The following is an 86,588-nucleotide window of genomic DNA, read 5'->3' as shown; positions in this document are numbered from 1 at the left end:
TACGAGGGAACCCCTCCGCCTTGCGACTGCACGCACCGGACGCCGCGGGCCCCGCCCTTCGGGCGGACGGCGCCATTTTGAAGACACGGCCTAGCCGGGACGGGCGGGCCGGACAGTAATACTGGTGTGCGCCTACGAGTGGCGCCTGGTGCCGGGGTCGCTCCGGTCGCGCTCGTACGCGGAGACGGTCTCGGGTCCGCCGCGCCCGGCCGACCCGTACGACGGGACCATCGGGCGCGCCCGGAGCCGTACGCGTCACGCTCCGGCGGCGTTCGGGATCGTGAAGGCGACGCCGGTCAGGCGTTCGGACAGCTCCCAGAGGCGGCGGCCGTTCTCGGGGTCGGTCACGGCCTTGGCGGGGCGGGCCCGGCGGACGCCCGCGCCCCGGATCTCGAACGGGCCGTCCGGGCCGAGGTAGTCACCGCCGCGTACGTCGGGCCCGGTGGCGGCACACAGTTGGGGCAGGACGCCCCGGGCGACGGGCTGACCGAGCCGGGCGAGGTCGCCGAGGCGGCCGATGACCTTCATCGGGCCGGTCTGATCGGCCTGGAAGAGGGCCGTCGCGGCGTAGCCGGGGTGGGCGAGCACGCTGGTGACCGGGCTCGCGGCGGCGGTGGCCCGGCGGTGCAGCTCCGTACCGAAGATCGCGTTGGCTAGTTTGGACTGATAGTAGTACCGGGTCGGGGAGTACGAGCGGGCGCCGTCGAGGTCGTCCCAGTGGATCCGGCCCAGGTGGTGGGTGACGGAGGTGATGGTCACCACGCGGGGATCGTCGCCGGTCAGCAGGTCGAACAGCAGGCCGGTCAGGGCGAAGTGGCCCAGGTGGTTGGTGGCGAACTGGATCTCGTGACCCTGGGGGCTCAGGGTCCGGGGCGGGGCCATCAGACCCGCGTTGTTGACCAGGAGGTCGAGCTGTCGGCACTCGGCGCGGAGCGTATCGGCGAAGGCGCGTACGGAGTCGAGATCGGCCAGGTCGACCAGGCGTACCCGCAGTCGGCCCGCCGGGTCCCCGGCCGGCAGTCCGGCGGCTATCTCGGCTCGGGCGCGCTCGCCGCGCTCCTTGTTGCGTAGCGCGAGAACGACATTCGCGCCATTCTTCGCGAGGGCATTCGCCGTCGCGAGCCCGAGACCGCTGCTGGCGCCGGTGACGACGGCGACGCGCCCGGTCTGATCGGGTATCGGTTCCGCCGTCCACACCTTCTTCGACATGGTGTCAAAAGTGCCCGACGCACGCCCGGCGCACAACGGCCCGCACCCGGCGGATTCCGTGAACGCGCCGCGCGGGCGCCGGTCGCCTCACCACCGGCCGGGGTCGGCGGGAGGCCGGGCCGGAGGGGCGGGCGGTGGCGGCGGGTAGTGCGCGGGGAGCCCCTGATGGGCGCCGTATGCCTCGATGAATCCCTGGATCGCCCGGAGATCACCCGCGAAGGACATCGAACGCCATTTCTCCTTCCGCCCGTCGCGGTGGACGAGGTCCAGCCACACATCGAGGCTCGCCATCATGCTGTCGGACGAGGTACTCGCCGCCGCCTTCAGGGTCACGCCGGTCAGATCGTCGAAGTCGACGACCACCGGCGGCTTTCGGTCGTCCTTGTACTCGACGGCCTCGTCGGGCGTGATGACCAGCAGCGGATCCGGGTCGTCCGACGTTCCGCGCAGAAAGCCGGAGATCTTCCCCCGCTTCTTGGTGAAGACCCGCCAGCTCTCGGGTACGGGCCCCTGGCTCGCCCGAGCCAGTACTTCCCGGGGATTCGTCACGGCGGCACCTCCCGCTCGTACGGCAGCGCCTCGCGAGTATCGCGCCGGGTCCGAACGGGGCCGAGAAGACGGGGCGGCCGAGGTCTACTCGCCGACATACGAGGCGGACCGAATCGTTCGGTCGTTCGGCACCCACTTGAATTCTCCTTTTCCCGGCCGGGGTGTGCCACTCGGACGCCCGGCGCCGACACCCGCGAGGCCGCTGGTACATTGATCGAGCACTAGAACAACGTTCCAGTGTCCGATCAATGTACGCATCCGTAGGAGGAGCGCGTGAAACTGATCATCTTCGGCGCCAACGGGCCCACCGGCCGGCTGACGACCCGGCAGGCGCTGGCGGAGGGGCACACGGTCACGGCCGTCACCCGCCGCCCGGACGACTTCCCGATATCGGAACCGGACCGGCTGCGGGTGGTGCGGGCGGACATCGAGGACGCGGCGGCGGTGTGCGAGGTGGTGACCGGGCACGACGCGGTGATCTCGACCGTGGGGGTCTCGTACACGAAGGAACCGGTGACGGTCTACTCGCGGGGCACGGCGCATGTGATGGCGGCGATGGAGAAGCACGGCATCCGGCGGCTGGTCTGCGTCAGTTCGATCGGCGCGAACTATGTGGAGGCGCCGGGCGAATCCCTGGTCTTCCGCAAGGTGATCGTGCCGACGCTGCTGCGGATGGGGCGGACGCTCTACGACGACACCAGCCGGATGGAGGACCTGGTGGGGGCCAGTGACCTGGACTGGACGGTGGTCCGCCCGGCGGGGCTCTTCGACGCGACGACGGCGACGAAGTACTCCGTACACACCGGGCGTCGGCCGGGGTGGTTCACCTCGCGGGCGGACCTGGCGGACGTCCTCGTACGGGAGGCCGTAAAGGACCGGCACGTCCGGGCGCGGATCGAGGTACTCACCACGGAGGGCGCGCCGCGCTATTACAAGGTGTTCCTGAAGGAGGCGCTGGGCATCGGGAACGGGCGGTAAGCGGGGCGGATCGCGCGGGCCGCCCGGACCGCACGGACCGCACGGGACGGAAAACACGCGGCCCGGCGGGTCAGGAGGCGTCGGCGGCGAGCCGGGCCTCCAGGCCGTCGAGGACGTAGCGGAGCCCGAGCCGGAAGTTCTCCTCCCAGCCGTCGTCCAGGACGTAGTCACCGGCGACGAGGGTGGGGTAGCGGTCGGCCTCGGCGCGCAGCCGCTCGCGGGCGGCCAGCCGATCCTCCTCCGGCCAGTGCAGGCTCGACTGGCTCGCGGTGGAGCACTGGACATGGTTGTACAGCACCCAGCAGGCGGCCTGTACGGACTGCCCCCGGAACCCGGCCCTGACCAGCGTCGACTGAAGGCACTCCAGCCAGCCGAGGAAGTTCGGGCCCATCGAGGGGCGGCGGCGCAGCGGCAGGGCGCCGGACCAGGGATGATTCAGCAGCATCGTCCGGCAGCCGGTGAGCAGGGCGACCACATCGTCCCGCCAGCCCTGGTCCGTGGCGCCCTCGCGGGGGCTTCCGGTCAGCGGGGCCTCGCCGAAGATGGCGTCGAAGGCGAGGTCGACCACGTCGTCCTTGGTCTCGACGTGCCAGTAGAGGGTGGTCGCCCCGGCGCCCAGGCGCTCCGCGAGGCGTCGCATGGTCAGCCGGTCCATGCCCTCGTCGTCCAGGAGGGCGACGGCCGCCGTGACGATCCGGTCCCGGCTCAGCGGTGGCTCCGCCCGGGCCTGGCGCGGGGGGCGCAGCCAGACACTGCCGGACGCGGCGCCGCCGCCCTTGGCCGTACCGCCGCCGCTTGCCGCCGTAGCCACGATGACCGGCCACCCCTCTCGCTCCGTTTCGGCGCCATGCTAGTGGCGCCCGGGTCCCCATGGGGCACCCGGGGGACGTTTCCGCAGATCAGTCGGATTGTCAGTGGCCGCGGGTACGGTTTTTCCAGTGGCCGGGAACCGGGCCGTGGGTCCTGATCGCCGAAGATTCCGAAGGGGAGTTCTGTCATGGGCAAGGGCAGCAGTGGTGACGAGGTCGGGCTCTCCGCCGATGAGCGGGCGGCGCTGAAGGAGCACCTTCAGGAGAAGAAGAAGGCCGCGCGCCGGATGTCGCGGGCGGAGAAGGAGGCGGAGGCGGCGCGGGACGTGGTCGCGAAGATCGCCGAGATGCCCGACGAGGACCGGGTGATCGCCGAGCGGATCCACGCGGTGGTGACGGCATCAGCGCCGTCCCTGGCCCCCAAGCTCTGGTACGGGATGCCGGCGTACGCGCTGGACGGCAAGATCGTCTGTTTCTTCCAGGCGGCGTCCAAGTTCTCCGCGCGCTACGCCACGCTCGGTTTCAACGACCCGGCAAAGCTGGACGACGGCTCGATGTGGGCGACGTCGTTCGCGATCACCGAGATCACCCCGGAGATCGAGTCCAGAATCGCGGCCCTGGTGAAGACGGCGGTGGGCTGACCGGCACGCCCTCGGGGCGGCACGGGCCGGGCCGGGAGCACCCGGGCGGGACCCTGTCTTCGACGGCCCGCCCGCTGCCGCGGTGGTGGCGGCCCCCGGCGCGCTGCCGGCCGGGCCGGACAGCGCGCCGGGAGAGCCCGGCGCCGGGCTTTCCTCAGTGGCCGGTGATGGTTCCGGAGAGTTCGTTGGTGCTCTTCGGCAGGGTCACCGAGGCCGACTTCCGGCCGGATTCCAGGTCGATGGAGTGCAGTTGGCGCTTGCCCGGCTCGGAGACGTACGCGGTGTGGTCGCGGACGAAGAGGGTGGGCCTGGCCTGCTGCCAGTCCAGCGGCTCCTGCCACTCGCCGACGGCCTCGATCCTCTTCGTCACCTTGCCGGTCTCCGGGTCGATCACATGGAGGACGCCGTTGGTGCCGAGTACGAGCGCCTCACCGTGGGGGCCGCGGGCGAGGGAGCGGAAGGAGTAGCTGGTGCCGAGGTCGACCACCTTCATCTTCGCGGTCCGGGTGTCGATGAGCGATATCCGGGTCGGTCGTTCGAGTTCCGCGTCGGGGTCGGTCTTGTAGTCGCCCAGGAGGATCGGGGAGGCGTCGCTGCCCGCCTGGTTCCCGATCCGGGCATACGTTCCGGGGGCGTCGACCTTGGTGAACTCGCCGTTCTTGTAGAGCAGAACACCGTCCTCACAGCCGAAGCCGACGGCCTCCCCCTGGGCGGCGGCCTCGCCGTGCACGCCCGGGCAGTTCTCGGCCCGCTCGACCTCCTTGCCGTTCTTGTCGACGACCAGGACGCCGGTGCGCTTCTCCTCGGTGCCGAGGGTGGTCACCAATGCGCCGTCGGCCATTTCGATGGCGACACCGTGGTGGGGTGCGGCGGAGGTGTAGCTGCGGCCCTCGGGCTTCTTTCCGCCCGCGAGTCCGGCGGGGTCGAAGACGTCCACCCGGCCCGTTCCGTCGGTGAACAGGACCGTCTTGCCTCCGTGCCGTACGACATGACCCGGCTTGGCCCCTCGGTACTCGGCGCCGGTGAAGGTGCCACGGGTGGCGTCGAAGACCCGGAACCCCGTGTCGGCCGACACCATGACATGCGTCTTGTCTCCGGCCGCGTTGACCCGGTTGAAGCCGGGCAGTTCGACCGTCCTGGCGAGTTCGAGGCTCTTTCCCTCAAGGACGTAGAGTCCGCCTTCGAAGGTGGCGACCAGCGGATCGGCGACCGCGGCCGTCTCACCGTTCTTCGTCTGTGCGGGCTTGCCGCCGGAGGACGACGGTTTGTCCTCGCCGCAGCCCGTCAGGGTCAGGGCCGCCGCCAGGGCGAGGGCGGTACCGGTGAGCGTTCTGGCGTGTGTCGATCGGTTCATGGTGTGTTTCCTCTCCGGCCCGGGTGGGGCGGGTTCAGGTGAGCGGTCGGCGTGGAACGGCCTGCCGCGGGGAAGTCGGCCGGGTTCAGCGGCCGGTGAGGCCCTCGGTCATGGCCGAGGTATTGGCGCGCATCATCTCCAGGTAAGTACCGGCGCCCTTGCCCTTCTCGGTGAGCGACTCGGAGTACAGGGGGACGACGGCCACATCGCCGCCCATCTCCTCGCGGAGCACCTCGGTGAGCCGGGTGGGTTGTGAGGAGTCGACGAAGACGGTGCGCACACCGGCCCGGTCCATGGCCCGGGTGAGGGACTTCAGGTCGGAGGAGCTGGGAGAGGCGAGGGTCGTACCGCTGGGGACGACCGCGCCGATCACCCGGAATCCGAAGCGGTCGGCCAGGTAGCCGAAGACGTGATGGTTGGTCACCAGGGCGCGGCGGTCCTCGGGGACGGCCGCGAAGGACTTTTCCATCCAGGCGGTGAGTTCGGCGAGCCGGGTGTCGTAGCGCCGGGCGTTCTCCCGGACGGTCTTCTCGTCCACGCCCCCGACGTGCTCCACGACCCGGTCGGCGATCAGTCCGGCGGCCTTGCGTACCCGGTCGGGGTCGGTCCAGAAGTGGGGGTCGGGCTCGCCGGATTCCCCGGCGGGGCCGCCTTCGTCCCCGGTCCGGAATGTGAGCGGATCGGCGGCCGGTCCGGCGGCGAAGGCCGCGACACCGGACTCCTCGGCGGCCTTCACATGCCGCAGTACGTTCTCCTCCAGGCCCAGCCCGTTGTAGACGATCAGGTCGGCGTTCTCCAGTTCGGCCGCCTGTACGGCCGACAGACCGAAGGAGTGGGGGTCCGCGTCGGGCTTCATCAGCACGGTGACGTCGACCTCGTCGCCGACGATCTCGCGGGTGATGTCGCCGAGGATGTTGGTGGTCACGACGATCCGGGGGCGGTCGTCGCCGCTCGTACAGCCGGTCGCCGTTCCGGCGACGACGAAGCAGCTGATCAGGGTCAGCAGCAGGGCACGCACTCGTGCCGTCCGCGCGCGTAGGTTCATCGTCCTGTCTCCGCCATCAGGACCGGCCGGATGCCCGGGTCGAAGGTGCGGGCGATCCGGAGGCCGTCGTTGTAGTCGATCTCGTACACCCGCCTGCCTTCGGGGTCGTTGAGGTAGGCCCGGCTCCGGTCCACCTCGATGACCGGTGCCGGTCCCTTTCCGGCCCCGGCGGCGGAGGGGTTCCTCAGCAGCGGGCGGGTGGCCGAGAGCTGTCTGCCGGTGGTGATGTCGTAGCCGTACAGGGCGCCGTCGGTCCGCAGGACGAGCAGCGGCGAGCCCGCTCCGGCGGTGTTGGCGGCGACGACGGGGCCGGTCTCCACCCGGGTCCAGGTCCGTTTGTCGACGTCCAGGACCAGGATGGCGTTCTTCCCGGCGAGCGCGGTGAGCGTCGCGCTGCCCGGGCGGTACCGGAACGCCCCGGCCCGCTCCCGCTCCGGGGTCTTCGCGCCGTACGGGATCCGCACTGCGGTGTACCCGCCGTCGGTCCCGGTCCCGGTCCCGGTCCCGGCCACGAGCACGGCGCCGTCGGCGCAGCCGAAGACGACCCCGCGCCGGGTGACCGCGTCACCCCGCGGGTCCTCGCAGCCGGTGCCCGGCGAGGCGATCAGCCGCCCACGGCGGTCGAGTACGACGGTCCTCGGGGTACCGCCGCCGTCGGCCCGCCGCAGAGCGATGAGATGCTCCCCGGCCGGCACCACGGGTCCCGCGAAGACCCCGGGTAGTTCGACGGCCGCGCCCGTCGTCCCCCGCTCCAGGTCCGCGCGCCGGTAGACCTTCGCCCGCCCCGCGGAGTCCGTCACCACGGTCGCGCCGGAGTCACCCCGGATCCCGGCACCGGCACCGGCCGGGAATCGGCCGACGTGCCGGATCTTCGCCCGGTAGTAGTGCACATGGTCTCCGTGGTCGACCATCCACGCACCGCTGTCCAGGACTTCGGTGCCGTCGGCTCCGGAGAAGTAGCCGAAGCGGCCGTCCGTGGTGAGACCGGTGACACCGGCCCGGCGTCCGGTGTCGTGGACCTCGCCGCTGATCAGGTCGAGTACACGGGTGGCCCCGGTAGCGGGGTCGCCGAGGACGAGCCGGGACTGCTGTTCGGCCGACTCGGTGGCTCCCTCGACATACCCGTGCGGGGCGGTCGTGGGCGGTGACCCGGCACGGGGTTCCCCGTCGCCGGAGCCGGTACAGCCGGCGTTCAGCAGGGCCGCCGCCAGCAGTGCCGATGTCATGGCGATGGTCTTCTTGCGCGCGTACAACGGAGTTCGCCTCAGGCTTCGTTCGGTCGGGCCGCGCTGCCACCCAGGGCGGGCTCGGCAGGGCGGGCGGAGTTGTCGGCGGAGTGGGTGCGGCGCCGGTGGCGGAGTCCGGACGCCAGATGGGACAGGAAGAACAGGCCGACCGCGAGGGCCGAGACGGTCGCCCCGGCCGCCGTACGCAGATGCCAGGAGAGCAGCAGTCCGCCGAAGGTGGCGACCGTGCCGACGGCGGCCGAGAGGACCATGACGCCGCGTACGCCGCGCGCCCAGGGCAGGGCCGCCGCCGGTGGGGCGATCAACAGCCCGAGGACCAGCAGGGTTCCCACGATGTGGAAGGAGGCGACGATGGCCAGGGCCAGCAGCCCGAGGAGCGCGGCGTGCGCGATCCGGGGCCGCAGTCCGAGCGTCCGGGCCTTGCGTTCGTCGAACGCCAGGGCCAGGAAGGCCCGGTGCCCGAGGACCGCGACGCCCAGGGCGAGCAGGAGAGCCGCGCCCAGGAGTACGAGATCGCTCTCGCGCACCGCGAGGACGTCACCGAAGAGGAACCCGGTCAGGTCGACCGCGAACGACTGGGACCGCGACACGATGATGACGCCCAGGGAGAGCATGCCGACGAAGAGCAGTCCTATCCCGGTGTCCTGGGACAGCCTCGGCGCGCGGCCGAGGGCGGTGACACCCGCCGTCATGACGGCCGCGCTCACCAGCGCCCCCACCAGCGGATTGCCCCCGAGCAGCGCGGCGACCGCGACGCCCGGCAGCAACCCGTGCGACATGGCGTCCCCGAGGAACGCCATCCCCCGGAGCACCACCCACGTCCCCGCGAGCGCGCAGATCGCCGACACCAGGATCCCGGCCCACAGGGCCCGCTGCACAAAGGTCACCTCGAACGGTGCCGTCAACCACTCCATACGCTGACACTACAATGACAATCATGTTCAATAACACCCCTCATGGGCCCTCCGGCGAGGAACGGCGCAGCCCTCGCATCCGGCTCGCCGACGTGACCGCCGGATATCCCGGCAGGCCCGTACTCCGCCAACTCGATCTGGAAATAGCCCCCTTGGCGATGACCGCCCTGGTCGGGCCGAACGGCAGCGGGAAGTCCACCCTGCTCGGCGTGCTGGCCGGCGTGATCCCCGCCACGTCGGGACGGATACGGCACTCCACCCGGTCCCGACCCGCGTTCGTCCCGCAGCGCGCCGCCGTCGGGGACGCCCTGCCGCTCACCGTGCGCCGGACGGTGGAGATGGGCCGCTGGGGCGAGCTCGGACTCTGGCGCAGGGCGACGCGCCACGACCGGGCGGCGGTCGACTCCGCCATGGAACGCCTGTCGATCGCCGATCTCGCCGCCCGGCAACTCGGAGAACTGTCCGGCGGCCAGCGGCAGCGAGCCCTGATCGCCCAGGGCCTCGCCCAGGAGTCCGACCTCCTGCTTCTGGACGAACCGACCACCGGGCTCGACCCCGAGGCCCGCGAAGGCATCGCGACCCTGCTGGCGGAACTGGTCGCCGACGGCACCACGGTCGTCCAGGCCACCCACGACCTCGACGCCGCCCGCTCGGCCGATGTCTGCCTGCTCCTCGGCGACGGACGGCTGATCGGGCAGGGCGCGCCCGCCGCCGTACTCACCGCCGCCTCGCTCGCCCGGACGTGGCGGCCCACCCGGGACGGCTGACCCGCCCCGCGCGGCAAGGGGTTCCGTGACCACGAGCTTCACGCAGATCACTACTTAGGCTAGCCTCACTCAAAGCAGACAGCCTGTCTGAAACAAGGAGGCGGTATGGCCACGACCGAAACGACGGCCCCCGGCCGGGAGAGCGGGGCGCCGCCCCCGGACGCGGTGCCACCACCCGGGGGCGGCGGGGAGCCTGACCGCGCGGCCGCGGTTCTGAAGGACCTGCTCGCGCCGGTTCGCGTACCGATCCTGATCGGGTCGGGGCTCCAGGTGATCGGGTCGGCGGCCGCGGTCGTCCCCTTCGTCGCCGTCGCGGAGCTGGCCAGGACCCTGCTCGCCGCCGGGCCGACCGACGAGAACGCGGTACGCCACGCTGTACTGATCGCCCTGCTCGGACTGACCGTCCGCGGAGTCTTCGGCATCGCGGCTCTCGGCGTGACCCACTTCGCCGACGTCCGGCTCCAGGCATCACTGCGGCGCCGGATCGTGGACCGCCTGGGGCGGGTCCCGCTGGGCTGGTTCGACGCCCACTCCTCGGCCGCGGTCCGCAAGGCGGCCCAGAACGATGTGCACGACCTGCACCATCTCGTCGCCCACAGCGCGATCGAGTCCGTGGGCGCGATCACCGTTCCCGTCGCCGGGTTCGGCTATCTCCTCTGGCTGGACTGGCGGCTCGCCCTGCTGGCGGTGGCCACCCTGCCGGTGTACCTCGGCGCGTACGCCTACATGATGCGGGACTTCGCCCCGCAGATGGCCGCGATGGACGCGGGAGTGGCCGCGGTCAACCGCAGCATCGTCGAGTTCGTCCGGGGCATCGCCGTGGTCAAGACCTTCGGCCGTACCGGCCGGGCCCACGCCGGATACCGCGAGGCGGCCACCCGGTTCGGCCGGAACTACAGCGAGTGGGTCCGTCCGATGCTCAAGCTGGAGGCGGCGGCCTCGATGGCGATCTCGCCGCCGGTCGTCCTGCTGGTCACCCTCGGCGGCGGCGTCTGGTTCGTCTCCCGGGGCTGGGTGACCCCCGTCGACGCGCTCACCGCCTCTCTGGTCGCCATGATCCTCCCCAGCGCGCTGCTCACCCTCGGCTTCGGCGCGCAGGCCAGGCGTGAGGCGACCGCCGCCGCGCTGCGGATCGACGCCGTCCTCACCGTCCCCGTCCTGCCCGAGCCCGAGACCCCTCGGCTCCCCCGGGGCCATGAGGTCGCCCTGGAGACCGTGTCGTTCAGCTACGACGGCACCCGGCAGGTCCTGGACGGGGTGAGCCTGCGGCTGGCCCCCGGCACCCTGACCGCGCTCGTCGGCCCGTCCGGCGCCGGGAAGTCCACCCTCGCGGCCCTGGTCACCCGCTTCCACGACGTCACCGGCGGCCGGGTGACCGTGGGCGGGGTCGATGTCCGCGAGCTGAGCACCGCCCAGCTCTACCGCACCATCGGCTTCGTCCTCCAGGACGTCCGGCTGGTACGCGGCACGATCCGCGACAACATCCGGCTCGGCAAGCCCGCCGCCGCCGACGAGGAGGTACGGGCCGCGGCGGTGGCGGCCCGGGTCCACGAGCGGATCCTGGCCCTCCCGGACGGCTACGACACGGTCGTCGGCGAGGGGCTGGCCCTCTCCGGCGGCGAGGCGCAGCGCGTCTCCATCGCCCGCGCGCTCCTCGCCGACACCCCCGTCCTCGTTCTCGACGAGGCCACCGCCTTCGCCGACCCCTCGTCGGAGGCCGAGATCCAGGACGCCATCGCCCCGCTGATCGCCGGCCGGACCGTCCTGGTGATCGCGCACCGGCTCTCCACCGTCACCACCGCCGACACCATCGCGGTACTGGACGGCGGGCGGCTGGTGGAACGCGGCACCCACACCGAACTGCTGGCCGCCGACGGCCGTTACGCCCGGCTGTGGGCGACCCATGAAGGGACCGGTTCATGATCCGCGACCTGGCCGCCGTACTCGGCCCGGACCACCGCCCCACCCTCGTCCGCTATCTGGCGGCCCTCACCGTCAACGGTGTGTCGCAGGGTGCCGCGGTCGCCTTCCTCGTCCCGGTGCTGGGGCGGCTGCTGGCCGGGGACACCGACGGCGCCGCGGCGTGGTTCCCCTGGATGGGGGCGGCCGTCGTGCTCTTCCTCGTCACCCACTACACCCAGGCCATGCTGGGCTTCCGGCTCGCCCTCGTCGTCCTGACCACCCTCCACCACCGGCTGGGCGACCACGCGGTGACCCTGCCACTCGGCTGGTTCGACGGCACCGCAGTCGGACGGCTCAGCCGGATCGGCACGAAGTCCGTCCTGTCCATCGCGGGCAGCTGCGCCCATCTGCTCCAGCCCCTGGTCACCGGAGTGCTCGCCCCGGCGACCGTGGTCGTGGTGATGTTCTGGCACGACTGGCGGCTCGGCCTCGCCGTGCTCGTCTGTTCGCCGTTGATCCTGCTGGCCGCCCGGTTCTCCGTACGTCTGATGTCACGGTCGGACGAGGAGAACGACCGGGCCGGGGTGGAGGCCGCCAACCGGGTACTGGAGTTCGCCCGGGACCAGACCGTCCTGCGGGCCTTCGGACGCACCACCGAGGGCTACCGCCCGCTGGAGGAGGCGCTGGAGGAACAGCGGCTCGCCGCCCGGCGACAGGTCATGCTCTCCATACCCGGCATGCTGCTCAGCGGATTCGCCGTCCAGCTCTGCTTCTCCGCCCTGATCGGCGTGGGCGCCCTGCTGGCGCTCGGGGACCGCGTCGACCCGGTCGAACTCGTCGCCCTGCTCGCCCTCGTGGCCCGGTTCACCGGACCGCTCACGGAGGTGGGCGAGTTCGCCGGGGTGCTCCGGATGGCGGGGAACGATCTGCGCCGGGTGCGTGAGGTCCTCGACGAACCGCCGCTGCCCACCCCCGAGCGCTCCGCCCCGACCCCCGCACCGGGCGAGATCGAGCTGGTCGGGGTGCGTTTCGGCTACGGGGACGGCCCCGACGTCCTGAACGGTGTCGACTTCACCGTCCCGCCCCGCACCATGACCGCCCTGGTCGGCGCCTCCGGATCGGGCAAGACCACCGTGACCCGGCTGATCGCCCGGTTCTCCGACGTTCGCGGCGGCACCGTCCGGGTCGGCGGGGCCGATGTCCGGGACCAGCGGACCGAGGATCTGATGGCCCGGCTCGCCCTCGTCTTCCAGGACGTCCACCTCTTCGACGACACCCTGATCGACAACATCCGGGTGGGCCGCCCGGACGCGACCGACGAGGAGGTACGGCACGCGGCGCGCCTGGCCGGGGTCGACACGATCGTCGAACGGCTCCCGGACGGCTGGTCGGCCCGGGTCGGCGAGGGCGGCCGGGCGCTGTCGGGCGGTGAGCGCCAGCGGGTCTCGGTGGCCCGCGCGCTGCTGAAGCGGGCACCTGTGGTGCTGCTCGACGAGGCCACGGCCGCGCTCGACCCGGAGAACGAGGCGGTGGTGCAGCGCGCCCTGGGGGAATTGCGGGCGAAGAGCACACTGCTGGTCGTGGCCCATAGGCTGAGCACCGTGATGACAGCGGACCAGATCGTGGTGCTCCACGAAGGACGGGTTGCCGAGCACGGAACCCATACGGATCTCCTCGCCCTCGACGGGCACTACGCCCGGTTCTGGCACGAGCGCAGCCGGGCGGCCGGATGGCGGATCGGCTCAGCCCTCTCATGACGGACGGCACGGCGGGAACGGGAGCGTCCGGGCCCGACGCGGCCGGTAGCCGCCGGCCGGGAAAGAGCCGGGCGGGCGGCCGGGCGGGTTCGCCCGGCGGGGCGCCCGGCCGCCCGCGATCGCTCACCGCCAGGGCCGTCGCCGAGGCCGCGCTCGCCGAGGGGCTGGCGGACTTCAGCATGCCCGGCGTGGCGGCCCGGCTGGGGGTGAGTCACTCCACCCTCTACCGCTATGTGCAGGACCGCGACGACCTGGTCCGTACCGCGATCGGGCTGGCCGTGGAGGGTACCCACTGGCCGGAGGCCGGACTGCCCTGGCGCGACCTGCTGGTGGAGCTGGCCGACCGGATCTGGGAACTGTGCGACGCCCACCCGGGTTTCGCCCAGGCCGTGCTGACCACACCGGGCACTCCCCCGGCCATCGTCGAGCGGCTGATCCGCTACGCCCGTTCCCTGGTCGCGGCCGGTCTGACCGACCGCGAGGCCGTCGTCTCGGTGGACTTCGTCGCGGAACTCGTCCTCAGCACCTGGATCGCGATGCGCCATCTCGACCGGGAGACGACTGCGGGGAGCGGCCGGACCGTACGGGAGGAGTACCGCGACACCTGGTCGGCCCCCACACCGTTCAGCGCCGAGTTCACCGCCGAGGCGACCTGGCACGGGCGCGGCTGGTTCGCCGACAAGCTCGACATCTATCTGGACGGCCTCGCCCTCCGCATCGGCACACGCTCCGCCGCCGCGGACGGCCGGGACGCCGGGAGCGGCTGACCCGGCCGACGATCTTCTACGGATCGTCGCACTCGCCCCCTCGACGGCCCGGCACGCTCTCAGGCGGGGACGGGCCTCTGGTCGCTGCCGTCGAGCGGCGGATAGTCGACGTCCCCCATGCGCTCGGCCGCCGCGATGTAGTCGGTGAGGGCGGCCCGGGACCGGGCGATCCGGGCCATCTCGTCCTCCAGCCGCCGCAGCCGGGACCGCATCGCGGCCAGGAAGTCCGGACAGCCCGGCAGCTCCGGGGCCTCGCCCTCGGCACAGGGCAGCAGAAAGGCGATGTCGTCCGACGACAGCCCGGCGTCGAGCAGGTGCCGGATCTGCCGCACCTTCAGTATGGCTCCCTCGTCGTACTCGCGGTAGCCGTTGGCGCCGCGCTCCGGCTCCAGCAGGCCCTGGGCTTCGTAGTAGCGCAGTTGGTGGGCGTTGACGCCCGTCCGCCGGCTCAGTTCCCCGATCAGCACGCGACCCCCGATTTGACCTTCATACCGGTATGAACGTCGACGATGCTGCCATGAACGAGCACACCGAAGCACCTGTCACCGCCCCCGCCCCTCCGGCCGGGCCGACCGCCCCGGCCGCCTCCGGCGCCCCCGTCACGGTCCTCGGACTGGGCCTGATGGGGCAGGCCCTGGCCCGTGCCTTCCTTGCGGCCGGACACCCCACCACGGTCTGGAACCGTACGCCCGCCAAGGCCGAAGCACTGGCCGCCGAGGGCGCCCACCGGGCGGCCACCGTCACCGAAGCACTCGGGGCGAGCCCCCTGACCGTGGTCTGTCTCACCGACTACCCCGCCGTCCACGACCTGCTCGGCCCGGCCGGGGCCTCCCTCGGCGGTACGACACTGGTCAATCTCACCTCGGGCAGCTCCGAGCAGGCCAGGGAGGCCGCCCGCAGGTTCGGCGAGCACGGCGCGCGCTATCTGGACGGCGCGATCATGGCGGTCCCGCCGGTGATCGGCACCGCCGAGGCGGTCATCCTGCTCAGCGGCCCGCAGCCGGACTTCACCACGCACGAACCGGCGCTCGCCGCCCTCGGCACCCTCGCCCACCTCGGTACGGACCCCGGTCTGGCGTCCCTGTACGACGCGGCGGGCCTGACCATGATGTGGGCCGTGCTCAACGCCTGGCTCCAGGGCACCGCCCTGCTCGAAACGGCGGGCGTCGACGCCACCGTCTACGCGCCCTTCGCCCAGCAGATGGCCGCCGGGGTGGCGGGCTGGCTCCCCGGCTACGCCGACCAGATAGCCCGGGGCTCCTTCCCCGCCGAGGTCGCTGCCCTGGAGACCGACGCCCGGTCGATGGACCATCTGATCGAGGAGGCCGAATCGGCGGGCGTCAACGCGGAGCTGCCGAGACTCTTCAAGACCATGGCGAACCGGGCGATCGCCCGGGGGCGCGGCGGCGAACAGTACCCCGTCCTGATCGAGGAGTTCCGCAAGCCCTGACCCCGACGCGGGCCGCTCGCCAGACCTTCATCACCGCATAAGGGACGAAGGCCACCGTCCCGGCGGCGGCGACGATCCACGCCCGGCGCCGGAACGCGCGGTGGCCTCCGGGGACGATCCGCCGCCCATGGCGTCACGAACCGTCCCCGGAGGCCGTATCCCCCCTTCCCTCTTCCCCCCACTTTCCCCCGTTGTTCCCCCCGTTCCCCCGTCCCCCGTGCCCCCGTTGGCCGGTGGGCCGGGCTCAGGGCGCCGCGTGACGCGCCGCCCCGGCCCGGTGACGGATCACCAGGCGGGCTTGCCGCACTTACCGGGGCCGCCCTGCAGGCAGGCGCGGAAGTTCAGACTGTTGAGCTTGCTGTAGTCGCCTTTGAACTTCTCGCCGTTCGCGGCGCTGCGGATCGTCGCCCATCCCCCGCCCCGCCACTTCGCCTGGAGCAGTACGTACTTCTTGTCGGCCTTGTGATCGTGGAAGGTCCCCCGGAAGCTGCCGTAGTACGTCTTGCCGTCGGCGCTGCGGTGCCAGGTCCAGGTGATCTTGACGGAGCCGGCCCCGTCGCTGGTGCGGAGCACCCCATCGGCCTTGCCCGACGCGACGGCCCGGAGTCCGGCGCCGTCGCCCCGTACCCGGGCCGGGGGCTCGGCGGATTCGGATGCGGGAGCGGCGGTGGCGGCGGGTGCCACGAAGACGACGGCCGCGCCCAGCACGACGGTCGAGACGATGGCGGTGGTCCGCTTGCGGATGTTCATGATGGCGATTCCTCCGTTGATGCGGACGGCCGGGACCGCTGCGCTGCCGGCCGTACCGGTGGTGCGGGATCACTCCGAGTCTTCGGGGGCCGGGAATTGGTGCGCAGGAGTGTCGGGAGCGCGTATCAATGCACGTCGTACGGGGGGGCGCCACGGCATGACGGTCTTGGCCGGATTTGACCGCTTGCCGGACTTCCGGTCGCTCAGTACGTTCGCCGGTGACGCGGAGCCCGTGCTCCCGCGACGGCAGGCGTGGAAGAGGGACCCGTGGCCGGACGTCCTGAGAAGCCGCTGGATCCCGGGGCGGGCCCCGTACAGCGGTTCGCGTACGAGCTGCGGAAGCTGCGCGCCGACGCGGGCGGCCCGACCTATCGCGAGATGGCCCGCCGCGCCCCTTACTCGGGCAGCGTGCTCTCCCGCGCGGCGGACGGGAAGCGGCTTCCGTCGAAGGAGGTGGCCCTCGCCTACGCGACCGTGTGCGGCGCGGACCCCGGCGAATGGGAACGGCGCTGGCACCGGGCGGCGGACGAGGCGCTGTCCCCGGCCGACGACGGCACGGCCTCGCCCTATCCGGGGCTGACCCGGTTCGAACCGGAGGACCGGGAAAGGTTCTTCGGCCGGGACCGGCTGGTCGACGACATCATGCGCCTGGTCGGCACCCACCGTCTGGCCGCGCTCGTCGGCGCGTCCGGCAGCGGTAAGTCGTCACTGCTGCGCGCGGGGCTGATCCCCCGCCTGCGGGAGCCGGACGACGGCCGGGCCGACGGGACCGTCCGGCGGGCCGGGCGCACCGGGGCCGTACGTCCCGGAGCCGTACACCCCGCCGGGCGGGCCCGGACTTCGGGACGGCCCCCGCCCCCACCGCGGCCCGCGCCGCCCCCGGCGCCCGTACGGGCCGGGGCCCCGTACCCGCGTATCGCCCGGGTCCTGGCCGATACGCCGGGCCCGCGCCCCACGCACATCCTCGACAGGCTGCGCCGGCTACCGGAAGACGGTCACGGGGAGCGGGGCGATGTCGTCGTCCTCGTGGACCAGTTCGAGGAGATCTTCACGCTCTGCCAGGACCCGGCCGAGCGCACCGGGTTCCTGGACGGTCTGCTGGACGCGGTACGGCGGCCCGGCAGCCGGATCCGGGTCGTCATCGCGGTCCGCGCCGACTTCTACGCCCGCTGCGCCGAACACGGCCCGCTCGCCGACGCGCTGCGGGAGACGACCCTGCTGCTCGGCCCGATGACCCGGGCCGAACTGCGCCGGGCCGTCGTCGGCCCGGCCCGGGCCAACGGGCTCTTCGTCGAACGGGCACTGACCGACCGGCTGGTGGAGGAGGTCGCGGAGCGGCCCGGCGGGCTGCCGCTGCTCTCGCACGTCCTGCTGGAGACCTGGCGAAGACGGCGGGGCCGCACCCTCACCATGGAGGCGTACGAGGCCGCGGGCGGAGTCGACGGCGCGATCGCCGCGACGGCGGAGGAGGTGTGCGCCCCGCTCTCGCCGGAGCAGCTACGGCTGGTGCGACGGGTACTGCTCCGGCTGATCACCCCGGGCGAGGGAGCCCAGGACACCAGGCGCCCGGCGCCCCGCGCGGAATTCGACGCCGCCGGCGACGGCGGCCGGGGCCCGGAGGCGTCACGGCGGGCGGCGGATGTCGCCCTGGTCCTCGAACGCCTGGCCCGCGCCCGGCTGATCACCCTGGACGACAACGGGGTCGACCTCGCCCACGAGGCGCTGATCACCGGCTGGCCCCGGCTCCGGGCCTGGATCGAGGAGGACCGCGAGGGCATCCTCACCCACCGGCGGCTCACGGAGGCGGCCGGGATCTGGGCCGACCTCGACCGGGACCCGGGCTCCCTCTACCGGGGCACCCGGCTGGCCGTCAGCCGGGAGTGGGCGGGCCGGAACGGCCACCGGGAGGAACTGACCGTACCGGAGCGGGAATTCCTCGACGCGAGCGCCGCCGAGGAGGACCGGGAACGGGACGCGACCGCCCGCGGCGCCCGCCGGCTGCGCGGACTGGTGCTGGGGCTCGTCCTGGCACTGGTCGTGACGGCGGTGTTCGGCGTGGTGGCGTACGTCCAGAGGGGCGGCGCCCGGGCCGCGGAGAAGGAGGCCCTGGGGGCCCAGGGCACGGCGTTGTCCCGGCAGCTCGCGGCCCAGGCACTGAATCTGGTGGACTCCCGGCCGGGTACGGCGATGCTGCTGGGCGTGGAGGCGTACCGGACCTCGGACACGCCGGAGGCGCGCGGCGCCCTGCAGTCGGTCTCGGCCCGCCGGTTCTTCCAGACCGAGTTGAGCGGTCACACCGACGCCGTGTCCCACGTCGCGTACAGCACGCGCGGAACGCTCGCCAGCGCCGGGCGGGACGGCAGGATCGTCCTGTGGGACACCTGGCGGCGGATCAGGACGGCGACGCTGTCCCAGCACTCCACGTGGCTTCGGACGGTGGCGTTCAGCCCGGACGGGCGGCGGCTGGCCAGCGGCGGGGACGACGGCGATGTGGTGCTCTGGGACGTTCTGGGGCTGAAGCCGACGGCGACCCTGTCGGGGCACCGGGGGTCGGTGAAGAGCGTGGCGTTCAGCCCCGACGGACGAGGTCTCGCCACCGCCGGTGACGACGGCACCGTCGTGCTCTGGGACTCCGCGAACCGGCGCCGGCTGACCCTGACCGGACACACCGGCCGGGTGTGGTCCGTGGAGTACGACAACTCCGGGCGCACCGTCGCCACGGCGGGCGCCGACCGTACGGTACGGCTGTGGCGCGCGGCGGACGGCAAGCCGCTCGCCCGGCTCACCGGACACACCGCGTCCGTGGACTCCGTGGACTTCAGCCTCGACGGAAAACTCCTCGCCACCGGCGGCCAGGACCATACGGTGCGGCTCTGGGACGTCGCCCGGGGCAGCCGGGTCGCCGTCCTGTCCGGCCACGGGGCGGAGGTCAGATCGGTCGCGTTCAGCTCCGACGGCCGGACCCTGGCCAGCGGCGGCCAGGACCATACGGTCGTCCTGTGGGACATCCGGCGGCGTGCCCCGAGGGCCACCCTCGCGGGCCACGGCGCCAATATCTCCGGGCTCGCCTTCAATCCGCCGGGCCGACAGCTCGCCGTGGCGGGCGAAAGCGGGACGATCACCCTCTGGGACGCCACCCAGGGCCCGCTCAACGGGCACCGGGGCCGGGTCCACGACATCGCCTTCAGCCCCGACGACCGGACCATCGCCACGGTCGGCCAGGACGGGGCGACCATGCTGTGGGACCCGGAACGCCGTACCCGCCCCCGGGTCCTGGCCGAGGAACCGGGCCAGGTCAGGGCCGTAGCGTTCAGTCCCGACGGCCGGACCCTGGCCACGGCTTCGGGCGTCTCCGCCGACAGTGCGGGCGGCCCGGCCCGGCCGCCGGACCCCGGGAACCAGGCGCTCACCCTCCACGACCTCACCGGGCGCGCCCCACCGGTCCGGCTCACCGGCCACTCCGAACGGCTGACGGATGTGGCGTTCAGCCCGGACGGCGGTCTGGTCGTCACCGCGAGCGCCGACCGGACGGTCGTCGTCCGGGACGCCCGGCGGCATACGGTCACGGCCCGGCTGACCCACGGCACCGGCACGGCGGGCGGCGGGGTCAACGCGGTGGCGTTCAGCCCCGACGGCCGTACTCTCGCCACCGCCGACTACGACGGCCGGATCATCCTGTGGGACACGGCCCGATGGTCCCGTACGGTCGTACTCGCGGGCCACACCCGCCAGGTGCGCGCGGTCGCGTTCAGCCCGGACGGCCGTACTCTCGCCTCCGCGAGCATCGACCGGACGGTGATCCTCTGGGACACCGACCGCCGCACCCGCCGCTCCACCCTCGTCAGCAGCGCCGGAGCCGCGCACTCCGTCGCCTTCAGCCCCGACGGCCGCACCCTGGCCACCGCCAACGCGGAGACCTCCGTCATGCTCTGGGACCTCACCGACCGCACACTCCTCGCGACCCTCACGGGCCACACCGCCCAGATCCGCGCGGCCACCTTCAGCCACGACGGCGAAACCCTCGCCACCACGGGCGACGACCGGACGGCCCGCCTCTGGGACACGGACCCCGACCACACGGCGGCCGGACTGTGCGCGACGCTCGCCCGCGATCTGACACCCCAGGAGTGGCGGCAGTTCATCCCGGACCGGCCGTACCGCGGCACCTGCGGCGCGAGCTGACGGTCGCCGCTCGCCCGGCCGCCCGACTCCTCGTGCGGGGCCGGGACCCCCGCCGCGCCCCGGACCGGGCGGGACCGGGGTTCCGGAAGTCGGGCGTCAGGCGCCGGGGTTCAGCATCTCGGCGGCGGCCGTCAGATCGGCCTCGGCGCCGGTGGTCAGCGCGTACAGGGCGTATCCGATCGGCGAGGCGTCCCACAGCCGCGCCGCCTGGACCGCCAGACCGGGATACGCGTACCCGCCCGCCCGCTCGTACGCGTCGATCGCGGCCGCCAGCATCTCCTCACCGGCGGCGCCGTACTGGGCGGACAGATCACGGGCCGGGTCGTCCACCCGGGCGGTGGTCCAGTCCAGGACCCCGGTGATCGCGCCCTCCCCGTCGAACAGCACATGCGCCGGGTAGATCTCGCCGTGGGTCATCACGGTCCGCCCGGGCCAGCAGGAGTCGTCGTCCAGCCAGGCCCGCCAGCCCTCGGCGAGGGCGGCGGAGACGGTGAACGCCTCGGCCACCCGGGCGATGTCGTCCCGCCACGCCTGCCGCACCCGCTCCGGGCTCCGCACCTCGACGCCCGCGGCCCCGGCCCGCTCCGGGCCGACGGAGTGCAGCCGGGCCAGCAGCCGCCCCAGCCGCCCGGCGTACTCCGGACTGGCGGGATCCATATGCCATACGGGTTCCCCCGCGTCGGTCAGCGTCAGCCCGGGAGCCCCGGGCAGGGCCGGGTAGGCGATCAGTTCGGGCGAACGGATCCGCCAGTCGGGCACCGCGACGCCGTCCTCGGCAAGTACGGGCCGGACGAGATCGAGGATGCGCGTCTCGGCGGCCATCCCCTCGGAGACATCGGCCCGCCTCGGCACCCGCAGCACCCATCTCCGGCCGGTCGCGTCGGGGGCCATGACGACCCGGTAGTCGAGCCCGGCCTCATTGATGGTGGCGTCCCGCGCGGACAGTCGCTGCCCATGGGCGGCGGCCAGGGCGATGGCGTCGTCGATCGTGCTCATCCGCCCACGCTCTCACCGGGGCCCGTACCGCTTCCAGATCTTTTCCCGGCCCCGGCCGTACCGCCCGGGGCCCCGCCGCCCGGTCCCCGGCTATCGCAGAACGCGCCCGAGGAAGCCCCGCAGATAGCCCGCGACGACGTCCAGGTGACTCTCCAGCAGGAAGTGTCCGCCGTTGATCAGATGCACTTCCGCGTCCTTCGCGTCCCGGGCGAAGGCCCGCGCGCCCTCCGGGGTGAAGATCTCGTCGTTACGGCCCCAGACGGCGAGCACCGGGACATCCCTGGTGCGCAGGAACTCGTGCAGCAGCGGGTAGAGCGGGCGGTTGTTCCGGTAGTCACGGAAGAGCGCGAGCTGGATCTCGTCATTGCCCTCGCGGGAGACGAGGGCGATGTCGTGCTCCCAGGTGTCGGGGCTGACCAGGCTGGGGTCGGGCACACCGTGCAGATACTGCCAGCGGATGGCTTCTGGACTCAGCGCCGAGCGGACGGCGGGTTCGGTGTCGGGGCCGGGGTTCGCCCCGTAGGCCCACAGTCCGGCCCAGAAGGAGTCGACGAAGCCGTCCTCGTAGCCGTTGCCGTTCTGGGTGACGACGGCGGATATCCGCTCGGGGTGCTTGAGCGCGAGGCGCCAGCCGACGGGGGCGCCGTAGTCCTGGACGTAGAGGGCGTAGCGGTCCGGGCCCAGCTGGTCGAGGAGGCCCGAGGTGAGTTCCGCGAGGGCGTCGAAGGTGTAGTCGAACTCCGATACGGGCGGGGCGTCGGAGTGGCCGAAGCCGAGGTAGTCGGGGGCGATGACGCGGTAGTCACCGGCGAGCAGCGGGATGAGTTCACGGAACATGAACGAACTGGTCGGGTAGCCGTGCAGCAGGACGATCGCGGGGGCGTCGGCGGGGCCGGCCTCGCGGTAGAAGATCCGGTGGCCGTCGACCGTGGCGGTCCGGTGGTGCACCGAGCTCATTTCTAACCCCTTCAGGCATGCAATCCGGTTAGGTCTCCGTTATGCAAGCACGGGTGAGTTAACCTGTCAAACGACTGGATCCGGTTAGAAAGAGGGAAGCGGCCGATGGACACGCTGCTGGACCTGCTGAACAGCAGGTCACTGGTCGACGGCGAGGTGCGGGACGCGCTCGACGACCCGGCCGACGGCAGCCGCTGGGCCCGTGAGCACGGCGGCGACGGCACCCCGGAGGAGCTGGCGCTACTGCGCCGAGCCCGGGACACCCTGCGGGACGTCGTCCGGGGAGAGAGCCCGCCGACCGCACTGCGCCCCCTGCTCGAAGGGGTCCGCCGCGTCCCGGAAATCACCCCGGACGGCCTCCGGTGGACGACCGAGACCCCTCCGCACGCCCGGACGGCCGTCGAGGCGGTACTCGCCTGGGCCGCCACCGAGGAGAACCTGCCCGGCCGACTGCGCCCCTGCGCCAACGACGCGTGCTGCCTCTTCCTGCTCGACCGCAGCCGCGCCAACCGGGCCCGCTGGTGCTCGATGGCCGTCTGCGGCAACCGCGCGAAGGCCCGCCGCCACTACGAACGCAACCGCTGACGCCGCCTCACTCGCCGGGGACGTCCGGCGGGCCGGGCTCGGAGGCCGCGGCGGCGGCGTAGCAACGGGCAAGTGCGGCGCAGGCTTCACGGAGGGCCGGAGGGCCGATGACGCGCAGGCTCGCGTCGAAACGGCCGAGGCCGGCGGCGAGGGCGGTCCAGGACCAGGATCCCGTGATGACACGGCACCGTGCGGGCCCGAGCGGCTCCACGATGCCGTCGGCGGTGTGGGGCGCGACTTCCGAGGCGGGCAGATCCAGGACGACCTCGCCCTGGCAGGGCCAGGCGGCTTCGGTTCCGTCGGAGCCCCGGAACCGGCTGATGACGAAGGCGGCGGCGTCCCCACCGGGCAGCCGACGCGGGGTGAAACGCGGACCGGTCGGTGTACGCGGGGTGATGCGGTCGGTGCGAAAGGTACGCCAGTCGTCGCGGTCGAGGTCCCAGGCGAGCAGATACCAGTGGGTACGCCAGGCCACGAGGTGATGGGGTTCCACCCGGCGTGGCCGCGGTTCTGCCTCCTGGTGCGAGGTGTGGTCCAGGCGCAGTACTTCGCGGCGCTGGATCGCGGTACTCACGGTGGTGAGCAGATCCAGGGCCCGGGCCGGTGGGGCACCGGGACCGGGCCGGCGTACACCGGTGATACGCAGCGCGTCGACGCGCTGCCGCAGGCGCGGCGGGAGGACGTTCCGGATCGTCGCCAGCGCCCGGTCGGCGTCCTCCGCGATCGCGGGGTGGGCGGCGCTCTGCAGCGCGACGGCCAGCGCGACGACCTGCTCGTCGTCGAAGAGCAGCGGCGGCAGCTGCGATCCGGGACGTAGCCGGTATCCGCCGCCCGGGCCCTTGTCCGTGGCGACCCGGTAGCCCAGCGCGCGAAGGCGGTCGATGTCACGGCGCACGGTGCGCACGGTGACGTCCAGCCGCTCGGCCAGGTCGTCTCCGCTCCACTCCGGTCGCACCTGGAGCAGGGAGAGCAGGGTCAGGAGCCGCGAGGACGTCTTCTGCATGCCTCCATCATGCCGCCAGTACAGGACACATCCTGTCCTGTACTGGTGCCATGCTCCCGCACAGATCCCACGGAGGGGCCTCCCGCCCGTCCATCGCATGTGCCTCATCCGGCGCATTTTCAAGCTTGGAGCAGACCATGTCCGTCACCACCACCACGCATCTGAACTTCCGCGGCTCGGCCCGCGAGGCGCTGGACTTCTACCAGTCCGTCTTCGGCGGCCACACCGTCGCGGTGACCTACAAGGACGCGGGCAACGTTCAGAACGAGAACGAGGCGGACTGGGTGATGTTCGGCCAGGTCGTCGCCGACAACGGCTTCCGTGTCATGGCCTACGACGTGCCTTCGGCGATGCCGCACGAGCAGGGCACCGACCCGTTCTTCGTCTCCGTACGCGGCGAGGACACCGACGAGATCAGCGCCCTCTGGCACCGCCTGGCCGCCGGCTCGAACGTAGTGCGCCCCCTGGAGCCCGCGGCATGGGCCCCGCTGTACGGCATGCTGACCGACCACTTCGGCGTGACCTGGGTCCTGGACGTCGCGGCCCCCTACAACGGCTGACCCACCCCCGGGCGGGCCCCGCGACGGGCGCCCGCCCGAGCCGAGGTTCCGGACAAACGAAGAACTTCCAGCCCGGACACATCCGTACCGGGAGTTCTGTCAAGCAGCTCCGGGTCGCACGAAATACCGCTGGTGCCCGAGGGGGACTCGAACTCTCCACTCGGGCACCAGTTCCTTCACAGCGGGGCCCCAGGCTGGCTGAGAACCGCTCTGCATCGACCGTCCGGACGCTCGCCGACCTTGACGCTGCCTCACACTCACGACGAAGCTCGTGCAAGCTGACGTAAGCCACTCGACACCGGAGGCAGTCATGGCACTGCGGTTCATCGGGATTGATCCGGACACTGGGCAGCAGGGATCCCCCACCGTATGGGTGGACGAAGAAGAGAGGGAGCTGGTGCTTCAGGGCCTGAAGCCGGATGAGAAGCTGGAGGCCGAGTGCGCGGTGTTCGAGGCTCCCGGACATGCCCCGGGCATCCCTCCGAACGAAGCCGTAATTCGGATCCCGGCCCGCATGGTGCCGATGCTCAGGGAGGCGTGTGATGTCGCAGAACGAGCCGGGCTTTAACGAACTCCTGGCGGCATCCAAGCACTCGGCCGTGCACCTGGAGATGCGCGACTCGTACGGCGTCGGCGACGAAGCGGAGGACTATGAGTACTGGAAGCGCACGAGCCGGCGCGACGTAGACCCGGCGTCTGCCTACTGGGCACCGTGGGTTGATTTGATTCGCGGCACTGTGGCCCGAGGCGTAGTGGTTCGCCGCGCTCGGGTTGTCTCGGAACCGGTCACGGATTACATCCGGTACGAGCACGTCGGCACTGTGGTCAACCTCCACGCCGGGGAACTGGTCCGCTGGCTGCCCAGACGCCAGGCGTCGGACATCGCGCTTCCTGGAAACGACTGCTGGGTGTTCGACGGAGAAATCACGCTCTTCAACCACTTCTCCGGAGACGGAAACTGGTCCGAGCCGGGCTGGGAGGTTCGCTCCGAGCCGGCCGTGGCCCACATGGCGGCGGCCGCGTTCGAAGCGGTCTGGGAGCGCGGCATCCCGCACGAGAAGTACTCGGTCTAACCCCACGAAGCCAGAAGAGCCAATTCATGTCCGCATCCCCCTCATCCAGCGCCCAGGCCGCCCGCGAAGCCCTCGCCGCCCGCCTTGGGGCTCTCCGTCGAGATGCAGAGTTGACCGGACACGAGTTGGCTCTTCGGTGTAACTGGAGTCCAGCCAAGTCTTCACGCATAGAACGGGCCAAGACTCCCGCGTCCGACGCCGACATCCGCGCTTGGTGCACGGCCTGTGGAGCGGAGGATCAGACCGCCGACCTGATCTCGGCGAATCGGCAAGCCGATCAGATGTACGTGCACTGGCAGAAGCTCCACCGCCACGGGATGCGCAGAGCGCAAGAGGAAGTCGTTCCCCTGTACGAGGGAACCCGTCATTTCCGCGTGTACTGCTCGAACGTAGTCCCGGGGATGCTCCAGACGGAGACATACGCGGCGGCCCTGCTGTCCACGATCGCCGCGTTTCAGGGAACCCCGGATGACTCCGAATCGGCAGCGGCCTCCCGAATCGAGCGCTCACGCGTTCTTCATGAAGGCGACCACCGGTTCGCCTTGCTCGTGGAAGAAACGGTGCTCCGATACCGCATCGGCGACGCTGCCACCATGGCCGGTCAACTCGGCTACCTGCTGGCGGTCATGGCCCTGCCGCACGTGAGTCTCGGGGTGATCCCCTTCACGGCTCAACGGCGTGTCTGGCCCTTGGAGGCCTTCTATTTGTTCGACAACCGACAAGCGAGCGTCGAACTGCTGACGGCAGCCGTGAACGTCACGGCGCCGAGCGAGATTGCCGCCTACTCGAAGGCCTTCTCCGAGCTGTCCAAGATCGCCGTGCACGGTGCGCCTGCTCGGGCTCTGATCTCGGAAGCGATCACCGCTCTCGGATAGTTCGCGTGCAAGTCTGTGCAAGAACATGGCTGCCTGGATACCCCGGTTCCTAGGGTCGTCTCGACCTCAGAAGCAATCGGGAAGGGCGCGACATGGCAAGGGCGAAGACGGCAGAGGCCCCGGAGCTCGACGGCGATGGGTGGGAGTGCCTGACCCATCAGCCCGGACAGCTCCGCCCGCCACCGGCCCATCCGGTACCCGGAGCCCGCCCACCGGGGAACGGCCGACCGCACGTCGGGACAACCATGTTGGAGTCCCCCCTCGCCTTACGGCACGGACGGGACCTCGTCAGTCCCGAGCTGTTTGAGAAGGTGTCCGAGTTCTGCGCGGAGGAGTACGGGCACGAGCCGTCCACCGCCCGCAGGATCGTCGACCAGGCCCTTGCCTTCCTCAAGGTCATGGGCGACACCCGCGCGTTCGACATGACTCCGTCGACGACCGTCGATCCCGGATGGCACTCGTTCGCCTTGCACACGCAGGACTACGCGACCTGGTGCCAGGGGCAGTTCGGCTTCTTCCTGCACCACCAGCCCAAGGCAAGCGTCCGTACCCGTCCGCCGATCGGTTCCGTGGCGGACCGCGTCAAGGCGGCCGGCTTCTACGTCGATGACCGCCTGTGGGGGGCGGCGAAGGATTGCAACCCGCCCGCGTGCTGCGGTGACGGCGACGGCTGCTGATCCACTCCCGCCGAACGGAAGCGGTCCGGGCGTAGCCGAGGCGCCCGGATCGCCACAGCCAAGGGTTGCCACAATGAGCAGCAATGACGAGGGCCTCACCGGAACCAGTCGGGTCACAGTGTTCGCCATGTTCGGTGCGGTTTTCGGCTACACAACCCACCACCTCGCCCACCGGCGGATCGGAGAGGTGGCTGTCATCGGCCCCCTGAGCCCCGGCGTCGAATGGCCCTGGCTCTGGCAGATGGCCCGCACCTGCGGCAGGCCCGCCGCCAAGGACACCGAACTTGCCCAGTGGATCCTGATCCAGGCAACCCGCTCGTTCGTCTGCGGCAGCGACCGCATCGCCCACTTCCATGACCAGGGCTGGAAACTGGAGCCCGGCGGGAAGCGAGTCAGCTTCGAATCCACCTACGCCCACCGTGACCACCTGTGGACCGGCAACCTGACCGTGGACGGACTTCCCCCCGACCAGGTGTCCGAGCACCCTTCGATCTACCGGGCACAGCTCGGCCGCCTTGGCATCCTGCTCCCCGAACGCATCCAGTCCGACCACGAGGCCGGGAAAGATCGTGGCACGCTCGGACATGAAGCTGGGTGACTGGCCGGACGAGTGGCTCCGCTTCCTGGACTCAGTGCGGGACCCCACGGGAATCGGGCGTGTGACGGAGGCCTGACTCACCGCTGCCTTCGGGATGCCCCGCTGTGGACCGCCTGTACCGCCACCAGCGTCCGACGCAGTGAGCCCTGGGCAGTTGATCACGTGGTTGGTCACGCCACAGCCCAGAAGAGCAAAAAACCCTAGCTCAGCTGGGGTCTTAGCCGGTGGGTCGTTCACGAGATCCTTTGACCAGCCGCAACAGGGCTGATTGATGTTGAGGTTCCCGCGAGTCGCAAGATCATCCCCCGAGAATATGCGCACGCAACTGTTTTGATGAGGTGCGTTTGTGCCCCTGAGGTGGCTCGTCCGCGCAGCTCCCATGCGGGCACTCTGATGTGCTCGATAGCCTGCTGGCGCTTGTAGTCGGCATGCGCGCTGACGCCCACCGCTACGGCCATGAGCACGAGCGGCGCGGCCACGGTGAGCGCCGCGCTGCCGACGGCCGCGACGCCGGCTGTCGCACCGGCTCCGCCGACCGCCCCTGCTGCCGCCGCTTTACCGACTGGGACGAACGTCGCATTAGCAGCGATGCCCGTCGAGTTCACAAGTGCGCTGTGGATGCCACCGGCCGCCGCCTTCGACGCCATCGGGCGAACGACACCCTGACCGAACTGGGCCGCGACCTTCGCCGGAACCACCATGCGATACAGGTTTTCGCCAGCAGCGGTCGCCCTGGCCGCCGTAAGGGAACTTCGCGTCGATTGCGTGATGAACTGCGACAGGTGCTGCGCCAGGGGACTCGCGGCATCGAGTGGGATACCTCGGCTGCGGTCGAGCTTGTCGGGCAGCGGATGCACCTCGAGTGTGGCGATCGGCGCGTCGGCCAGGGCGGCCAGCACGCCGCGCAGTTCAGCCAGGCGCTCAGCCGTCATCAGCCCGTCTCCGACCACAGCCGGCACCCGGACGTCATCGGTTGCCAGCGTCCACACCGGAACCGCTGCCTTGCGATGGTCAGTCATCGTCTCCCCCTTGTTTTCCAGCAACAGCGTACGGCTGACGTCCGACAAGAGCGGCATGAACGTCGTGTATGCAGCTGCGGGCTCTGTCTGCCGGTGAATTGACGATCTCACCACGGAGGCACGGCGCCCACCTGCAATGATCTGGCCGGGACCGGCGGCTCGTGGTGCGGGCCGACGAGAGACCCATTGAGCACGCGGGAATCGCACGCTGCGAAAGATCGCGGACCGCCGACGGCCCGCTTAGCAGCCTCAGAGTCGCCCTGACCACAGCGCTCCCAAACGATCGCTTGCGTTAGCATCGAACTCAACTCGGGCGTTACAAATACCCAATTCGTAAACTCTGTTGGCCTCTCGCCCGAAGTCAGCATCTACCCTGAGGCAGAGTCAGTACCTCCTGCCGATGCAGCGCTCCGGCAGCCGACAAGGGGTGGCAAGTGACAGCGGATGTGCGTGGGCCGGCATGGGCACTCGCAGGATTGGGCGTGCGGTCCGGGCGGTATCCCCTGGCGGTGGAGGGCCCGGTGATGCGAGCCGTGGACCGGTTGGTTCCCGGAGTGTCCACCGTGACCCGCTACATCCGTTACCACTCGCTGTATGCGGCGATCGCGGCGCAGGCGGAACGGAACGCGTGGGACATCACCGCGTGCCGCCGGGCTGTCCGCCGCAGCGAGGTCCTGCTGGCCGCGCTCCAGCACCACACGGAGACGGATCCAGCGTTGCTTGCCCACGGGGTCGATCGAGTGCGGCGTTTCTGCACTGAGGAACTGGAACTCGCGCGAGCCGCCGACGAGGAGCATCTGAGCCAGTCGTACTCACCCCGCCGCTGGGGCTTTTGGGATCAGTATGGCGGGCCCGCCACGGTGCTCGGTACCGTGGATGTCCGAGACGGAGTGCTCAGACCCGGCAGGCACCCGTGCCCTCCCGCGGTCAAGGAGCTCTTCGCCCCTCTGCTGTCTCTCGCAGCGAGGGACGTCGTGTCCTTCGCCGACCTGGAGACGGCGGGGCAGGCGGCTCTCGGTGTCCCGTGTGCGGCCGAGCAGGAATGGCTGACGGACGTGCTGACCGCAACTCGCGGTGGAGGAACCCACGCGCAGGGAGACTGGGAGGCGTCCGACCGCACTCGGCGTGCGACCCTCCGTATCCTCGGCCGGGCGATCGATCTTCACGGTCATGAGGGCCACGGGTATCAGGAGACGCTGCGCTCCGCGGTCGCCTTCGGCGGCGAGGCGACAACGGATCCCGTTCTGGCGGTGATTCCCGAGACGGCCGGCTGGCGCGGGGTGCTGCTGCGTCACTACTCCGTCGGTGCCTGGCGTCGGCTTTGGGCGGCGCTGGTGGCCGATGTCGGCTCCAAGGACGGCGAGGCCGACCGGTCGGCCGAGGAACTACGCGACTGGCTGGCGCAACAGGCCCCGAATGCGAATGTACGGGGGGTCTTGGACGACCTTCCTCCGCTGAAGAACGCGGCAGGCCAGTTGTTGCCTGTCGAACGGCAACTCCTGACGGAGGGTGCCGATGCCCCGATGAGCAATGTGCTGCTCCTGATGGTGGGTGCGCTGCGCTCCCGAGAGGAGCATCTGCCCGGCGACGTACGAGCCGTCTTCCTGGGCCGTCAGCGGCGCTGGGCCGAGTTCCTCGACCCGACATGGGTCGACGGCCTCATCGTCGACTACGCCGACCGGCCGGTCCGCGACCTGGCCGCCCGGCTGGTGGACGACATGCTCGCCCAGTCCCGCAGAGTCGCCCTCGCGAAGCTGCGCACCGACCCCGCGACCGGCGGGCTGAAGATCTTCTCCCGTCTGCACCTTCGCAACGAGCGCTACTTCAAGACCGGTGACGAAGGAGACTCCGACATCGGCACCCGCATCCCCCAACTGGGTTTCCTGGCAGCACAGCTGGGGCTTTTCGCCGTCCGCAACGAATGCCACACCGTCACCACGGAGGGACGGCGAATCCTGGAGACGAACCCATGAGCGCGGCACAGCACACCCGGTTCGCATCCCCCGTCACGCTGCTGAGGGAGTGGAGCGAACGCAGCGATCAGCAGGCGCTGCACGAAGCGCTCTTCCTGGGTTTCACAGTTGATCTTCCCTTCCTAGAGAAGGTCGCCATACCCGTCGCCCGTGCTCTGGGTGCCCGCACGGCGGTGATCGGTGACGCGACCCAAGGGCTGTACGACCCGGTCGATGTGCGCATGGCTGGCCGCAGTTATCTGCACGGCCTGGCCTCCTGCCAGCGTGCGTTCCACCCCAAGGTCGTCCTTCTGATCGGGGAACACGCCTGTCGACTCGCAGTGGGGTCGGGGAACCCGACGCTGTCCGGCTGGGGTGCCAACGACGAGCTGTGGACGGTGTTGGAGACCGAGGACGACGACTCCCATCCCCTCCTGGACGACCTCGCCGACTGGTTGGACGCACTGCCCTCCGCCGTGGAACTGGCCCCTTGGTCGGCGAGTCACCTGATGGAACTGGCTGCCCTTCTGACCGAACGGCATGTCAACGCCCCGGCCGGACCGGAATCAGGTGCCCGGCTTCTGCACAATCTTCAGGAGAGTCTGCTGGACCAACTGCCGCGCGGTCCTGTCGACGAACTGCATGCATACGCCCCGTTCGTCGACGAGGCCGGTCATGCCCTCAGCGGGCTGGTCAGCCGTCTGACACCCCGCCGCACCATCATCGGGCTCCAGCCTCGCTGGTCCAGCTACGACGCCGGAGCGATCAAGAGGGCACTTGGAGGCTTCGACGCGCAGATCCGCTTTTTCTCGAGGAGACTCGGATGCGGCACGGCAAGTTCGTCGAATGGCAGGCCGACGGCCGCCGTTACGCTCTCACCGGGAGCCCGAACCTCACCCGTGCCGCGCTGTGCACTACCACCCGGGACGGCGGCAACTGCGAGCTCGCCGTACTCGCCGCCGACACCGCGCCGCTGCTTCCCGATCAGGGGCGCATCACCTCACTCGCGAGCCTGACGGGCCGCACCATTCGACCCTTCGAGTCCACCGGTCACACGCTCGTCCTGCTGGGCGCGAAGACGGACAGCGAAGGCCTGCACGTCTCTCTGGCACGCCCCCAGCCCCTGCCCGTAGTGATCAGCACGTCTCCGGACGGTTCACCGGGTTCCTGGACGCGGACCGGAACCATTCCGGCGGGGGCGTCGGCCTGTTTCTTCCCGCTGCCGGAGGTTCCTGGTGCGGCGGTTCGCGCCACGTGCACGCGTCCTGACGGCACAACCGCCGAATCCGCCGTCGTCTTCGTCTACAGCCCCGTGCACTGCGCACGAGGCCACAGTGCCGACAGCGGTCCCCGGCTGAGATACGACTACACAGCGCAGGCCCTGTTCGCCGACGAGCGTGCCGCACGCCGTTTCGAAACCGACCTGCTGCGCCTGCGCGAGCTCACCGCCGCAGCGTCCGCTCCTCGGGTGAGCCCGGCGGGAGACGCGGCAGCGGGCTCGGTGACTTCGAGCGGCGCCGACCGCTGGGACACCTACCTTGCCGACTGCCGCCGGATGATCGGAGCACCGTTGACGGATCTGGCGTTCGGCACCTCGCAGCTCGACCTGCCGCAGGCACCCTCGTCGCGGTGGATCGTGTCGGCGGTCACCGTTGGCGTGCGGGAGGAGGACGATGAAGAACACGAGGATGAGACGGAGGAGGCGGACCTACCCACCACGAGCGAGCCGCTCACCCTCTACGTCGCGCCAGGGCAGCGTGCCCGTTGTCGCGCCTGGGCCCAGCGCTGGGTCGGGGCGCTCACGGGCCCTGACGGTTCAGCCGCGGCACCGGTTCCAGTGTGGTTGCTCGTGGCCAACCTGTACGTCCAGCTCCTGGCCGCCGGAGTCTGGGACGAGCAGGACCAGAGCTGGCGCGACGGACTCAGCCGCCTCCTCGAAGCACTCGGTTCCGAAGACATGCGGGGCGAGGCGGACCATGACGCTCCGCCGGAGACCCGGCCACGACTGGACGCGGTGGCGGCCGTGGTGATGACACTGCTTGCTCAGGACGCCACTATCACCGGCGGCGGCGAGCACGACGTACTGGCCGCCCGCGCCTGGCACACCAGCAAGGCGTTGATCGCGCGTGCCGAGCCCGCCGAGGCGGAGGACCTGATGATCCCGCCGGACCAGGCGCTCGCCCGCGTCGCCCCCTGGAGCGAAGTGGACAGACTCATCACCCTGGCACAGGAGGACGACCCCTACGCGGAGGTGGTCGAGGGGCTCACCGCGGTCGGCTGGTCGGTCACGTGCGAGGACGGCATCTGGGAGATCACGGGCTCCTTCGGCAATCCGCTTCCGGTCGTGGCCAAGGCCGCCGAACGACTTGGACGGCACCACACCGACGGCGTGCTCGTACGAGCCCGCAGCAAGAACCGCTGGGCCTTCATGGCGTGGGCGGATCCCTACCTGGTCCTGCTGAATCCCCCGGCACGTGTCTGGCGCACCTACCAGGTACGACTCCCTGCCACACCGGAATCACGGTTCAGCGGCGGCGACCTTTCCGCGGCACCCGGCCGCGTGGGTTCTCCGACCCCGCTGCAGAAGGGCCCGCCGGAAGCTCTCAGGAAGATGCTCGCCGAAGCAGGTCTCCCCTATCCGGAGTTGGTCGGTCGCCTGTTCACACTCGACACGTGACGGGGAAAAGAAGACGATCTGCGCCGTGACGCCGCCGGCGACGGTCCGTCGAGCAGCTGAGTTGCCTCGGTTCACCTCGCTCCACGGTCCCGCCGCTGCTCAGGGCGGGCAGGCACGGTGATGGTGGGCGCCTGTCCCCGGGGCAGTGAGCTGTCCGCTCCGAGTACTTGGCAGCGCGCCAGTCCGTGCCGGGACCACAGTGCGGCCGTCCACGCACAGAGCAGCGCGTCGATGAGGTCCTCCCGATGCTTGTAGTCGGCCGCCTTCTGGGGTGTGGGCTCGGAGCGCAGTTGACGGGAGACCGGGTGGGAGGAGAGCAGGAGGGGCGGATCAGCGGTGGCCAGGCCCGCCATGTACCCGATCAGCCTGTCGCACTCCGCCGCCCGTACCGCCCACCACTGTGCCGTCGGAACTCGTGCCGGTCGACGCTTGTACGTGGGGCGCTCCTGGTCGTAGCCCAGCTCGGCGGCTCCGACCAGGGTCGTGTACGGGGTAGCACTCGGAGAAGACCCGACCGCCGGTCGGCGGCCCGCCCCTGCCGTCGTCGTAGGTCCAGCCCGACTCCTGCAGCCTCCTGCAGCAGCGCTCCGGCCTGTCGGGGAGAGCTCTGGTTGGTGCTTCGCGCTCAACTTCCGACGGCCGTACCGCTGGCCGACCTGCCTTTCGCACGGCCGCTGGCCAGCCGGGTTGTCGACGACCAGCCGTGCATCGACGAACCCCAGGGTCGATCCGTCGACGGCTGTCCTGGTCAGCCATGACATCGTCTCGTCGAGGCCACGGGTCCAGCCGCAAATGCGATCACGACGCCGTGCCCATTGATGACGTCCACGCCTGTTTCACTCGGCTTGGAGCGTGCTCCGCTCTGTGCCAAGGCGAGGTCGATGCCGATGGACCGTTCGATGCCCATGCAGCCGTGGTGCCAGAGCACCGGCCACTGATGTGAATAGGGCCTCCTCCCTGCCGACCAGCCGGGCTGCGGCGGCCGAGGTGTTCATCTCTTGTAGCGCGCACCGTTGTTGATCGGTGGAATCCGTGAGCTGAAGACCCAGACCCCTTGGGAGAGCGTCGCGCCGAGCATGCGCCCGGAGGTTCGCAGCCAGGGGTTGGAGGCTTGGAGCGGAGCGAAGTTGTCATTCGAGACGATAACCCCGTCCACGGCATTGGCGATGTCGATGACGAGTGCGTCTCCGCGCCCTTCCGTACCGGCCGGGGGCTGTACCACCTGGCGTGCGTCGATCGCCGCCTGCACGACCGCTCGCTCCTCCTCGGCCACGTCGTGGCGCAGCGTCGCGTCAACGACTACGTGAATGTCCCGGTCGGGATAGCGGCGCTGCAGGGCGGCGACGCCCTGTTCCAGGATGGCGAAACGCGGTCGGCCACCGGCGGGCCGGCTGGCGCTGGAGATCCAGGCGAGGTTCGAGCCGTCGACCACCAGTGGACGGTTGTCAGCCGTGGCAGCGAGACGCGCCAGGGCCTCGGGGGACGCCTTGCCACGCTTCGGACCTGCCTGCGCCGAGGGGACGTCGGGCTTGGTCCGGTGAGGATGGGTGGGCAACGGGGCGCTGCGATGGGGTGCCACGCGCAGGGACATCAGGTGAGCCAGTTCCTTCTCGACCTCGGGCGATGCCCCGGTGGTGCCGAAGCTCGACACCGGTTCGTTGAGAACGACCTCGCCTGTTTTGGCGAGCGTCGCCTTGACTTCGAGCAGCCCTTCCTTGGTGTAGGTGTAGTCGAGTTCGAACGTTCCGTCCTGCGCTGAGCATCGCCTCTTGTACTCGAGGGTGAGCACAGTGAGCCGGACATTGTCCGGGTGGTCGACCGGCTTGTCCGGGTCGCCCTCCCACACCTCGACCTGGAGAGACGCCAGGTTGTCCTTCGTCGGTGTGTACGACTTCTTGCGGATCTGCGGAAGCGGCTGGTTCCGCGGGATGATGGTGCTGAAACTGCGCCGACCACCGCGCTCGGTCGTCACCGTGCCCAGGGCATGGGCGTTGACAACCTGGACGATGCTGTCGAGTTCGCCGTTCAGGGAAGCGGCCGCGATCGCGGCGCCCTCGGCCACGGCCGTCATCGGGTTGCACAGGTCCGCGCCGACCGGCACGCATCCGAGGGCCTCGGTGACCGCAGCTCGTACGGCCGGGATCTGGCTGCTCCCCCCGATCATCAGGACGGCGGTGAGCTCACCCGGTTCCATGCGGAGGTCTTCCAAGCAGGCCTCGACGGGGTTCAGGGCCCGGGAGATGAGGTCCTGGATCTCCTCGGAGAACTCGTCCTGGGTGATCTCCACGCCGTTGCCGTCGGGGGTGATGACGTGGACGCTGCTCTGCTGCGACAGGAGGATCTTCGATCGCTCGATGTCGAGCCCGAACTGGCGTTGTTCGGACGGAGTCCACTGACGGCGTCGCGGTGCCCGTTCGAGAATCAGACGTTTGAGACGTTCGTCAATTTCGATCCCACCGAGGCGGTTGACTCCGCGGGACGCCTTCTCGTCGAAGAACCCGTCCTCGTGGAGCAGGATGGTGGAGTCCATGGTGCCGCCGCCCCAGTCGAAGACCAGGAACTCCCCGCTTTCCTCAAGGGCGTGGGCGTACGCGATGGCTGCTGCCGTCGGCTCGTTGAGCAGGGCCTGTACGGCGACGCCCGCGACCTTGGCCGCCTCGCGTGTCCGGTAGCGCGCTGCGCCCGTCGCGTTAGCCGGGACGGTGACAACGGCCGGTGTGATATCGGTGGCCGCCTCCTCCTCCGCCACCCTGGCCATGGTGCGGAACACTCCTGCGGCAGCCGTGGTCGCCGCGAAGCGCCGGTTGCCGATCGTGAGCAGTTGTTCGTCACGGAGCATGCGCTTGCACGCTTCCACGGCGCTCTCTGAACGGAGCTTGGCCTCCCAGCCGAACAGCGTTCCGGGACGCAGCGAGCTGGTGCCCACCACGGAGGGGAAGAGACACTCGAAGCCGGGCCTTCGCCAGTCGGCGTCGAGTCCGTAGCCGCCGAGTTCCATGACCTCCACGTATGCGCCGTTCCACTGAGCGGCCACCGAGTTGGTCGTTCCAAAGTCGATGCCCGTCGCGGTCATCGGCCCCCCTCCGTGCCGTTCGTTCCGTCGCCGGTGATCTCCACGCGACGCAGCTGGCCGGCGAGGGCGAGTTTGCCGGTGGCCTCGTCCATGTAGGCGGGTCGCAGGACCTCGAAGTGCTCGCCCTGTCCCTCGGTCACCACGAACAGTTCCGGTGAATCGGTGTCCGTGACCCGACGCAGCTGAAGCTGGCCGAGGTGCTCGGTCATGGCATCCGCCACGGCTCGGGAAGCGCCCTGCGCGTGGAGGAGCGCGTCGATCTCGCACAGCCTGCCGACAAACTGGGCGCGGGTGCGGAACTCTGCGATGACTGCGGTCCGGACGGCCTGGGGCAGCGCGCTGTTCATTCCTCCTGCGAGGTGCTCCTCGCCGAGTTCTGCCAGTGCCGCCGGTATGGCAGCCACGATGCCCTTGATCACCTGAGTGGCGTCGAGTGGTTCGGAGGCCGACCATGCCGTCCGCTGCGACTGTCCGGCCTTCTTCACCCGGCGTATCGCCGTCGCGGTGGGTTTCGGACGTTTCTGCGTGGCCTCGGGGCGGATCTGCCCGCAGTGCGGACACACCTTGTGCGACCTGAGACGCTTCTCGGCCTTGTTGGGGCGCTTCTTGATCTTGGTACGTCGGTGCGTGTGCGGCATCGCTGAGTGGCCTGACTTCTCTTGGCGAAGGGTGTTCTCGGACGGCGTGTGCGACCACTACCTGGATCGGTGGCGGTCAAGACGTGGTGGCGTGGTACGGAAGTCCTGGAGGAGCTCGACGGCGGCCCGCGCACGCACGGCCTCCATGTCCGCCCCGCTGGTGGCGGGTGTGCGCCGCGGCAAGGGCTCCAACGGCGGGACCATGGACCGCGGCACGTCGTCGGGTGCCTCGTAGACCGAGTGGGTCAAGGGCAACCTGAAGAAGACCGCATCTCCGGCTTCGTTCCGGCGCGCCTGGTCGAGACGACCGCGGATCATGTTGAGCCGCGCGTACTTCGCCGTGTCGAAGCGTGACTCGCGGACGAGCTCGCGGTATCGGGTCTCCCAGTCGGCGGAGCCGTGCGGCAGGCCGAGATCCAGGTACGGATTGGTGAGGGGATCACGGCTGTTCTTGGGCGTCGAGCACCATACGCGTATGAGCCGAAGGTTGCCCGTCGCTTCGTCGGTCAGCGCCACCGCGCGTTCCGTCAACGCCTCGGCGTCCGGCAGATCCTCACGTGCGAGAGCGGCGTAGGCAGCGATGTTGAGGGCTTCGGGCAGAATGCCCCGCATACTCGGCGGAGGTTTCCTGCCAGGCTTCGACGGGCGGTCGAATGCCGCGGACTGCCGTCCGGCCTCCTCCACGCGGCCTTCGATCACAAGGTCGTACGCTCTGCGAATGGCCGTCCAGGCATGGAAGTCGCTGAGCCGCGGATCGACGGTGGACTGGGGGTCCCACAGCGTGGACATCAGCGCCCACAGGCCGCGGTCGGCAAGGAAGTTCCGGGGCCAGTTCCCCTCGTGGGATCCGGCCTTGAGATTGCGCAGCTGGATGCGCTGTTCCTGGGGAAGCGCGGCATCCAGCTCCTGAAGGCGCGTGGTGTCTCCCACGGATACCTCGACCAGCAGGTCCCAGACGTCCGGCCGGCCGTCGGCAGCGGACCCGTCGGTGTCCGGTTCCTCGCCGGACACGAATTCCTCGCGACGCAGGAACCACGTCCAGTCCAGGGCACGGGCCTCGTCCCGCGTCACCTGCCCCGGCACCAGTCGGGCACGCAGGTAGAGTGCCTCGTCGTCGCCCCGGTACGCCCACGGGTCGTCCTCCGGCAGGATCCCGCCGTGCTCGATAAGGTCGTCGACGACGGGCAGCGGAGCCCAACGGAGCACCTCGGGAAGCAGTGTCCTGGGCACGGGCACGGCTCCGCCCATGGCGACCGAGGTGAACAGCGAGTAAGCGGGCCCACCGGTCAGGCTTCGGGACGAGCGGGCCAGCAACAGACTGGGGGCGGTGGAGCAGATAACCGCCAGGCGGTCCGTCCCCTCAGGTGTGAGCCACTCCACTCCTGCGGCGTGCAGAGTCCGAAGGTGCCTCAGGACGTCCGTGGGCGTGCACTGCCTCAGCAGTGCTCCGACTGCGGGCAGCAAAGTGTCCGCCGCGGGAGAACCCTCGACCGCCTTGCGCAGCTCCTTCTTGTGATGACCGCCGCCGTCCGCACCTTCACCGCCGTTCGCCTGCTGCAGTTCCTCCAGCACTTCCTGCACGGCGCTCACGGCTTCGGCGCCGTTCACGCCGAGCCACCGCCACTTACGAACGACGAATCCACTGGTGCCGTGCGAGGGGGTAGCCTCACGTCGCTGCCTCTGCTCGGCCAGCCGACGTCTCTCAGCCGCGATGGCGGCTTGCCGGGCCGCCACGGGGTCGGTCATCTCATACACCCCCGCAGATTATCCGGCACCACTGACATACGTCTCCAACTGCAACTACTCCCGGAGCAGTCAGCACTTGGCCGCGCCGGCCCGCAGCCTCGCGGTGAACTTCGGCACGTGCGAGACCCCCGCCCCGGTCTCGCACGGCAACCCCGGATTCCTCGACGCCTCCGCCCTTGCGGTGCCGATCGGGTCGCACGGAACACCCGGTTCGGGAAGGCTCACCGATGCCGCCCTCAGGGACTGAGCGGGCGCACCGAGGGAAGCGCCTCGTCTTCCAGCCGCAGGTCGCGTCTCGCGGCCCTGAGCGCGAGTTCCAACTGCCGCACATGCCGACCACCCTCGTTCGCCGCGCCTCCACGATCGTTCGCCGCAGCGGCCAGCCACAACTCGGCGCCGTTGATGGCCCGGGTGACCTGCTTCCCGGCTGCCTCTCCCAGAGCGCCTTCGAGCGGGCGAAGCTGACTGATCAGGTCCCTGGCCCGCTTGCTGTTCCCAGGCCGGTGATTCGCCCCGCCCGAAGGCCCATCGTCGTCAGCCGCGGTCCCGGCCGTGGACGTGGACCTCGAAGCGTCGGCGGAACTCTCCGCGAGTGCGCCGGCCTGGCCTGGCCCACCCACAGGAGACCGTTCGCATGCAACGGCCGGGACAGAGGGAGGTGACCACAGCCCGGTGCGTTGTGCCTGGTCGGCGTTCAGGCGGATGAAGCGCTCAGCGGCCACGATCCAACCCGTTCCGCCGTCCGCCACAAGAACACGCGCTCCGTCAGGCACGCGGTAAACCTGCCCCGCGAGCGGGATTTCAGTGTCCGCGGGAACGGAGAGAAAGGCCCGGGTGACCGCGCCGCCGTCAGGCTTGACGTAAGCGGCAAGCAGACGCCGATCCCCGCCGACCACAACGGGCCCGCTATCCATGGCCTCGCCGCCCGGTACGGGAGCGAAGACCAGAGCACCCTGGACGGGGAAGCCTGCGGGTTCGGGACGGAGCCGGGACGGGCGCACGCTCTCCAAGTGTGGGGTGAGCAGGCCCGTCGGCGACAGCGTGCACTCCTCCAACGGCGCCCAGTGCAGCGAATGTCCGTGTGTCTGCAGTCCGATGTGGACGCGACGCTCTCCGCCGTGGGTGACGAGGCGGACCCGGAGCAGGAAGCCCTGACGGTCCAGCAGCTCCCGGGTGACCGGACCGTCCTGCGCGAAGATCCAGTCCACGCCGACGGCGTCCTCGTCGAACTTGTCGGCAGCGTGACGCCAGGCCGGAAAGTCGAGAGCACCGAGCTGGAACCTCACTCGGAGTCGTATGCCCGGAGCGAGCAGATCCACGGCACCGCCCGGGCCGGCGCCGAGATCCCGGATGCTGACCTTGCCCGGCACACCCTGCCGTTCGAGCAGTCGCTCCACACCGCGCTTGATGAAGAGGTGATCGGCGCTGGACTCACCGTTGGCGGTGCGATGGCACACGGCATTGGGGTGGTGGGCGAAGTGGCACACCTTGCCGGTGTAGCGCCGGTCACTCAACTCACCGCCGCAGCCGCCCAGCTGGATCCCGCACCAGTAGGTGTAGTCGGGGTGCAGCTTGCGCCAGTGGTCCAGTTCGTGATGATCCATGGGCAGGATCACAGGGTAGCCGGAGTACCTGTCTCCGATGACCGCGGTCTGGACCCTTCGGTGGTCCAGTGGGACGAACCTCATCAGCGGCGCCCCGGGCCTCCGACGCTCTGACGCCCGATCACCGGCGTATGCCCGGGCCAAGTCCCGAAACCGGTCATGTCGCCCCCTCTTGTCTCAGCCGCCGAATCGGCCGAGACACACTCGACTGAAGCTCAGGATGGGCCTCGGCGACATTGTTTGCAATGCGTCGCGGCACCGAGTCCGGTATGCCCCCACGTCACCCTTCCGCATTGCGGGGGCAAGTTCGGCCCGCACCGACTTGTCCGGTGGACCGAGTCGCGGGCCGATACCCCAGCGGGTGGCCTACCCGGTGGCGCAGCAGGCCCCCGCCCGCTGCGCCACCGGGCAGCTCCTGCGGGGACGACGGAGGATGACCGCTTTCCCGGGCTATGGCGATGGCGACCTCGCCGGCGCCTACCCCGCGGTCCGCCTCGGCATGATCCTTCGCACCCCGGGTACCGAACCCGGTCCGGCCGCCCTGCGCGCCATCCGGCCGGCCTTCGAACGAGGCCTGGTCAAAGAACTGTTCTGCGCCGACCGGGGCATCACCCAGGCCAAGCCTCACAACCTGCATCTGCAACTGCTCAAACTCGGCCTCAACGCGGTGAAGCACTACAACGACGACAGGGTCGACCGGCAGGGAGAGTTCCGTGGCATGCAGCTGGTCGGCGGCGAGTTCTACTGCCCGCTGATGCCCGCCCCGCTCATCACTGCGGGCGCCATATACATCGACAGCCGCACGGACGAGGACCGCGCCCACGCACTCAACCTGATCCAGTCCCGGAAGAATTACCAGACCAAGATCAAGGAGTACGGGCCCGCAGGGGACCAGCGCAGACAGTGCCCCGCCCTCGGGCCGCACGCCACGGTCACCTGCTACCGCCGGCCCCAGCTACGCCCGTCCACCGTCGTCGACCTCGACGCCCCCACTGTCCGTACCCCCGCAGCCCTGCCCACCATCCCCAGGCCCAAGCGGGACACCCCCGTCTACCCCGACATCTGCAGAGGGAAGAGCATCACCGTCCCGGGCACCGTGTTGGCCAAGTGGCGACAGAAATACCCCCTGTTCACCCCTCTGTGGCAGGAAGCCTGGTCAGGACTGCGCAGTCAGAACGAGGGCGGCAACGGCAACCTCAAGAAGTCCGCCCTCGACAGCATCGACAATCCCCAGCTCCGCCTGCCGCACGGACGCGTCGCGCAGACCCTGCTCAATGCCGTCATCATCTTCGTGGCGAACCTCAGAGCCATCCGACGGTTCCTCCGCGACCAGGGCATCCAGCCCCGCAAAGCCGGCACACAGAGCGCCGCAACCCAACCCGGTGAGCCCTCCGCCCCGCCCCTGGCACGACCGCTTCCGAACGAGCAGGTCGAGCCTCCGCCACGCGAGTGACACACCTCCGTCGCGCTCCGCCCCCTGAAAACTCCACATGCCTGCGCCACGGCTACCAGCCGTCGCGCAGGCATGTCTTGTTTCCGCAGGTGAGAGGCGCAGTACCTGGACCGCCACCGCCTCACCCCCTCATCGAGCCGATCACGAGGCTCAAGGCCCCAGAAACGACGAAATACCGGCGAGTCACATGACTCGACCGGTAATTCGTGAACGCTTCGGGACGATCTCGTGAACGTCCATGCTGGTGTCCGAGGGGGGACTTGAACCCCCACGCCCGATAAAGGGCACTAGCACCTCAAGCTAGCGCGTCTGCCATTCCGCCACCCGGACTCAGGTGAGCGCCTCGGGGGTGTTCCCCTTGGCGACATGGACAACAATACCAGGGGATGGGAGCGCTCATCGACCACGTTTTCCATGGTCAGTGGGGTGAGCGGGGGTTTCCGGAGATCGCCGGGCGGGCGGCGGGCCGAGGTGTCACGAGGCATTACGGTGCGTGACCTTCCGAGGGCTCCCCGGGATGGTGGCGGGGAGCCCGGTCGGGGGCGTGGCCCGGGTTGGTCAGTCGGCGACGCGGCCGTTGCTGGGGGCCTTGAAGCGGAGGAAGTAGTGCGTGTTGTCGGGTACGCCGGAGGCGATCACGGTCCAGCTGTTCGCGGGGGCCCAGGTCCAGCCGTTGCAGGTGCCGGTCGCGATCAAGCAGACCCTGACCTCGACTCCCTGGGTGGGGCGGATATTGATGTCCGCGCAGTTGGGGCCGGTCGTGGCCTCGTTGGCCGGCCACTCCTGGAAGCCGGAGTCCGGGCTGTGGGCAGAGGTGTAGGGGACGGAGCCGCCGTAACAGGTCTGGGCGGGTCCGGCGGATGCCGGGGCGGTGGTGCCGGCGGTCAGGGCGCCGGTCGCGAGGATCACGGGCAGGAGTGACCGGATCGTCACCGAGAGCGCACGCATGTGTTTCCCCCGTCTCGGAGAGGTGTGGGTTTCCCTGGAACGTAGTGACGGGCACGACGGGAGGACAGACGCGATCCGGCCGGTCGTGGGTGGCCTCCCGGTGGGGTGGAGGGGGTACGGGAGGCCACCCGGGGTCGGCGGGGTGTAACGCGGGGGGCATCAGTGGCGGCGGAGGGTCGCGAGGTTGCGGTAGCCGGTGCGGGCGTGCTCCAGGGACTGGCCGGGAACCGAGCCGTTCGGGGCGTTGTCCTGTTCGACCATCGGGTTGTGGAAGTTCCGCTGCCCCACGCGGGAGAAGAAGCGGCGGTAGTCGATGTCGCCGGTGCCGAAGGGGACCATGTCGTACCCCATGCCGCTCGCCGGGTTCACCACGCCGTCCTTGGCGTGGAAGAGGGGGTAGCGCTTGTTCTGGCGGGCGACGAGGGCGGCCGGGTCGAAGATCCGGCGGACGCGGGTGCCGTCGTGGGCGGTGAAGGTGTGGAACTTGTACCGGGCGACGTGGGCCCAGAAGACGTCCATTTCCAGATAGACGTTCCTCGGGTCTGTGTGGCGGAGGAAGTACTCCAGTTTGCGGATGCCGGAGCTGCGGGTGGGGCGGCCCTGGGTGTCGAGGGGGCCGCCGTCGAGGAGGAAGTCGTAGGCCGTGTCGTGGTTGTGGGTGTAGAGCTTGATGCCCGCGCGGCGGGCGATCGCGCCCAGCGTGTTCCACTTGTCGGCGGCCTCGTCCCATTCGGCCTTGGTGGAGCCCCAGGTGGGGTCGCCGCCGGTGCCCATATGGCCCGTGCCGAGGATATTGGCGATCTCCAGCGCCTGCTTGAAGCGGTCGAGGTCGGGGGTGGTGAGCGGCCAGGAGCCGGGGATGAAGCCGTGGTTGCCGCGGGCCCGGAGGCCGTAGTCGTCCAGCCAGGAGCGGAGGAGGCGGGCTCCGGCGACGGAGTCCAGGTTCGCGCCGCCGGGGGCGTTGGCGTGCTGGCCGTAGCCCGCGAACTCGATCTGGCGGTAGCCGTAGCGGGACAGCTCGCGGAAGACCTCGCGGAAGCCGGACGGCAGCTCGGTGGTGCCGGGGTCGCGGCCGATGGCGTCGCGGACCGTGTAGAGGATCAGGCCCCGCTTGTCGGCGGGGACGAGCGCCTTCCGGTCATGGCCGTGGTCGTGATCGTCGTCGTCCCGGCCGCGGCCGTGGGCCAGGGCGGGCGAGGCGCCGAAGACGGGGGCGGCGACGGCCGCCGCGCCCACCGCCGTACATGTGGTGAGGAAGCGGCGGCGGTGGACTCCCAGCGCCCGGCGCAGCGATTCCTCAGAGGAAGAAGGAGAGGAGGAGGCAGGGGAGGAAGATCTGGGGAAGGGCACGGTTACTCGCTTTCTTCGGGTGCTTCCGGGTGCGCGGTGCCGAGGCCGGCGAGCCGCAGCAGCAGGGACTTCACATCGGTGGCCGCCACTCGGCCCTCGACGGCGCGGGGGGTGGAGCACAGCAGGAGCGGACCTTCGTCGTCGCTCGCGGGGAGGCGGCCGTGGCTGCCGCGGATCGGGGCCGGGTCGAGGGGGACGACCGCGAGCCGGTAGCGCATCCCGAGTTTCTTCCGGGCGATCGCCCCCGCCGCCCTGAGGCGGACATAGGGGTCGTCCGGGTCCATGAAGAGTTCGGCGGGGTCGTAGCCGGGTTTGCGGTGGATTTCCACGAGCCGGGCGAAGTCGGGCGCCCGGGCGTCGTCCAGCCAGTAGTAGTACGTGAACCAGGCGTCGGGCTCGGCGACGGCGACCAGTTCACCGGAGCGGGGGTGGTCGAGTCCGTACGCCTTCTTGCCCTCGTCGTCCAGGATCTCCTCGACTCCTCGCAGCCCCTCCAGGACCTCCCGTACCGCCGGAAGGTCTTCGGGCCTTTTGACGTAGACATGGGCGGTCTGGTGGTCGGCGACGGCGAAGGCGCGGGACGCCATCGCGTCGAGGTACTCCATTCCGTCCTGGGTGTGGACCTCCAGGAACCCGGCGCGGCGCAGGGCGCGGTTGATGTCGACGGGGCGGGAGACCCGGGTGATGCCGTATTCGGAGAGGACGACGACGGTCCGGCCCTCGCGCCGGGCGTCCGCGAGCAGGGGGGCGATCACGGTGTCGAGTTCGGCGGCGGCCCGGTGTGAGCGGGGGTCCTCGGGGCCGTACCGCTGGAGGTCGTAGTCCAGGTGCGGCAGATAGCAGAGGGCGAGGTCGGGGCGGCGGGTGTCGAGGATGTGACGGGTGGCGTCCACGATCCACCGGCTGGAGACCAGGTCGGCGCCGGGGCCCCAGAAGTGGAAGAGGGGGAAGGTGCCGAGCCGGGACGTCAGTTCGTCGTGGAGGGCGGGGGGCCTGGTGTAGCAGTCGGGTTCCTTGCGGCCGTCGGCGTAGTAGACGGGACGGGGGGTGACCGTGATGTCGGTGTCGGCGCCCATCGCGTACCACCAGCAGATGTTGGCGACGGTGTAGCCGGGGTGGACGCGGCGGGCGGCGTCCCAGAGTTTGTCGCCGGAGACGAGTCCGTTGTGCTGGCGCCAGAGCAGGATGTCGCCGAGTTCGCGGAAGTACCAGCCGTTGCCGACGATGCCGTGTTCGGCGGGGAGGGTTCCGGTGAGGAAGGTGGACTGGGCGGCGCAGGTCACGGCGGGCAGTACGGTCGACAGCGGGGCCCGGGAGCCTTCGTCGCCGAGCCTGCGCAGCGTCGGCATGTGGTCGAGGAGGGCGGGGGTGAGTCCGACGACGTCCACGACCAGGAGGGGTGTGGGCCGGTCCGGGGCGTCGGCGGGCGGCTCCGGCGGCTTGGGCGGGACGGCTGTCACGGGAGTTCCTTCAGGCCGAGGTCGGTGAGGAGGTCGCGGGCGAGGGCGAGTTCGGCGGCGATGCCGTCGGCCAGTTGGGCTCGGGTCCTGGGCCGCTGTCCGGCGGGGAGCGCCTGCCAGGTGTAGGTCTCGACCTCCAGGTGGTGGGTGAGCGGGGAGGGGCCGACGAGCCGGGTGAGGGCGTCGCGCAGGACCGGCAGGGTGGAGGTGAGCGGGGGCGCGGGCGGGGCGTGCAGGGGTACGTGGAAGTGGGAGCGCCAGGGCCGGTCGTCGGGCAGGGGCCCGTCGGGGCGGACGGCTTCGGTGAGGTCGTCGGTGCCGAGGAGGCCGCCGCCGGGGGCGCGGGTCCGGGTCTGGTGGAGGAAGCGGGGTTCGGCGAAGGCGGCGAGGGCGTCCCGTACGGCGGGGAGGTGGGGTTCCTCGGCGTGGAGGGCGGCGGAGAGCTGGGCTTTGGGGATGGTGATTCCGGCGGCGGTGAGGGCGTCGACGGCGGTGGCCGGGTCTTCGAAGGAGGTGGCGAGATGGCAGGTGTCGAGGCAGAGGCCGATTCTCGGTGAGCCGATCGCGGTGAGCGGGGCGATGGCGTCGGCGGTGGTCTCGACGACGCAGCCGGGTTCGGGTTCGAGGGCGGCCCGGATCGATTTGCCGGTGAGTTCGGCGAGGGCGTCGAGTCGTTCGCCGAGGGTGGTCAGGGCGCGGCGGGCGGCCGACGCGGGATCGGTGGCGGCGGGGTCGTCGGCGCCGGGGTGGAAGCGGGTGCGCCAGCCGAGGGGCAGGGTGGAGATGGTGCCGTCGGTGGTGTCGTCGGGGAGGAGGGCGGCGAGGACCCGGGCGAGGTCGGTGGTGTGGGCGAGGCGTTCGGGTTCGGTCCAGTCGGGCCGGTAGACCCGGTATTTGACCTCGCCGGTGCCGAAGCCGTCGTAGGGGAAGCCGTTGAGGGTGACGACTTCCAGGCCCCGGCGGTCGAGTTCGGCGCGGAGGGCTCGGAGCGCGGCGGGGTCGGTGACCAGGGCGCGGGCGGCGCCCCTGGCGAGCCAGAGCCCGATCCCGAGGCGGTCGCGGCCGAGGCGGCGCCGGACGGGTTCACAGTCGTCGCGGAGTTGGGCGACGACGCCTTCGAGGGTTTCGGCGGGGTGGACGTTGGTGCAGTAGGAGAGGTGGACGGTGGAGCCGTCGGGGTGGCGGAAGCGCATCGTCGTCGGCCTCCCCGGCTCATTCCCCGCCGCGCAGGACGGAGTTCCCCTCGTGGAGGGCGCCCGCGGCCGTCCCGGCGGTGGGGAGGTCGAGCCGGAGCCTGCCGCTGAGTCCGTAGAAGTCGACGGGGTTGTGCCAGAGCACACGGTCGACGTCGGCGGCGGAGAATCCGGCGGCGAGCATGGCGTCGCCGACGCGGCGGGTCTTCAGGGGGTCGCTCTTTCCCCAGTCGGCGGCGGAGTTCACCAGGACGCGTTCGGTGCCGTAGGTGGTGAGGAGGGCGACCATCCGGTCCTCGTCCATCTTGGTTTCGGGGTAGACGGAGAAGCCGAGCCAGCAGCCGCTGTCGAGGGCGAACTCGACGGTGGTCTCGTTGAGGTGGTCGAGGAGGACCCGGTCGGCGGGCAGCCCGGACTCCCGGACGACGTCGACGGTCCGCCGCAGGCCGGTGAGCTTGTCGCGGTGGGGGGTGTGGACGAGGGCGGGCAGGCCGTGTTCGGCGGCGAGCTGGAGCTGGGCGGCGAGTGCTTCGTCCTCGGCGGGGGTCATCGCGTCGTAGCCGATCTCGCCGACGGCGACGACGCCGTCCTTGACGAGGTAGCGGGGCAGTTCGTCGAGTACGGGGCGGCAGCGGGGGTCGTTGGCCTCCTTGGGGTTGAGGGCGATGGCGCAGTGGTGGGCGATGCCGTACTGGGCGGCGCGGTACGGCTCCCAGCCGAGCAGGGCGTCGAAGTAGTCGTAGAAGGTGCCGGGTGAGGTGCGGGGCTGGCCGAGCCAGAACGCGGGCTCGACCAGGGCGCGGACCCCGGCGTCGGACATCGCCCGGTAGTCGTCGGTGGTGCGGGAGGTCATATGGATATGGGGGTCGAAGATGCGCATGGGGTCAGACCTCCTGGTGCGGCGCGCCGGTGAGGGTGAGGGCGGCCGTCAGATCGGGGGGTACGGGGCGGGCGGCGGCGGTGCGCTCGGCGGCGTAGTCGGTGAGCATCCGGGCGAGTTCGGTATCGCCCCGGGCGCGCCGGGCGAGCCCGTCGACGGCGGTCAGCGGGACGCCGGTGAAGAGGCATTTGAGTACGGCGTGCCGCCAGGTGTGGGGGTCGAGATGGGCGGCGGCGTACGGGCCGACGGCGGCGGCCACCAGCCGGTTGTCGTTGGTCCGCAGGGCGTCCTCGACGAGGTCGACGGCGGCGCCGGGGCGGTCGGCGAGCCCGCGGAGGTGGGGCAGGGCGAGGAGTACGGCCCGTCGTTCGGCGGCGGTGCCCCGGTGGTAGAGCCGGGCGAGGGTATCGGGGCCTGCGTCGGCCTCGGTGAGGAGGTGGACGCGTCCGGCGTCGGTGTGCGGGGCGCCGAGGTGCCGTCCGGCGGCGGCGAAGGCGGACTCCCAGGGGGCGGTGGTGCGAGCAGGGGCCTCCCGGGCCGTACGCGCCTCGGCGAGTGCCGTGGTGAACCAGTCGCGGGCCGTCGGGTCGAGGGCGGCCGTCAGCTCGCGGCGGGGCGTCAGCACGCGACCGCCCCCTTCGTCGCCGCCCGGCGGAGGAAGTCGATCGAGGCGGCGGCCTGTTCGGGGCCCGCGTGGGAGTGCCGGGGCAGTTCGACCACGGTCAGCCCGGTGTAGCCGGTGCCGGTGAGGGCTTCGAGTACCGGCGGGAAGTCGATCTCGCCGTCGCCGAACGGCAGATGTTCGTGGACGCCCCGGCGCATGTCCTCGATCTGTACGTGGCGGAGCCAGGGCGCGGCCGACCGGACGCAGTCGGCCGGGCTCTCCTCCTCCAGGCACCGGCAGTGCCCGATGTCGAGGGTCAGCCCCAGCGGCTCCGGGTCGCCGAGGAGTTCCCGGAGCCGGTGGAAGTCGGCCAGCCGGGCGAGCAGATGGCCGGGCTCGGGCTCCACGGCGAGGGGGATCCCGGCGGTCCCGGCGGCGTCGATCACGGGCGCCAGGGCGTCGGCGAACCGGCGCCAGGAGGTTTCGGGGTCCGTATCGGGTGGGGCGATGCCGCTGAAGCAGTGCACGGCCGTGGCGCCGAGTCCGGCGGCGACCCGGACAGCGGTGACGAGGAGGGCGGTCCGGGCGGCCCGGCCCCCGGGGTCGGGGTCGACCAGGGACGGGCCGTGTTTGCGGCGCGGGTCGAGGACGTAGCGCGCCCCGGTCTCGACGGCGACGGCGAGTCCGTACCGGTCGAGCAGGGCGGCGGTCTCCCCCGTACGCCGGGCGAGGCCGGGCGCGAGGGGGTCGAGATGCATATGGTCGAGCGTCAGTCCGACGCCGTCGTAGCCGAGGTCGGCGAGGAGCGCGAGGGCGTCGGGGAGCCGGAGGTCGGTCAGTCCGTTGGTGCCGTATCCGAGGTTCGGCCCGTTCATCGCGGCTCTCCTTCCGTGTGCGTGCGCGGCGGTACGCGGTCGCTTCCGGCCGGGGTGCGGCGCCCGCCGGAGGCGGACGTCATGTCGGGCTCACCCGGCGGGCCAGGGCACGGGCGGCCGGTGGCAGGGTCATCAGGGCGAGGGCGGTCACCGTGCCGGACGGCTGTCCCGTACGGGCCGCGAGCAGGGCCTGGAGGGGGATCACGGCCCGGATGCCGCCGCCGACGGCCCGTTCGGTCAGCGGGGGCGACGGGTTGAGGGCGGCGTGCGCGTACGGCACGGCGGCGGTACGGGCGTACGCGGCGGCGAGCGCCGCCGGAACGGCCCGGCCCTCCCGGGCGGCGGCCCCCGCGATCCCGGCCACCAGGGCGAGCGCGCCGAGCGGCGCCCGTACCGAACCGCCGGACACCTCGTGCCGTGAGACGGCGGTGACGGCGTAGGTGTGCGCGCCGAGCACGGCGGCGGCCCGCAGGACGGCCGGGAGTTGTCCGGAGGGCCGGGGCGGGCGGGCGGCGGTCGTACCCGGCCGGGCGGGCCCGGGTCCCGGGCGCGCCGACGGGGGTGCGGTGGCCGGGCCTTCGGCGCCGGGACGGGACGGGGGAGGTACGGCTCCGGAACCGGCGCGGGCGCCGGGTACCGGCCACCGGGACACGGCCGGGGGGTTTCCGGCGGCGGGACGCGACGAGGATGGTACGGCCCCGGGGCCGGGCGCGCGGTGCTCCCGGGCGCCGCCCGTCGCCGTCGCTCCCAGCAGGAGATCGAGCGCCCGGGCGCCGGCCATGGCCGCCGGGCCGAACCGGGTGTGCTTCCAATGGAGGTCGTACGACCAGACCGTGGCCGCGAGCGCCGTGGCGACAGCGGCGGCCGGGCGGCCCGCGCGGGCGGCCAGGGCCAGGCCCGTCGCCGTGAGGGCCGTGGCGGCGGCGAGGGCGGCGGCGGGGGCGATCCGGCCGGAGGGCACGGGCCGGTGGGGGCGTTCGGCGGCGTCCTCGGCCCGGTCGGCCCAGTCGTTGAGCGCCATGCCCGCCTCGTAGAGGCAGACCGAGGCGCCCACCGCGAGCAGGGTGCCGCGATCGGGCCGAAGACCACGGGCGGCCGCGCCCGCGAGGGCGTCGCCCGGGACGGAGAGGACGGCGGAGACCCGGAACAACTCGGCCCAGGCACGGGCCCGGTCGCCGATGGCGGGCCGGACGTCCCGGGAGTGCGCCGACCGCACCCCCGGGACGGAGCCACCCGCCGCGCGGCCGGGTTCGTGGCACCGCCGACGGTGGGCGGGAGCATAGAGCCCCCGGGGCCCGTGGTCGACGGCGTCGACGTCTCCGGCGGACGGGGATGGCCGATTGAGGGACGTCTCCCCGGCAAGCGGAACCGCCCCGGGGATCCGCCCGTCCCGGGTGGAGGACCGGCCGTCGCCGGAGCCGGTCGCACCGTCCGCCCTCCGGCGGCCGGGGCCGTCGATCGGTCCGGTGTCCCGGCGGGCCGCCGCACGGGGCCCGCCCCGGCCGCTGTCGGCCGCTTCCCCGGTGGTAGCTCCGGGGGCGGGCGGTACGGCGCCGGAGGCGGAGTCATCGGCCGACAGGGCCACCCGCCGGGCCGGTGGTCCGAGGCCGTCGGCGGGCGCGGACGGCCCGTCGGCAGGGCGCCGGTGCGTGGCGCGGCGCGGGCCGGGGACCACCGGGATCGTCCCGTCCGCTCGCCCGGGGCCGGACGGGCCCCGGCGGTCCGACCGCCGCCCCGCGTCCTCCGCCCCCGCGTTCGGGGCCGGTCCCGCCGCGCGGGGCGGGTGCGAGGAGCAGGTGGCGGCCCGGTGGCCGGTCCGCGCGGGTGCCGGAGGGGCGAGGGGCCGGGCGAGCCCGCGTACGAACGCGGGCACCGCGGTGGACGCGGACCGCTCCCGGCGGCCCGGGACGGCCAGCGCCGCGAGCAGCCGGGCGATTCCGGCGGCCGGGGCGCGCCCGGCGGCGGGGGCCGCGATCCGGCCGAACAGCGTCGCCGGGCTCATCGCGGGTCCCGCAGCCGGTCCGCGAAGCCGAGGAGCGCCGTGAACTGGTCGGAGAGCGACGAGGAGCCGCCGTCCGGGTCCTTGAAGTAGAAGCCGAGTTCGGGCAGCGGGCCCGTGATGCCCCGTTCATGGGCGCGGGCCACGAGCCGGACCAGGTCGAGGACGAGGGGCGCGGCGAGCGCCGAGTCGCAGCCCTGCCAGATGGTCTGGAGGATCATCCGGGAGCCGAGGAAGCCCTCGAAGGCGATGTGGTCCCAGGCGGTCTTCCAGTCGCCGAGCGCCGGGACGTCGTCGATGTGCACCGTGCCTTCGGGGGCGGTGCCGAGGACGTCGGCGAGTACGCGTTCCTTGCCCGCGTTCTTCGCCGCCGCGGCGGCCGGGTCGGCGAGGGCCGCCCCGTCCCCGCCGCCCAGGAGGTTCGTACCGGACCAGGCCCGGACGGTGAGGGCGCGCTGGACGAACATCGGCGCGAGGACGGAGCGGAGCAGGGTCTGGCCGGTTTTGCCGTCGCGGCCCGCGTGGGGAAGACCGCGGGCCGCGACGGCGGCCAGGAGGGCGGGGGTCCGGAGCCCGGTGGAAGGGGTGAAGTTCACCAAGGGGCAGCCGGCCCGGATCGCGGCGGCGGCGTACAGCGACGAGGGCGCGAGACGGGTCGCGCCCGGTTCGGGTACGGGCTCGGTGCTGGAGACGTCGACCACGACCACCCGGGCGAGCCGGTGCCGGTCCCGGAAGGCGGTGAGGTCGGCGGTGAAGGCGGTGATCAGCTCTTCGTCGGTACGGGGGTCACCGGGCTGGGGGCCGCCGGGCCTGATCCCGGCGTCCGCGGCGGCCAGGTCGGCGTGGACCGCGCGGACCAGTCCGGGCGGCAGGACGCCCGCGTCGGTGAGTTCCTCGGCGCGTTTGGACAGCGGGACACAGACGGTGTCGTGGCCGCCGAAGACGAGGGAGCGGAGGGCGGGCAGTCCGGCTTCGGCGAACGGCGGGGTCTCGGTGACCATGCCGGTCGGCGGGCGGAGTCCGGCGGTGAGCGCGGCGCAGCCCGCGACGGCGGTCGTCGCGACGGAGCCGCGCGCTCCGATCAGCCAGACACCGGTCCGTGCCTCGTGGTCCGGGGTCGCGTCCGGGGTGGCTGCGCGCATCGGGTCGGGTTCGCCGGGGGCGGATTCCTGCGGCACGGCTCTCTCCTCGCGTCGTTCCTGTTTCCGGGGCGGGGATCCCGGCCCCGCCGACGGGCGGAGCGGGGCGGGGCGGGGACCGGGGACGGTCGGGGTGGGCGGGGTCCGTGAACCGGGTGGGCCGGTGGGGGACGGCGGGCGGGGGGTACGGCGCCTCCCCGCCCGCCGCCGTTCTCGGCGGCGCCGCCCCGGCCGGGCCGGGTGGATCGCGCCGGACTCACGGGACCCCGCGGCCTCGTTCGTCCGGCCGATCCGTATGGCTCCGGCTCCGGCTCCGGCTAGGAGGGCAGCTCCTTCAGGGTGATGTTCCGGAAGGACACCTGGTCGGCGGCCCCGTGGTTCTGGAGCCCGATATGACCGTCCTTCAGGCTGCGGTTCGGGTCCGTGTTGGTGAAGTCGTTGATCTTCGCGCCGTTGAGGAAGAGCTGGAGCCGATCCCCTTGCACCTTGATCTCGTACGAGTTCCACTGGCCCGGCGGCCGGAGCACCCGGTCACGGGCCTTGAGGTCGGCCGACTTGAAGCCGTAGACGGAGCCCGTGGTCCGGGCCGGGACGTCGGTGGCGTCGATCTGGATCTCGTAGCCCTTGTTCACGGCCGACCAGGGGTCGTCGGAGGCGGGGAAGCCCACGAAGATCCCGGAGTTGTCGTCGCCCGCGAGCTTCCAGTCCAGCTTCAGGCTGTACGCCTTCAGCTCCCGGGCCTGGTACCAGAGCAGCCCCATGCCGCCCTCGGACCGCAGTTCGCCGTCGGCGACGGTGAACTTCCCGGGCCCGGCCTGCTTCCAGCCGTCGAGGGTCTTGCCGTTGAAGACGGCCCGCTCGCCCTTGGCGGGCTTGCAGTCGGCCTTGATCTGGCCGGACGTGGTACGCAGCCCGCCGAGCAGATGCTGCCGGAAGGCGGGCTCGGCGTACGACTCCTTGGTGTGGCCGCCGCCGGTGTAGAAGGACCGGCCGCCCTCGTAGGTCTGGCACCAGGCGATCGGGTGGTCGCCCTTCATGGTGCCGCCCTGATAGGTCGTCTCGTCGAGGGTGGCGAGGACGCGCACCTGGTCGCGCGGGTTGGTGCGATAGTCGTACCACTCGTCGGTACGGGTCCACTCGGCGTCCAGGTGCTTGGTCGCGGGGTGGCCCCGGTCCTCGACCCGGACGGTCGCGGACTGGATCTGCGGATGGCTGCTGAAGTGGGCGCCGACCAGACCGCCGTAGAACTTCCAGTCGTACTCGGTGTCGGCCGCGGCATGGACGCCCATATAGCCGCCGCCGGTGCGGATGTAGTTCTCGAACGCCTTCTGCTGCTCCGCGTCGAGCACGTCTCCGGTGGTGGAGAGGAAGACGACGGAGTCGTAGCGGGCCAGGTTGGCGGTGGTGAACTGGGCCGCGGACTCGGTGGCGTCGACGGTGATGTTGCTGCCCTTGCCGAGTTCCTTCAGGGCCGCGACCCCGGCGGGGATGGCGTCGTGCCGGAATCCCGCCGTCCTGGAGAAGACCAGTACGCGCTTGGCGGTCCGGTCCGGCGGGCTGTTGGAGAAGGTGAAGTCGTCGAGGTCGTAGAGGGCTCCGGCGCCGCCCTTGAAGACCAGGAAGAGTTCGGTGGACTTCTTCGGGACGCCCCGCAGGGGGATGTCCACGTCCTGGAAGACCTCCCAGCCGCCGGTCACCGGGATCGGCCCGGAGCCGAGGATCTTCCCGGTCGGGGAGCCGGTGCGGACTTCGAGGAAGCCACCGGCGCCGCCGGAGGAGATCCGGGCGGTGAGCTTGGTGGCTCCGGCCAGGTTGTAGGGCTTGAAGGAGATCCAGTCGTCGTTGTCGATATCGCCGACGGTCCGGCCGCCGTTGGCGGTGGGCTTGTCGTACGTACGGATCCCGGACTGGGCGCCGAAGTGCTCGGCCTGCCGGTGGCGGGGCTGGAGCTGGAGTTCGTCCTTGGCGGTCAGCGCCTCCTGGCCGCCCCCGGCCCGGTCGGTGTACTCGGCGACGAGGACTCCGTAGATATTGGCGTTCGGGTCGTGGCCGCCGTCACCGGGGGTCTTGATGGTGCCGGAGCAGCCGTTGGCGCTGGTCAGCTTGTGGGCATGGCTGTCGTGGCCGAGGAAGTAGCTGACGGTGACCTTCGAGCAGTCCACTCCCCCGGACGCCTGGTCCTCGGGGTCGGTGACCTTCACCTTGAACGGGACCTCGTCGCCGAAGGAGAACAGGGCTCCGTCGGCGGGCGCCTCCAGGACGACCGTGGGCGCGGTGTTGCCGACCACGACCCGGACGCTCGCGCCACCGATCCGGCCGGTGGGGTCCTTGACCGTGAGGGTCGCGGTATAGGTGCCGTTCTTGCGGTAGGTGTGGGTGGGGTTCGGGGCGGTCGAGGTGGCGCCGTCGCCGAAGTCCCAGGCGTAGGTCAGGGCGTCGCCGTCCGGGTCGGTGGTCCCGGCGGAGGAGAACGCGACCCGCAGGGGCGCCTTGCCGGAGGTCCGGTTGGCCTCGGCCTCCGCCGACGGCGAGCGGCCCCCGGTGGCGTTCTCGATCCGGTAGAGGGCGGAGTGCTCGTTGCCGCCGAACCAGGCGGTGCCGTAGTCGAGGACGTACAGCGCGCCGTCCGGACCGAACTGCATGTCCATGACCTGGGTACCGGTCCACGGGAACGGATTGATCTTGGCGACGGAGCCGTCGCCGGTCTGCTCGATCCGCTTGATCCACCGGCGGCCGAACTCCCCGGCGAAGTAGTCGCCGTCGTACGCCTCGGGGAACTTCACCGGCGACGGGTTGTCCGGGTCGTAGCGGTAGACGGGACCCCCCATCGGGGACTCGCCGCCGGTGCCGAACTCGGGGACGGAGCCGCCGTCGTACGGGATCCACGCCTTCTGCGCGGGCGGCAGGTCGACCAGGCCCGTGTTGTGCGGGGATTCGTTCCTGGGCGCCTTGCAGTCGAAGGTCGCCCCGGGCTGCTTGGTGGCGAAGTCCCAGTCGGTGTAGGGCTGGTTGAAGGTGTTGCAGAAGGGCCAGCCGAAGTTGCCGGGCTTGTCGACCTTGACGAAGCCGACGGCTCCGGCCGGGCCCCGCCGGGGGTCGGCGTTGGCGGCGTCGGGGCCGTAGTCGCCCACGTACGCGGTACCGGTCTTCGGGTCGACGCTGAACCGGAACGGGTTGCGGAAGCCCATCGCGTAGATCTCGGGCCGTGTCCCGGGTGTCCCGGGTGCGAAGAGGTTCCCCTCGGGCACGGAGTACGACCCGTCGTCGTTCACCTTGATCCGCAGCAGTTTGCCGCGCAGATCATTGGTGTTGCCCGAGGTGCGGCGGGCGTCGTAGGCGGGGTTGCGGCCCGGCCGGTCGTCGACGGGGGTGTAGCCGTCGGAGGCGAAGGGGTTGGAGTCGTCGCCGGTGGAGAGCCAGAGATTGCCCTGGGCGTCGAAGTCGATATCGCCGCCGACATGGCAGCAGATGCCCCGGGTGGCGGGGACGTCGAGGATCTTCTTCTCGCTGGCGCCGTCGAGGGTGCCGTCCGCTTTGAGGACGAAGCGGGAGAGCCGGTTGACCCCCTCCCACTCGGCGAACTGCTCCGCCGTGCCCTCATTGGGGGCGTCACCGGCGGGGGTGTTCATCGGAGGTGCGTAATAGAGATAGACGAAACGATTCTGCGCGAACTTGGGATCGAGACCGATCCCCTGGAGCCCCTCCTCGTCGTGCGAGTAGACCGGGATCTTCCCGACGATCCGGGTCGCGCCCGTGAAATCGGTCATCCGCAGCTCGCCGTTGCGGGAGGTGTGCAGCACACTCCGGTCCGGCAGTACGGCCATGGACATCGGTTCGCCGGTCTCCGCCGCCCCCTTCGCGAGGGTGACCTGCTGGAAGGAGTCGGCGGCCGGCTCGGCGGCGGACGCGGGGGCGGCGGTCGCGGTCTGCGGCGCGGTGACGGTGAACGAGCCCGCGGCGAGCAGGGCTCCGGTCAGGAGCGCCAGGGCTCTGCGCGGTCGTGTTCTGCTTCGTTTCGGGTGCACGAATCTCCTCCGGTAGGGACCGGTCGAACGGGCGGGAAACGTGGAACCGGAGTGCGCCGTCACACCGGGAACCAGCTAGGGACTGAACACATCAGGGACGGTAGACCGGTTCGTCCCGGACGGAAAGCCCTTGCGCGGCGGGGAACTTCGACTTTTCCCCACCACAGGACAAAGAGGGGTGCGGGCAGCCCGGACCGGCCCGGCGGCGGAAGCGGCCACCGGACCGAAGAACCGGTACTGACCTGCTGGGTTATCGGGTCACGGGCTCAGTCCGAGCTACTGAAGGCGGCGTCGAAGGACGCGGCCGGCGGCTCGAAGTCAAAGCGTTTCAGGGCGGAAAGCGCTTGTGGCGCTCCGGTCAGCCGGTCCATCCCGGCGTCCTCCCACTCCACCGAGACCGGCCCGTCGTAGCCGATCGACCGGAGCATCCGGAAGACGTCCTCCCAGGGCACGTCGCCACGGCCGGCGGAGACGAAGTCCCAGCCGCGCCGGGGGTCTCCCCACGGCAGATGCGAGCCGAGCCGCCCGTTGCGGCCGTCCAGCCGCTTCCGGGCCTCCTTGCAGTCGACGTGGTAGATCCGGTCCCGGAAGTCGTAGAGGAAGCCGACCGGGTCGATGTCCTGCCAGACGAAGTGGCTGGGGTCGAAGTTGAGCCCGAAGGCGGGCCGGTGATCCACCGCCGCCAGGGCCCGTTGCGTGGTCCAGTAGTCGTAGGCGATCTCACTCGGATGGACCTCGTGGGCGAACCGCACCCCCTCGGCGTCGAAGACGTCGAGGATCGGGTTCCAGCGCTCCGCGAAGTCCTCGTACCCCCGGTCGATCATCGACTCCGGGACCGGCGGGAACATCGCCACCAGATACCAGATCGAGGATCCCGTGAAGCCGACGACGGTATCGACGCCGAGGGCGGCGGCGGCCCGCGCGGTGTCCTTCAGCTCGGCCGCCGCCCGCCTGCGGACGCCCTCCGGATCGCCGTCGCCCCAGATCCTGGCGGGCACGATGTCGCGGTGCCGCTCGTCGATGGGGTGGTCGCAGACCGCCTGGCCGACCAGATGGTTGGAGATCGCCCAGCAGCGCAGCCCGTACCGGTCGAGCAGGGCACGGCGGCCCTCGATGTAGCCGGGGTCGGCCAGCGCCTTGTCGACCTCGAAGTGATCTCCCCAGCAGGCGAGTTCCAGACCGTCGTAGCCGAAGTCGCGGGCGAGTCTGCACACCTCCTCCAGGGGCAGATCGGCCCACTGGCCGGTGAAGAGCGTGAACGGACGTGGCATGGGTTCCCTCCTGGCCTTCCTGTTCCTCGGGGCGACCGGCGGAGCCGCCGGGGGCGGGCGCCGGTCGCCGTGGTGCCGCGGCGGTCATCCGGGGGTTACGGGGATCACCGGAGCCGCGGGCGCTACGGGCATCACCGGGTTTACAGGGGTGTAGACCGCGTCGTTCTCCGCGCTCCGGGCGACGGCCGCGAGCACCCGCTGCACCTGGAGGCCCTCCGCGAACGACGGCGACGGTACGGCTCCGCTCGCCAGCGCCTCCACCAGATCGCGAGCCTGGTGGGTGAATGTGTGCTCGTAGCCGAGTCCGTGCCCCGGAGGCCACCACGCCGACAGATAGGGATGGTCGGCCTCGGTGACCAGGATCCGTTTGAATCCGGCGGAGACGGCGGCCTCGGTGTGGTCGTGGAAGGAGAGTTCGTTGAGCCGTTCGAGATCGAAGCAGAGGGAGCCCAGCTCCCCGTTGATCTCGAACCGCAGGGCGTTCTTGCGGCCCGCGGCCATCCGGGTGGCCTCGAAGGACGCCAGCGCCCCGGACGCCAGCCGCCCGTTGAAGAGGGCCGCGTCGTCCACGGTGACCTCGCCGAAGCCGGGGCCGGGGCCCGGCGCGCCGCCGGGCCCGCCGCCCGGGAGCCCGGTGGACACCCCCGCGGGCAGCGGGCGTTCCCGTACGAAGGTCTCCGAGAGCGCCGACACCCCGACCAGCCGCTCCCCCGCCAGATGCTGGGCGAGATCGACGATATGGGCGCCGAGGTCGCCGAGCGCGCCCGAGCCGGCCTGCTCCTTCCGCAGCCGCCAGGTCAGCGGGGCCAGCGGGTCGACCAGCCAGTCCTGGAGATAGCTGAACCGCAGATGGCGCAGGGCGCCGAGGCGGCCGGTGGCGATCAGCCGGCGGGCGTACGCGACGGCCGGGACCCGCCGGTAGTTGAAGCCGACCATGGCGAGCTGGCCCCGGGCGGCGGCGGCCTCGGCCGCCGCCGCCATGGCCTCCGCCTCGGCCACCGAGTTGGCGAGCGGCTTCTCGCACAGCACGTGCTTGCCCGCCTCCAGGGCGGCGATCGCGATCTCCGCATGGGAGTCGCCCGGGGTGCAGACGTCCACCAGCTGGACGTCGTCACGGGCGACGAGGTCGCGCCAGTCGGTCTCGGCAGCCGCCCAGCCGTGCCGTGCGGCGGCGGCCCGGACGGCGGACCGGTCACGGCCCGCGATCGCCGCGAGCACCGGGCGGACCGGCAGGTCGAAGACCCGGCTCACATTGCGCCAGCCCTGGGAATGGGCGGCGCCCATGAACGCGTATCCGACCATGCCGACGCCGAGCGTCGGCGGCGCGGCCCCGGGGTCCTGGGCGGCCTGCTCTTCCATACGGATGTCCTCCTCGTCGCGGTACGGCTGGCTCGGTCGGCCACGGGCCCTGCGCCGGTCCCGGGCCGCTGGCGGGCCGGTCAGATGAAGCCGGTGGGCAGGTACTGGTCGACGTTGTCCTTGGTGACGACGGCCGAGTAGAGGGTGATCGAGGCCGGGATCTCCATCTCGGCCATCCCACCGACGCCCTTGCCCTGGGCCACGGCGCGGGCGATGTCGACGGCGGACGCGGACATCGTCGGCGGGTAGAGAACGGTCGCCTTGAGCACGCTGTCGTCGGCCTTGATCGCGTCCATGGCGGACTTGGCCCCGGCGCCGCCGACCATCAGGAAGTCCTTCCGCCCGGCCTGGGCGATGGCCCGCAGGGCGCCCACGCCCTGGTCGTCGTCGTGGTTCCAGAGGGCGTCGAAGTCGGACTGGGCCTGGAGCAGTTGCGCCATCTTGGCCTGGCCCGACTCGACGGTGAAGTCGGCGGCCTGGCGGGCGACCTTGCGGATGTTGGGGTAGTTCCTGAGGGCGTCGTCGAAGCCCTGGGTGCGCTGTTTGGTGAGTTCGAGGTTGTCCACCCCGGCGAGTTCGACGACCTTGGCGTCCGGCTTGCCCTTGAGCCGTTCGCCGATGTAGTTCCCGGCGTTGAGGCCCATGCCGTAGTTGTCGCCGCCGATCCAGCAGCGGTACGCCTGCGGGGAGGCGAAGATCCGGTCCAGGTTGATCACGGGGATGCCCGCCTTCATGGCCTCCAGGCCGATCCGGGTCAGGGCCTTGCCGTCGGCGGGGAGGATGACGAGGACGTCGACCTTCTTGTTGATCAGGGTCTGGACCTGGCCGATCTGGGCGGCGGTGTCGTTGGAGCCCTCGGTGATCTCCAGGGTGACGTCGGAGTACTTCTTCGCCCGCTGCCTGGCGTTGTCGTTGATGGCGTTGAGCCAGCCGTGGTCGGCCTGGGGGCCCGCGAAGCCGATGGTGACGGGCTTGCCCGGCTTGTCGTCGGAGACCGGGGCTTCGGCCGGGGCCGGATTGCTCTCCTTCTTGGACGGCTCGTTGCTGGTACAGCCGGTGAGCAGGGCTCCGGCCGAGACGGCGGCCGTTCCGAACAGAAGTCCTCTGCGGGACGGTACGGAGATTTCGGGCATGGCGGATCAGACCCTTCGGCTGGGCGGGTGGTGAGGGTGATGGAGCCGGGGCGGGGGGCGGGGTGGGAGACGGCCGGTCAGGTCTCGCCGCGGCGGCGCAGGGTGTGGTGCTGCACCAGGACGGCGACGACGATGATCGCGCCCTTGGCGATCTGCTGGACGGCGGTCTCCAGATTGTTGAGGGCGAAGATATTGGTGATCGTGGTGAAGATCAGGACGCCCAGTACGGAGCCGACGACGGTGCCCCGGCCGCCGCTGAGCAGGGTGCCGCCGATGATGGCCGCGGCGATGGCGTCCAGCTCGTACAGATTGCCGTTGGTGTTCTGGCCGGAGCCGGAGAGGACGACCAGCATGAAGGCGGCGATGCCGCAGCAGAGTCCGGAGAGCAGATAGAGATAGAGCCGCTGGCGCCGGACGTCGATCCCGGCGAGCCGGGCGGCTTCGGGGTTGCCTCCGACGGCGAAGGTCCGGCGGCCGAAGGTGGTCCGGTTCAGGACGAACCAGCCGACCGCCACCACGGCGGCGAAGATCAGTACCAGCGGGGGGATCCCGAGGACGTAGGCGTCCTTGACGCCCAGGTCCAGGACGGAGTCGACGGTGACGAGCTGGGTCTTGCCGTCGGTGATCTCCAGGGCGAGGCCGCGGGCGGAGGCCAGCATCGCGATGGTGGCGATGAAGGGGACGAGCCCGCCGTAGGCGATCAGCAGCCCGTTGACCAGTCCGCAGCCGAGTCCGACCAGGATCGCGGTGAAGAGGATACCCGCGAAGCCGAACTCCTGGGTGGCGACGGTGGTGGCCCAGACGGACGCCAGGGCGACCATCGCGCCGACCGAGAGGTCGATCCCGCCGCTGGTGATGACGAAGGTCATGCCGACGGTGACCACACCGATGATCGACGCCTGGGTGAGCACCAGCTGGAGGTTGCTGACGGCCAGGAACTCGTCGGGCTTGGTGGCGCCGCCGACCACGATCAGGGCGACCAGGACCCCGAGCAGGGAGAGGTTGCGGATGTCGAGCCGCAGCCCGGCGGCGGGCCCCTTCGGCGCGGGCGGCGGTGTCTTCAGGAGGCTCGGCGCGTCCTGGCGCGCCGCGGATGCGGGCTGCGTCATGCCGTCGGATTCCCTTCCATCACGAGATCGAGGACTCGGTGTTCGTCCAGGTCACGGGCGTCGGCCGTATGTACGACGCGGCCCTCGTACAGCACCAGTACGCGATCGGCGAGACCCAGCACCTCGGGCACTTCACTGGAGACGAGGAGTACGGCCAGGCCCTCGTCGGCCAGCCGCCGGACGACGGCGTACAGCTCGGCCCTGGCACCGACGTCGACCCCCCGGGTGGGCTCGTCGAGGAGCAGTACCCGGCAGCCGCGGAGCAGCCAGCGGGCCAGTACGGCCTTCTGCTGGTTGCCGCCGGAGAGGGTACGGACGGGGGCGTCCGGGTTGTCGGGGCGCAGCGACAGCTCCCGTACGGCCCGGTGGGCGGCGGCGCGTTCGGCGGACCGGTCGAGCCATCCCGCGCGGGCGAACCGGGACAGGGCGGAGATGGTGACATTGCGGGTGACGGACTCGGTCAGCAGCAGACCCTGCGCCTTGCGTTCCTCGGGCGCGAGACCGATTCCGGCGGTGACGGCGGCCCGGACGCTGCCGGGCCGCAGCGGGCGGCCGTCGACCAGGACGCGGCCCGCGTCGGACCTGCGGGCGCCGTAGATCGTCTCCAGGATCTCGGAGCGGCCGGAGCCGACGAGTCCGGCGAGGCCGACGATCTCGCCGGGGCGGAGTTCGAGGTCGACGGGGGCGAACTCACCGCTCCGGGTGAGCCCTTCGACCCGGAGGACGGGTTCGGCGGCGGCCGGGACGGGTTCGGCGGGGCGGGGCGGGAAGACGTACTCCACCTTGCGGCCGGTCATCAGGGCGACCACGTCGTTGGTGGGGGTGGACTCGGCGGGCAGCCCTCGGGCGACGGCCCGGCCGTCCTTGAGGACGGTGACCCGGTCGCCGATCCGGCGGATCTCCTCCAGCCGGTGCGAGATGTAGACGACGGCGACTCCGCCGGCGGTGAGTTCGGCGACGATCCGGAAGAGGTTGTCGACCTCGTCGGGGTCGAGGGCGGCGGACGGCTCGTCCATCACGATCAGCCGGACGTCGTGGGAGAGGGCACGGGCCATGGAGACGATCTGCCGCTGGGCGGCGGAGAGTTCGCCGACGGCCCGGCCGGGGTCGATCTCGGGATGGCCGAGCCGGTGCAGCAGTCCGGTGGTGGCGGCCTTGGCGGCGCCGCTCCGGATCACGAACCCGGCGGCGGTGGGTTCGTGTCCGAGATGGACGTTCTCGGCCACCGACAGGCCCTCGACCAGGTCGAGTTCCTGGTAGATGGTGGCGATCCCGAGTCGCATGGCGGCGATCGGGGAGCGGAGCCGGACGGGCTCGCCGCGCCAGCTGATGGTGCCGTCGTCGGGCTGGTGGACCCCGGCGAGCACCTTGATCAGGGTCGACTTGCCCGCGCCGTTCTGGCCGAGGAGGCAGTGGACCTCACCGGCCGCGACTTCCAGGTCCACCCCGTCGAGGGCGCGGACGCCGGGGAACGACTTGGTGATCCCGGACATGGTGAGCAAGGGCGGTTCTGGTGCCATGACAATTCCCCTCGGCGGGTACGGCCGCGCGCGGGCGGATGCGGTCGCGGCGCGCGGGACGCGGTGCTGAACGGCGTGCGTCTGGTACGTGTGGGGGCGCTCGGGTGCGGTACGGGGGCGGCGCCGCCGGACTGCGGGCGGCGGGCGGGGGCGGCCGGATATCTGGTGGCACGTGTTACCAACGGCACGACCGGGCTCTTCCCGGTGGTGCGCGCGGAGTGGACTTCGCCTGATGAGGGTGGGCGGGGGCGGGGAGTCGAGGGCGGCGGACGGTTCGGGTCGTACGGCGGTGCACAGGGCTACGGGAGCGTACGGAGGCGTACGGATCCCGGGGTTCGTACGGGTCCTGCGGGCGGTGCGCGGTTCCGGTCGTACGGGCGGTGCGCGGTTTCCGTGGTGCCGGTGGTGCGGATCAGGCGGGTCGTACGGATCGGACGGTGGTTCGGTTCGGGTCGTACGGCGCCGGGGTCAGGCCGGCGAGAACAGGTGGTCGCTGATGAGCCGGGCCGCGCCGATGACTCCGGCGACGGCGCCCAGCTCGCCCAGGACGATGGGCAGATTGCCGGTGGCCAGCGGCAGGGACCGGCGGTACACCTGGGTTCTGACGGCGGCCAGCAGATTGTGGCCGAGGCCGGTCACCCCACCGCCGATCACCACCAGGCCCGGGTTGAAGAAGCTGACGAGCCCGGCGATGACCTGGCCGACGCGGTTGCCGCCCGCCCGGATCAGCTCCAGGGCGGCGGTGTCCCCGGCGGACGCGGCGGCGGCCACGTCCACGGCGGTCAGCCGGCCCTTGGCGGCCAGCCGTTCGGCGAGTTCGGGCGAGCGTCCGGCCCGCGCGGCCTCCTCGGCGTCACGGGCGAGCGCGGCACCGCTGAAGTGGGCTTCCAGGCAGCCCTTGTTGCCGCAGGCGCAGGCGCGGCCGTAGGGGTCGACCTGGATATGGCCGATGTCCCCGGCGCTGCCGGTGGTGCCCCGGTAGACCTCGCCGCCGACGACGATGCCGCAGCCGATGCCGGTACCGATCTTGACGCAGAGGAAGTCCCCGACGGAGCGGGCGACTCCGGCGTGCTGTTCGCCCATGGCCATCAGATTCACATCGTTGTCGACCATGACCGGGCAGCCGAGGTCCTGGCTGAGCGCCTCCCGGACCGGGAAGCCGTCCCAGCCGGGCATGATCGGCGGTGCGACCGGGACGCCCTCGGGGTAGCGGACGGGGCCGGGGACCCCGATGCCCGCGCCGTCGAAGCCCTCGGCGAGTCCGGTGGCCTTCAGCTTGGCGGCCATCGCCAGTACCTGCTCGAAGACCGCGACCGGGCCCTCCCGGACGTCCATCGGATGGTTGAGATGTCCGAGGACCTCCAGTTCGGCGTTGGTGACGGCGACGTCGACCGAGGTCGCGCCGATGTCGACGCCGAGGAAGCGGAGTTCGGGGGCGAGCCGGATGTTGTGGGAGCGGCGCCCGCCCCGGGAGGCGGCGAGCCCGTCCGCGACGACCAGCCCGGTCTCCAGCAGCCGGTCGACCTCGACGGCGAGTTTGGAGCGGGAGAGGTCCACCAGGTCGCCGAGCTGGGCCCGGGAGCTGGGCCCCCCGTCGCGCAGCAGCCGGAGCAGCCGCGCCTGGTGCGCGTTCGCGGGTCGAGCGGTCATACGTCTCAATGCCCCTCCCCTCCCCCGGCCATCGGCGTGGGGACCCCATCGGCCCGGACCGGCTGATCGGGCTTTCGAGGGGAACGTAGCAGCGCTTTCACCAAGGGGGAAGAACTTGCGCAGAGTTCCATGGCAACTTTCTCCACGCACTGGACAAAGCCGGGAGTACGGCAGGACGATCGCCCGGTTCGACGGCCCGAGGCCGCCCGGATGACCCGGCACTGCCCTGCCTTGCCCTGCCTTGCCCTGCCTTGCCTTGCTCTGTCCGTCCGGCGCGTCGGCCCGGCTATTCGCCCGGAGTCGCCTCGTCGCGGCCGGACCCGGACGGCGACGCCGACGACGGATCGCCGTCTCTGCCGCCGTCCGTCAGTGCGGCCAGCCGGTCGAGAAAGGCGACCTGCCCCGCCACCAGCAGTTCCCGGGCCGTCGCCGGGTCCACCCACGCCACTCGGTCGATCTCGGGGAACAACTGCTCCCGGCCGGAGTGCGGTGGCCACTCCATCATGAATCCGCCCGGTTCGATCCGCTCGGGATCGAGATCACCGGCGAGTGCCCAGAGGGTGACGATCTTCCCGTTGGGCTGGCGTTCCTCGCCCAGTTCGAGCCACTCGCCGTCGTCGGGCGGGGCGATCCCCAGTTCCTCCTCGAACTCCCGGCGGGCCGCGGCCCTGGGCTCCTCGCCCTCCTCGACCAGCCCCTTCGGGAACGACCAGGCGCGGGCGTCCTTCTTCGCCCACAGCGGGCCGCCCATATGGCCGATCAGGACCTCGGTCCGCCCGTTCCGCTCCCGGTACAGCACCAGCCCGGCGCTCCGTCTCACCACCATGGGGCCAGTCTGCCGGGCGGCGCCCCGGTGGGGAACGCGAACCGCCCGGCACACGGGACGGGCCGGGCGGTTCGGAACGGTGAGGGCGCGCTCAGGGGCAGCGGACGATCTGGCCCGCGTAGGAGAGATTGCCGCCGAAGCCGAAGAGCAGGACCGGGTCGCCGGAGGTGATCTCGCCCCGCTCCACCAGCTTGGAGAACGCCATCGGGATCGACGCGGCGGAGGTGTTGCCGGACTCCACGACGTCCCGGGCGACCACCGCGTTGACCGCCCCGATCCGCTGGGCGACCGGCTCGATGATCCGCAGATTGGCCTGGTGGAGTACGACGGCCGCCAGGTCGGCGGGGTCGACGCCGCCGCGCTCGCAGACCCGGCGGGCGATCGGCGGCAGCTGGGTGGTGGCCCAGCGGTAGACCGTCTGCCCCTCCTGGGCGAACTTCGGCGGGGTCCCTTCTATCCGGACCGCGTTCCCCATCTCGGGGACCGAGCCCCACAGCACGGGCCCGATCCCGGGCTCGCCGTCGCCGTCCACGGCCTCCACGACGGCGGCACCGGCGCCGTCGCCGGTCAGCACGCAGGTGGTGCGGTCGGTCCAGTCGGTGACGGCGGTCATCTTGTCGGCGCCGATCACCAGGGCCCGGCGGGCCGAACCGGCGCGGATCGCGTGGTCGGCGGTGGCCAGGGCGTGGGTGAACCCGGCGCAGACCACATTGAGGTCCATTACGGCGGGCGCGCCCATCCCGAGCCGGGCGGCGACCCGGGCGGCCGTGTTCGGGGACCGGTCGATCGCGGTGGAGGTGGCCACCAGGACCAGATCCACATCGGCGGGGGTCAGACCGGCCCCGGCCAGCGCCTTCGCCCCGGCCCGCGCGGCCAGGTCGTCGACCGGCTCGTCGTCGCCCGCGCGATGGCGGGTGCGGATACCGACGCGGGAGCGGATCCACTCGTCACTGGTGTCCACGAGGGCCGCGAGGTCCTCGTTGGTGAGCACGGACGCGGGCTGATGGTGCCCGAGTGACGCGATACGCGATCCGGTCATCGGCGGTTTTCCCTTTCCACGGGCGATCGACTCCCCAGTTTTCGGTGCTACCACCTGGTACGACGGCGGGTAACCCGACAGGATTCGCCCCCGGTTTTCTGTAGCTTTCGGAAGGATCCGGTACGGCGCCCGGGTCGTGGGGGCCGTACCGGCACCGGCGGGGCGGGCCCGGCGGCGCCTGTCGGAGACCGTACGGCACCCGGCGGGCCTCCGGAGCCGTACCGGAGAATGGTCACCACAACGAGTCGTACGAGTCGAATCGGGAGTGGTCGCCCATGGGACGGGTCACCGAGCGCCGCCGGACCCTTCGCATCAGGGATGGTGTGGTCTCCACCCGGCCCGACACCCTGGTCGCCGAGGAGCCGCTGGAGATCCGGCTGGACGGCGAGCCGCTGGCGATCACGATGCGCACCCCGACGGGTGACGACTTCGCACTCGCCACCGGTTTCCTGGTGAGCGAGGGCGTGATCGCCACGGCGGAGGACGTGGCACGGATCATGTACTGCGCGGGGGCCACCGCCGAGGGGGTCAATACCTACAACGTGGTCGACGTACGGCTCGCGCCGGGCGTCCCGAAGCCGGATTTCCAGCTCCGGCGGAATGTGTACACCACGTCGTCGTGCGGGCTCTGCGGCAAGGCGAGTCTGGACGCGGTACGGACCAGGACCCGGTTCCCGGTCGCCGACGGGCCCCGGGGGTGGATCACGCCCGAGCTGCTCGCCGGGCTGCCCGACCGGCTGCGGGCGGCCCAGCGGGTCTTCGACGCCACCGGCGGGCTGCACGCGGCGGGCCTGTTCTCGGAGAGCGGCGAGCTGCTGGACGTCCGGGAGGACGTGGGGCGGCACAACGCGGTGGACAAGCTGATCGGCCGGGCGGTGCGGGAGGGCGGCGGGCTGCCGCTGGCCCGGACGATCCTGCTGGTCTCGGGCCGGGCCTCGTTCGAGCTGGCCCAGAAGGCCGTGATGGCCGGGATCCCGGTACTCGCGGCGGTCTCGGCGCCGTCGTCGCTGGCGGTGGATCTGGCCGCGGAGTCGGGGCTGACGCTGGTCGGCTTTCTGCGCGGCGCGCGGATGAACGTGTACACGGGCACGGAGCGGATCGCGGTCGGCGACCCGGACTGAGCAGGCGTACGAGCGGGTTCGCGCGCCCCCGTATATCCAACTGTGCGCCCCAACGGGAGGTAAAACTCGGCAAAGCCGGAGTGTCCTGACGGGTCGGATTCCGTGGAGATTCCGCCCCGCGCGGGCCGCGGAGCGGCGGCGTTACCGGGCCCGTCCTCCGTATCCCCCGGCTTTCCGGTCCTGACCTGCGCCGACGTCAATCGTGCAAAGTTCTGCAAGGCCATCGCCCGGGACGAATCCGTGGGGTACGGTCGCGGCGCTGTGCGGAGCGCCACAAGGAGCAGCCATTGCGCGAGTTCACTGTCCCCCCGCTCGACGCGCCCCCGCTGATCGGTGGACTGGCCGACGCGGTGTTCGATCGCGCCGACCGGGCCCCCGAGCGGGTCGCCCTCTGCCGCAAGGACGCGACGGATTCCTGGGAGGAGGTGACCGCGGAACGCTTCCGTGACGAGGTGCTCGCCCTGGCGAAGGGGCTGATAGCCGACGGGGTGCGGTTCGGCGACCGGGTCGCGCTGATGTGCCGTACCCGCTACGAGTGGACCCTGTTCGACTTCGCCCTGTGGACCGTCGGCGCGCAGTCCGTCCCGATCTATCCGACCTCGTCCCGGGAGCAGGTGTTCTGGATCCTCCAGGACGCCGAGGTCTCCGCCGCCCTGGTCGAGCACGAGGACCACGCCATGACCATAGGGTCGGTGATCGGGCATCTGCCGCTGCTGAAACGGCTCTGGCAGCTGGACGCGGGCGCCGTCGGCGAGCTGACGGCGGCCGGTGAGCGGATCGCCGACGAGGTGGTGCACCGGCACCGGCGGGCGGTCACCCCGGACTCCACGGCGACCATCGTCTACACCTCGGGCACGGTCGGCCGCCCCCGGGGCTGTGTGCTCACCCACGCCCATCTGATGTTCGAGTGCGACACCCTGGCCGAACACTGGGAGCCCGCGTTCCGCGGCAAGCCGGGCGACGATCCCTCCACCCTGCTCTTTCTGCCGCTGGCCCATGTCTACGGCCGGATGGTGCAGGTCGCGTCGGTCCGCCACGGGGTGCGGCTGGCCCATCAGCCCGCGGTCACCGGCGAGCCGCTGCTGGCGGACCTGGCGGCCTTCCGGCCCACGTTCGTCCTGGCGGTGCCGTACGTCTTCGAGAAGGTCTTCGCCTCGGCCCGGCGCCGGGCCGAGCGCGAGGGCCGGCTGCCCGCCTTCGACCGGGCCGTGGAGGTGGCCGTACGGTACGCGGAGGGGCTGGAGCAGCGGGCCCACGGCCTGGGTCCCGGCCCGTCGGCGGCGCTGCGGGTCCAGCACCAGCTGCTGGACCGGTCGGTCTACGCCAAGCTGCGCGAGGCGTTCGGCGGCCGGGTCCGGCACGCCATGTCCGGCGGGTCGGCGATGGACCGGCGGCTGGGTCTCTTCTTCGAGGGCGCGGGCATCACCGTCATCGAGGGGTACGGACTCACCGAGACCACGGGCGCGGCGACCGGCAATCCGCCGGGACGGATCAAGTTCGGCACGGTCGGGCGGCCCGTGCCGGGGACGACCGTCCATATCGCGGAGGACGGCGAGGTGTGGCTGCGCGGCCCGCACGTCTTCGCCGGATACCACTCCGATCCGGCGGCGACGGACGCGGTACTGCACGACGGCTGGCTGGCCACCGGCGATCTGGGGACGCTGGACGAGGACGGCTATCTGACGATCCGGGGCCGGAAGAAGGAGGTCCTGGTCACCTCGGGCGGCAAGAGCGTGTCGCCGCTGCCGCTGGAGGAGCGGGTGCGCTCGCATCCGCTGGTGGCGCAGTGTCTGGTGGTCGGCGACGACCGGCCGTTCGTGGCGGCGCTGATCACCGTGGACCAGGAGGCGGTGGACCACTGGCTGGCGATGCGCCGTCAGCCGCCGCTCTCCCCGGCCGATCTGGTCCGGGACCCCGAGCTGGAGACGGAGATCCGGCGGGCCGTGGTGACCGCCAACACGATGGTCTCCCAGGCCGAGTCGATCCGGACGTTCCGCATTCTGGCGCTCCCCTTCACGGAGGAGAACGGGCTGCTCACCCCGTCCCTGAAGCTGCGCAGGCAGGCGATAGAGGAGGCGTACGCGGCGGAGGTCGACGCGCTCTACCGATAGGCGCCGCCGTCGGGGCGTCCGGTGTCAGGGCCGTAGGGCCCCGGGTCGAGATCGACGACCACGGCGGCGTGGTCGGACGGCCAGACCCCGTCGACGGGCCCGTGACCGGCCCGCCGTACGGCCCGTACCGAGCCGGGGCGGCCGGGCCGGGGCGGGCCGACGAGTACGTAGTCGATCCTGGTGCTGAGCGGGAAGGTCCGGGCGACGTACGGATTGTCGGCGTCCCAGGTGGCGCCGGGCTCGGCCGGGTCGGCGTAGAACTTCCACACGTCGAGGAGCAGCAGCCGTTCGGCGGCGGGCGCGGTCAGGACGCCGCCCAGCAGCCGCAGTTCGTCCGAGTCGGGCAGGGCGTTGAGGTCGCCGGTGACGACGGGCGGGAAGGCGTGTCCGGTGCCGCGCCGGACGACGAACTCCCCGAGAGCCCGGACCTGGGCGCAGCGGACGGCCGACTCATGGGGCGAAGAATTCAGATGGGTGGTGAAGAAAGGCAGGGCGCCGGTGGGTGTCTCGATCAGGGTGTGCAGGGCGATCCGCCCGTCGTCCGTCCCACCGGCGGCAGGCAGTTCGGCGGTCTCCCGCCGGAGTACGGGCCAGCGGCTCAGTACGGCGAGTCCGACGTCGTACGCCCGCTCGGCGGGGGCCCGGTCGTGCCAGCGGCCGGGCCGCCCGTGGGGCGCGAACTCGGCCCACAGGCCCAGTTCGGCGCCTAGCCCGCGGGCCAGGCAGTGGTCACCGCCGTCGGACCACGCCTCCTGGAGGGCCACCACATCGGGCTTCAGCTCCCGCAGTACGGCGAGTACGGCCTCCCGGCGGCGGTCCGGGTCCTCGAAGCGCCACCACACGTTCCACGTCACGATTCTGACCACGGCCGCCAGTCTGCCGCACCCGTCCGGCCGCCCCGTTCCCCGCCCTCCGGCCTCCCGACCACCGGGACGGAAGAAACGGATGGGGCGGGAGGAACAACGAAAACCGGCCGGAAAGCGCCGATGCCGGTAGCGGGGCCGTAGTGCCGCTCCCAGAATGCCCGCATGAAATTCAGCTACGCGTTGCTGCCCGACCACGCTCTGTCGGACGCCCTGGAGAGCATCGAACTAGCCGACGAGCTGGGGTTCCACGCCTGCTACGCGGCGGACGAGACCTGGCACAAGGACCTGTGGATCCTGTTCGCGGCGGCGGCGGGCCGGACCCGTTCGATCCGGCTCGGCCCCAGCGTCTCGCCGATGCTGCTGCGGGAGCCGACCCATGTGGCGCAGGCGCTGGCGACGCTGGACGAACTGTCGGGCGGCCGGGCCGAGGCGGTGCTGTCCAGCGGGAACACCGGGCTGCTGGAGCAGTACCGGATCGACCCCGCCCGGCTGCGGCCGCTGTCGCGGACCAAGGAAGCGCTGCACGTGGTGCGGACCCTGCTGGACGAGGGGACGATCACCTTCGAGGGCGAGTTCTACTCCTACGACGGGCTGTTCACCTTCGCCCGGCCGGTGCAGGAGCGGGTGCCGCTGAAGCTGGGCGGGATGAAGGGGCCGCGTACCTTCGAGGTCGCCGGGGAGTTCTCCGACGGCTGTCACCACGCGCTGAGCTACACCCGCGAGGCGTACGCCTACATGGTCGACCATCTGCGGATCGGCGCCGAGCGGGCGGGCAGGGACGTGACGTCCCTGGACATCGGCGCCTGGGTGGTCTTCGCCACGGCGGAGGACTCGGCTGCGGCCCGTGAGGCGGCCCGCAGCATGGTCGGGATCTACGCCTCGGCGATGTCGGACGAGCAGCTGCGGCGCAACGGGGTGGATCCGGCGGAGCTGAAGCCGGTGGTGGACGCGATCCGGGCCGGGGACCTGGCCCGGGGGATCGAGCTGACGTCGCCGGAGGTGACCGAGCGGCTGTCGGTCTCGGGGACGCCGGAGGAGTGCGTGGCGAAGATCCGGGACGAGATCGCGGCGGCCGGGGTGAACCATCTGATCTGCGGTGTGACGGACCGGACGCTGGTGAAGGCGTTCGCGGACCGGGATCTGCCCGAGGTGCCCGGGGCGCGTGAGCAGCTCCGGCTGATCCACGACCGGATCATGCCCGCGTTCACCTGACCGGCGGCAGCGGCGGGGCGCGTACCGGCCCGGTCCGGGGGGCGACCCCGGCGCCGGGCCGGGGTCGTATCCGTGGGAGGGTCGGGGCTGACCGGAGGCGGGCCGGAGTGCCGACCGGGGACCCGTCCCGTTCCATGAAGACAGGAAGGCGTCCGTCCGCCGCCCGGCACCTCCGCCGGCGGCCCCGGCGTCCGCCCCGTCGTCCAGCGTCGTCCCAGCAGAGAAGGGCTCGTCCCCCGTGACCAAGGTCCCCACCATCACCCTGAACAACGGTGTCGAGATGCCGAGGCTCGGCTTCGGCGTCTGGCAGGTCTCCGACGAGGAGGCGGTACGGGCCGTGACGACGGCCGTCGAGGCCGGCTACCGCAGTATCGACACGGCGGCGGCCTACGAGAACGAGACCGGCACCGGACAGGCCGTCGCCGCCTCCGGCGTACCTCGCGAGGAGTTGTTCCTCACCACCAAGCTCTGGAACAACGACCACGGCTACGACAACGCGCTCCGCGCCTTCGACGCGTCCCTCGCCCGGCTCGGCACCGACTACGTGGATCTGTATCTGATCCACTGGCCGGTCCCCCGGCGGGACACCTATGTCGACACCTGGCGCGCCCTGGAGAAGATCCTCGCCGAGGGCCGGGCCCGGGCGATCGGGGTGTCGAACTTCCTGCCCGCGCATCTGGACCGGCTGGCCGACGAGACGTCGGTGGTCCCGGCGGTCAACCAGATCGAGCTGCATCCCCAGCTCCAGCAGGCCGAGGCGCGCGCCGCGCACCGGCGGCTCGGGGTGGTGACCGAGGCGTGGTCGCCACTGGGTCAGGGCAAGGGTCTGCTGACGGTCCCGGCGGTGGCCGCGGTGGCGCGGAAGCACGACCGCACCCCGGCCCAGGTGGTGCTGCGCTGGCACCTCCAGTCGGGGCATGTCGCCATCCCCAAGTCGGTGACCCCGTCCCGGATCCGGGAGAACATCGACATCTTCGGCTTCGAGCTGGACGACGAGGACCTCGCGGCCTTCGCGGCGCTGGACGAGGGGCGGCGGCTGGGCCCGGACCCGGCGGAATTCGGCTGAAGGGACAACTCCCTCCGGGCTCGGGCGGTTCGGCGCGCCGGGCGTCTCGTACGATCGGTGATCACATCACGAACGAGGGGTACGGGACGTTGAGCGGGGCTTTCACACCGGGCCGCCATCTGGTGCGCAATGTCGGCAGTGGTCTTGTCCTGGAGGTGTACGGCGGCTCCAAGGGCAGCGGGGCGGTCGTCCAGCAGGCGGTGGAGACCGGGGAGCCGGTACAGCAGTGGCTGATCGAGCCGGTGCCCAACGGCAGCGGGCTCTACCACTTCACCAACGCGGCCAGCGGCAAGCGGCTCGACGTCGCCGACGCCTCCACCGAGAACGGGGCCCGGATCCAGCAGTGGCGGCCGAACAACTTCGGCGCCCAGGAGTGGATCATCGAGTCCCTGGTGGAGACGCCGGGAACGTATGCCGTGGTCAGCTTTGTCAGCGGGCTGCTGCTGGAGGTCGCCGACGGCGGTACGGAGGCCGGGGCGCGGATCCAGCAGTGGGAGGACACCGACGGTCCGCATCAGCAGTGGCGGCTCGAACCCCGCTGACCCCCGGCCCGGGTTCCCCGGGGGCGCGGCGGTCCGTGCCGCGCCCCAGGGGGCCGTCGGCGCTTCCGGCGGGCTCAGCCGCGGCGGGCCGTGTGCACGGTCCGGGCCGCCAGCAGGAAGACGTCCGGCCGGTTCGCGAGGCCCTGCGGATCGTCCGGGTCCAGCAGCCGGTCGATCACCTTGAGGTCGTCCGCGTCCAGCCACCGCTCGGCCGACTCGCGCCGCCGGGACAGCGCCAGCGCCACATGCTCCCGGGCCGCCTCCGGCAGCGGCGCGGGCAGGTCCAGCAGGAAGGACTTGGTGCCCCCGCCGGTCAGTCCGGCGCCCGCCAGCATCTCCCGCCAGTCCTCCGGTTCGTCCTTCGCGCCGGGCAGGGCGTCCCGCATCTCGGCGAACCAGAGACTGTGGGCGCCTTCGAGCCTGGCTTCCAGGCCGGGCCGTCCGATGCCGATGTCCCGGGGCAGATGGCGGGCCGTCAGACCGCCCTCGACGACGGCCAGCAGTCCGCCGGTCCTGAGCAGTCCGGCCAGTCCGGCGACGGCCGCCCGCTGGTCGCCCATGTGATGCAGGGAGTCGCCCGCCCAGACCACGTCGGCCGTGCCCAGGGCGGCGAGATCGCCGGGGAGTTCGGCGTGTACGGCGCGGAAGCGGTCGGCGTAGCCCGATCGGACGGCCCGCTCGGCGGCCCGGTCCAGCAGCTCGGGGGTGGCGTCGACGGCGACGACCTCGGCGTACGGGAAGACCTCGGCGAGCAGCGCGGTCAGCACCCCGGGCCCGCTGCCGACGTCCAGTACCCGGCGGACCGCGCCCGCCGGGATCTGTCCGGCCAGCCATCCGGCGGCCTCCCGGTAGAGGGGCCCGTTCAGCTCGGCGCCCTGCTCCAGCAGGGGCGCCATCACATTCCAGTCGATGTCGGTGCTGTCGTGGTGGTGGTGTCCCTGGCCTCGGGCCGGGCCGTGGTGATCGTTTCGGCTCATGCTGACAGGGTGGACCGCCGTCGCCGTTCCGGCGAACTTTGTTGCCGGTTCGGCAAACCTCCGGGCCGGGTTTCGGTGGTTCGGCTCAGCCGGAGACGGCCCGGGGCCCGGTCCGGGCGGGTACCGCCTCGGCGGCGGGCCGGCCGAGGACGGCTCCGGTGGTGGCCGGGGTGCCGCCGGTGCGGTACTCCTGGGGACTCACGCCGCGGACCCGTTTGAAGGCGGCGCTCAGGGCGAAGGAGCCGCTGTAGCCGACCTTCCGGGCGATCGTGTCGACGGTGGCGTCCGACTGCCGCAGCAGTTCGGCCGCGAGATCGAGCCTTCGGCGGGTGAGATGGGCCATCGGGGGCTCCCCGACCAGTTCGTGGAAGCGCCGGGTCAGGCCCGCGCGGGACACCCCGCTCTTCGCGGCGAGCGATGCCACCGTCCACGGCCGGGCCGGATCGTCCTGGATCAGCCGCAGGGCGCGGCCGGTGACGGGGTCGGCCATGGCCCGGTACCAGCCGGGGGCACGGGCCTCGGGCCGGGAGAACCAGGACCGCAGCGCCACCACCAGGAGCAGATCGAGCATCCGGTCCAGCATCACGCTCTGCCCCGGCTCGTCCCTGGCGATCTCGTCCTCCAGGACCGGCAGCAGCGGACAGGCCCATTCGCCGGCCCGCAGATGGACCAGCGGCGGCAGGGCGGCCAGCAGCCGTCCGCCGACCTCGCCCGCCAAGGGGTACGTCCCGATCTGTACGACATCCCGGCCGTCGGGGGCGTTGCCCCAGGTCCGTACGCCCATCGCCAGGGTCTCGTGGAGCGGTTCGCCCCACGGGGACCGGCAGGCGCCGCCCGGTCCGACCAGCGCGCCGGGCGGGGTGTCGGGGTGGTCGGCGACCGTGTACGGGTCCGGGCCCCGGAGGATCGCCACATCGCCGGGGCGGATCAGCACGGGCTCGCCCCCGTCGGGCACGATCCACGCCTCGCCGGCCGTCGGGCACAGCAGCGACAACGGCGCCCGGTCCTCCACCCGGACCGACCACGGCGGTTCCATCACCATCCGCAGCAGGAAGGCACCCCGGGCCCTGGGCCCGTCCAGCAGTCCGGCGAGTACGTCCATGGCCTCAGCGTAGAGGCAGCGGCCCGGCGGCTGAGCCGGACGCGTATGGGGTTGAGCCGGACACGCATGTCCTCCGGCGCCCCGGGCCGGGAGGCTTGGGGGCATGACACAGAACATCCAGCACACCGAGCGGCACGCCCAGCGGGACAACGGCACGGGGACCACGGTCCTGGTGACGGCGGCGACGGGCAAGACCGGCCACCGGGTGGCGGAGCGGCTGTCGGCGGCGGGCCACACCGTCCGGGCCGGATCCCGGTCCGGGGGAACCCTCTTCGACTGGACGGACCCCGCGACCTGGGCCCCGGCCCTCAAGGGCGCCGAACTGGCGTATGTGAACTACTTCCCCGACCTGGCGGCGCCCGGCGCGTCCGAGGCGCTGCGGGCCTTCGGCCGGGCGGCGGCCGAGGCCGGGGTGCGGCGGCTGGTACTGCTCTCGGGCCGGGGCGAGCCGGAGGCCGTGGCGTCCGAGGAGGCGCTGCGGGAGGCGGGCGTACCGCTGACCGTGGTGCGGGCGGCGTTCTTCGCCCAGAACTTCAGTGAGGGGCCGATGGCCGAGGGCCTGGAGCGGGGCGAGATCGTCTTCCCGGCCGGGGACACGGCGGAGCCGTTCATCGACGCGGAGGATCTCGCGGACGTCCTGGTCGCGGCGCTCACCGAGGACGGTCACACCGGGCGGACGTACGAGGTCACCGGGCCCCGGCTGCTCACCTTCGCCGAGGTCGCGGCGGAGATCTCCCGGGTCTCGGGGCGCGAGACCGCCTATATCGCGGTTCCGGGCGAGGCGTACCGGGCGGCGCTCCGGCAGGCCGGGTATCCGGACGAGGACGCGGCCTGGGTGACCGAACTGTTCGTGACGCTGCTGGACGGGCACAACGCGAGCACCACGGACGGAGTGCGGGAGGTACTCGGCCGGGAGCCGCGCGACTTCACCGAGTTCGCCGACCGGGAGTGGGGCGGCGGGAACTGACGGGCGCGGGTGGCGGGCGGGGCGCGGAGATCCGGGGCGGAGCTCGGGGGCGGGGCGCCCGGGGCGCGTACCGCCGCCGCGTCAGCCGTCCGGCCCGGTCCGGTCGCGCGGTCCGTCCGTTCCGTCCGGGGACTCGGTCCCGTCCGGTTCGTCCGGGCCGTCCGGGGGCGCCGGCCGCCCGTCGGGACCGAGGGCGTCGAGGACCCGTTCGACGGGGTCGGCGTCGGCCGCCCGCTTGCCGGGGCGGTAGCGGACGACCCGGGCGAACCGGAGGGTGACGCCCGCCGGATAGCGGGGCGACCGCTGGACCCCGTCGTACGCGATCTCCACGACCAGCTCGGGCCGTACCCGTACGGTGAATCCGTCGTCGGAGACGGCCAGCTCGCCCAGGCGGCGGGTCTGCTCGCGCAGTATCTGGTCCGTGAGGCCCTTGAAGGTCTTCCCGAGCATCACGAAGGAGCCGTCGGCGGCCCGCGCGCCGAGATGGAGGTTGGAGAGCAGCCCGGTCCTGCGGCCGTGGCCCCATTCGGCGGCGAGTACCACCAGATCGAGGGTGTGGACGGGTTTCACCTTGAGCCAGGACCGGCCCCGGCGGCCCGCGACATAGGGCGCGTCGGCCGCTTTGACCAGGACGCCCTCGTGGCCGCGGGCCAGGGTGTCGGTGAGGAATTCCTCGGCGGCGGCCCGTTCGGCGGGGTCGGCGGGGTCGGTGACGGCCACCCCCCGGACCCGGGCCGCCGCCGGGAAGAGCCCGGCCAGTACGGTACGGCGCGCGGATCCCGGCAGATCGAGGGTCTCCTCGCCGTCGGCGGCGAGTACGTCGAAGAAGACCGGGGTGAGGGGCAGGGCGGCCCGGGCGGCCGCGACATCGGTCCGTGAGCCGACCCGGGCGGCGATCCGCTGGAACGGCACCGGGCGGCCCGCCGGATCCAGGGCGATCACCTCGCCGTCGACGACGAAACGGTCCCCGGGCGCGCCGAGCGCCGCCGCCACCACTTCGGGCAGCCGGTCCGTGATCTCGTCCAGCGACCGGGTGAAGACGCGCACCGTACGCCCGTCCCGGTGTACCTGGACCCGGATTCCGTCAAGCTTCTCCTCGACCACACAGGCGGTGCCCAGGGTCGTGATCGCCTCGGTCACGGAGGCCGCGGTGTGCGCCAGCATCGGCAGTACGGGGCGGCCGACCCGGAGCCGGAACCGGCCGAGCGCGGCGGGCCCTTCGGCGAGCAGCGCGGCGGCGACCCGGGTCGGCGAGCCGTCCAGCATCACGGCCCGGCGTACGGCTCCGGGCGCGGCCCCGGCGGCCCGGGCGACGGCCTCCAGGGCGACGGCGTCGAGCGCGCCCTGGCGTACCTCCCCCAGCAGCAGCCGGGTCAGGAACTCCTGCTCGGGGGCGGTCGCGGCGGCCAGCAGCTCGTTCAGCGCGCGGGCCCGGGCGGCCCGGGAGCCGGGTCCGGCGATCGCGGCGAGCCGGGTCAGCGCGGCATCGGCGGCGGCGACCGTGAGGGTCGGCGCCGCGGCGGGCGGCGGAGGATCCTTCAGGGCGCTCCAGCCGATCCCGATCCGGCCCTGGGGCAGCCGCCCGGAGAGACAGGCGATCACCGGGGCGGCCTCGTCGGGCGCGGTGTCCGTGAACAGTCCGGCGAGCAGTTCGGTCTTACGGGATCTCGCGGCGGCATCGGCCACCGCGCGGGACACCTCGGCGAGCCGTGCCAGCAGCATGCGGCCATGGTGCCCCGGCCGGGGCTGGGCCGCACCCGCACCCGCACCCGCGGCCTCGGGCCTCGGGCCTCGGGCCTCGGGCGGAACCTGGCCCGGCCCGGCCGGGTCATGGCCGGGTGGCGGTGTGGTGACGGTGGTGGAAACAGCGGGTGGCGCGGGGGTGGACGGCCGGGAAACGAGCCGGGGATTGTGCAAGAACCTTGTCCAAAAAACTCGGAACCCCGGGGGGATCGGGTACGTGTGTGCGAAACCGTGGGTACCGTGTGGTCGCGAACCCGCGGCGACGGGCCGCGGTGAACTCCACGACGGACGGCCGTGTTCGGCGGCGGTCACCGGGCGGGAAGGAGCCGAGTGGGCGGCAGGAGCACCCGGAGTGCGATGCGCGAGCTGCGCGACGATCTGCGGAGCGCGCTCGAACTGGCCCGGCCCGAGGGCCACCAGCAGGTGTTCGCGGCTCTCTGCGACCGGCTGAGCGAGCGGCGGGGGCGGCCGGTGGTACTGCGTCTGGTGGAGTTCCCGCCGGGGACGGCGAGCGGGCTCTATCTCGATATGACCGACCGCGACGTCATCTGCGTCCAGGCGAACACCCACCCCTCCCACCAGCTGGTGATCTTCGGTCACGAGGTCTGGCACATGATGGCGGGCCACGGCGGGCGGGCGGCCGACGGCCGGGACACCGGGCCCGGCGGCGGAGCCGGAGCCCCGGCCGGGGCGGTGCCGTCGCAGCGGGGCCCCGGATCGGGCCGTACGGCCGGTCCCGGATCCCCGGCCGGCCGTCCCGATGGCATGACCACCGCCCTTCAGAGCCTGGCCGCCAGGACCGACTTCCGGCAGCTCCAGGAGACCGAGGCCGAGACCTTCGGACTGGAACTCGGCGCCCATCTGCGTGGCTGGCTCGACGGCCCGCGCCGGTCCGCGCCGCGCAGCGCGCTGGCCCGGCGGATCCAGACGTCCCTGGGAAAGCACCGGACCGGCTGACCCGGCGACCGCCCCGCGACGCTCCCGCGACGCCCCGTGCGGACCCGGGCCGCTCCGTACGAACCCCCGCGGGTCCGGGCGGACCCGCGACGAAATCCCCGGCGCGCGTCACCCGTCCGTCGTATTACCTTCTGAGGTATGACAACTCTGGTGACCGCCCCCGGTGTCGGCCCCCTGCTGCGCGGCTGGCGGGAGCGTCGCGGCGTCAGCCAGCTCGATCTGGCCCTGCGCGCCGACTCGTCGGCCCGTCACATCAGCTTTATCGAGACCGGACGGTCCCGCCCCAGTGAGGAGATGATCCTCCGGCTCGCGGACCAGCTCGACGTTCCCGTACGCGAGCGGAACGGACTGCTCCTCGCGGGCGGTTACGCGCCACGCTTCCCCGAGACGCCGCTCGACGATCCGTCGATGGAGGCACTGCTGGAGGGGCTGCGGCAGCTGCTGCACGGCTACGACCCCTATCCGGCGGTCGTCGTGGACGGGCTGTACAACGTGGTGGCGGCCAATCTGGGCATGACCCGGCTGCTGGAGGGCGTCGCCCCGCATCTGCTGGCGCCGCCGCTGAACGGGATGCGCATCACGCTCCACCCGGAGGGGCTGGCGCCGCGGATCCGCAATCTGCGGGAGTGGCGGCACCACCTGCTCCACCAGATGGACCGCCAGCTCGCCCTGGTCCGGTCGGACAGCCTGCGGGAGCTGTACGAGGAGGTGTCGGCGTATCCCCTGCCGGAGGGCGCGGACGCGGGTGCCGAGGGCGACGAGCCGTCGGCGTACCCCTATCCGGCGCTGCCGATGGTGCTGGAGCACGACGGGCGGGTGCTGTCGCTGATCTCGTCGATCTCCACCTTCAACACCCCGATGGACGTGACGGTCTCGGAGCTGGCCATCGAGACGTTCCTCCCGGCCGACCCGGACACGGTCGCCTATCTCCGCTCCTTCTCCTGACTCCCGGCCCCGGGCGAAAGAGAAGCGGCGGGTCCCGCGCCGCTCCCGGAGGAGTGGTGCGGGACCCGCCGGTGGGGGGACGGGCCGGGCGTCCGCGGCCCGGCCCGTACTCAGCGGGCGGTGGGGAGGGACCGCAGCGCCGACCACTGGAGGACGGCGAATCCGCCGACCGTCATGGCCTGGGCCGGGATCCACACGGCGCCCGCGACGGTGGCGTCGAACCAGAGGACCACCGAGACCACACTGAGCAGGGCCCATACGGCGTTGGCGTCGACGATCACCTTCACGGCGGCCGGGGACGGGACCGGCCGGGAGCCGGTCAGGCCGACGCCGACGGCGAAGACGACGAGGAAGGCCCCCAGTCCGAACAGCAGCCCGCTGTCGATCCCGAGCAGCCGTCCCACGGGGCCGGACGCGGCCACGTAGACCAGTCCGTTGACCCCGGTGACGACGGCGTCGAGGGCGAGGAACCGGCGCAGGATCTCGGTCCGGTCGTCGGTGCGGGCGACCGTGGCGAGCAGAGCGGTTGCGGTCATGGGAATCAGCCTCCATCAGGCGGTGGTCGGCCGTCGGGCCTGCGGTCGGGGGCCGGACCCCGGGTGGAGTGCGCCGCCCGGGATCCGATGGCAGAAGACTGCCGGTGGCGCCCCCACCTGGTCGATTACTCGACAGGTAATGCCCGCCGGGCGCGGTGGGACGGCGCCGGGCGATCGCGGGGCGCGCCGCCCGGACACGGGGGAAGCGGCCCGCGCGGAGCGGCCCGGAGGAGGCGGTGCGGTACCCGGCGCGCGGCGGGGATACGAAGCGGTGCGACACCCGCCGGGCAATGGGTGGGGTACGGGGCACGGTACGGTCGTCCGCAGGGCCGGGCCGACCTCCCGGCGCCGTACCGAAGGAGCCCGCCGATGAGTCCCGCCCCCGAAACCGGCCGCCCGGCCCCCGGCTTCACGCTCCCCGGAGGGGTCCTGGCCGACGGAGAGTTCCGCCGGGCGGACTACACCCTGGACGGCGCTCCGGGCCGCCCGCTGGTACTGGCCTTCTACCCGGGCGACGACACCCCCGTCTGCACCAAACAGCTCTGCTCGTACTCCAGCGGCCTCGAAGCCTTCACCGACTGCGGGGCCGAGGTGTGGGGCATCAGCCCCCAGGGCGTCGACAGCCATGAGGCGTTCGCCCGGAAGCACGGTCTGCGGATGCCGCTGCTGGCCGACCGGGACCGCTCGGTGGCCAGGGCGTACGGCATCGCGGCGCCCGGGATCGGGCTGCGCCGCGCGGTCTTCGTCGTCGCCCCCGACGGCACGCTCCACTGGAAGCACACGACACTTCTGGGCGCGACCTTCCAGTCGACGGAGATACTCGCGGCGCGGCTGGCCGAGTTCGCCTCCTGACCGGACCAAACACTCCGTCGAGCGCGTCTCGTCCCACCCGGGGCCCGGGAACGGCTCGGCGGCGGAGGTGACCGGCGGGTCGGCCGACCCCGGGGCCGGCCGACCCGCACGGGTCAGACCGTGCGGTCGTCCTTGGCCCGGGCCAGTGCCGGGGCGGGCTCGGTCCGGGGCTCGGAATCCTTCGGCTCGGCGGCGTCGGGGGCCGCCGGGGTCCGCCGACGGGAGTTCCGTTCCTCGGCGGCTTCGGCGGCTCGGGCCGCCTCGGCGCGCAGCATGGCGTTCAGGGCGGCGAATGGGTCGATGGGCATGGTGATACACCTCGGGGGTGGGAGGGGTTGCCGTTCTCGTCGTCCGGCGGCGGGAACGGCCGATGGCCGCTGAGACGGCCGGAGCACTGGGCCCGGCCGTACGGCTCCCTCAGCAGCGCAGCACCACACCCCGGACGGCGGGCGGCCCGGACAGCGGGCCGAGGCCCTGCGGGGAGCCGGGCCTCGGCCGGACCACGCCGGGCCGGGAGTTCCCACCCCGGCGGCCCCGGGCGGACCGGGCCCGGGAGCCCGGTGCCGAGTTCCCCACCGCCTCCTCTGCCTGCGCCGAAGGGGCCGCGCCGTCGCCGGTGGCCGAGACGGGAATCCTGGCCTCGGCGGCCTCCGCGGGCTGCGCCCCCGCCGCCACGGACGTCCCCAGCAGCGCGAGCAGCGCGACCACCACGGTCAGCGCGCCGCGCCACGCGACGACACCGACCACGCGGCAGGGCGGCACGACCGGGGGATTCTTCATGGGGGCGCGACCTCCTGAACATGCGTCCAGTGCCCGCTATCGGCCCCCGCGCGCCGACACTGAAGCGGGAACCCCTCATCCGGCGGACAGGCATTAGCCCGATTCCCGTCGCGCCGGACGCACCGTCACCACCCGAACGCCCGGGCGGAACTGCCCTACGGCGCGACCGCCCCGGCCCCGAGCCCACCGTGTCGGGCCCCGCCCGCCCGAAGAGAGCAGCCCCCGGACTCCGGCGACGCCCCGCCACCGAGCCCGGCGCGGGGCCGCCCGCCGAGTCGTCCCGATCCGACCACGGCTCCGGGTCCGGGGCCGGGTCCGTCGCTGTGTCCGTGTCCCGATTCAGGTCCGGCTGCGGCCGGGCTCCGGGTGCGGGCCGGGCGCCGTCCGTGCCCCCGGCTCCGGGGCCGGACCCCGAACCGGCCCCGCCCCGGAGCGCGACCCCGGACCGGTCTCCGGCGCCTGATCCGCGCCCGACGCCCGCTCACGGTCCGGATCCGAGTCCCGGTCCCGGACCCGGACCGGGTCCTCGCCCGGGTCGGAGGTGCCGACCGGTATCCGCGGCTGGGTGGACTCCGCCAGCCAGCGGCGCAGTACGACATGCACCTGCTCGGCACCGACCAGTTCGGTGCCGTCCGGCACCGGGGGCGACAGCTCAGCCGTGGAGAGCAGGAACGGCTGGGACTGCTCGCCGCCGAGACCGCCGTGGGAACCGATCTGCGCCTCGAAGGCGTGCACCCGGCCCGTCTCGGGATCGAACATCGAGTTGATCATGATGTCGGCGACATGCGGAAAGCCGTCCGTGCGCCGTACGGCGTCCGCCGCGCCCCGGCCGAAGACGGCGAGCGGGCCGCTGTCGTCGGTCAGCTCGGCGACCGGGATCTCCGCCCCGGCCGGTCCGAGGACCACCGAGCCGTGCCGCTCGCTCCGCACCAGCAGAAAGCCGATTCCGGGATGGTTGGCCAGAGTGCCCAGCAGCGCCGGATGACGGGCCTCGATCTCCTCCTTGGTCAGCCTCTCAGGGCTGTCGCAGAACGAGACCAGCGCCAGATTGCCCGATGCCAGCACCATGGGCTCCGAGCCGGGCCCGGGCCGCTGCTCGTCGGCGCCTTCCACCGGGTCCCGGTGCAGCGCGGCCCGGAGCGCGACCCGGGCGGCCTCCCGGGCCTCGGCACCGCTCCGGGAGCGCTCGGCGCGCCGCGACACGGGCAGTCCGCAGCCGGCCCGGACGAGGTCCCGCAGCGTCAGCCCGTAGGCCCCCTCGAAGGTCTCGCCGGGGCTCTGGCCGTGATCCGAGAGGAGCGTGATGTGGTACGGGCGGGGCGCGTGCTCGGCGACCTTGGCGATCAGGGCCAGGGACCGGTCCAGCCGCTCCAGCACCCGGGCCGCGTCCCGGCTGTGCGGCCCCGAGTGGTGCGCCACCTCGTCGTAGGCGACCAGGTCGGCGTAGACCGCGGTCCGGCCCGCGAACATGTCGCCGATCACCGCGGCGACCACAACGTCCCGCTCCACCACCGTCGCGAAGGCGCGGATCAGCGGATAGAGCCCGCCCCGCTTCACTCGGGGCCGGTCGCCCCGCAGCCGGGCCCGGGTGGACTGCCCGATCTCCCGGCCGACCTCGGCGAAGAACGAACCCGCGGTGCGTACCGCGTTCGCCGGGTCGGAGAAATAGGCGAAGTACCCCGCGCGGGAGCGGTTGGCCCGGCCCCGCCGGGCGGCGACGGAGAGCACCAGGGCCACCTGATCGGCGCCGCCGCTGAACAGATTGCCCCGGCTGGCGCCGTCGCCGGCGAGCAGCCCGGCGTCCCCGGTCCGCTCGACCGCCCGGCGCTGCAGTTCGACGGCGCTCCCGGGCCGGTTGCTGACCATCAGCCGGCCGGTGTCCTTCTCGTACCACCGGAATGCGGGCACGTCGAAGGTGGTGCCGTGCAGGATGCCCAGCTGGCTCGCGCCGGTCTGGCTGGACCAGTCGGTGCGCCAGGGGGTGAGCCGGTGGCCGTCGTCCAGCCACTCCGCGACGGTCGGCATCAGCCCGTCCTTGGCCGCCCGCAGCAGGACCTCGTGGCCGACGCCGTCCAGTTGGAGGAAGACCATGCCGTGGCAGTCGTCGCACACCTCGCCGCCGCGGCGTCTGCGGCGGGTCGCCAGCCGGGACAGCCGCCGCCGGTAGGCGTTGTCGTCGCGGACGGCGAGCGCGGTGGAGGTCGCGGACGCCACGGCGGACATCACCGCGGCCACCACGACCGCGGTCTCCGGACCCACGTCGCCCCGGCCGTCGGGGATCAGCCACAGCGCCACCAGCAGCAGCGAGCCGTTGAGGAAGAACACCAGCAGGCCGAGGACGAGCGCCGGGACGAGCAGCAGGGCCCGTACCAGCAGCGGCCACACCAGGGCCGACAGCAGACCGAAGGCGCCCGCTCCCCAGACGGCGGTGAGGGCCGTCCGGGTGAGGCTGTCGCCGTCGGGGGCCTGGAGCCGGAAATCGGGCAGGGCACCGGCCAGCGCCAGCATGGTGAGGGTGGACACCCCCCACACCACGATCACCCTCAGCAGGGCGCCACCCGCCCTGTGCCATCGGCCTTCGGTCACGCCCTGTTCACCCCGTACTCGTGCCGTGCTGTCCGTACGCCGGGCGCGCGGACGGCTCCGCGGCCCTCCGACCACGGCCCCGGCCCCGCGCCGGGCCTCCAGACTCGCACAGACCCGGCCCCGCCCCCGTCCGCCTGTGGACAACTCCCCGTCACCACAGGTCGGCGGCGCGCGTCCCACGCCGCCGACACCGCCAGCGATACCAGCACCGCGCCCCGGGCGGTGGGCCCCGGACCGTCACGCGACGGCCGTCTTCCCTCCCCCCGCGCCCGGATCCGTACCGCCGCCTCGGTCCGCCGGGAGCGACCCCCGCCCGCGCGGGGCCGACCGGACGCGGGCGAGCCCCCGAGGTGATCGCAGTAATGTGGGGCGCGTGCAAGTCCGTGCGCGGCGGCACGGGCGCGGGCGGCCGGGAGCCTCGCACCGACCAGCAGCGTCCGACGGACAAAAAGCGCAGGACGGTGAGGAACGGCGGCGACATCCGGCAGGCGTCGGGGAGGGGGCGTGTGATGGTGGAGGTCACCTGGTGGGGGCATGCCACCTGTACCGTCGAGGACTCCGGTACGCGGGTCCTCACCGACCCCCTCTTCGTCCGGCGCCTCGCCCATCTCCGCCGCAGGCGCGGTGCGATACCACCGCCCGAGGCGGCCGTCGCCGACGCCGTCCTCGTCTCGCATCTGCACTCCGACCATCTCCATCTGCCGTCCCTGGCCCGGCTGGCCCCGGGCACCGCGTTGGTGGTCCCGCGCGGCGCGACCCGCGCGGTTCCGGCGCTGGCCCGGCTCGGGCTGCGGATCACCGAGGTCGCGCCCGGTGACGAGACGACCGTCGGCGCGTTGACGGTGCGGGCCGTGCCCGCCCTCCACGACGGCCGCAGACTGCCCGTCGGCCCGCATCGCTCCCCCGCACTCGGCTATGTGGTCGAAGGCGAGGCCAAGACCTATTTCGCGGGCGATACGGGGCTCTTCGAGAGCATGGCCGACGAGGTCGGCCCGGTCGACGTGGCCCTGTTGCCGGTCGGCGGCTGGGGCCCGTTCCTGGGCCACGGCCATCTCGACGCGGGCCGGGCGGCGCAGGCGCTGGCCGCGCTCCGGCCCCGTTTCGCCGTCCCCGTGCACTACGGCACGTACTGGCCGATCGGCCTCGACCACATCCGGCCGCACGAGTTCCACTCCCCCGGCGACGAGTTCGTCCGGCACTCGGCCCGGCTGGCGCCCGGAGTCGCCGTACACCGCCTCGGCCACGGGGAACACCTCAGACCCGGTGCCCCGGAGGCCGGCCGGTGACCATCCGCTTCCCGGACCTCCTCGGGCCCGTCACCGAGACGATGGCCCGGCTGCCGGCCGAATCCACCCAGCAGGCCGTCGGCTATCCGTCCCTCTTCCTGCTGGTGACCCTGGGCGCGCTGGTCCCGGTGATCCCGACCGGCGCCCTCGTCAGCTCGGCGGCCGTCGTCGCGCTCCACCAGACCGCGCCACTGGCCCTCCTGCACGTCTTCGTGGTGGCGTCGCTCGCCGCGTTCCTCGGCGACATCACCCTCTACTGGCTGGGGCAGCGGGGCGTACGGTCCCGCAACGGCTCCCGCTGGCTGGCCGAACTCAAGTCCCGGGCCGCCCCGGAGCGCATCGCCCAGGCCCAGGAGAAACTGGCGGAGCACGGCGTCACGGTCCTCGTCCTGTCCCGGCTGGTCCCCGCCGGGCGGATCCCGGTGATGCTGGCCTGTCTGCTGGCCAGGATGCCGATGCGGTCCTTCGTCCGGGGCGACGTACCGGCGTGCCTGGCGTGGGCGGCCACGTACCAGCTGATCGGCGTCCTCGGCGGCTCCCTCTTCGACGAGGCGTGGCAGGGCGTGGCGCTGGCCGTGGCGCTGACGGTGGTGATCAGCGTGGCACCGGCGCTCTGGCGGCGGCTGCGGCACGGCCGCCCGGACTCGGCGGGCGGCCGGGCCTGACGCCGGGTACGCGGCGGATCCTACGGTCCGCCCGGGGCCGGGCACGGTGTACGGGGCGGGTCCACGGCCCGTCGGAGGCCGGGGCCG

At 72.0% G+C, this 86,588-nt stretch carries 72 protein-coding genes, 1 tRNA gene and 1 pseudogene; 29 read left to right on the top strand and 45 right to left on the bottom strand.

Annotated features, from left to right (window positions below; translation table 11 throughout):
• Positions 1 to 255: 255 nt before the first annotated feature.
• Positions 256 to 1,209 carry an oxidoreductase gene (locus tag AB0G74_RS10765; protein WP_361143191.1) on the bottom strand — a complete coding sequence of 318 codons (954 nt, stop codon included), beginning with the start codon at positions 1,207 to 1,209 and terminating at the stop codon, positions 256 to 258.
• Between the two features lie 87 nt (positions 1,210 to 1,296).
• Positions 1,297 to 1,758: a hypothetical protein gene (locus tag AB0G74_RS10760; RefSeq protein WP_361143189.1), complete on the bottom strand. Its 462-nt coding sequence runs from the start codon at positions 1,756 to 1,758 to the stop codon at positions 1,297 to 1,299.
• Between the two features lie 273 nt (positions 1,759 to 2,031).
• Between AB0G74_RS10760 and AB0G74_RS10755 the strand changes: the two genes are divergently transcribed.
• A complete protein-coding gene (locus tag AB0G74_RS10755) occupies positions 2,032 to 2,736 on the top strand; it encodes an SDR family oxidoreductase (protein WP_361143186.1) in 705 nt (234 codons plus the stop codon).
• 70 nt (positions 2,737 to 2,806) lie between these two features.
• Here AB0G74_RS10755 and AB0G74_RS10750 read toward each other — a convergent pair whose 3' ends face one another.
• The gene (locus AB0G74_RS10750; RefSeq protein WP_361143184.1) at positions 2,807 to 3,547 is read right to left on the bottom strand and encodes a TetR/AcrR family transcriptional regulator C-terminal domain-containing protein; all 741 of its coding nucleotides are present in this window, start codon (positions 3,545 to 3,547) and stop codon (positions 2,807 to 2,809) included.
• A gap of 186 nt (positions 3,548 to 3,733) precedes the next feature.
• On the opposite strand from AB0G74_RS10750, the gene AB0G74_RS10745 reads away from it, so the two are divergent.
• Positions 3,734 to 4,186 carry a DUF1801 domain-containing protein gene (locus AB0G74_RS10745; RefSeq protein ID WP_361143181.1) on the top strand — a complete coding sequence of 151 codons (453 nt, stop codon included), beginning with the start codon at positions 3,734 to 3,736 and terminating at the stop codon, positions 4,184 to 4,186.
• 154 nt (positions 4,187 to 4,340) lie between these two features.
• On the opposite strand, the gene aztD is transcribed toward AB0G74_RS10745, so the two are convergent.
• From aztD to aztB, 4 genes are all read right to left on the bottom strand, one after another.
• Positions 4,341 to 5,540 (bottom strand): zinc metallochaperone AztD, encoded by a 1,200-nt coding sequence (aztD, locus tag AB0G74_RS10740; RefSeq protein ID WP_361143178.1) that lies wholly within the window; start codon positions 5,538 to 5,540, stop codon positions 4,341 to 4,343.
• Between the two features lie 85 nt (positions 5,541 to 5,625).
• Positions 5,626 to 6,585, bottom strand: coding sequence for a zinc ABC transporter substrate-binding protein AztC (gene aztC, locus AB0G74_RS10735; protein WP_361143175.1), 960 nt, complete (start codon positions 6,583 to 6,585; stop codon positions 5,626 to 5,628).
• On the bottom strand, positions 6,582 to 7,811 hold the full coding sequence (locus tag AB0G74_RS10730; protein ID WP_361143172.1) for a hypothetical protein: 1,230 nt from the start codon (positions 7,809 to 7,811) through the stop codon (positions 6,582 to 6,584). The genes aztC and AB0G74_RS10730 overlap by 4 nt, the downstream gene beginning before the upstream one ends.
• 38 nt (positions 7,812 to 7,849) lie before the next feature.
• The gene (gene aztB / locus AB0G74_RS10725) at positions 7,850 to 8,746 is read right to left on the bottom strand and encodes a zinc ABC transporter permease AztB (RefSeq protein ID WP_361143169.1); all 897 of its coding nucleotides are present in this window, start codon (positions 8,744 to 8,746) and stop codon (positions 7,850 to 7,852) included.
• A gap of 14 nt (positions 8,747 to 8,760) precedes the next feature.
• On the opposite strand from aztB, the gene aztA reads away from it, so the two are divergent.
• The 4 genes from aztA to AB0G74_RS10705 all read left to right on the top strand — a co-directional run bounded on the left by aztA (position 8,761) and on the right by AB0G74_RS10705 (position 13,939).
• Positions 8,761 to 9,513 (top strand): zinc ABC transporter ATP-binding protein AztA, encoded by a 753-nt coding sequence (aztA, locus tag AB0G74_RS10720; protein WP_361143166.1) that lies wholly within the window; start codon positions 8,761 to 8,763, stop codon positions 9,511 to 9,513.
• A gap of 105 nt (positions 9,514 to 9,618) precedes the next feature.
• Positions 9,619 to 11,436 carry an ABC transporter ATP-binding protein gene (locus tag AB0G74_RS10715; protein WP_361143163.1) on the top strand — a complete coding sequence of 606 codons (1,818 nt, stop codon included), beginning with the start codon at positions 9,619 to 9,621 and terminating at the stop codon, positions 11,434 to 11,436.
• Positions 11,433 to 13,172, top strand: a complete 1,740-nt coding sequence (locus tag AB0G74_RS10710) for an ABC transporter ATP-binding protein (RefSeq protein ID WP_361143160.1) — start codon at positions 11,433 to 11,435, stop codon at positions 13,170 to 13,172. The genes AB0G74_RS10715 and AB0G74_RS10710 overlap by 4 nt, the downstream gene beginning before the upstream one ends.
• Positions 13,169 to 13,939, top strand: coding sequence for a TetR/AcrR family transcriptional regulator (locus AB0G74_RS10705; RefSeq protein WP_361143157.1), 771 nt, complete (start codon positions 13,169 to 13,171; stop codon positions 13,937 to 13,939). Before AB0G74_RS10710 ends, AB0G74_RS10705 begins: the two co-directional genes overlap by 4 nt.
• Before the next feature lie 59 nt (positions 13,940 to 13,998).
• Here AB0G74_RS10705 and AB0G74_RS10700 read toward each other — a convergent pair whose 3' ends face one another.
• Positions 13,999 to 14,406 carry a MerR family transcriptional regulator gene (locus AB0G74_RS10700; protein WP_361143154.1) on the bottom strand — a complete coding sequence of 136 codons (408 nt, stop codon included), beginning with the start codon at positions 14,404 to 14,406 and terminating at the stop codon, positions 13,999 to 14,001.
• A 50-nt stretch (positions 14,407 to 14,456) separates the two neighbouring features.
• Between AB0G74_RS10700 and AB0G74_RS10695 the strand changes: the two genes are divergently transcribed.
• Complete coding sequence (locus AB0G74_RS10695) at positions 14,457 to 15,389, top strand: NAD(P)-binding domain-containing protein (protein WP_361143151.1); 933 nt, start codon at positions 14,457 to 14,459, stop codon at positions 15,387 to 15,389.
• A 285-nt stretch (positions 15,390 to 15,674) separates the two neighbouring features.
• On the opposite strand, the gene AB0G74_RS10690 is transcribed toward AB0G74_RS10695, so the two are convergent.
• Positions 15,675 to 16,139, bottom strand: coding sequence for a hypothetical protein (locus AB0G74_RS10690; RefSeq protein ID WP_361143148.1), 465 nt, complete (start codon positions 16,137 to 16,139; stop codon positions 15,675 to 15,677).
• A gap of 267 nt (positions 16,140 to 16,406) precedes the next feature.
• Between AB0G74_RS10690 and AB0G74_RS10685 the strand changes: the two genes are divergently transcribed.
• A complete protein-coding gene (locus tag AB0G74_RS10685; protein WP_361143146.1) occupies positions 16,407 to 20,321 on the top strand; it encodes a hypothetical protein in 3,915 nt (1,304 codons plus the stop codon).
• A 96-nt stretch (positions 20,322 to 20,417) separates the two neighbouring features.
• Here the strand turns inward: AB0G74_RS10685 and AB0G74_RS10680 are convergent, their stop codons facing one another.
• Together AB0G74_RS10680 and AB0G74_RS10675 are read right to left on the bottom strand one after the other, a co-directional pair.
• Positions 20,418 to 21,317, bottom strand: a complete 900-nt coding sequence (locus tag AB0G74_RS10680) for a macrolide 2'-phosphotransferase (RefSeq protein ID WP_361143143.1) — start codon at positions 21,315 to 21,317, stop codon at positions 20,418 to 20,420.
• A 90-nt stretch (positions 21,318 to 21,407) separates the two neighbouring features.
• Positions 21,408 to 22,274, bottom strand: a complete 867-nt coding sequence (locus AB0G74_RS10675) for an alpha/beta hydrolase (protein WP_361143140.1) — start codon at positions 22,272 to 22,274, stop codon at positions 21,408 to 21,410.
• Between the two features lie 105 nt (positions 22,275 to 22,379).
• On the opposite strand from AB0G74_RS10675, the gene AB0G74_RS10670 reads away from it, so the two are divergent.
• Positions 22,380 to 22,859: a CGNR zinc finger domain-containing protein gene (locus AB0G74_RS10670; RefSeq protein WP_361143137.1), complete on the top strand. Its 480-nt coding sequence runs from the start codon at positions 22,380 to 22,382 to the stop codon at positions 22,857 to 22,859.
• 7 nt (positions 22,860 to 22,866) lie between these two features.
• On the opposite strand, the gene AB0G74_RS10665 is transcribed toward AB0G74_RS10670, so the two are convergent.
• Complete coding sequence (locus tag AB0G74_RS10665) at positions 22,867 to 23,862, bottom strand: transcriptional regulator (protein WP_361143134.1); 996 nt, start codon at positions 23,860 to 23,862, stop codon at positions 22,867 to 22,869.
• A 137-nt stretch (positions 23,863 to 23,999) separates the two neighbouring features.
• On the opposite strand from AB0G74_RS10665, the gene AB0G74_RS10660 reads away from it, so the two are divergent.
• From AB0G74_RS10660 to AB0G74_RS10635, 6 genes are all read left to right on the top strand, one after another.
• Positions 24,000 to 24,422 carry a VOC family protein gene (locus AB0G74_RS10660; protein ID WP_361143131.1) on the top strand — a complete coding sequence of 141 codons (423 nt, stop codon included), beginning with the start codon at positions 24,000 to 24,002 and terminating at the stop codon, positions 24,420 to 24,422.
• Between the two features lie 310 nt (positions 24,423 to 24,732).
• The gene (locus tag AB0G74_RS10655) at positions 24,733 to 24,990 is read left to right on the top strand and encodes a hypothetical protein (RefSeq protein ID WP_361143128.1); all 258 of its coding nucleotides are present in this window, start codon (positions 24,733 to 24,735) and stop codon (positions 24,988 to 24,990) included.
• Entirely contained in the window at positions 24,965 to 25,495 is a 531-nt protein-coding gene (locus AB0G74_RS10650) for a DUF6879 family protein (RefSeq protein WP_361143125.1), read from the top strand. Before AB0G74_RS10655 ends, AB0G74_RS10650 begins: the two co-directional genes overlap by 26 nt.
• 26 nt (positions 25,496 to 25,521) lie before the next feature.
• The gene (locus AB0G74_RS10645) at positions 25,522 to 26,370 is read left to right on the top strand and encodes a helix-turn-helix transcriptional regulator (RefSeq protein ID WP_361143122.1); all 849 of its coding nucleotides are present in this window, start codon (positions 25,522 to 25,524) and stop codon (positions 26,368 to 26,370) included.
• A gap of 311 nt (positions 26,371 to 26,681) precedes the next feature.
• Positions 26,682 to 27,047, top strand: coding sequence for a hypothetical protein (locus AB0G74_RS10640; RefSeq protein WP_361143119.1), 366 nt, complete (start codon positions 26,682 to 26,684; stop codon positions 27,045 to 27,047).
• A gap of 73 nt (positions 27,048 to 27,120) precedes the next feature.
• Positions 27,121 to 27,645 (top strand): hypothetical protein, encoded by a 525-nt coding sequence (locus AB0G74_RS10635; RefSeq protein WP_361143116.1) that lies wholly within the window; start codon positions 27,121 to 27,123, stop codon positions 27,643 to 27,645.
• Positions 27,646 to 28,037: 392 nt separating this feature from the next.
• Here the strand turns inward: AB0G74_RS10635 and AB0G74_RS10630 are convergent.
• Positions 28,038 to 28,664 (bottom strand): annotated as a pseudogene (locus tag AB0G74_RS10630) (hypothetical protein); the annotation flags it as partial.
• Between the two features lie 563 nt (positions 28,665 to 29,227).
• Here AB0G74_RS10630 and AB0G74_RS10625 point away from each other — a divergent pair.
• A complete protein-coding gene (locus tag AB0G74_RS10625) occupies positions 29,228 to 30,637 on the top strand; it encodes a hypothetical protein (protein WP_361143113.1) in 1,410 nt (469 codons plus the stop codon).
• Positions 30,638 to 31,439: 802 nt separating this feature from the next.
• Complete coding sequence (locus tag AB0G74_RS10620; protein ID WP_361143110.1) at positions 31,440 to 33,293, top strand: hypothetical protein; 1,854 nt, start codon at positions 31,440 to 31,442, stop codon at positions 33,291 to 33,293.
• A gap of 71 nt (positions 33,294 to 33,364) precedes the next feature.
• On the opposite strand, the gene AB0G74_RS10615 is transcribed toward AB0G74_RS10620, so the two are convergent.
• The 5 genes from AB0G74_RS10615 to AB0G74_RS10595 form a co-directional block, all read right to left on the bottom strand.
• Positions 33,365 to 33,646: a hypothetical protein gene (locus AB0G74_RS10615; RefSeq protein ID WP_361143107.1), complete on the bottom strand. Its 282-nt coding sequence runs from the start codon at positions 33,644 to 33,646 to the stop codon at positions 33,365 to 33,367.
• Positions 33,647 to 34,284: 638 nt separating this feature from the next.
• A complete protein-coding gene (locus tag AB0G74_RS10610) occupies positions 34,285 to 36,366 on the bottom strand; it encodes an Hsp70 family protein (RefSeq protein WP_361143104.1) in 2,082 nt (693 codons plus the stop codon).
• Positions 36,363 to 37,004 carry a hypothetical protein gene (locus AB0G74_RS10605; protein WP_361143101.1) on the bottom strand — a complete coding sequence of 214 codons (642 nt, stop codon included), beginning with the start codon at positions 37,002 to 37,004 and terminating at the stop codon, positions 36,363 to 36,365. The genes AB0G74_RS10610 and AB0G74_RS10605 overlap by 4 nt, the downstream gene beginning before the upstream one ends.
• A gap of 57 nt (positions 37,005 to 37,061) precedes the next feature.
• A complete protein-coding gene (locus AB0G74_RS10600; RefSeq protein WP_361143098.1) occupies positions 37,062 to 38,750 on the bottom strand; it encodes a hypothetical protein in 1,689 nt (562 codons plus the stop codon).
• Positions 38,751 to 38,986: 236 nt separating this feature from the next.
• On the bottom strand, positions 38,987 to 40,354 hold the full coding sequence (locus AB0G74_RS10595) for a hypothetical protein (RefSeq protein ID WP_361143095.1): 1,368 nt from the start codon (positions 40,352 to 40,354) through the stop codon (positions 38,987 to 38,989).
• 433 nt (positions 40,355 to 40,787) lie between these two features.
• Between AB0G74_RS10595 and AB0G74_RS10590 the strand changes: the two genes are divergently transcribed.
• A complete protein-coding gene (locus AB0G74_RS10590; RefSeq protein WP_361143092.1) occupies positions 40,788 to 41,807 on the top strand; it encodes a hypothetical protein in 1,020 nt (339 codons plus the stop codon).
• A gap of 242 nt (positions 41,808 to 42,049) precedes the next feature.
• On the opposite strand, the gene AB0G74_RS10585 is transcribed toward AB0G74_RS10590, so the two are convergent.
• From AB0G74_RS10585 to AB0G74_RS10495, 19 genes are all read right to left on the bottom strand, one after another.
• A tRNA-Leu gene (locus AB0G74_RS10585) sits at positions 42,050 to 42,137 on the bottom strand.
• Between the two features lie 228 nt (positions 42,138 to 42,365).
• Positions 42,366 to 42,755 carry a hypothetical protein gene (locus AB0G74_RS10580; protein WP_361143089.1) on the bottom strand — a complete coding sequence of 130 codons (390 nt, stop codon included), beginning with the start codon at positions 42,753 to 42,755 and terminating at the stop codon, positions 42,366 to 42,368.
• A gap of 159 nt (positions 42,756 to 42,914) precedes the next feature.
• Positions 42,915 to 44,105, bottom strand: a complete 1,191-nt coding sequence (locus tag AB0G74_RS10575; protein WP_361143086.1) for a sugar phosphate isomerase/epimerase family protein — start codon at positions 44,103 to 44,105, stop codon at positions 42,915 to 42,917.
• Between the two features lie 2 nt (positions 44,106 to 44,107).
• On the bottom strand, positions 44,108 to 45,565 hold the full coding sequence (locus tag AB0G74_RS10570) for a nucleotide pyrophosphatase/phosphodiesterase family protein (protein WP_361143083.1): 1,458 nt from the start codon (positions 45,563 to 45,565) through the stop codon (positions 44,108 to 44,110).
• A complete protein-coding gene (gene eboE, locus AB0G74_RS10565; protein ID WP_361143080.1) occupies positions 45,562 to 46,758 on the bottom strand; it encodes a metabolite traffic protein EboE in 1,197 nt (398 codons plus the stop codon). Before eboE ends, AB0G74_RS10570 begins: the two co-directional genes overlap by 4 nt.
• 19 nt (positions 46,759 to 46,777) lie before the next feature.
• Positions 46,778 to 47,638: a TatD family hydrolase gene (locus AB0G74_RS10560; RefSeq protein WP_361143077.1), complete on the bottom strand. Its 861-nt coding sequence runs from the start codon at positions 47,636 to 47,638 to the stop codon at positions 46,778 to 46,780.
• 4 nt (positions 47,639 to 47,642) lie between these two features.
• Positions 47,643 to 48,263, bottom strand: a complete 621-nt coding sequence (locus AB0G74_RS10555; RefSeq protein ID WP_361143074.1) for an EboA domain-containing protein — start codon at positions 48,261 to 48,263, stop codon at positions 47,643 to 47,645.
• Entirely contained in the window at positions 48,257 to 49,117 is an 861-nt protein-coding gene (locus tag AB0G74_RS10550) for a sugar phosphate isomerase/epimerase family protein (RefSeq protein ID WP_361143071.1), read from the bottom strand. The genes AB0G74_RS10555 and AB0G74_RS10550 overlap by 7 nt, the downstream gene beginning before the upstream one ends.
• 79 nt (positions 49,118 to 49,196) lie before the next feature.
• A complete protein-coding gene (locus AB0G74_RS10545) occupies positions 49,197 to 50,333 on the bottom strand; it encodes an SCO3242 family prenyltransferase (RefSeq protein WP_361143206.1) in 1,137 nt (378 codons plus the stop codon).
• A gap of 782 nt (positions 50,334 to 51,115) precedes the next feature.
• Complete coding sequence (locus AB0G74_RS10540; RefSeq protein ID WP_361143203.1) at positions 51,116 to 52,258, bottom strand: inositol-3-phosphate synthase; 1,143 nt, start codon at positions 52,256 to 52,258, stop codon at positions 51,116 to 51,118.
• A 314-nt stretch (positions 52,259 to 52,572) separates the two neighbouring features.
• Positions 52,573 to 56,280: a ThuA domain-containing protein gene (locus tag AB0G74_RS10535; RefSeq protein WP_361143068.1), complete on the bottom strand. Its 3,708-nt coding sequence runs from the start codon at positions 56,278 to 56,280 to the stop codon at positions 52,573 to 52,575.
• A gap of 266 nt (positions 56,281 to 56,546) precedes the next feature.
• Positions 56,547 to 57,551 carry a sugar phosphate isomerase/epimerase family protein gene (locus tag AB0G74_RS10530; protein WP_361143065.1) on the bottom strand — a complete coding sequence of 335 codons (1,005 nt, stop codon included), beginning with the start codon at positions 57,549 to 57,551 and terminating at the stop codon, positions 56,547 to 56,549.
• Positions 57,552 to 57,635: 84 nt separating this feature from the next.
• Positions 57,636 to 58,910 (bottom strand): Gfo/Idh/MocA family oxidoreductase, encoded by a 1,275-nt coding sequence (locus tag AB0G74_RS10525; RefSeq protein WP_361143062.1) that lies wholly within the window; start codon positions 58,908 to 58,910, stop codon positions 57,636 to 57,638.
• Positions 58,911 to 58,990: 80 nt separating this feature from the next.
• On the bottom strand, positions 58,991 to 60,043 hold the full coding sequence (locus AB0G74_RS10520) for a substrate-binding domain-containing protein (protein WP_361143060.1): 1,053 nt from the start codon (positions 60,041 to 60,043) through the stop codon (positions 58,991 to 58,993).
• A 77-nt stretch (positions 60,044 to 60,120) separates the two neighbouring features.
• Complete coding sequence (locus tag AB0G74_RS10515) at positions 60,121 to 61,152, bottom strand: ABC transporter permease (protein ID WP_361143058.1); 1,032 nt, start codon at positions 61,150 to 61,152, stop codon at positions 60,121 to 60,123.
• On the bottom strand, positions 61,149 to 62,672 hold the full coding sequence (locus AB0G74_RS10510) for a sugar ABC transporter ATP-binding protein (protein WP_361143055.1): 1,524 nt from the start codon (positions 62,670 to 62,672) through the stop codon (positions 61,149 to 61,151). The genes AB0G74_RS10515 and AB0G74_RS10510 overlap by 4 nt, the downstream gene beginning before the upstream one ends.
• A gap of 468 nt (positions 62,673 to 63,140) precedes the next feature.
• A complete protein-coding gene (locus AB0G74_RS10505; RefSeq protein ID WP_361143052.1) occupies positions 63,141 to 64,322 on the bottom strand; it encodes an ROK family transcriptional regulator in 1,182 nt (393 codons plus the stop codon).
• A 286-nt stretch (positions 64,323 to 64,608) separates the two neighbouring features.
• Positions 64,609 to 65,148: an NUDIX domain-containing protein gene (locus AB0G74_RS10500; protein ID WP_361143049.1), complete on the bottom strand. Its 540-nt coding sequence runs from the start codon at positions 65,146 to 65,148 to the stop codon at positions 64,609 to 64,611.
• A gap of 91 nt (positions 65,149 to 65,239) precedes the next feature.
• Entirely contained in the window at positions 65,240 to 66,187 is a 948-nt protein-coding gene (locus AB0G74_RS10495; protein ID WP_361143047.1) for a beta-ketoacyl-ACP synthase III, read from the bottom strand.
• Positions 66,188 to 66,462: 275 nt separating this feature from the next.
• On the opposite strand from AB0G74_RS10495, the gene fdhD reads away from it, so the two are divergent.
• On the top strand, positions 66,463 to 67,308 hold the full coding sequence (gene fdhD / locus AB0G74_RS10490) for a formate dehydrogenase accessory sulfurtransferase FdhD (RefSeq protein WP_361143044.1): 846 nt from the start codon (positions 66,463 to 66,465) through the stop codon (positions 67,306 to 67,308).
• 287 nt (positions 67,309 to 67,595) lie between these two features.
• Entirely contained in the window at positions 67,596 to 69,419 is a 1,824-nt protein-coding gene (locus AB0G74_RS10485; protein ID WP_361143041.1) for an AMP-dependent synthetase/ligase, read from the top strand.
• On the opposite strand, the gene AB0G74_RS10480 is transcribed toward AB0G74_RS10485, so the two are convergent.
• Positions 69,410 to 70,285: an endonuclease/exonuclease/phosphatase family protein gene (locus tag AB0G74_RS10480; RefSeq protein WP_361143037.1), complete on the bottom strand. Its 876-nt coding sequence runs from the start codon at positions 70,283 to 70,285 to the stop codon at positions 69,410 to 69,412. The genes AB0G74_RS10485 and AB0G74_RS10480 overlap by 10 nt on opposite strands.
• A 162-nt stretch (positions 70,286 to 70,447) precedes the next feature.
• Here AB0G74_RS10480 and AB0G74_RS10475 point away from each other — a divergent pair, with 162 nt between their 5' ends.
• The 3 genes from AB0G74_RS10475 to AB0G74_RS10465 all read left to right on the top strand — a co-directional run bounded on the left by AB0G74_RS10475 (position 70,448) and on the right by AB0G74_RS10465 (position 73,105).
• Positions 70,448 to 71,497, top strand: a complete 1,050-nt coding sequence (locus AB0G74_RS10475) for an LLM class flavin-dependent oxidoreductase (protein ID WP_361143034.1) — start codon at positions 70,448 to 70,450, stop codon at positions 71,495 to 71,497.
• A gap of 238 nt (positions 71,498 to 71,735) precedes the next feature.
• Positions 71,736 to 72,563: an aldo/keto reductase gene (locus AB0G74_RS10470; protein ID WP_361143031.1), complete on the top strand. Its 828-nt coding sequence runs from the start codon at positions 71,736 to 71,738 to the stop codon at positions 72,561 to 72,563.
• An 89-nt stretch (positions 72,564 to 72,652) separates the two neighbouring features.
• Entirely contained in the window at positions 72,653 to 73,105 is a 453-nt protein-coding gene (locus AB0G74_RS10465; protein ID WP_361143028.1) for an RICIN domain-containing protein, read from the top strand.
• Between the two features lie 74 nt (positions 73,106 to 73,179).
• On the opposite strand, the gene AB0G74_RS10460 is transcribed toward AB0G74_RS10465, so the two are convergent.
• Positions 73,180 to 74,082, bottom strand: a complete 903-nt coding sequence (locus AB0G74_RS10460; protein WP_361143025.1) for a class I SAM-dependent methyltransferase — start codon at positions 74,080 to 74,082, stop codon at positions 73,180 to 73,182.
• 85 nt (positions 74,083 to 74,167) lie between these two features.
• Positions 74,168 to 75,184 (bottom strand): AraC family transcriptional regulator, encoded by a 1,017-nt coding sequence (locus AB0G74_RS10455; protein ID WP_361143022.1) that lies wholly within the window; start codon positions 75,182 to 75,184, stop codon positions 74,168 to 74,170.
• A 103-nt stretch (positions 75,185 to 75,287) separates the two neighbouring features.
• Between AB0G74_RS10455 and AB0G74_RS10450 the strand changes: the two genes are divergently transcribed.
• The gene (locus AB0G74_RS10450; RefSeq protein ID WP_361143019.1) at positions 75,288 to 76,151 is read left to right on the top strand and encodes an NmrA family NAD(P)-binding protein; all 864 of its coding nucleotides are present in this window, start codon (positions 75,288 to 75,290) and stop codon (positions 76,149 to 76,151) included.
• Between the two features lie 81 nt (positions 76,152 to 76,232).
• On the opposite strand, the gene AB0G74_RS10445 is transcribed toward AB0G74_RS10450, so the two are convergent.
• A complete protein-coding gene (locus AB0G74_RS10445) occupies positions 76,233 to 77,873 on the bottom strand; it encodes an ATP-dependent DNA ligase (RefSeq protein ID WP_361143017.1) in 1,641 nt (546 codons plus the stop codon).
• A 378-nt stretch (positions 77,874 to 78,251) separates the two neighbouring features.
• Between AB0G74_RS10445 and AB0G74_RS10440 the strand changes: the two genes are divergently transcribed.
• Positions 78,252 to 78,851, top strand: coding sequence for a hypothetical protein (locus AB0G74_RS10440; protein WP_361143014.1), 600 nt, complete (start codon positions 78,252 to 78,254; stop codon positions 78,849 to 78,851).
• 138 nt (positions 78,852 to 78,989) lie between these two features.
• On the top strand, positions 78,990 to 79,796 hold the full coding sequence (locus AB0G74_RS10435) for a helix-turn-helix transcriptional regulator (protein ID WP_361143011.1): 807 nt from the start codon (positions 78,990 to 78,992) through the stop codon (positions 79,794 to 79,796).
• 110 nt (positions 79,797 to 79,906) lie between these two features.
• Here the strand turns inward: AB0G74_RS10435 and AB0G74_RS10430 are convergent, their stop codons facing one another.
• Positions 79,907 to 80,332, bottom strand: a complete 426-nt coding sequence (locus AB0G74_RS10430) for a hypothetical protein (protein WP_361143008.1) — start codon at positions 80,330 to 80,332, stop codon at positions 79,907 to 79,909.
• A 369-nt stretch (positions 80,333 to 80,701) separates the two neighbouring features.
• On the opposite strand from AB0G74_RS10430, the gene AB0G74_RS10425 reads away from it, so the two are divergent.
• Complete coding sequence (locus AB0G74_RS10425; protein ID WP_361143006.1) at positions 80,702 to 81,184, top strand: peroxiredoxin; 483 nt, start codon at positions 80,702 to 80,704, stop codon at positions 81,182 to 81,184.
• A 113-nt stretch (positions 81,185 to 81,297) separates the two neighbouring features.
• Here AB0G74_RS10425 and AB0G74_RS10420 read toward each other — a convergent pair whose 3' ends face one another.
• From AB0G74_RS10420 to AB0G74_RS10410, 3 genes are all read right to left on the bottom strand, one after another.
• A complete protein-coding gene (locus AB0G74_RS10420; RefSeq protein WP_361143003.1) occupies positions 81,298 to 81,492 on the bottom strand; it encodes a hypothetical protein in 195 nt (64 codons plus the stop codon).
• Between the two features lie 109 nt (positions 81,493 to 81,601).
• Positions 81,602 to 81,964 (bottom strand): hypothetical protein, encoded by a 363-nt coding sequence (locus AB0G74_RS10415; RefSeq protein ID WP_361143000.1) that lies wholly within the window; start codon positions 81,962 to 81,964, stop codon positions 81,602 to 81,604.
• A gap of 339 nt (positions 81,965 to 82,303) precedes the next feature.
• Positions 82,304 to 84,550 (bottom strand): phage holin family protein, encoded by a 2,247-nt coding sequence (locus tag AB0G74_RS10410; RefSeq protein WP_361142997.1) that lies wholly within the window; start codon positions 84,548 to 84,550, stop codon positions 82,304 to 82,306.
• Positions 84,551 to 85,056: 506 nt separating this feature from the next.
• Here AB0G74_RS10410 and AB0G74_RS10405 point away from each other — a divergent pair.
• Together AB0G74_RS10405 and AB0G74_RS10400 are read left to right on the top strand one after the other, a co-directional pair.
• The gene (locus AB0G74_RS10405) at positions 85,057 to 85,836 is read left to right on the top strand and encodes an MBL fold metallo-hydrolase (RefSeq protein ID WP_361142994.1); all 780 of its coding nucleotides are present in this window, start codon (positions 85,057 to 85,059) and stop codon (positions 85,834 to 85,836) included.
• 41 nt (positions 85,837 to 85,877) lie between these two features.
• The gene (locus AB0G74_RS10400) at positions 85,878 to 86,501 is read left to right on the top strand and encodes a VTT domain-containing protein (protein ID WP_361143200.1); all 624 of its coding nucleotides are present in this window, start codon (positions 85,878 to 85,880) and stop codon (positions 86,499 to 86,501) included.
• The last annotated feature ends 87 nt before the right edge of the window (positions 86,502 to 86,588 follow it).

The sequence above is a fragment of the Streptomyces sp. NPDC020875 genome (assembly GCF_040641415.1).
GTDB lineage: Bacteria > Actinomycetota > Actinomycetes > Streptomycetales > Streptomycetaceae > Streptomyces.
This window is presented reverse-complemented; position numbering and strand designations above follow the sequence as displayed.

What these genes read in the sequence shown, in the direction of transcription:
- AB0G74_RS10620 (WP_361143110.1), top strand. Translation starts at nt 31,440, where the DNA reads ATGCGGCACGGCAAGTTCGTCGAATGGCAGGCCGACGGCCGCCGTTAC.
- AB0G74_RS10495 (WP_361143047.1), bottom strand. Translation starts at nt 66,187, where the DNA reads ATGACCGGATCGCGTATCGCGTCACTCGGGCACCATCAGCCCGCGTCC.
- AB0G74_RS10660 (WP_361143131.1), top strand. Translation starts at nt 24,000, where the DNA reads ATGTCCGTCACCACCACCACGCATCTGAACTTCCGCGGCTCGGCCCGC.
- AB0G74_RS10580 (WP_361143089.1), bottom strand. Translation starts at nt 42,755, where the DNA reads ATGCGTGCGCTCTCGGTGACGATCCGGTCACTCCTGCCCGTGATCCTC.
- AB0G74_RS10515 (WP_361143058.1), bottom strand. Translation starts at nt 61,152, where the DNA reads ATGACGCAGCCCGCATCCGCGGCGCGCCAGGACGCGCCGAGCCTCCTG.
- AB0G74_RS10500 (WP_361143049.1), bottom strand. Translation starts at nt 65,148, where the DNA reads ATGGTGGTGAGACGGAGCGCCGGGCTGGTGCTGTACCGGGAGCGGAAC.
- AB0G74_RS10510 (WP_361143055.1), bottom strand. Translation starts at nt 62,672, where the DNA reads ATGGCACCAGAACCGCCCTTGCTCACCATGTCCGGGATCACCAAGTCG.
- AB0G74_RS10645 (WP_361143122.1), top strand. Translation starts at nt 25,522, where the DNA reads ATGTCCGCATCCCCCTCATCCAGCGCCCAGGCCGCCCGCGAAGCCCTC.
- AB0G74_RS10445 (WP_361143017.1), bottom strand. Translation starts at nt 77,873, where the DNA reads ATGCTGCTGGCACGGCTCGCCGAGGTGTCCCGCGCGGTGGCCGATGCC.
- fdhD (WP_361143044.1), top strand. Translation starts at nt 66,463, where the DNA reads ATGGGACGGGTCACCGAGCGCCGCCGGACCCTTCGCATCAGGGATGGT.
- AB0G74_RS10550 (WP_361143071.1), bottom strand. Translation starts at nt 49,117, where the DNA reads ATGAACGGGCCGAACCTCGGATACGGCACCAACGGACTGACCGACCTC.
- AB0G74_RS10605 (WP_361143101.1), bottom strand. Translation starts at nt 37,004, where the DNA reads ATGCCGCACACGCACCGACGTACCAAGATCAAGAAGCGCCCCAACAAG.
- AB0G74_RS10665 (WP_361143134.1), bottom strand. Translation starts at nt 23,862, where the DNA reads ATGCAGAAGACGTCCTCGCGGCTCCTGACCCTGCTCTCCCTGCTCCAG.
- AB0G74_RS10590 (WP_361143092.1), top strand. Translation starts at nt 40,788, where the DNA reads ATGACCGCTTTCCCGGGCTATGGCGATGGCGACCTCGCCGGCGCCTAC.
- AB0G74_RS10635 (WP_361143116.1), top strand. Translation starts at nt 27,121, where the DNA reads ATGAGCAGCAATGACGAGGGCCTCACCGGAACCAGTCGGGTCACAGTG.
- AB0G74_RS10505 (WP_361143052.1), bottom strand. Translation starts at nt 64,322, where the DNA reads ATGACCGCTCGACCCGCGAACGCGCACCAGGCGCGGCTGCTCCGGCTG.
- AB0G74_RS10655 (WP_361143128.1), top strand. Translation starts at nt 24,733, where the DNA reads ATGGCACTGCGGTTCATCGGGATTGATCCGGACACTGGGCAGCAGGGA.
- AB0G74_RS10765 (WP_361143191.1), bottom strand. Translation starts at nt 1,209, where the DNA reads ATGTCGAAGAAGGTGTGGACGGCGGAACCGATACCCGATCAGACCGGG.
- eboE (WP_361143080.1), bottom strand. Translation starts at nt 46,758, where the DNA reads ATGCGCTTCCGCCACCCCGACGGCTCCACCGTCCACCTCTCCTACTGC.
- AB0G74_RS10560 (WP_361143077.1), bottom strand. Translation starts at nt 47,638, where the DNA reads ATGCGCATCTTCGACCCCCATATCCATATGACCTCCCGCACCACCGAC.
- AB0G74_RS10425 (WP_361143006.1), top strand. Translation starts at nt 80,702, where the DNA reads ATGAGTCCCGCCCCCGAAACCGGCCGCCCGGCCCCCGGCTTCACGCTC.
- AB0G74_RS10460 (WP_361143025.1), bottom strand. Translation starts at nt 74,082, where the DNA reads ATGAGCCGAAACGATCACCACGGCCCGGCCCGAGGCCAGGGACACCAC.
- AB0G74_RS10615 (WP_361143107.1), bottom strand. Translation starts at nt 33,646, where the DNA reads ATGGCGGGCCTGGCCACCGCTGATCCGCCCCTCCTGCTCTCCTCCCAC.
- AB0G74_RS10475 (WP_361143034.1), top strand. Translation starts at nt 70,448, where the DNA reads ATGAAATTCAGCTACGCGTTGCTGCCCGACCACGCTCTGTCGGACGCC.
- AB0G74_RS10455 (WP_361143022.1), bottom strand. Translation starts at nt 75,184, where the DNA reads ATGGACGTACTCGCCGGACTGCTGGACGGGCCCAGGGCCCGGGGTGCC.
- AB0G74_RS10690 (WP_361143148.1), bottom strand. Translation starts at nt 16,139, where the DNA reads ATGAACATCCGCAAGCGGACCACCGCCATCGTCTCGACCGTCGTGCTG.
- AB0G74_RS10670 (WP_361143137.1), top strand. Translation starts at nt 22,380, where the DNA reads ATGGACACGCTGCTGGACCTGCTGAACAGCAGGTCACTGGTCGACGGC.
- AB0G74_RS10400 (WP_361143200.1), top strand. Translation starts at nt 85,878, where the DNA reads ATGGCCCGGCTGCCGGCCGAATCCACCCAGCAGGCCGTCGGCTATCCG.
- aztC (WP_361143175.1), bottom strand. Translation starts at nt 6,585, where the DNA reads ATGAACCTACGCGCGCGGACGGCACGAGTGCGTGCCCTGCTGCTGACC.
- AB0G74_RS10540 (WP_361143203.1), bottom strand. Translation starts at nt 52,258, where the DNA reads ATGCGCGCAGCCACCCCGGACGCGACCCCGGACCACGAGGCACGGACC.
- aztD (WP_361143178.1), bottom strand. Translation starts at nt 5,540, where the DNA reads ATGAACCGATCGACACACGCCAGAACGCTCACCGGTACCGCCCTCGCC.
- AB0G74_RS10530 (WP_361143065.1), bottom strand. Translation starts at nt 57,551, where the DNA reads ATGCCACGTCCGTTCACGCTCTTCACCGGCCAGTGGGCCGATCTGCCC.
- AB0G74_RS10710 (WP_361143160.1), top strand. Translation starts at nt 11,433, where the DNA reads ATGATCCGCGACCTGGCCGCCGTACTCGGCCCGGACCACCGCCCCACC.
- AB0G74_RS10650 (WP_361143125.1), top strand. Translation starts at nt 24,965, where the DNA reads ATGTCGCAGAACGAGCCGGGCTTTAACGAACTCCTGGCGGCATCCAAG.
- AB0G74_RS10675 (WP_361143140.1), bottom strand. Translation starts at nt 22,274, where the DNA reads ATGAGCTCGGTGCACCACCGGACCGCCACGGTCGACGGCCACCGGATC.
- aztB (WP_361143169.1), bottom strand. Translation starts at nt 8,746, where the DNA reads ATGGAGTGGTTGACGGCACCGTTCGAGGTGACCTTTGTGCAGCGGGCC.
- AB0G74_RS10435 (WP_361143011.1), top strand. Translation starts at nt 78,990, where the DNA reads ATGACAACTCTGGTGACCGCCCCCGGTGTCGGCCCCCTGCTGCGCGGC.
- AB0G74_RS10600 (WP_361143098.1), bottom strand. Translation starts at nt 38,750, where the DNA reads ATGACCGACCCCGTGGCGGCCCGGCAAGCCGCCATCGCGGCTGAGAGA.
- aztA (WP_361143166.1), top strand. Translation starts at nt 8,761, where the DNA reads ATGACAATCATGTTCAATAACACCCCTCATGGGCCCTCCGGCGAGGAA.
- AB0G74_RS10525 (WP_361143062.1), bottom strand. Translation starts at nt 58,910, where the DNA reads ATGGAAGAGCAGGCCGCCCAGGACCCCGGGGCCGCGCCGCCGACGCTC.
- AB0G74_RS10595 (WP_361143095.1), bottom strand. Translation starts at nt 40,354, where the DNA reads ATGGATCATCACGAACTGGACCACTGGCGCAAGCTGCACCCCGACTAC.
- AB0G74_RS10420 (WP_361143003.1), bottom strand. Translation starts at nt 81,492, where the DNA reads ATGCCCATCGACCCATTCGCCGCCCTGAACGCCATGCTGCGCGCCGAG.
- AB0G74_RS10415 (WP_361143000.1), bottom strand. Translation starts at nt 81,964, where the DNA reads ATGAAGAATCCCCCGGTCGTGCCGCCCTGCCGCGTGGTCGGTGTCGTC.
- AB0G74_RS10520 (WP_361143060.1), bottom strand. Translation starts at nt 60,043, where the DNA reads ATGCCCGAAATCTCCGTACCGTCCCGCAGAGGACTTCTGTTCGGAACG.
- AB0G74_RS10695 (WP_361143151.1), top strand. Translation starts at nt 14,457, where the DNA reads ATGAACGAGCACACCGAAGCACCTGTCACCGCCCCCGCCCCTCCGGCC.
- AB0G74_RS10715 (WP_361143163.1), top strand. Translation starts at nt 9,619, where the DNA reads ATGGCCACGACCGAAACGACGGCCCCCGGCCGGGAGAGCGGGGCGCCG.
- AB0G74_RS10450 (WP_361143019.1), top strand. Translation starts at nt 75,288, where the DNA reads ATGACACAGAACATCCAGCACACCGAGCGGCACGCCCAGCGGGACAAC.
- AB0G74_RS10610 (WP_361143104.1), bottom strand. Translation starts at nt 36,366, where the DNA reads ATGACCGCGACGGGCATCGACTTTGGAACGACCAACTCGGTGGCCGCT.
- AB0G74_RS10430 (WP_361143008.1), bottom strand. Translation starts at nt 80,332, where the DNA reads ATGACCGCAACCGCTCTGCTCGCCACGGTCGCCCGCACCGACGACCGG.
- AB0G74_RS10440 (WP_361143014.1), top strand. Translation starts at nt 78,252, where the DNA reads ATGCGCGAGCTGCGCGACGATCTGCGGAGCGCGCTCGAACTGGCCCGG.
- AB0G74_RS10730 (WP_361143172.1), bottom strand. Translation starts at nt 7,811, where the DNA reads ATGACATCGGCACTGCTGGCGGCGGCCCTGCTGAACGCCGGCTGTACC.
- AB0G74_RS10745 (WP_361143181.1), top strand. Translation starts at nt 3,734, where the DNA reads ATGGGCAAGGGCAGCAGTGGTGACGAGGTCGGGCTCTCCGCCGATGAG.
- AB0G74_RS10680 (WP_361143143.1), bottom strand. Translation starts at nt 21,317, where the DNA reads ATGAGCACGATCGACGACGCCATCGCCCTGGCCGCCGCCCATGGGCAG.
- AB0G74_RS10705 (WP_361143157.1), top strand. Translation starts at nt 13,169, where the DNA reads ATGACGGACGGCACGGCGGGAACGGGAGCGTCCGGGCCCGACGCGGCC.